The following is a 115,343-nucleotide window of genomic DNA, read 5'->3' as shown; positions in this document are numbered from 1 at the left end:
ATTAGAGAAAGACAGTGTGTTGTGTAGTGATGGCTATAAGCCCTACATAGCTCTTTCTGAGAAAAATGATTTAATACACAAGCGCTTAGATGTGGCAGGAGGAATTAAGGTGATAGATAAAGTCTTTCACATTCAAAATGTTAACGCCTATCACAGCCGTCTGAAAGCGTGGATAAAACGGTTTCACGGAGTAGCCACAAAATACTTGGAACACTACCTGGGTTGGTTCAGGTTTATGGATAATCCAGAAAACCTTAACGAAAACAGGCTCTTTTCGATTCAACAACAGTTAATCCGAACATAGCCATTCGTTTTTAAGCTCGGGATCAGAGCCCTCAATTACGCCAACAACATTGGGGCTGGTTGTTTCACTATGTACCGATTTCTTTTCCAGGCTGGCGGTCAGCCCCATTGGCCGTGGCGTCAGCGACTCATTATTTTCGATTTTCTCAAAAATCTCTTCCAGGTCGATGCCGGCCATCTCAAACAGGGTTTTGCCTGCTTCCAGGCTTAGGGTTGCGCCGCCTTTCAGCTCCGGATAACCGTTGTTTACTTCACCCTCTTTGGTTAACCAGCGAGTAGACGGTGTTTTTACATATAACTTGCGCTTCTCGAAGGGTGACACTTTCTCAGAGGTCGGCGTGCTTACCACTATGGTCCCGATAGCACCACTTTTTACCAGGCTGTCAGCAATTAAACGGCGAAAGTGAGAACCTTCCTCACTGGGGAAGTCATGGGGTCTGTCAGACAAAATCACCGCTATCTTGCCTTTTAAGTCGATATTTTCGTAATCGCTATAATTCAGGTACGGCGCATCAATACCAAACCCGGCAAAAACCAGCTCGCCGGAAACACTGGATGTTTCGTCGTTGATGTCGGCGCTCATGAGCATATTTTGCATAAATTCAAACTCAACGGAATCATCGCCGTCTGAGACCACCATTTTGGGCGATGACATATCCAGGGTCGCCTGTTTAAATGGCACTACCTGATAATAACTGCCTTCTTCACCGGCGGGTGCAACGCCCATCTTTTGCAACTCACTGGCAATATACAGCGACGCAAAGTCGTGCCCTATACTACCGGTATCGCGACCGGCCAGCAGATCGTCGGCCAGCAACATCATATGGCCTTTAAAGCGTTCTGGTGAAGCCGCGTTTACGGCACTGGCGCATAACAATGATGCGGTGACACCGACCAAACATGAGATAATTTTTTTCAACTGTCGTCTCCTTAACTTTTTTATTGTTTATAAGCTGTTACAGGCTTCATAGTAGGAGATAGGCAAAAAGGTGTACAGCATTTACCGCTATACGCCACGCAGTCCTATCACACTAACCATTCTGCCAGTTTGCTGCTGTTGTTGATGGGTCGCCTGACGGTGCGAAAAGAATCGCTCATCGGCATAGGTACAAAGCGCTGACGGCGTGATGTGCTGTAAGCCAAGCGAGGCTAACTGACTGTGCGCTACCATTGGCAGATCGAGCAGATATTTATCGGCATTATCAGAGCGAATGACAGCTCCCGGATACTGACTGAAATGACGGGCCACCTGCTCAGACACTTCATAACAAGCCTGTGAAATGGCCGGTCCTATCCAGGCTAGTAATGTGTTGGCCGGCGATTGCATCGCGGCAATCGTGTGCTCAATCACTTTCAGGTGCAACCCTTTCCAGCCCGCATGAATGGCAGCCACTTCTGAGCCATCCTGATTACAAAGAAGTACCGGCACACAATCGGCGGTCATCACAGCACAAAAATGTCCGGCGGAACGACTCACCGCTGCATCTGCTTCTGTTTGTGTGGTAGGTAATTGCACTACCCGATGGCCGTGCACCTGATTTAACCAGTGCAATTTTTCATGATGAGGGAGCAAACTGCGGTTGCGGCAGACTTGCTCAGTACAGTCGCCCACATGATTACCAACATTCAGGCTGGCGTAATTGCCATCACTACAGCCGCCATGGCGGGTGGTGGTGTAAGCCACCACATTTGCCGGCGCCTGCCAGGTTGGCAAAATCAGCGGAATATCAGAGCTCATCCAGTCCAAATTGCTTAGTATCTTCGCGGGTACTTTCGATCAGGCTGACCATATCCTCTGGTAGCGGTGCCTGCCAGGTCATCCACTCATCAGTTTCCGGATGGTACAGTGATAACTGAGCGGCGTGCAGCGCCTGACGCTTGAAATTTCTCAGCGTGTCGGCAAATTCTTCGCTGGCCCCTTTGGGTAAACGCCAGCGGCCACCGTACACCGGATCGCCGACCAGGGGATGTTTGATATAAGCCATATGAACGCGGATCTGGTGCGTCCGGCCAGTTTCCAGTTTCAAACGCAGATGAGTATGAGCGCGGAATTTTTCGATAACCCGATAGTGTGTTACCGCGGGTTTACCGAACTCGCGGACTGCCATATGCGTGCGCTTGGTGGCATGACGACCAATCGGCGCGTCCACGATACCTCCGGCAATCATGGTGCCAAAGGCCAGGGCTTCGTACTCACGGCTCATCACTCTTGACTGTAATTGTTCCACCAGGTGAGTTTGCGCAGGTAAGGTTTTAGCAACTACCATCAGGCCGGTAGTGTCTTTATCGAGACGATGAACAATCCCGGCTCTGGGTACTTTATCAATGCCCGGTACATGAGCCAGCAGTGCATTTAGCAGTGTGCCGTCCTGATTACCGGCACCAGGATGTACCACCAGATCGGCCGGTTTATTGATTACCAGGATGCTGTCATCCTCGTAAACGATGTCCAGCTCTATTTTTTGCGGCGCATTGGCAACCTGCTGGGTAATCTCGGCTTCAATCTCGATTGACTCATCACCGGTCATTTTTTGACGCGGGACTTTGCACACTTCGCCATTTACCGTTACATTACCTGCCAAAATCCATTCTTTTAACTTTGAACGGGAATAATCAGGGAACAAATCTGCAATTACCTGATCTAACCTCAATCCAAAGTGTTGGAATTCGGTTTGCGCTGCTAATGAAATCTGTGAACTTTGTTGTACCATAACCGCCTAAAGAGAGAACACAAAAGGCAGATTATAACAGGTTTGGCAGCTGTGGCTGTTTTCTTTTGGAGTTTATGTGGTGTTTGCGTTTAAGAGTACGTTAAAATGCCAGACAGAGAACTGTTTTACCCTTGCAGTAAAATTAATTGTGTACCAGGAACCAGTAGTACTATGAAAATAAACCGTTGCATTGCCCCCCTGCTAATTAGCGTTTTGTTAGCCGTGACAGGGTGTTCATCCTCAAGCAAAGAAGATCAGGTGATGAATGCAAACCTGGGTGCGCAGGCACTTTACGACAAAGCGCGTCAGAGCATGGCGAATGGCAACTTTGCCGCTGCAGCCGACTCTCTGAGTGCGCTGGACTCCCGCTTTCCATTCGGTCCGCTATCTCACCAGGTACAGCTGGATCTGGTTTACAGCTATTATAAATCCGGCAAAATTGACCAGACTCTGGCCACTATCGACCGTTTTATTCGCTTAAACCCTAACCATGCTGATGTGGATTATGCGTTTTATATGCGTGGCCTGACTAACATGGAAGCCGACAACAATTTGTTTCAGGAGTTAGTTGGTATCGATACCACTGACCGCGATCCGAGCAAATCCAAGCAGGCTTTTGAGGATTTCAGACGTTTAATTCAGCAATACCCAGACAGTAAATATGCTGCCGACGCCCGCCAGCGTATGGTGTTTATTAAGAACCGTCTGGCCAGCTACGAAATCTCTATCGCTCGCTTCTATATGCGCCGTGAAGCTTTCATTGCCGCTGCTAACCGTGGCCGTTATGTACTGGAGTATTACCCTGATTCAGACCAGGTGCAGCAGGCACTGGAAATTATGGTGTCTTGCTATGACCAGTTAGAACTGACTGAGTTACGTGATAACGCCATGAAAACGCTGAAACTGAACTTTCCGGACAGCGAATTTATCAGCTAATTATCGTTAGTTTTAGCAATCAAAAAAGCAGCTTTTAAGCTGCTTTTTTTGTGTGCATGAAACCAATTTTTACCAGTCTTGCCGGCAGGTCAGGTTTTAACGAACTCGACAAACTCAGTCAGCGGCAGCGGCTTACTGTACAGGTATCCCTGGGCTAACTCACAGTTCTCCTTCTCCAGAAAGGCGTGCTGCTCAGAGTTCTCAACGCCTTCGGCGACCACCTGGCAATTCATGTCCCGGGCGATAGAAATGATACTGCGAGTAAGGTTACTGCTCGAGCCATCCTCAGGAACATTCGCGATAAAACTACGGTCTATTTTTAAGGTATCGATCGGTAACCGATTTAAGTAGGATAACGAAGAATAACCGGTGCCAAAATCGTCCAGCGCCAGGGTAAACCCTGCCTCCTTCAAACTCACCAGGGTATTTATATCCACGTCAATCAGGGCTGTTTCGGTTAACTCAATTTCAAAGCGATCGGCAGCTAAGTCAAACTCAGTTAATACTCTGCGCAGGGATTTGAGCAGATTTTCATCGGCTAACTCGCCCGCTGAGATATTCACAGCCAAGCGGAACGATTCAGGCACAAACGGACTTATGCGGGTAAAGGCATCACAGGCTTTTACCAGAATGCAATGGGTTAAACGGCTCATAAGCCCGGCCTGTTCGGCCAGCGGAATAAAGACATCTGGTGCGATACGCTCATTGTCAGCGGTTGTCCAGCGCGCCAGTACTTCCGCCCCCTCGACCTCGCCACTCACCAGATTAACCTTGGGTTGCAAATGCACGTCAAGCTGTCGGTTATCAATCGCTTCTCTGAGCATGCTCTCCAGCGTCAGCGATGAGCGCCGTGTTTCAGTCATGGATTCCTGATAAGCCTTTACAGTGCCTTTACCGATCCCTTTAGCCCAGTACAAAGCAGTATCGGCTTGTTGATAAAGCTCGGTAAGGGTGCCAGCAAAGGTCGGAAACAGACTAATGCCAATACAGCAATCCACATAAATCGGTACAGAGGAGTCAATATCGCTCGGATAGCTTACCTGCAGCCGCATGGCATTGGCCAGTTGGAGGGCTTCCCCAACATTACTGATATCTTCACAGTAAACCGAGAATTCATCCCCGCCGATGCGAAACAGCCTGGCACCCGCTGGCAGTACCTGAGAAAGTCGGCGGCCAACCTGCATCAGCAACTTATCCCCCTTAAAGTGACCAAGACTGTCATTCACCTGCTTGAAGTTATCCAGATCAATTAGTAACAGCGCAGCCTGGCGGAAGTCTGAAGGCTCATTTTGGGTAGACTCTGCCAGCAGCCGCTGCAGCGCCCGTCGATTAGGCAAACCGGTCAGTACGTCATGGTGAGCCATGTGCCGCAATTCCTCACGAACATCAACAAGTTCGGAGATATCCGTTAGCGAAGCCGTGTAATTACTCGCTTGTTGATAACGGTCCACTACGGTTACCAGTGTAAGTAAACCAAAATGCTGCTTGTTACCAATATTCCAGGTCACCTCAGCCGACCAGGATTTACTTTCCAGAAGTTTTGTCCGGACCTCGGGAAGACTGACCGGCGTTGAGAACAAATCAAACAACGGTTTATGAATTAACCCGCCGGCACGCGTGGCAGCAAAAAGGTGTTCCAGTGCCGGATTTGTCGACACCACCTGAAATTCACTGTCGAGCACTGCCATCCCCTCGCGACTGTGCTCAACGACAGTCCTGGCCTGTAACAGTTGCTGTTCATTTTGCTCAAGCTTCCGCACGATATTGGCCGAGCTGGATAACAGCATCCGCCAGTCAAGCAAGGGATCGTTCAGGGCTTTTTCCATGCGGCTTTTGTTGGTTAACATAAACAAAAACAGATAGCTGCCGAAGGTAGCGGCAATGATGGCTTTACCGCTTAAATTACCAATAATCAGGCCAAACACCTCACTGGATACCCCCATTGCCAACACCGGAAACAGCACACCATCCATTAAAATGACACAGACAAAGCCCAGACTAAAAGCCAGGCTGAACAGGAAGTGATTGGTCAGAATTCTTTTTAAGCGGTCGAAAACAAAAACCAGAAAATACAGTTCAGCAATAATGAGCAACGCGCCAAGCACAATTAATGGTAGCGATACTTCAAATAACCCTGCGGGGACGTTGAGTGGATTGAGCACTTCAGGCGCGTTGAGGGTTTCGGCTACGCTGGCAAATAGCAACTCTTTAAAAATGGAGACCATTACCACCAGGCGCATGATGTTTTGCAAAATAAAGGGGTCATTCTCTATAAATGCCATCATGATGCAGGCCATCATAAAGCCGCCATAAGCAATGGTGCCACCGGATAAACTGATATCACCGGGTAGCAGCACGGAATAAACCGCGCCAAGGAATCCCCCCATGATAAGCACCAGACTGACATAAATATAAAGTGATACCCGCCGGGTCTGCGGATGTCTCTCAAATGTCAGGAGCAACGGGAACAGGCAATAAATACCAACCTGAACTAACAGCGGTGCAAGCATTCAGATGCCAAGTAATTTACTTATCATGACGAACAGAATACCAATGAACCACAACAAGCACCACTGAGGATTGCTAAAGCTTAAAGCTAGTTACCCGACGGGGTTGATTCAGAACAATAGAAGAAAGGGAAGTTTGCAGAGCGCAAACAAAAACAGGCCTTTCGGCCTGCCTGATTATCTGAAAAACAGATGACTAAACGGATTGAGTAGTCGGGCAATACCCGACGTAAAATGTAGCGGTTGATCCACAATACTGAACACCAGGCACCCTTCTGCGGCTTCTGATGCAGGAGCATGAGTGTGCTCGCCATTCAGATAAATAAAATCACCTGAATCATATTCGTTCATTCCGTCGGAAAACTCGCCATTGATAACCAGCGTCATCTCTGAGCCGCGATGAGTATGCTCAGGAACGGAGCCGCCTTTTTCCATGTAGATGAAATTGGCAACACCGTCGTAACCCATATCCACCGGCGCTTGCCAGAGTTTACCGACCAGCGATGACCAATTGCCTTTCTTCTGAATCAAACGATGCAGAGTTTTAGGTAATTCGAACGTCTTGCCATCCAACTCGATGGATGTGCTCTGCGCATCCATGCCCGATGATTTCCTTAGCGAAACATCAGGCGCCTCTGCTACAGGCTGTTGGGTAATATTGGCCAGCATTAAGTCAAACTGAGGATCGTAGCTTTCCACTACATTCTCAAGTTCTAAGTGGTCCATAGCAAACTCAGCCGTTTTTTCATCGACCAGTTCCTGGCAGTATTTACACATATCGCAGTGGGCAGACACCATCAAAGACTCTGCTGGTGCCAAGGTTCCCGTCACAAACTGCTCAATAAGATCAGGGGTTGGGTGGAACTTAATCATAATCGCTTATCATACCTTTGAGACGCTGTAACGCCAGCCGGGTTCTTGACTTAACCGTACCAAGAGGGATATCCAATTCGTCAGCAATTTCCTGCTGTGACTTCCCGTCTATATAGATCGCCTCTAATACAACTTTTTGTTTCTCAGGCAAATCTTCAAATAAGTGCCCGATTTGCTCTAGTGTTACCTGATCGTCAAGCGCTTTCTCGTTTGCATCAGGTGTTTGCTCGCAAAGGACCGGCCATAAATCATCGGCGCAGATATCTTCTTTACGGTTTTGTACTTTACGAAGCATATCAAAGCGAATATTTCTGGCAATGGTAAATATCCAGGTAGAAGGAGAGCCTTTCTCAGCATTAAACAGGTGCGCTTTTTGCCAGACATTGGACATGGTGTCCTGCACTAGCTCCATAGCCAACGCTTCGTTACCAAGCTGCTTAAGAGCGTATGAGCGAAGTCTGGGGGCGAAAAAACCGAAGACTCTGGCGAAAGACGCCTTACATCTGTCCTGGGCTACCTTCACAAGATAGTCAGACATCTCTACTGCACATTCTTTCGGTTCTACAGCGCTGTTTTCGTGTTCCAATGATATTCCAACAAGCATAGTTTTCGGTCCGATTTATTACGTATGTGCTAATGCATACGCAACAAAAGATGATCTGGATCAAAAATTTTTACCGCACCAAATCATTTATATAGTTTAGCACCTTATCGCAGTTTTGTTCGCTTAAAAACGCCTGCTTATTGGCTGCGTCTACCGGCAATAGTTCCAGCCAGCGGTAGATTACCCATAACGGTTCCGAGAACTTAAGCTCCGGATACAACCGGGCAATTTCGGGATATTTATCATAAATGAGTTGCAGCTTATCCCGCAGGGGCTCTATTACGCCATCGTCAATTTCCGCCGTCCAGTCAGTAATTCGCTCTACAGCTCCGGTGCGCAAGCCATCCTCTTCGGTAGCAATGGAGTTGACCCGTACGCAATACTGGCCTTCGACCTTGATACCCAACAGGCCATCTTCAAGCAAATCGAAATCGATGATTTTACACAGGGTACCGATAGGGAAAATATGTTCATTTTTACTCAGGTCGCCACGGGAATTGAGCATACACAACACAAAACATCCATCACCGGCACAGGCTTCCTTAACCATCCGAACATAGCGAGGCTCAAAAATCCGCAGCGCCATGTGGCCACCTGGCAACAAGTGAGCAGATAACGGAAACAAGGGCAAAACGACATCTTGCATAATTAGTATCTTTGTCAAAGTGGTTAACGGATTTACTGTCACATACGCCGGGGTTTCTGTTTTGGATCTTAAAAGCGCAAAGAGATTGTTGCAGCGGTGAAAATAAATAGGTAAATGATGATCTAAGGCTTCGCTATGTCGGTATTATCAAGCATAAACCCCAGTTATTACGGATTTTTTTGCAGTGACTTTTGAGGAACGCTTCAGGCAGCTCTATGCTGATCTCGCGAAAATCAATATCGACGACCTTAGCCAGGTTTACCACCAGGACATAGAGTTTGTCGATCCGGTAACAACTCATCGAGGTATTGAGGCGGTAAAGGGCTATTTCGCAAATCTGCTGGAATCGGTCGATTCATGTCAGTTCAAGATTCATTCGCTCCTTAACACGGGAGACTCCGGGCCAGGCGGGTACAGCCATGTCGTTGAATGGACCATGTTACTGCAGCTGAAAAACAAACCAGGCACTATTTCGGTGGATGGCGTTTCGATGCTTAAAGTCCGTGATGACAAAATTCACTACCACCGCGACTATTATGATCTGGGTGAAATGGTTTACGAACATGTGCCCGTTCTCAGGTCTGTCATCGGTTTTATCAAAAAGAAGCTCGACTCATGAAAACGATTCTAATTACCGGCGCAACCTCCGGCATTGGCGAGGCTTTAGCAAACCATGCAGCTTCGCGTGGCTATCAGGTGATTGCCTGTGGCCGCAATCAGGAAAAGCTCGACAAGCTTGCAAAGCACCAGAATATTCAGCCACTGCAATTCGATGTTACCGACGAGCAAGCCACCCAGTCGGCGCTGGCCGATGTACGCTTTGACATAGCCGTGCTCAACGCCGGCACCTGTGAATATGTGGATTTACCAGTCTTTGAGCCGGACATGTTCAGACGGGTACTGGAAGTGAATTTCTTTGGCATTATTAATTGCGTCAGTGCACTGTTGCCAAATTGTCAGGCGGGCAATCAATTGGTCATTATCGATTCCATGGCAAGATTGTTTCCTTTTACCCGTAGCCAGGCATATGGCGCCAGCAAGGCGGCGGTTCATTATTTTACCCAAAGTATGAAAATCGACCTAAAATCGAAGGGGGTTATCGTTCAGTCGGTATCGCCTGGTTTTGTCGAAACCCCGTTAACCGATAAAAATGATTTTGAAATGCCAATGAAGATTACTGCGCAGGAAGCAGCTGAATCCTTATTAAAAGGCATTATCAAACAACAGAGCAACATATACTTTCCAACCGTGTTCGGGCTTATACTCAGAACGTTGCACCGCTTACCTGGCAGGCTCCAGGTGTGGCTTTCATCAAAATTACAATAAGAGACCTGGCGGATTTTCAGATGAAAAAAAATATTGCCATCATTGGCTCAGGCATTTCAGGGTTAACCTGTGCACACCTGTTGCACCAACAGCACAACATTACTTTGTATGAAGCTAATGATTATATTGGTGGCCATACCGCTACCAAAGACGTAACGGTAAATGGGCAGTCCCGGGCTATCGATACTGGTTTTATTGTATTTAACGACTGGACCTACCCTAATTTTATTAAATTACTCACCAGTCTTGGCGTGGAATACCAGCCTACCGAAATGAGTTTTTCGGTTCACCATGAAGGGACTAACATTGAATACAACGGGCACAATCTGAACACCCTGTTTGCCCAGCGACGCAACCTGTTTCGGCCCCGGTTCTGGAAAATAGTAAAAGATATCGTACGCTTTAATAATCTATGTAAAGAGACCATTGAACAGGAGCAGGATACCAGTTCACAAACGCTGTCATCGTTTATCAGAGAACATGACTTCAGCGAAGATTTTAGTGAACATTATATCTATCCGATGTGCGCAGCTATCTGGTCTGCCAGTCTGGAGCAAACCAAAGCCTTTCCACTGACCTTCTTTTTACAGTTTTTCAATAACCACGGATTGCTCAATATTAATGATCGACCACAGTGGTACACCATCAAAGGCGGTTCAAGAGAATACGTAGCGCCTCTGATAAAACCATTTGCTGACCGTATTCGACTGAGCACCCCGGTAAAACGGGTGCAACATAGCAATGGTGGCGTTGCTGTAACTTCGATGGACGGCCAGACAAACCAGTATGATGAAGTAATTTTTGCCTGTCATAGCGATCAGGCATTGGCGATGCTTGTCGCACCCACCGACGACCAGCAACGCATACTAGGTGCCATCGGCTATGCCGAAAACGATGTCGTGCTGCACTTCGACACCAGACAACTACCGCAACGAAAAGCAGCGTGGGCGAGCTGGAATTATCGTTTAACCGGCGACCCGCAGGAGCAACAACGCCCTGCAGCGGTCACCTATGATATGAATATACTGCAACGGTTAGATGCCGAGGAAACCTTTTGTGTGAGCCTCAATACCCAGGGGATACAAGCCGACAAAGTACTGGGCACTTACCGCTATGCGCATCCGCAGTTCAGCCCGACAATGGTAAGCGCCCAACAGCAACGGGAGACTATTTGCGGGGTGGATGGGATGCACTTCTGTGGCGCTTACTGGTATAACGGTTTTCACGAAGACGGCGTGCGCTCTGCACTGGACGTTTGCGAACGGTTTGGAGCCAGTCTGTAATGGAAAGCGCAATCTGCACCGGTGTAGTGAATCACGAGCGGTTTAAGCCCACTCAGCACGCCTTTGAGTATGGCATTGCAATGATGTGGCTCAACCTTGATGAAGTCAATCACCTGGCGCATACCGTAAAGGGCTTTTCCAATACCGCAAGAGCCGCTTTCGAATTTCGCCGCAGCGACTACCTCGGTGACCCGACGCTGCCTCTCAAACAGGCGGTATTAGCCAGGATGAATGAGCTCAATAAATCCGAAGCGTCATTGATTGGCGATATTTTCCTGCTTGGTCAGGCAAGGCACTTCGGGCTGTACTTCAGTCCGGTTAACTTTTATTTTCTGCGCCACAAAGCTTGCGGCCAGTTTACCCATATGCTGGCGGAGGTCAGCAATACGCCCTGGAATGAAAGACATCATTATCTGGTTGATTTAAACAAACAGGAAAATACTCCTAAAGCTTTTCACGTATCGCCGTTTAACCCGGTTGATATGGTCTACAAGTGGCATATCCAGCAACCGTCTGAAGCCTTCTCCGTGGGCCTGAGTTGTTATAAGGAAAACAAACACTTCACCGCAATAATGCATTTAAAGCAAAAACCATTAAACTCAAATACCGTTAGAAACGTAATCAAGTCAATACCGAATATGACACTAAGAACTGTCATCGGAATTTACTGGCAGGCGGTTAAATTATGGATAAAACGTACGCCGGTATATTCACATCCGATAAATAGTCAGGAATAACTCATGGCAAATAGTGAAACTGCGCTCGCTGCGCCCCTTACGTTTTCTTATGTTGAGCGATACAGTCGCCAAATTTTTATTAGTCTGATGCAATCTCTGCCTGAGGGGCATCTGGTGATTAAGGAAAATGGCAAACTGGTTGCTCAGTGTGGTAATCCGGCAAGCGATCTGCACGCCGAAGTCGATATGCATTGTCCAACCGTGTACAAAAAGCTATTGCTCGGCGGTAGTGTAGCCTCTGGTGAAACGTACACCGAAGGATTATGGACCAGCCCGGAGCTGACCAATGTTATTCGTATTTTCGCCCGTAATCTGCCCACACTCGACCGCTGGGAGTCCCGGTTTAAATGGCTCAGTTTCCCGTTTGATAAACTGCAACACCTCATGCGCCGTAATACTCACGATCAGGCCAAGAAAAATATTGCGGCCCACTACGATTTAGGCAATACCCTTTACACCCACTTTCTTGATGAAAGCATGATGTATTCGTCGGCGATTTATCCGGACGTTAATGCGTCTCTTGCTGACGCCCAGTTTCACAAACTACACACCATCTGCAAAAAGTTACGTCTTACCGCCGATGACCACCTGATTGAAATTGGTACTGGCTGGGGAGGCCTCGCGGTCCATGCTGCTAAGCATTTCGGCTGTAAGGTAACCACGACTACCATTTCCGAGGAGCAATTTGCCTACGCCAATGAGTGGGTAAAACGAGAAGGCCTCGAAGACCAGATTACGCTGCTCAAAAAAGACTACCGGTTGCTGGAAGGCACATACACTAAACTGGTTTCTATCGAAATGATCGAAGCGGTAGGCAAGCCTTATCTCAACCAGTTTTTCAACAAGTGCGCAAGCCTGCTAATCCCAGATGGTCTAATGCTGTTGCAGTCGATTACTATCGATGATCGTCGCTACGACAGTTACCACAAAGGCGTTGACTTTATTCAGAAGCATATCTTCCCCGGTGGTTTCCTGCCCTCTCAGTTGGTATTAAATCAGCACATTAAGCAAGCCAGCGATCTATCTATTCGCGACATGCAGGACATTGGCCTTGACTATGCGCGTACGCTCAGAGATTGGTTTAATGCTTTTGTGGCAGCAAAAGAAAAGCTGGCTGTGCACGGCTATGACGAGCGCTTTGCCAGAATGTGGGAATACTACCTTAAATATTGCGAGGGTGGCTTCCTGGAGCGTTCCATCAGCACTGTACAATTAGTGCTGGGCAAGCCGCGTTATGTAGATAAGCTTACCCGCTAAGCGGGTAAGCTTATATTGACGTCCTGATTACTGGCCTTGCTCCAGCACTGAGATAGGTTTCGAGCGAATCGGCTCACCCTGATTAATGTTAATCTCTACCCGGCGGTTGCTGGCCAATTCTTCCGGCGTTTGCGGATCTTCAATCAGGGGCTCGTTAGACGCTTTGCCCACCACCGACATTCGCGCTTCATCAAAGCCCGGTGCAGAGCGCAGCGCCTCGGCAACGGCAACCGCACGTTGCGCAGATAAGTCCCAGTTAGAGCTGTACAGTTCATTGGAAATCTGTTGCTTATCGCTATGCCCAGACACTTCTATCTGACCCGGCATATCCGCCAGGATCTCACCAATCTGGCGGATAACCGGGCGAAATTGTGGTTGTAAAAATGCCGAACCGGCAGAGAACGAACCATTCTCACGGATGCGTATGGTGATCTGCTGGCCCAGGGATTCCATTTCAATCGAGCCATCAAGAATTTGTTTTTGTAGTTGCTGGGCAACTTTTTTCATCATCTCAGCCACCTGTTCCTGATTAGCTGCCTGCTGGGTAGAGGCCGACTGATCGGTTGAGGTTTGTTGAGATTGCCCGCCGCGCTGAGTACCACGCTGCTTCTGTCGGCCCCCGGCTGAGTCTTCGTCGCCGGCCTGAAACTCCAGCATCTGCTGGGTCATATCAATGGTTTGCTGCTGAATGGTGTCAATCGGTGTCGGGTCCGGACGGCCCGGGCGAAACTCCATGGCAATCACACTGGTGCCTTTTGGAATATCTTTCACTTCAATTTTGTTTTGCACACCAAAAGCAAATTTCATGGAGCCGGCTATTTGCTTAAATTTAAGCACGTCCATTTCGGAGAATGCCAGCAGCAGTACAAAGAAGCACATCAGCAGCGACATAAGGTCCGCAAAGGTCCCCATCCACGCGGGGAGACCTTCGGGGGGGCATTTGGGGCACTCTTCTTCCTGCGCCATAATCTTTACTCTTCTTCCGCCGCACCACGTTTACTGGCGGCGAGATAGTTTTTCAGGATCCCTTCAATGACCCGCGGGTTCTGACCATCGGCGATGCCGACAATCCCGTCGAGAATCAATGACTGGTTGAGTTTCTCTTCATTCAGGCGGTTGCTGAGCTTAGCGGCGATTGGCAGACAGATAACGTTAGCCAGAAAGGCTCCGTACAATGTGGTTAACAAGGCCACCGCCATAGCAGGGCCGATGGCTTTGGGGTCATCCATGTTTGACAGCATGGCTACCAGACCAATGAGCGTACCAATCATACCCATGGCCGGCGCGACATCACCAAGACCTTTAAAGATAGAAACACCAAACTCGTGGCGTTCGGTGGTCATGGAAATGTCTTTTGCCAGAGTTTCGCGCACCACGTCGATATCATGACCATCCACCAGCATATCCACCCCTTTTTGCATAAAAGGGTTAGCAATTTCAGCTTCTTCTAGCGCCAGAAAGCCCCCTTTCCGGGCGGCATCTGCCATCTCTACTACTTTCTCGATGAGATCTTCAGGCGTGTCGATTTTAAACATAAACGCCTTGCCGGCGATTTTACCTGCACCAAAAAACTGGCCCAGCGTGAACTGCGACATAACAACGAAAAGACTACCGCAAAATACGATCAGTACCGAGGGAACGTCGACAAACATGCTGAGATCCCCACCGAGGATCATGGCCATTACAATAAAGCCAATGCCGCCTAACATTCCAACCAGGGTTGCTAAATCCACTTGTTTCCCTCACTTCATCACTTATTCAGGGCGAAACTGAACACTTGGTGTTAAATATAGCTGCGAATTTTTCACAATGCAGTGCTGAGTCTGACAAAGTCATTACACCAGCGAAGTTGTTATAGCATTGAGCCGACTAGGTTTACTTTCCGTCACCCGACATCCTAGCACTCAATACACTGTAGTCATTCTATCGGCAGTTATTTTTTTTTCTACACTGATATCGTTATAGATTTTATAACCGGTTATCTTAATACCACTGCCTGGCACTGCCAGACAGCGCAAAACCTCGCATACAGCGGCTAAACTATTTGACCCTCGCGCGGGCCTCGGTTAATGTGCCATCACTACGCAAAATGAGACCAGAAGAGGGATCCGTGAGCGATAAAGCCACTGCAGCCAGTCCGTCATTTGAACAAACCATCAGCGAACTGGAAACTATCGTCAATGAAATGGAACAGGGCGATTTGCCACTCCATGAGGCACTGAAAAAATTTGAACGCGGTATCGAGTTATCCCGCCTGAGCCAGAAGGCCCTGGTAGAAGCTGAACAAAAAGTCAGAATACTCACCGAACAAAACGGCGAAGCCGCATTACAGGACTTCGCGGCAGACAACGAGGACTAACATGCAACTTGCTTCATTGCATCAGCACATCAAGCAACGCCTTGATGCCAGCTTGCAAGACCTCATCAACGATCTGCCCGATGCCGCACCGCGCCTAAAAGAATCTATGCTGTACGCCTTAACCAACGGTGGCAAACGGATGCGTCCGCTATTGGTTCACCTGGTAGGTAATATGCTCGACATTCCGGATAACGACCAGCGTGCTATCAGTATGGCCATCGAATGTATTCATGCCTATTCCCTGGTTCACGACGATCTGCCAGCAATGGATGATGATGAGCTGCGCCGGGGCAATCCAACCTGCCATATTGCGTTTGACGAAGCGACCGCTATTCTCGCCGGAGACGCTTTGCAGACCCAGGCTTTCAGTATTGTTGCCGAACATCCTATGAGCGCGTTTGCCGACCAACGCCGCGCCCAACTGGTTGCGGTACTGGCCCGCGCTGCCGGTTATTCTGGCATGTGTGGCGGCCAGGCCATTGATTTAGCCGCCACGGGGAAGCAAATTACACTGACCGAACTACAACATCTGCATCAGCTAAAAACCGGCGCGTTACTGACGGCCTGTGTGGAAATGGTATGCCTGGTAACCGAACAGCTCGATAGCAACCATCAACAATTGCTGTGCTGTTTCGCTAACCGTATCGGCCTCGCATTTCAGGTTCAGGATGACATTCTGGATGTCACGGCCAGTACCGAAACGCTCGGCAAGCCGAAAGGTTCAGATGAAGCCCGGGGCAAAAATACGTTTCCTTCTCTGCTGGGACTGGACGGTGCGCGTCAGGAGTTGGCAAAATTACATCAAGAGGCGCTTCAAGCCTTGGACGGTTTGCCCTACAATACCGATTACTTAGTTGCATTTACCGATTTAATGGTGAGTCGCAGTCATTAACGGCCGCGACGTACCCGCATAACGTATCAGAATAATAAATAATGACTCTAGATTTAGCGCACTACCCTACTCTTGCTCTGGCCCGTTCTCCCGAAGCATTACGTAAGCTTCCTCAGGACAAACTGCGGCCCCTGGCTGACGAACTTCGCCAGTACCTGCTTACCTGTGTCAGTCAGAGCAGTGGTCATTTTGCCTCCGGTCTTGGCACCGTTGAACTTACCGTGGCGCTGCATTATATCTACAACACGCCCTTCGACAGGTTGATCTGGGATGTGGGTCATCAGGCATACCCGCATAAAATTCTTACCGGCCGCGCCGAACAAATGTCGACCATCCGTAAAAAAGACGGATTACATCCTTTCCCATGGCCGCCGGAAAGTGAATTCGACACCTTTGCGGTGGGTCATTCATCGACCTCAATCAGTGCCGCACTAGGCATGGCTATAGCCGCCGACAAAGAACAGCAGGGCCGCAAGGTGGTAGCTGTTATTGGTGACGGTGCAATGACCGCCGGGATGGCCTTTGAGGCTATGAACCACGCCGGCGATATCAGCAAAGATTTAGTGGTAGTGCTGAATGATAATGAAATGTCGATTTCCGAGAACGTCGGCGCATTAAACAGCCACCTGGCCCGCCTGTTAACCGGCAATCTGTTTAACAGTATTCGCGACGGTGGCAAAAAGCTGCTGAGTAATGTCCCCCCCATCAAAGAATTTGCCAGCCGCGCTGAAGAGCATATTAAAGGCATGGTTGTGCCGGGCACCATTTTTGAAGAGCTGGGCTTTAATTACATTGGCCCCATTGATGGCCATGACATCAACGGTGTGGTCGACACTTTACGTAATATGCGTAAATTTAAGGGCCCACAACTGCTGCATGTGGTCACCCGCAAAGGTAAAGGCTACCCCGAAGCTGAAAAAGACCCGATTAAATTTCATGCCGTGCCGAAGTTCAATCCGGCCGACCAGACCTTGCCAAAAGCCAAGGCATCCAAGCCCACTTTTTCGGCTATCTTTGGCAACTGGTTGTGCGATATGGCTAAACAGGATCCCAAGTTAATGGCCATTACGCCCGCGATGCGTGAAGGCTCAGGCATGGTTGCCTTTTCGCAGCAATTCCCCGAACAGTATTTCGATGTGGCGATTGCCGAACAACATGCCGTCACTCTGGGTGCCGGTATGGCCAAAGATGGGCTGAACCCGGTAGTCGCCATTTACTCAACGTTTTTACAGCGAGCTTATGATCAGCTGATTCACGACGTCGCCTTACAGAATTTACCGGTATTATTTGCCATCGACCGTGCGGGTATTGTTGGCGCGGACGGCCCAACTCACCAGGGTGCCTTCGATATTGCTTTCCTGCGCTGTATTCCAAATATGATTGTTATGACGCCGTCGGATGAAAACGAGTGTCGGCAGATGCTTTATACCGGTCATATGGCCAACGCCCCGGCGGCTGTGAGATACCCGCGCGGAGCCGGCAAAGGCATTAGCCCGGAAGAATCCATGACGGCCCTGCCACTCGGTAAAAGCCGGACACTGCGAACGGGTAAAAAAATTGCGCTGTTAAACTTTGGTACGTTACTGCCGTTTGCCGAAGCAGCAGCCGAGGAGCTGGATGCCACGCTGATAGACATGCGGTTTGTGAAACCTTTGGATACCGACGTTCTCAACACCCTGAAAGCCGATCACGAATGCTTCGTGACACTGGAAGACGGTTGCATTATGGGTGGTGCAGGTAGCGCGGTAAGCGAGTACGTGATGCAAACCCGGTTAAAAACCGATGTGCTGACTCTTGGCTTGCCTGACAGCTTTATTCTGCAGGGCACCCAGGAGGAGATGTACGCCGAGCTTGGCCTTGATAGCACCGGTATTATTGCCCGGGTAAACGACTACCTATCTTGAGCACCTGACTGGCAGCGTGCAAACGTTGCCGCATTTACCGCGCCTAATAATGAATTAATCGCTTATAGCTCTTTGACTGACAGTACGCTGTAGCAAACTAAAGGCCGGTGAGCAGTAAAATCGCATGCAGGCTGGCACAAGCCATGATGCCCGCCACAACGTCATCCAGCATAATACCCAACCCACCGGCCAGGTACTTATCAATGGGTTTGATTGGCCAGGGTTTTAAAATATCGAAGAAGCGGAACAACACAAAGCCTAACAACACAGTAAGTGGCGATAGTGGCACCCATAAGAAGGTGAGTAAGATGCCGGCCACCTCGTCCCAGACAATGGAGCCGTGGTCGTGCACCTGCATGTCATCTGCGGTTTTACCGCACAAATAAATGCCGACAACACTGGCAAGCACCGCGGCAATCATCAGTGCGAAGGGGGAAAGCCAGATAAACGGGATGAGCAATGGCAATGCCGCCAGCGAGCCAAAAGTACCTGGCATCAGGGGGATTAAACCACTGCCAAACCCCAGGGCCAGAAAGTGCACCGGATTTTTCATTGAGACCCGCTTACGTAGCGCTTTATCCATTAAAACTCGTGCTCGTAGCCAGTGCTTTCATTGAGCACGTATTTTTCATCGTACAATTTCAGGTCCAGCTGACCAGCATAACCATTGACCTGGCCAATACAGGTTGCTTTCACATTAGCGTTAGTCAGTGAGGTTTCCAGATTACCACGCTGCTCTTCGTTCACAGTAAAGACCAGTTCGTAATCATCGCCAGCCGCCAGCGCGTATCGGTAGGCCTGCTGGGCCCCCACGGTTTCAAACAAAGCCGATGACACGGGCAATCGGTCAACATGTACAGTGGCACCACAGCCAGACATCTTGAGAATATGGCCTAAATCAGATACCAGACCGTCAGACACGTCGATACAGGCATTTGCTGTACGGCGCAGGGAGGTGCCTGCCATTACTCTGGGAGTGGGATAATAATGACGATTAATCAGGTAATCACGGTGCTCGCCAACGGCTTCGATTTCGCCTTTAAGGATATCCAGACCAGCGCCAGCATCGCCGAGATTGCCGGTAACATAAATCCAGTCGCCGGGCTTGGCATTGCTGCGACGTAACTCGGTGTCTGGTGGCACAAAGCCCTGGGCAGTAATGGTTAATGCCAGTGGTCCGGTAACCGTATCGCCACCAATCAGTTGCACCGAATAATACTCGGTTAGCTCGTACAGACCATTAACGAATTCATTTATCCAATTTTCATCATATGACGGCAACGACAGCGACAAACTAATCCACGCAGGCTCTGCTCCGGAGGACGCCAGGTCACTCAGATTAACCGCTACTGCCTTATAAGCGACGGAGCGCGCGGGTGCATCGGAGAGAAAATGAACGCCGCTGATCAGCGTGTCAGTGGTTATAGCGAGATGTTGGTTATCGGGTACTTTGGTCACAGCACAATCATCGCCAATCCCGAGGATCACGTCTTTTCTAACGTGACCACGTTGAGCAAAGTACTGTTTTATCAGATCAAACTCTTTCACAGTAATCCGGAAAGTTGAGAAATTTAAAAGAAGGGCATCCTGCCCTGATTTCAACGGTAGCTGGCTTAGCCGCGCTCATGAGGACGCAGGGTTTTCACCGCTTTGTCCAGCGCACCATTCACAAACTTGTGGCTGTCTTCGGCGCCAAAAGATTTGGCCAGTTCTATGGCCTCGTTGATAATTACTTTGTATGGGACATCGATTTGTTCGGTTAGTTCATAAGTGGCTAACCGTAAAATCGCTTTTTCGATAGGATCCAGTTCTTCGGGCAAACGGCCCAGATAAGGCTTAATAGTGCTGTCTAACTGAGACGCACTGCGCACTACCCCACGCAGCAAAGACTGAAAATAGTTCATATCCACTTTTTTCATGTCATTGCTGGTCGCCAGAGCGAGTTCAATCTGGTCGATCTGGTTTTGGGTCATTTGCCAGGAGTAAACGCCTTGCAGCGCTATTTCACGGGCCCGACGGCGAGGAGAAACTTTCACGTTAGTTTCCTTATGCCAGATCGTCTAGGGCAGACATCACATTCACCATTTCAAGCGCACCCAGGGCAGCTTCAGAGCCTTTGTTACCGGCTTTGGTACCTGAACGCTCAATGGCTTGTTCGATTGAGTCTGTGGTGATCACACCAAAAGACACGGGTAAACCGTATTCCAGTGACACCTGGGCCAGGCCCTTATTGCACTCACCCGCAACAAAATCAAAGTGCGGTGTACCGCCACGGATCACGGCGCCTAAGGCAATAATGGCGTCGAACTTTTTAGATTCAGCTAATTTTTTCGCTGCTACCGGCAGCTCGTAAGCGCCAGGTACACGAACCAGCGTGACATCTCCATCACTGACTTCACCATGACGCTCCAGCGTGTCCAGTGCGCCTTCTAACAAACTTTCTACTACAAAGCTGTTAAAACGTGAAACAACAATGGCAAATTTCTTACCTGTTGCGCGAATATTACCTTCGATAACCTGCATAGCCCAAATCCCGTATGAATCCCGTGTCAAAAACGGCGCGAAGTATACCACAACAGCGCCAAAACCCAATCGTTAGTCGTGAATATACTCAACAACTTCGAGGCCAAATCCGGAAAGCGCGTGATATTTAATGGGTTTACTTAATAAACGCATTTTTTGCACGCCCATGGCGGCCAGAATCTGACTTCCCACACCTACTGTACGCGATGACCCCTGCCAGTTTTTGCCTACCGGTTGCTCGCCGCGATCTTCTGCTGCAAAGCGTTGTAATTGAGACTCCAGGTCTTCCTCTTTACCCAGCAAAACCAGCACACCACCTTCCTCGGCAATTTGCTCCATGGCATCAGGTAAAGTCATCGAGCGGGAAATCCCACGGGTAGAGCCCAGCAGGTCGCTAAGGGTGTTATGCAAGTGAACCCTTACCAGCGTGGGCGCTTCAGCCTGAATATCACCTTTCTTGAGAGCAAAATGCAGTTGGTTGTCGATAACATCCTTAAAGGTATGTAGCTCAAACTCGCCGTATTGAGTAGGTAGCTGACAACTGGATACCTTCTTAATCGTGGTTTCGTTAAGATTACGGTATTCAATTAAATCGGCAATCGTACCGATTTTAATATCATGTTCGGCGGCGAACGCTTCAAGCTGGGGTCGGCGGGCCATGCTGCCGTCATCATTTAATACTTCAACAATCACCGCCGCGGGCTCGCAACCGGCTAGTCGTGCCAGATCCACACCGGCTTCGGTGTGACCTGCGCGGTTAAGGACACCGCCTTCTTTAGCAATGAGCGGAAAGATATGCCCCGGTTGGACAATGTCTTTGGCCTGAGCGTCCTTCGCTACAGCAGCCAGAATGGTTGTAGCCCGGTCGGCAGCAGAAATGCCGGTGGTAACCCCCTCTGCGGCTTCAATAGAAACCGTAAAGTTAGTCGAAAACTGGGCTTTATTCAGGTCGACCATCAACGGCAGATTTAAACGCTGACAGCGCTCTGCCGTCATGGGCAAACACACCAGACCACGGGCGTGTTTTACCATGAAGTTAATGGCTTCGGGAGTAACATGCTCAGCAGCCATGATGATATCGCCTTCGTTTTCGCGATCTTCGTCATCCATCAGGATAACCATCTTGCCTTGCTTGATGTCTTCGATTATTTCAGCGGTGCTATTTAGTGCCATAAATATTAAGTCTTGTAGGGTTATTTTTTTAGATAGCCGTGTTCGGCGAGAAATTCCAGACTGATATCATTTTTTTTGCTGGCGGCTTTGTCGCCTAGCATCAGTCGCTCCAGATAGCGGGCGATAACGTCCACTTCTAAATTCACTCTGGTACCGGTTTTATAAGTGCCCAGCACCGTTTCCTGCAGCGTATGGGGAATGATCCATAGCATAAACTCGCTGCCGTTCACTTTGTTTACGGTGAGACTAACGCCATCAACCGTGATGCTGCCCTTGTGGGCAATATATTTAGCCAGATCATCCGGCGCGTCGATCCAAATTTCTACGTAATCGCTGTGTTGAATAATGCGGGACACTTCGCCCACACCATCAACGTGGCCGGAGACAATATGCCCGCCGAAGCGCGAGCTTACCTGCATCGCTTTCTCCAGATTTACCTTGGTGCCCGGTTTATACTGGGCAAAACCGGTCAGGCGGATAGTCTCGGCAGAAACGTCCGCACTATAATGATGCGAGCTGAAATCGACAACGGTGAGACAAACGCCATTGGTAGCAATGCTGTCTCCCAGTGCCACGTCGGACATATCCAGCTTACCCACGCCAACTTTAAGACGAATGGACTCGCCCTGGTCGACCATGGATTCGATGGTTCCGAGCGCTTCAATAATTCCAGTGAACATAATGTCTTCTCGTGTTCTTTATGATGATTTGTCGACGGCTAATTGGTAGGTCAACCGGATGTCTTCTGCTATATGTCTGATGTCGGTTAATTTCAAGTCCGGCGTCTCACTTACCTGGGCATAGTCCGGCAGGGTAAGCATCGATACACCTTTGTCGCCAAGCAGTTTCGGCGCCTGGTAAACAATCAACTCATCCACCAGCCCATTGGCCATAAAGGCCCCGGCCAGGCCGGCACCAGACTCCACTAAAACTTCATTAATACCGCGCTCAGCCAGTTCAGCGAGCAGCAGATGTAAATCGATTTTTCCTGCTGCGGATAACGGTAACTGACACTGCTCAACGTCCTGACTAAACCCCGCTCGAAAATGCTGGTTCACCAGCAATACCGGGTGGCCATCGTTAAACATCAGCCAGTTTGGCGTGAGTCTTTCCTGCGAATCAATCACCACCCGCAACGGTTGACGTACTGTGGAAAGCGGATAATTGTCGAGTTCGGCCTGCTCAGGGCGCACCAGCATACTCGGGTTATCGGCAATCACCGTACCACTGCCGGTAATGATCGCGCAGCTTTGTGCCCGCAGTCGCTGTACATCACGGCGCGCCGCCGGCCCGGTGATCCACTTGCTCGCACCATTAGCCAGCGCTATTTTACCGTCCAGGCTGACACCTAATTTAACTCTTACCCAAGGCAAACTCTGTTGCATCCGCTTAATAAATCCCGGGTTGAGTGCCCTGGCCTGCTCGGAACAAATACCCTGGGTCACTGCAATGCCGGCTGCTTTGATTCGTTCAATGCCACTGCCACTTACCTGTGGGTTAGGATCGGTCATCCCCACTACCACCCTTGCGACCCCGGCTTTAATCAGCGCATCAGCGCACGGCGGCGTTCGGCCAGTATGGCTACAGGGTTCGAGAGTGACATAGGCAGTTGCGTCACGGGCATTTTCACCTGCGGTAACCAACGCATGCACCTCAGCATGCGGCGTGCCAGCCTGAATGTGATAACCCTGGCCAATGCAGATTTCATCTTTAATGATAACGCAGCCAACACGAGGATTGGGAGAGGTGGTATAGCGCCCTTTTGCCGCCAGTTGAATGGCTTTTGCCATCCAGTATTCGTCAAGGGCAGGGCTTGGATTGAGGCGTTGCATGGGATTTAATCCCCCAGTCTGGCTATCTCTTCACCAAACTCTTTAATATCTTCAAAAGAACGATACACCGAGGCAAAACGAACGTAAGCCACTTTATCCAGCTCCTTTAAGGCATCCATAATAAGATTGCCCAATAATTCGCTTTCGACTTCCCGCTCGCCGGTTGCCCGCAATGTTGATTTGAGTTGCAATACACACTGCTCGATTTTTTCAGTGCTTACCGGGCGCTTTTCCAGTGCCCGTTGTAAACCTGCACGCAGTTTGTCTTCGTTGAAAGGCTCCCGGGTACCGTCGCGTTTGATGACTCGCGGCATTACCAGCTCGGCGCTCTCAAAGGTGGTAAAGCGTTCATGGCATTCAGCGCATTCCCGGCGCCGGCGCACCTGATGTCCTTCAGCGACTAACCTGGAATCAATAACCTTGGTTTCTTCGGCAGAACAAAAGGGACAATGCATAAACGCTCCTGCTTAGTAACCGGCTCAGCCAGTAACTACTGAGCCGTTATTCCCTGGATTAGGCGTATACCGGGAAGCGTGAGCACAGCTCAACCACTTCTTGCTGAACGCGTTCAACCACGCTCTCGTCGCCCATATTATCCAGCACGTCACAAATCCAGCTGGCTACCTGTTTGGCTTCGATTTCACCAAAACCACGGCGGGTAATCGCTGGTGTACCGATACGCAGACCACTGGTCACAAACGGTGAACGTGGGTCATTCGGTACAGAGTTCTTGTTGACGGTAATGTTAGCACGACCAAGGGCTGCATCGGCATCTTTACCAGTAATATCTTTATCAATCAGATCTAACAGGAACAGGTGGTTGTCGGTACCGTTAGAAACGATTTTATAACCGCGCTCCTGCATCACGCTTACCATGGCTTTGGCATTGGTAACGACTTGCTGTTGATAAGCTTTAAAGTCTGGCTGAAGAGCTTCTTTGAAAGCAACGGCTTTCGCAGCAATAACGTGGCACAGAGGGCCGCCCTGGTTACCCGGGAAGACTGAGCTGTTAAGCTTTTTATAAATGGTTTCATCACCACAGGCAGACAGGATCAGACCACCGCGTGGACCTGCTAAGGTTTTATGCGTTGTGGTAGTCACTACGTGAGCATGTGGCAGCGGGTTAGGATATACCCCTGCTGCAACCAAACCAGCTACGTGAGCCATATCGACCAATAGGAAGGCACCTACTTTATCGGCAATGGCACGGAAACGTTGCCAGTCAACAATGCCAGAGTAAGCAGAAAAGCCACCAATGATCATTTTTGGCTTGTGCTCTTCAGCCAGCGCCTCAACCTGTTCATAGTCAATTTCGCCGGTTTCTTCGTTTAAACCGTACTGCACTGCATTGTAGGTTTTACCAGAGAAGTTTACGCTGGCGCCGTGGGTTAAGTGGCCGCCTTCAGACAGGCTCATACCCAGTACGGTATCACCAGCGTTAAGCAACGCCATAAAGACGGCAGAGTTTGCCTGCGAACCAGAGTGCGGCTGAACGTTGGCGTATTCAGCACCAAACAGTTGCTTGGCACGCTCAATGGCTAGGTCTTCAACAATGTCTACGTGCTCACAACCACCGTAGTAACGCTTACCAGGATAACCCTCAGCGTATTTATTGGTTAACTGCGACCCCTGGGCCTCCATTACTCGAGGGCTGCAATAGTTTTCAGAGGCAATTAGCTCGATGTGGTGTTCCTGGCGTTGATTCTCTTTATCAATCGCTGCGGCTAATTCCGGATCAAAATCGGCAATGTTCATTTGGCGCGGTAACATGAAGGCTCCTTACTGCGTTTTGGGGTCGCGTAAAATCAGAGACGCATATTCTAGTCATTTTACGTGCTATGTATACTGCTTTGTGGCTGATTTATGACAAATCCGAACAGTAATAGCACAAAGTGGCTGTCAACGGCGGGTTACACTAAGCGGGTGCGGCCTGCTCAGACGCGCTGGCCCGTCATGCAAAGAAAGTATGACAGGCCATTGGATAGCAAACGTCAGCCGTTCTTTTCCAGCTGTTTTACACGGTCAAAAAGTTGCTCTAACTGGCGGTTACGCACCGCATTTTTGCGCCATTCGCGATTGGTCATCGCTGGTTGACCGGATGAATAAACGCCAGGCTCTTTAATGTCGCTGATGACCATGGTGTAACCGGTGATTTGCACCTTATCGCAGATAGTCAAGTGACCACCTATGCCGCAACCACCGGCAATAATGACATATTTGCCAATGGTCGCGCTGCCGGCGATGCCGGTCGCACCACAAATACAGCTGTGATCGCCAATAATACAGTTATGGCCGATTTGTACCTGATTATCAATAATCACGTTCTTGCCGATAATGGTATCGTCAAGGGCACCGCGGTCGATGGTACTTGAGGCGCCAATCTGGCTGTCATCGCCAATCACGACCGAGCCGGTTTGCGGAATCGGTAACCAGGTCCCTGCATCGTTGGCATAGCCAAAGCCGTCTGCACCAATCACTGTCTGACTGTGAATACGTACCCGCTGACCGATACGAGCGCCATGGTACACCGTAACATTAGGATGAATTACCGAACCGTTGCCAATATGCGAGCCACGGCTGATCACCGTGTGTGCGCCAATCACCACATTGTCGCCCAACACTACTTCATCTTCGATAACGCAATAAGGTCCGAGGGCTACGTTGTCGCCCAGCCTGGCTGAGTCGGCCACTACGGCTGTTTTGTGCTGGCCTACCGCCACACCCGGTGTAGTATCAAATATTTGTGCTATGCGGGCGAAGGCGGCATGAGGGTTGTTATGCAATAAGCCGGGCAGCGGACAGTTTTCCGCTTCGTTGGGATGCAAAATAACGGCCCCTGCTTCAGTCGACTGCAGTTGAGAACGATACTTACCGTTGGTTAAAAATGAAATTTGGGAAGATGTTGCACTGCTCAGGGTGCTGACGCCACAAAGCATGACTGAGCCGTCGCCGTGGACATCGCCACCAACCTGCTCAGCAAGTTGAGCCAAAGACAGCGATTGAGGTTGTGCTGGCATGAAAAATCCTTCATTAATTCTAGGCATACCCGACAGCGGATGAATAGCGGCAATCAAGCCTGCCGGACATTAAACCTGTTTCCGATTGAGGTAGTTTACAAAAAAAAACACCGGTTGGCTCACACGTGATTTAAAAAATACCACTTTGTACTAACCTATAAGCCGCAGACGCCTACCAAGTGGCTGCGTCTTTGATTACAATAGCGACTTTCTAAAAAGCCAGGACCAAGCATGTCACAATACGTATATACCATGCACCGGGTGGGCAAGATTGTGCCACCCAATCGTCAGATTCTAAAAGACATTTCACTGAGTTTTTTCCCCGGCGCAAAAATTGGCGTACTGGGCTTAAACGGCGCCGGTAAATCCACACTGCTGCGCATTATGGCCGGTGTTGACACCGAGATTGAAGGTGAAGCCCGTGCCCAGCCCGGCATTAATATTGGCTACCTGCCCCAGGAACCCCAACTGGACGAAACTAAAGATGTGCGCGGCAATATTGAAGAAGCCGTGGCAGATGTTGCCCATGCTCTGAAACGCCTCGACGAAGTGTATGCCGCTTACGCCGATCCGGATGCCGACTTTGATGCCCTCGCGAAAGAACAGGGCGAGCTGGAAGCCATTATCCAGACCAAAGACGGTCACAACCTTGAGAACGCGCTGGAACGCGCCGCCGATGCACTGCGTTTGCCGCCATGGGATGCCGACGTCAGCAAGCTGTCTGGTGGAGAACGCCGCCGTGTAGCACTGTGCCGCCTGCTGCTGGAAAAGCCCGACATGCTGCTGCTCGACGAACCGACTAACCACCTGGATGCCGAATCTGTGGCCTGGTTAGAACGCTTCCTCCACGACTATGAAGGCACCGTAGTGGCGATTACCCACGACCGGTATTTCCTCGATAACGTAGCAGGCTGGATTTTGGAACTCGACCGTGGCCACGGTATTCCGTGGGAAGGTAACTACTCCACCTGGCTGGAGCAAAAAGAGGCCCGCCTTGAGCAGGAAGAGCGCACTGAGAACGCCCGTCAGAAGTCTATTAAACAGGAACTTGAGTGGGTACGTACTAACCCCAAAGGTCGTCAGGCTAAAAGCAAGGCACGTATGTCACGGTTTGAAGAACTTTCAAGCGGTGATTACCAGAAACGTAACGAAACCAATGAGCTGTTCATCCCGCCGGGTGAGCGTTTGGGTGATAAGGTTATCGAAGTCGAGCACCTGAAAAAATCATACGGTGATCGCGTCCTTATCGACGACATGACGTTTACCGTACCTAAGGGGGCTATCGTTGGCATTATCGGCCCTAACGGTGCTGGTAAATCAACCCTGTTCAGAATGCTTACCGATAAAGAACAACCCGACTCGGGTTCAATCACCATTGGTGATACGGTAAAAATCGCCAGTGTTGAGCAGTTCCGTGACCACATGGATGGCAACAACACTGTGTGGCAGGAGTTGTCTGACGGCCAGGACATCGTGCGCATTGGCAATTTTGAGCTGAACAGCCGCGCCTATTGCAGCCGCTTTAACTTCAAAGGCACCGACCAGCAAAAATTCATCAAGGATTTGTCTGGTGGTGAACGCAACCGGGTGCATCTGGCCAAGCTCTTAAAAGCGGGCGGCAACGTATTGCTGCTCGATGAGCCCACCAACGATTTAGATGTAGAAACCCTTCGCGCACTGGAAAACGCTCTGCTTGAGTTCCCGGGCTGCGCCATGGTTATCTCGCACGACCGTTGGTTCCTCGACCGTGTTGCTACCCACATACTTGATTACCGGGACGAAGGCAAAATTAACTTCTATGAAGGTAACTACAACGACTATGAAAGCTGGTTAAAAGCCAACTTTGGTCAGGACGTGGTTGAACCACACCGACTGAAATACAAGCGAATCAGTAAGTAAATCAGTCAAACCTCCGGCTATGCACTACACTAAAACAAGGGTGTATAGCCAGTGTGTCAGTAGAGGAATCAGTTCTCCCATGCAACAAGAAAAACGCCATTTTCAACGGGTTGGCATTCATTTGTCAGGGCAGCTTGTTACCGCACAAGGTGATGCTTTTGAGGTAGAAGTGGTGGATGTATCGTTGCTGGGGCTGCGGATAGCCCGACTGCCAGCAGGAGTGAATCTGCCTGCCAGTGATAAGGTCGGGCTAAACTTTAAAGCGAATGAAGACAGTCCGCCCATATCCCTTAGCGGCGAAATAATCCGCCTGGAGCATGCGCCGGACAACAGAGAGTCAAGCGAAGCGGGACTCCGCATTATGCATATTTCAGTAGACGATCTAGGACTATTGCGGCGTTTGTTGCTGTTGAACAGCGGTCAGGACGATGTTGACGCCACTGAGCTTGAAACACTGGTCGACAAGATCACCGCGTCAATGCCTTCTGACTAAGCGTCGAGGGCCTCCAGCGCATCACTCAGTTTGGTTACCGGGATAACAGTTAAGCCCGCTATTTTATTTTTCGGCGCGTTAGCCTTTGGCACAATAGCTCGCTTAAAGCCATGTTTAACCGCCTCACTCAAGCGTTCACTGCCATTCGGTACCGGGCGAATTTCGCCAGCCAGCCCTACTTCTCCAAAGACTATCAGTTCCCGGGGTAGAGCGCGGTTACGGAAACTGGATATCATGGCTACTAGTAAGGCCAGGTCGGCGGCCGTTTCACTCACTTTCACGCCGCCCACCACGTTAACAAACACATCCTGATCATTCATCTGCACATTGCCGTGGCGATGCATCACCGCTAACAACATGGCTAACCGGTTTTGCTCAAGCCCCACAGTCACGCGGCGTGGGTTATTGAGCTGCGAGTAATCAACCAGAGCCTGGATCTCAACCAGTAACGGCCGGGTGCCTTCCCATATGACCATCACCACAGAGCCCGGGGCCTGACTGTCGCTGCGACTAAGGAATATCGCTGAGGGGTTACCGACTTCTTTCACCCCTTTGTCTGTCATACCAAATACGCCCAGTTCATTAACCGCACCAAAACGGTTTTTATGACTGCGCAGCGTTCTGAATCTCCCGTCACTCTCACCTTCGAGCATCATCGAGCAATCAATACAGTGCTCAAGGACCTTTGGCCCGGCCAGACTGCCGTCTTTGGTAACATGGCCAACAATAAACATGGCAATATGATGCTGCTTGGCAAAACGAGTCAGATAGGCGGCACTTTCCCTCACCTGCGATACACTGCCCGGGGCCGACTGGACATCAGAGACATGCATAACCTGAATAGAATCGATAACCATAATCTGTGGTTTTTGCTTTAACGCCAGGTCGCAAATCATTTCAACGTTGGTTTCAGCCAGCATCATCAGCTTGTCATCGGGCAGGCCGAGGCGTCTGGCGCGCATCGCTACCTGTTGCAGCGATTCTTCACCAGTCACGTAAAGCGCCGACTTAGTGGCAGCTTGCTGACACATAACCTGTAACAACAGCGTACTTTTACCGGCTCCCGGTGAGCCACCGATTAAAATGGCCGACCCCGGCACAATACCGCCGCCCAACACCCGGTCGAGTTCTTTAAGGCCGGAGCTAAAACGGGGTAAGTCCTCTACGTTAATCTCATTCAGTGTCTGGATTTGACTGTGAGTCTGGCCAGCATAACCAGCAAAGTTACCCTTAGCCGTGGATTTGGCCGGACTGACAACAAATTCAGAGATAGTATTCCAGGCTTTGCACTCACTGCACTGGCCCTGCCAGCGCGGGAATTCGGCACCGCAATCAGAGCATACAAAAGCTGTTTTTCGTTTCGCCATAAATCAATTGGTTTCTGCAAATATAAGTATTATGATTTCGTTAACAAGGATGTGCTTCTGTTTACAGAACTCATCACTTAAGAAACAGCAGAATCACCTGCACGTTAATGTAGTCAGTTATTTTGCCGATAAGTCGTTAATATACTAAAAAGCCGTCACGGACACAGCAAAACCTCGCATGAATCAGGATTTATCGCAGTACGCGCAGATAATAGAACAGCTCAAACCCATGGTGAAAGAACCCGAGTTCAATCAGGTACTTCAGCAGGTTGCTTCCCATGTTCCTAAAGAAAAGCGTTTTTTGATAAAAATGGAAGTAAAACGCTTGGCGCGCCCCTGCATGCGAGCTATCGATTTGCGCGGTCAGGTAGACGGTGAGTGTCGGCTATACCAATACGACGGTATCAGGCATTACCTGGATGACGTAGCCATTGAGGTGTTCGAACAACAGGTGCGGATGTTCGGCTTATACTGTTTTGGTGTTTATGAAGCGGTGCTGGCCACGGAAAACAATTTTCGTGTCATTCGCGAAAAAGCTGAAGCCCGCAATGAACAAGACGTCGAAATACCGGAAAAAACCAACAACAGCATCTCGCAATTTGATGTGCCTAATATCAACCTGTTGAGCTATGCAAAGCGCAACGAAGAGCGAATGAACTTCGCCGTGGCGTTGGAAGTGTTTACCGAAACCAACAACAGCCTGCGGGCAACCAGCGTCGACATATCCACCAAGGGCATGAAAATAAAGCTCTCCAAAGAGCAACTCTTTAAGCCCGGTGAAAAAATCGGTGTGTATTTCCGGGGCCTTGAAACAGAGTACTCGCTGGATAAAAAAATGGCTATCAAATATCAGGTAGTCAGTATTTCCCGCAAAAAAGAATTCCAGTTTCTGCAGATGAAACGTCTGCAGGACGCCCCTAACAGCCATTTCGACCAGTTTATCGATAAGTTTATTCATGGCAATAAACGGCGTTACAAGGTGAATATGGATAACACCATAGACGCCATTATCAACAAGTCCTGCGAGCAGTACTTCTCGCCCAGTTGTCCTACACTGCCGGTGTTTATCGAAGTAAAGGAAGGCCGGGCGCGAGCACTGTTTGCCATGGCCAACGATTTAAACCGCCATATTCTGAGCTACTGGAACGACGAGGAAGATGAGTTACGACTTGGTTATCTGCTCACCGCAGACCGACTAAAACAGTTGATTCAGAGTAAACATGCAGCCCCGGCGCTGTATGTTTACAGCTTTAACCATATTCAGAACGGCAAAATCTATTTTTATTCCGCTTCCAGTGACGAACTGGCCCGCCACCCGGCTCTGAGTGAGTTATTTATTGGCTTTGGTGCCAGAAAAGTAAGCTGGCGGGTATTTAAGGTCGGTATCGTAAAAATTTCACCCAAAGATGCTTACGCGCCGCTGTCACTGCCCGATGATGTAGGCACCAAGGTAAAACGCCAGAATGCCAGGCCGGCTCCTCGCCTGATGGCTCGGTTACAAAATCTGGCCTACGCAGTACAGATAACCGATATTACCTCTGATCGCGAGCAGTTACAGTTCAGTCAGATTAAAATTGACCGCGCTCAGTTGAAGGCGTTGAAATTATTTGGTCATGCCCGCAATCGCCCGCCCGGAGAAATTAAGGCTTTCCGCTATAAGTTCCAGGAACAGCGCATGGAAACCCGGTATCTGTTACGTACAGCAGTGCAGGTACTGGCCAGAGGGCAAACCATCAATGGCATCAGTGAAGATATTTCAATTAACGGCCTGCGCATAGAAATCGACGGCGAATATCACGGCGACCTGAATATGCGGGTGCTGGTCAGCCTGCCCAAATTACAGGAGCTGACCAGTAAGTTTGATGTCAGCGACTTACATTATCGGGTGGTTCATATCAGTGGTGATAAGAATGTGCTGCATTTACGTTCGGTTGCCGGCGAGGATGGTCTGCCTGCACGCCGCTTCTTTGCAGAACTGATAAAGAGCAATAAATCGTCACTGAAAACCTATCCTGATGAAGAAGAAATCCCGGGCATTGGCCATGCTTTACGCTGTATAAATGCCAAGACCCCTTCGACCCTGGCTTTTGTGTTATCTAAGGTGGGCGGGCGCTATTTACCTCAGGTAGGGGTTTTAGGCGATGCCGCCAATCCTCGCCTGAAAACCTTGTTTAGTCATTTTGCCGAACAACGTAAAATGAACCTTGAGGTATTCTTCCGCGACCGCGCGTTGAATGCCCCTTTCATACAGCAATCCATAAAACAGGTAAAAACCGAACATTCCCCCGTCACCCGTGAGCTGTTCGTCGCCTTCCGGCCAGCAGAGAAAGAGCCGGCCGATGCCATCGACGCCCGCTACGAGTATCGTTTCAGCTCCGATGAGTCGCGCCAACAGTTTATAGAAAATGCCCTGACCACAGGCCAGTTTATTGCTATGACAATTACGGTAACGGTAACAGGTAAGCCCGATCTGGAAATGCTTCAGTCGGAAATCAATTACATTGGGGTTTACGCGATTCACCGGGCCAAAGAGCTCGAAGAACGCTTGTGGAGTATCAGTGCCTGCGTCCACGCAGTGGATATTACAGACCAGGTACTATTGCGGTTTGGTTTCGATGAGCACCGCATTGCCGAAAATCACAAAACGCCCAGTCAGCACGCCATTGAGCCAGGCGGCATCAAGGCGTTACTGAAAAGCTAGGCCGTTTAGCCCTATTGCAAATAGGTTAACAACGCGTCCAGACCGGAGTAACGAATTGCCACGTCGGCCTGGGCATTGACTACCGGCTTGGCTTCAAAAGCCACACCTAATGCCGCCACACCCATCATTTTAAGATCGTTAGCACCATCCCCCATGGCAACCGTCTGGGTCATCGGGATATCCCAGCGGCGGGCCAGCTCCTCGACCGTCTCAGCCTTAACCTGGGCATCTACTATACCGCCTACTACCCGGCCAGTGAGTTTGCCGTCTTCAGCTTCGAGCACATTAGCTCTTGATGCATCAAGCCCTAAGCGATTCTCCAGATACCCGGCGAAGTAGGTAAAGCCTCCGGAGGCAATGGCAATTTTCCAACCATTCTGCTGCAGCACATGAAGTAAGTGTTGCAGTCCGGGCATTAACGGAATGCTGTCGCGGATCTGCTTAAGCTGACTCACTTCCACGCCATCCAGACAACCTACCCGGGAACGCAGGCTTTCAGCAAAATCAAGCTCACCACGCATGGCTTTTTCGGTTACCGCCGCAACCTGTTCGCCGAGGCCAGCGAGCTTGGCTATTTCATCAATACACTCAATTTGGATAACAGTAGAATCCATATCCATCACCAACAGGCCCGGCTGAGTTAACAGCGGCGTGTTACCACGCAATGCCACTTCACAGTGACACGCCTTAGCGGCGCCATCGAGCAGATCATGCAGCGTCTGTGTTGTAACATCGACCGATTCAACATCAAAGCTAATTGCAGTGCCGCCGATCAGGGCACTGTGAGGGTGCAGCCTGAAACTTCCAAGCTTCACCGCGGGTGCCAGATGTTGAACTATCATAGCCAGCTGTTCCAGCGTTAATGACTGGCCGCTAACGATAAGTTGCTGAGCAGATTGGGCATGGGCCTCTACGGTAAGTCCGGTGCACGATTGATCCCAGCGAAGATTCTGATATTCTGCCAACGTAGCTGAAAGAAAGGCTGCGCTGGTCAATTGTTCTGTACTAAGCGTTGTTAATTCCAAAGGGCGAGTTCTCATCACTTGAGTTAACTAATAGTCCGATCCTAACGGATACGCCGCGTTTGGGAAATGCATAGTTAGACTAAGTTGCACATTTTTAATCTTAAAAAAGGCTTTGCATTGCGCCGTATTACGTTCTCTACCGCCCACCGGCTTATTCTGCTGACCTTACTGATAACCGGTTTGTTTATCGCAGTGATGGTTGCCGTAACCAGCCAGATGGATCAGTCGTTGCCAGCGGAGGAGCCTCTGGGGCGTCACTACGAGAGACTTATTCGCCCGGCAGTGGCAGCGTTAAATCAGGCGGAAATTAACCGGGTTCTGGCCAGTATGGCCGAGGATGACAACATTCTTCGTGCCGCGGTATTCTCAGCCTCCGGCGAACGTATCGCACAACAGGGGGTTACTACATTATTGCCACAACTGATACGGGAAGAGCCACTTCGTACCAGCTTCTTTGTACCGGTAAAAGAGGATGATCAGGTACTTGGTTATTTACATTGGGTGCGGGAGCCAAATAAGGCAAAGTAATTGGCCGTTGTCTGTTCTATAACCGCCTCCGGTGTTATGCCATGCAAATCAGCCAGGGCAGCAACCACTTCACCAATAAACTGCGGCTCATTGCGCGCCCCCTGTCGGCCGGACATGGGCATATCCGGCGCATCCGTCTCCAGCAACAAATGCTGCAATGGAATATTTGCCACGGTTTGCCGGGTTTTCTGAGCCCGCGAATAGGTAATGGTGCCACCGATGCCTAACTTAAATCCTACATCAATATATTGCCTGGCAACCTGTTCACTACCGGAAAACGCGTGGATGACACCGCCCTGCGTAAAGCGGCTGCGTTTAATAGATTCTAGTAATAAGTGATGAGAGCGGTGATGATGCAAAATAACCGGCAGAGACTGTTCGCTGGCCATTTCGAGCTGAGCTTCAAATAAAGACTGCTGGGCCTTTAGCGACGTGTCTATGGCGCCGTCGATGCCAATTTCACCAATGGCTACAGGCTTTATCGTGGTGGTTTGTAGTTGTTCGCGTAGAGCCGCCAACGCGTTTTCAGGCTCATCTGGGAAAAAATAAGGATGCAGGCCAAACGCCACATCCAGTTGGGCGTTGTCGGCCGCCATGTTTTGCTGGCGCTGCCAGCCTGATACCGTTGTGCCGGGAATTAAAATTCGCTCAACGCCTTTGCTAACGGCACTATTGAGTACGTCCTGCCAGTCTGGTTCAAACTCAGGGAGATCCAGATGGCAGTGCGAATCAATCATGGGTAACGGTCAAACTAAGGCATTAAGCGCTGGGTTGTCCAGCTGTTATCAGCCTGCTTAGTATACTCGAAGCGGTCGTGCAGACGGTCTTCACCGCCCTGCCAGAATTCGATTTGATGGGGCATCACTTTAAAGCCGCCCCAGAAATCCGGCAGCGGGATTTCCTTCTTCGCAAACTTTTCTTTCATCTGATGAAACTGTGTCATCAGCAGCTCGCGGCTGGAGATTGGCTGGCTCTGCTGGGACGCCCAGGCTGCCAGCTGTGAATCTTTCGGCCGGGATAAAAAGTATCTGGCATTTTGCGCCGTGGTAAGCTTTTGTGCGGTGCCACAGATGCGCACCTGACGCTCCATAAAAAACCAGGGGAAGTGCAACGAAATACGTGGATTATCACTGAGATCTTTAGCTTTACGACTGCCCAGGTTGGTATAAAACACAAACCCTTCGTGGTCGTAGTCTTTGAGTAACACAATGCGCTGGGAGGGCTGACCTTCAGCATCGACGGTAGCTACCGTCATCGCAGTAGGGTCCGGGATCCCCGCATCTATTGCCGCGCCCAGCCACTGTTTAAACAGGTCTACCGGATGGTCAGTTAAATCATTATCAGTTAAATGCCCCTGACTGTACTGACGACGCATATCAGCGATACTCATACTCACCACCTGCTTAGTTAATCTTCACCATAGCCTAACGAACGCAGTGCGCGTTCATCGTCGGCCCAACCGGATTTCACTTTCACCCACAGCTCAAGGAAAACCTTATTGTCGAACAACCGCTCCATATCCAGTCGCGCCTGTTCACCTATAGTTTTTAAGTGTTTACCGCCTTTTCCGATCACCATGCGTTTTTGGGTTTCACGCTCAACCAGGATCAGACCGTTAATTCGGTACACGCCGTTTTCGCCCAGCTTAAACTGCTCAATCTCAACCGTGGTTGAATAGGGCAACTCGTCACCGGTGTAACGCATCAGCTTCTCGCGAATGATTTCGGCAGCCATAAAGCGGCTTGAGCGATCGGTAATATAGTCTTCCGGGAAATAAAACTCGCTGGCCGGCTGGCGCTGACGAACTAACTCACGCAGCACTTCAACCTGTTTGCCCTGTTTGGCACTAAGCGGGATGATTTCCTCAAACTGATGCTTTTGCGCCAACACCTGTAAATGCGCAATCAGCGCCTCAGGATCGGCCACTTTGTCCTGCTTGTTGACTACCAGAATAGCCGGCAGTCCGGATTGCTGCACCCGGCTCAGCACCAGCTCATCATCGCTGGTCCAGCGGGTACCTTCCACCACAAACAGAATAAGACTCACCTCGCCCAGGGAACTGGTCGCCGCGCGATTCATTAATCGGTTGATAGCGCGCTTTTCTTCGCTGTGTAAGCCCGGCGTGTCTACATATACGGTCTGACAATCCGCTTCGGTATCGATACCTAAAATCCGGTGACGCGTGGTTTGTGGCTTTCGGGAAGTAATGCTTACTTTTTGCCCGAGTAACCGGTTTAACAGCGTGGATTTGCCCACGTTAGGCCGGCCAACAATGGCCACCAGGCCACAGCGGGTAGTGGGTTCAGGGATATCTGGCAACTGCTGGTCAGTCATTGTCTAATTTCTCCAGCGCGTTCCGTGCGGCTTGTTGTTCGGCTTTCCGCCGACTGGTGCCCGTACCTTTCATAGGCTTGCCCAGCGATTCTATCTGGCAGTGCACTACGAAGGTCTGGTCATGATCTTTGCCGCTGATATCTACCACTTCATAAACCGGTAACGGCAGCTTACGGGACTGTAAAAACTCCTGCAGACGGGTTTTAGCGTCTTTAGGATGTTCGTTAGGATCAAGCTTATCAATGCGGCTTTGCCACAAGCGTAAAATGACTTCTGCTGTAGTGTCCAGGCCTGCTTCAAGATAGATGGCTCCGAGGATGGCCTCCATGGCATCGGCAATAATCGAACTGCGTCGATGACCGCCACTTTTAAGTTCGCCCGGCCCCAGCTTTAATAATTCGCCAACGTCGGCCTCACGGCCAAGTTCAGCCAGCGTATCGCCTTTCACCAGCGTTGAACGCATACGGGTTAATTTACCCTCAGGCACGGTTGGAAAGCGCTTAAACAGCGCCTGCGCCACTACCATACCCAGTACGGCATCGCCCAGAAACTCCAGGCGTTCATTGTGCTGCTTGGCGGCGCTGCGGTGAGTCAGCGCTTGCTGGAGTAACTCAACATTACTAAACTGGTAGCCCAGACGCTGTGATAATCTGGCATAGCGATCGATTCCGATCATTATTGAATGCCACCTACCCGGCTAAAGCGAACGCCTGATGGTACCCATGAAGGTAACCAACTGTCAGGCGCACGATCAAATTCAAAGCTGATCCAGATAGCGACGGCTTTACCGACCAGGTTTTCATCCGGCACAAAGCCCCAGTAACGGCTGTCGCGGCTGTTATCGCGGTTGTCGCCTAGCACGAAGTACTGATTCTCCGGCACGATCCACTCATTCATTTTGGTACCCGGCTGGGTATAGAAATTGGAAGGATGCGCTTCTGAAACAGGATGTTGCAGAATTTCGTGTTCCACGTCACCGAGCGTTTCCCTGATACGTTTCAGCGGGGCGAGGTTTTGAACAAAGTCGCCACTGCTGACAAATTCCTGAGGCATTGCCTTAAATTCGGCACAATTCTGGCCGCTTTCGCAGGCAGGCTTAATGAATATCTGCTTATCGCGATAAATCACTGTATCGCCGGGCATGCCCACTACCCGCTTGATGTAATCGACTGAAGGCTCTTCCGGATACTTAAATACCACTACATCGCCCCGCTCAGGCGCGCCGGTTTCAATAAACTTGTGACGGAATACCGGGTCTTTTAAGCCATAGGCGTATTTTTCCACCAGAATGAAATCGCCTACCAACAGGGTTGGCATCATGGAACCTGATGGGATCTGAAACGGTTCATAAAGAAATGACCGCAACACCAGTACAAAGGCGATGACCGGGAAAATCTGCTGCGCCGTATCCACGATATAAGGCAATTTTTCCTCAGGCGGCAACGCTGACTCGCCGTTCCCGGAGAGCGCCACACCGCGGGCCTTTCGTTTCGGCGCAAACGCAAGAGCGTCTATCAACCAAATTAATCCCGACCCCAGGGTCAGCACTACCAACAAGAGAGAAAAATAATTCGCCATTACTTAGATACCTTAAGTACTGCAAGGAATGCGTCCTGTGGAAGTTCCACATTACCCACCTGCTTCATCCGTTTCTTACCTTCCTTTTGCTTCTGCAGCAGTTTCTTCTTACGGCTTACGTCACCGCCATAACATTTGGCAATAACGTTTTTACGTAACTGTTTCACTGTGCTTCGGGCAATAATATGGTTACCGATGGCGGCCTGGATAGCAATATCAAACATCTGACGCGGGATCAACTCACGCAGTTTTTCCACCAGGTCACGACCCCGGTACTGCGCATTGTCACGGTGGGTAATTACTGCCAGCGCATCGACCCGTTCACCGTTAATCAGAATATCCAGACGAACCATGTCTGAGCAGACAAACTTCTTAAAGTTGTAATCCAGCGAGGCAAACCCGCGGCTGGTCGACTTTAAGCGGTCAAAGAAGTCCAGCACGACCTCTGCCATTGGCAATTCGTAGGTTACCGCAACCTGTTTGCCGTGATAACTCATGTTGACCTGATTACCGCGCTTTTCAACGCACAGTGTGATTACACTGCCGAGGTATTCCTGTGGTACCAGGATATTAGCTTCTACGATGGGTTCACGAATCTCTTCGATATCGTTAACCGCCGGTAACTTGGACGGGTTATCCACCTGCATAACAGTGCCATCTGTTTGCAGCACTTCGTAGTTTACGGTTGGCGCCGTGGTGATGAGGTCGAGGTCGTATTCACGCTCAAGACGTTCCTGGATAATTTCCATATGCAGCATGCCAAGGAAACCAACGCGGAAACCGAAACCCAGGGCCGCAGAACTTTCTGGTTCGTAAAACAGTGAGGCATCGTTAAGGCTCAATTTAGCCAGCGCATCACGAAAGTCTTCGTAGTCGTCTGAGCTCACCGGGAACAAACCGGCGTAAACCTGCGGTTTAACCTTTTTAAAGCCCGGTAACATCTTCTCGGCAGGCGCCTTGGCGGTGGTAATGGTATCGCCCACCGGCGCACCATGAATTTCTTTAATTCCGGCAATAATAAATCCTACCTCACCGGCTCGCAGCACTTTACGCTCTAGCGGCTTAGGGGTAAATACACCAATTTTGTCTGCCTGATGCACCTGGCCGTTTGACATGATCTGGATCTTGTCTTTAACGTGCAGCTCACCTTCAACAATGCGCACCAGTGACACAACCCCCTGGTAATTATCAAACCAGGAGTCAACGATCAGCGCTTTCAGCGGTGCATCAATAGCACCTTCCGGCGGCGGGATCTGCTTAACGATAACTTCCAGTACATCCTCAATGCCGATACCGGTTTTTGCCGAGCAACACACGGCATCCACGGCGTCGATACCAATGATGTCTTCAATTTCTTCGGCTACCCGCTCAGGCTCAGCCTGTGGTAAGTCGATTTTGTTCAGAATAGGTACCACTTCCATGTCCATATCGATAGCGGTGTAGCAGTTGGCTACGGTCTGGGCTTCAACCCCCTGCCCGGCATCTACCACCAGCAACGCCCCTTCACAGGCGGCCAAGGAGCGGGAAACTTCGTAACTGAAATCTACATGTCCAGGCGTGTCGATAAAGTTAAGCTGGTATGTTTCACCATCACGCGCTTTATAATCGAGGGTTACGCTCTGCGCTTTAATGGTAATTCCCCGCTCTCTTTCCAGATCCATGGAGTCCAGAACCTGTGCTGCCATTTCACGTTCGGTTAATCCACCACAATGTTGGATCAAACGGTCTGATAATGTCGACTTACCATGATCAATGTGCGCAATAATAGAGAAGTTGCGAATGTGCTTATGCTGCATAATGCTTGGAAATTACCTGCAAATTGTTACGATTAAACGTCTGGCGGGTGATAAACGATTACAATGACGTGTTCAGCCAGACACCTTCAAGGGTGCGGATTTTACCTACTTATTGCGCTAAAAGCGAATATCACAGCAACAAATCGTTGCCGCTGACGGCAAACAACAAGCCGCCCCGGCTATACCGCTTGTGCTTTGTCGTTGACCCGACTGACAATAACCGGCTCGAAGCGAGCATTTCTGGCCCGGGCCAGATACCGTGCGACCAATTTTACACTGCCGGCTGATAACACTGTAGCGACAGCGAATACTGCCAGCTCGTGCCAGTTTGTTAGTTGGTTCAGGCTAATCACGCCACCAATCAGGGTAACCAGTGGCACGATATAAACCAGCCAGGAAGCCAGCAGGACTTTTTGTTCGGGGATGCCTATCACCACCAGGTCGCCCGGCTTAACCGGCAGTGGACTGCGCATAGTCAGCGTTTGCTGGCGTGGTGTAAACGCTTTGGCCACGGCGCTGGTGCCACAGTCGTCACTCACCTGACACTGACTGCAGCCGGTCTTCACCGACGCGCTGACGGTAATCAAATCATCTTCAACACCAATTACTGTCGCCGTCTCGGTAATCACGCTATTCTCCGGCTGCACCAATGGAGTGGGCAATTTCGTAGGCGGTTTGAGGCGGGACTTTGCCAATGATAGTGATTTGCACCTGACCATTGGTTAACGACAAAAACGTATTGGTTGAATGGCGCAGCACCACGTCAGAATCCAGAGAATCCTGAGCGGGTTGCACATATACCGACACGTCTACCATGCCATCACTGAACAATTTGTATTCTACCACCTGACCGGTCATGGCCAGTCGCCGGGTTTCGCGCTTGATTTCTTCCATTCCCACGGGCAAAAATTTCACTTCCCACTGATGCTGACGGGGTTTTGGGGTCATGGCTACCGCACCGGGTAACGCTTGTGGATTTATTCTTGAAAAATACGGTGACGGTTGCTCACTCACATTCACCGCGGTGACCTGAATTTGCTCCAGCAATGAGCCCTGTAAATCCACCATATCCAGCTTTAACAACATGCCGGTTTCTTCGTCGAGCCACACCTGATAGTTATAGCGCTTGTTGTCGCGACTAACGATACGTAACTGCTGGGCTGCCCGGCCGGAAACCCGGGTACGGCCAATGGTAATAAACTGGTAAGCGTCGGTCAGCGCCGTAGGGTTGTACAATAAATCGCTGGGCAGTGGCCCGCTGATGGCACTGGCGTAAATGCTGTATGGCTGCACATCTGGTTCGAACACGCTGACCACATTGCCAAGACGGATCATTTCCTGACCCGGCCCGTTTTGCAGATTGAGTTGCTCAGCTTCCAGACCATCTTCTAATACCGCATGCCGCCACAGGTAGGGAGTCATTTCCTGACCGGCTCTGGTCAGTACAAACGATACTTCAAAATTGGAGGTGCGATTGATTTGGGCTAAGCGTTCCAGCCACTCCATACCGCTCAGGTTTTGCCGGGGAACATCGGCGAGAGCCAGATCTGGCTCTGTTATCTGTTCAGGCTCGCTTTGCGAGTCTTCCTGCGCATAAACTACCGCAGGCACAGCAGAAATTAAGGTAGTTAGAAACAACAAACGCACTGCCCGGGCAGTGCGTTGTTTTACATCGAAGAATGCTTGCATAGTAATTTAAGGCTGATTAGGTTCAGATTCCGCGGCCCGTTGAGATTGCTCTTCTGCCTGCTTCAGTTTCAGTTGCTGCTCATGGTCGGCAAGCAAAGCATTAATTTGTCGACGCTTCTGTAACAGTGCATCCGAATCGCCAGCGCGATTATTTGGTACTATATTACTTTGCTCAAGGCTTACCGGTGCCATGCCGGTTTGCGGCATGCCTGGGATCACGGGTGTCTGGAAAGTCGTAAAAGGCTCTTCCGCCGCAGGTTGTTGATTAACCTGTTGTACGCCCAGAATTACCGCGGCAGCCACTGATGCTGCAACAGCCAGTTGGCCGGACTGACGAAGGAATGGTACTACCTTGTTCACCACTGGTAGCGACTTCCATTTGGACTTCGGCGCCAACACTGTTGGTTCCTGGTCAAGCGCGGCTGCAACCTGGGCAGTAATGTCAAATTCCGGCATCACTGAAGCTTCTTTACGTAAACCGCTACGGATGACATGGTAGCTACGCCATTTTGCCAGTGATTCACTATCGTTTTTAATGCTGTCAACAAACCCGCTGTCATCGAGTTCGCCGTCCATAAAAGCCGATAATTTTTCGTGTTGCTGCGTCATAAAGTACTTTTCCTGGTTACGCCTTGATTACTTTTCATCGTTATAAGGCAACCTTGTCAAAATCTACTGTACCTGATCTCGGCCCTAAAGCTCAATATCAGGTTTCCAGTAATGGTTGAATAACCTTATCAATAGCTTCCCGTGCTCTGAATATCCTGGAACGCACCGTTCCTACAGGACAGGCCATTACATTTGCAATTTCTTCGTAACTCAGCCCCTCAATTTCACGCAGAGTAATTGCCATTCGTAAATCGTCAGGCAATTTTTCCATAGCGCGAAACAAAGTCGCCTCAAGTTCATCCGACAGCACACTGCGCTCAGGAGATGAATGCTCCTTCAGTGCATCACTGCCATCATAATAGTCCGCTTCTTCAGCATCGACATCACTGGCGGGCGGCTTACGCCCGATAGCCACCAAATAATTTTTGGCGCTGTTCACTGCTATACGATACAACCAGGTGTAAAATGCGCTGTCGCCCCTGAAATTAGGTAACGCACGATACGCTTTAATAAACGCATCCTGCGTGACGTCTGCCACATCACCGGTGTTTTTCACATAGCGCGAAACCAAGTGCATCACTTTATGCTGATAGCGCGTTACCAGCAGATTAAACGCGTTTTTATCGCCTTGCTGAACACGTTCAACCAACTGTTGATCAGTTATTTGCTCGCTCATTCGAGCCATTTCTCCTACCGACTAATTCCCAAATAGCTCATGCAAGCAATTGAGTAGACTTCGCGTATTTTAAAAAGTTCGCAAAGAATGTGATCTTTTTTTCATTTCTCAAGCTAAACACCCTAAATATCGGTAAAATAGTTGCCGTAAAGGCGTTTAGTCTTTTACGTTTGCGCCGAGTTTTATTAGACTTGCCGAAAATCACGCATTGTGACCCTTACATTACATGAATTCAAATGCTTCTTCATCTGTAACACCGGAGCAACCTGCTGACGCTAACGTTGAGCACAGTTGTGATGTTTTAATTATCGGTTCTGGCGCGGCGGGCATGAGCCTGGCCTTATCACTGGCCAATTATTGTCGCATTATCCTGCTCAGTAAAAGTGACTGTAACGAAGGCTCCACCCGTTACGCTCAGGGCGGTATTGCGGCAGTATTTGACGAACGCGACTCCATTGAGTCCCATGTACAGGATACTCTGGAAGCCGGCGCCTATCTTTGCGATGAAGACGTTGTGCGGTTTACTGCGCAAAATGCCAAGAGTGCCATGGAATGGTTAATCGAACATGGCGTCCCCTTTGATCAGGAGCAGGCCGATAACGGCGAAAACCGCTATCACCTCACCCGCGAGGGCGGGCATAGCTTCCGCCGCATCCTGCATGCCGCCGATGCCACCGGCGAAGCGCTGCAAATCACGCTTAACGAAGCGGTATCCCAGCATCCCAATATTCATATTTTTGAGCGTTACAATGCCATCGATATGATAAAAAGCCAGGACAATCCTAACCGCTGCAAAGGCGTATATGTATGGAACCGCAAACGGGAACAGGTCGAGGTGATCCGCAGCCGCTTTATCACCCTGGCCACCGGTGGTGCCAGTAAGGTTTACCAGTACACCTCGAATCCGGATATTGCCAGCGGTGATGGTATTGCCATGGCGTGGCGGGCGGGTTGCCGGGTCGCTAATATGGAATTTAACCAGTTCCACCCTACCTGCTTATTCCACCCGCAGGCGCGTAACTTCCTGATTACCGAAGCACTGCGTGGCGAAGGTGCCCGTCTGGTTCACGCCGATGGCACGCCGTTTATGGAAAAATTCGACGAGCGCAAAGACCTCGCTCCGCGGGATATTGTTGCCCGTGCTATCGACTATGAAATGAAACGACTGGGCGCTGACTGTATGTATCTGGACATTAGTCATAAACCTGCCGACTTCATTGTAAAGCACTTCCCGAATATTTATCGCAAATGCCGCTCGCTGGGCATAGATATCACCCGCGAAGCTATTCCGGTCGTTCCGGCGGCGCATTATAGTTGCGGCGGCGTGATGACCGATTTAAATGCGCGTACCGATCTGGATAATGTCTATGCGGTTGGCGAAGTCGCTTACACAGGCTTACACGGTGCCAACCGGATGGCGTCTAATTCGCTGCTGGAGTGTATTGTTTTTGCCCGCTCAGCAGCTGAGCATATTCTTTCCCGCCTGGATGAAGCTCCCGCAGAAGAGCCCATCCTGCCATGGGATGAAAGTAAGGTCAGCGACTCTGACGAAGAGGTTATTATCCAGCATAACTGGCATGAGCTACGCCTGTTTATGTGGGATTACGTTGGCATCGTGCGCACTACCAAACGGCTGGAGCGAGCAATTCGCCGGATTAAATTGCTGGAACAGGAAATCAGTGATTACTACTCGAATTTCCGGGTCAGCAATAACTTGCTGGAGCTACGTAATCTGGTAACGGTGGCTGAGCTGATAGTGCGCTGTGCCATGCAACGTCAAGAAAGTCGCGGGCTGCATTACAACCAGGATTATCCTGAACGGGCAGAGAATGCAACGCCATCCATTTTAACGCCCATGCCGTCTAATACCTCACCGCAACCGGGTGATTTAACCAGTTTCGAGCACTAAACGCAGTCGGTGGCGTTATCAACCGATCTGGCCGGTGAAGTAGGTTTCCGCCTGCTCCCGGTTGGCTGAGACCAGCGAGAAGTGGGTAGACCCTTCACCTTGTTCGCTGTACAGCACGGCTTTGGCTGGCACAAACATCGGTCGTTTAAACGCTAACCGCACTGCTTTGCTATTTAGCTCCGCTTGTTTATCCAGCACAGAAACCGCCTTTGCACCGCTGTACATACCATGCACTATCGCCCGTTTAAAACCAAATAATCTGGCTGTCAGCGTACTTAAATGAATGGGGTTAACATCGCCAGACACTTTTGCGTAGCGGCGCACCATTGAAGCACTGAATGCTAACTCTGCAGTCTCGGGGGAGGTTTCACCCGGTGCGACAATATCACTCTCGTAGGCAGGTAACGGGCCGGGCTTAAGTGAGGTTTGCATCAGGTACGTGCCGGTTGCGCTGTATACCCGCTGACCGCGCTGGTTGCCGGTAACGGTGACTTCTACGGCCAATCCTCGGCGATGCTGAAAAACAGTACCAAAGCGGGCCACCAGCTCACAGGGAATATCGGTGCGGCATTCGGCATACTCTTCTACCCGGTTCTGCAAATGCACCAGTCCCAGTAACTTGAACGGGCTTTTACTGTGAGCCAGCAAGCGTAGTTGCAATGAAAGTCCCCGCACCTGCCAGTAAAACGGGTGCATCCGAGTGGGGTTTTCCCAGTCAACTAACTTACAGTATTTCTTATAGTGACGAGCGCTGGGTAAGAAGGTCTGCCATAACACCGGGGCGCGTTGCAGGCCTTCCAGTGAAGACGGCGTAATATCAGCAGCTTTTTTAAACCCAGCCTGCAAATAAAGTCCTAACATTCAGAGTTGTCCTTGCCTAAACACAATCCTGGCGAGTCGGCGGTAATCTTTATCCTGAACCTGCCAGGGAAAAAGCCAGCAGGTTTCAAACCGCCGCGACTGCTGAAAATAGCGCACCAGATACAATGCACCGGGAAGCAGCTTTGAGCGCGGGCTGATTTGCCAGTTACCGGCGTAATCCTGACGGCCGGTAATAACCGTATACCCTTCGCCAGCCTCATCAATTATCCAGGTCTGTGGATGCGATGTAAAATTCAGTGGCCAGAACATTACCAGGCACAAACTGATACACCCGGTTAGAACTGCCCACCAAAACGCAGGCGTTAACACCAGGATAATCGCGACTGCCACACTGGCCAGCATCATTCGATAAACAGGCTGGCACACGGGCGGTCGCAGAAAAACGCTATACTTTGACCCGGCTGACAATCGTATCGACCATCCTGGCCAGTTCAGGATCCTGACAGGTCTGATGGCCCATAATCCAGGCAAACAGATCCGGATCGTCACAGGTCAGTAACCTTTCAAAAGTTTCCTTATCCTGTTCAGACAGATCGTTAAACGCTTCTTCAACAAATGGCAGTAACAGTACATCCAGTTCCAGCATGCCGCGGCGGCAAGCCCATTTCAATCGTGCATAACGTTTCGCAGTAAACATAACCGGTTGATTGTGTGAAATAGTCATGGCGGCAAATATATCACGGTTAGAGACAGGTTGATACTGGCCAGAAGTTGTCTATTGCCCATCCAAAGGTTGCTCTTCCATTTACTCGAGGGGCAGCTCTGGCGTGCATTCCAGTGTTTATTACCCGGCCATTAACAAGTGGTCAGCCACGCTCACAACAACAATCATCATCCCCCTTGATCTTCTGGCTGATCCCCCTCATATACTCCAGCAGGTTAGTTAAAACATCAGGCGTTAATATTACTATGCAAGCGAACTCCCCACTCCCTCCCAAAATGGATGCTTTTCCCGATAATTTAGTCGTGGCTTTGCCGTCGATGGCCTGTGTGAGTGTCAGTGGCGATGATGCCAAAACCTTTTTGCACAGTCAGTTAACCATTGATATCAATAAGATGGCTGACGCAACCGTGCGCCGCAGCGCACACTGTGACTTTAAAGGCAAAAGCTGGAGTGTGAGTCTGGTGGCCAATGGCGCCTCCGCCCTTTATCTGCTTGCAGGCAATACACCAGTGGGCGCTTCGGTGGAGCAACTAAAAAAATACGGCGTATTTTCAAAGATTGAAATCACCTCCGAAACGGAAAACTTTGATTTTTACCTGTTAAAGGGTAAGCAAACCACCGCGTTACTGGAAGGCAATTTCGCTGCGTTACCTGATAGCCCGATGGCCATGGTCGAGTCTGATTCAGGCTTCTGTATCGCTTTAGATTATCCCGCAGATACTGTACTGCTTGCCCTGAAAAAAGACGCTGCGCCAGCATTCGTCCAGGCGGTAAGCGATGCTGATTTACCTCTCTTTGAGGAAACGGCAGCCACAGCACTGGATATTGCCAGCGGTATCCCCGCACTGACCAGCGAAGAACAGATTAACCAGTACGTTCCACAAATGATGAACCTGCAGGCTCTGGATGCTATCGACTTTAACAAGGGCTGCTATATGGGCCAGGAAGTGGTTGCCCGTACCCGTTACCTGGGCAGGAACAAGCGCGCTGCGATGATTTTCAAGTTGCCCGAGGCTTGTGAAGATATCGCCACAGCCAAACTTGAAAAACAGGCCGGTGAGCACTGGCGCTCAGGCGGCACCATCCTGCGCGCGGCGGTTCTGGGTGAGGAAACCTGGCTGCTTGCCGTAGTGAATAATGACACCACCCCCGAGGATAGCTTCAGACTGTCAACTAATCCGGCATTGGAGTTGATTCATTGTGACTTGCCGTATACGCTCTAAATAAGGCGCACGGCGTATATTTTTATTTTTTACAACCTCCGAAAAGGCAGAGATTATGCAGATTTCGCAAAACAGTGTAGTAACCCTGCACTACACCGTAAGCACCGAAGATGGTACCGAGCTTGATTCATCCACCGGTGGAGAGCCATTATCCGCACTGCTTGGCAGTCGCTTTTTAATCAGTGGTCTTGAAGAGGCCCTGCAGGGTAAAGCCGCCGGTGAAAAGTTTGATGTTACCGTTGCTCCGGAAAAAGCTTATGGTGAACGTCTTGATCATCTGGTGCAGGCCGTGCCGGCTTCCATGTTTGAAGGCATGGAAGTTGAGCCTGGCATGCAATTTCGCGCGACCACTGATGCCGGCGAGCAGTCAGTTATTGTGATTGAGAAAACCGATGACGAAGTGATTATCGACGGCAACCACCCTCTGGCAGGTATCGCGTTATCTTTTGAAGTGGAAGTGCTCGATGTTCGTGAGCCCACTGAAGATGAACTGGCCCACGGCCATGTTCACGGCAAAGGCGGCTGCAATCACTAAGCATCGCCATTAGCCTGAAAGGGATAAAGCAAAAAGGAGTGCCACAGCACTCCTTTTTTTGTTGGTCATTATCGGCGCGGGATTAAATCGCTTCGTCGCCCTGTTCAGAAGTACGAATACGAATCGCCTCTTCAACAGAATAAATAAAGATTTTACCATCACCAATTTTGCCGGTTTTAGCCGATTTCAGAATGGTTTCTACGGCCAGCTCTACCCGCTCATCATCAAGCACGATTTCAATTTTCACTTTTGGTAAAAAGTCGACCTGGTATTCCGCTCCCCGGTACAGCTCGGTATGGCCTTTCTGACGCCCAAAGCCTTTTACTTCGGTTACCGTCATGCCGGCAATACCCACATCGGCAAGCGCTTCTCTAACGTCATCGAGTTTAAACGGCTTAACGATTGCTTCAATTTTTTTCATCGTCGTTTACTCATCGTAAATAGTAGGAATGGGTACACGTTTATGTTGTGTACGTTTATAAATATACAGTAACTTTTCAGAGACTTCCGCTGCAACCGGTTTATTTTCGAGAAAATCATCAATCTGGTCGTAAGTCAGCCCTAATGCCTGTTCGTCAGCTTTCTGTGGCGACAAGGTTTCCAGATCGGCGGTTGGTGCCTTATGAATAATTTTTGCCGGTGCGCCCAGGTGCTCAGCGACCTGACGTACCTGCCGTTTACTTAAGCCGAACAGCGGGGCTAAATCACAGGCTCCATCACCGTATTTGGTGTAAAAGCCGGTAATATTTTCAGCAGAATGGTCGGTGCCCAGCACCAGACCGTCAACCATACCGGCAATTTCATACTGAATAACCATCCGGGTACGGGCTTTAACGTTACCTTTTACAAAGTCCTGCTTGCTCTCATCGGCTGGTAGCAAACCCGCCGCGGTTAATGCCGAACAGGTTTCCTGGTGGATGGCATCAGCTCCCGGCTGCACGTTCACTGCAATAGACTGAGTCGGCTTAATAAAATCGATCGACGCCTGGGCGTCTTCTTCGTCAGCCTGAACATTGTAGGGCAAACGTACCGCTACAAACTGGTACTTTTCATGATGCTCCTGATTGAGCTCATCGATAGCCAGCTGAGCCAGTCGCCCCAGAGTGCAGGAGTCGATACCGCCGCTGATGCCAAGCACCAGGGCATTCAAGCCCGACTGTTTGAGTTGTTGCTTAATAAACCCAACCCGACGGGTAACTTCGTACGCCACGTCAATCGATGGCAGTACTTTCATTTCCTCAATAACCGCTTGTTTATCCATTAGATAATCCAGAGTTTTCTATAACTTGTATACAGTCTACGTTAAAAGACGCCATGTTGTCAGCAGGCATTATATCAACTGCTGATGTTGAAGCACTGCGATGCAGAATCAGCCGTACAGCGATACTTAGGTGTTTATTTTCATAAACAATAGAACTGGTTGTACGATAAACTACCATTAGAATCAACTCTATGAAGATGCTCTCTATGCGCCACTCAGGCTATACGCTGATCGAACTCATGATAACCGTTGCAGTGCTAAGTATCATTGCCGGCGTAGTAGTGCCTGGCGCCCGCGGATTCATTAATCATTCTATACTGACCAAAGAAATCAATGAACTGAGCACATTGGCCCGCCTTGCCCGTTTTAAAGCCATGGAAGAGCAAACCGAGGTGGTTATGTGCCCTTCTTTGGATTATACGAATTGTATCAGTAACTGGACTTACCCGAGCATGGCTTTTTATGATGTCGACGGCAACGGTAAACGTGGCACAAATGAAACCTTACTGAGTTCCACTGAAAAGCTGCATAGCAGTGTTAAAATTAAAGCGCCCTCTCAAGCCCTTGTTTTTGATGCAAGAGGCGGCGCTAATATCACCACTACATTGACGATTTGCGACGACACAAGTAAAGCCGATAAAGCCGTTGGCCTGATTATTAATGGGTACGGTAAAATCGCCATCGCCCAGGACTCCGATGACGATGGTGTTAATGAGAACCATGCTGGTTCTGCATTAACCTGTAGTTAAAATCTTTAGCAAGACCAGCAGTATTCGCTGCTGCCAATACTGCCGTCACTATTCTGATCCCAGGCTTTGCGCCCATCACTGAATATATATAACGTACCATCACCCGCCTGAGGACTGCCGCTTACCGGCACCGCGCGTAGTTCATAGCTATTACCATCAGCACTCACGGCATGAATAGTAAGCGTGTACTTTTTCTTGGCTGCGGGTTCAGTAGATGGTGAGTAGGCCGTAAAAACCACTGGCGACCCGGTGTTACCGCTACCTGTGGCCGCACCGTTATAACTGAAAGTTGTTGCATAATGGCGTTCCATTGCCGAGGCAAAACCCATCAGGTCAGCCTGAGCCGTACTGCGGTTAGCACTAATCATCATTGACTGGTACGACGGGTATCCCACTGCGGCGATAATACCTACAATGACCACCGCGATCATAACTTCGATTAAAGTAAACCCTGATGGTTTGGTCATAACTATTATTGCTCCACTTCGGTTGACCAGCTACCACGCATTACCCGCTGATAGCGGCCAAATATATTCTGACTCAGGCATTCAAAGTCTGAAGCACAGGCCTCCGGATTACCATCTTCATCCACGGGTACTACCGCCGATACACATTCGGTACCCAGGCAGATTGTAGGATTGGTAGCATCCTCTATGAGGATCTTAGTATCAGGGGCAATACCGGTTTGCGTCAACGTTGCAAAGCGATCATCTTCACCCAATTCGTCATCACCATTCAGATCGCCCACCGCATTACCATCAACAAGGTTTACCAGATATGCCCGGCTGTTCCCCGCCGGAGGTGCACAGGCGCTGGTGCTGCTCGACGCAGGCACGTAACTGGTAAAGAAGACCTTGTAATTAACAATAACCGGCGAAGAGAGAATTTTTTCGCCGGAAGTTTGCATTTTTAAGAACCATCCCTGTTTACTCTTATACTCCGTGATAGCTAGTTCTCTGGTTGAATCATTACTGTGGGTCAGACTATGACTGGTGGCATCGAACAAGTCGTTTTCGGTGATCGTAGTCGGAAAAGTAAAGTCGCCATTGGTATCAGGCGTGAATACACCGGTATCCTTAATCATGTAAAATCGATCATTGACCACATTATCCAGCGGATTGGCCCGCCAGCCACTGCCAACCACTACGGCGTAAAAGTTACTGCTACCAAGCGCCACTTCAGCAACATCCACTCCATAGTAGAAATGGCGGTTATCAGAATTCCCCGTGCCAGCTAAATCTGCAATGCGCTGGCCTTTAATGAAGTCGCTGCCAGATTCGCCGTTATAAACATCAAATCGGAATATCTGGCCTCCCATATCCGTAGCGTATAAGTGGTCTGCATAGCCATCACTGTCGCGATCAATAGCTGCGACATGACCAGGGATAGAGTATTGCATTTCACTCAGGTTCAGGTCAGCACCACTATCAGATGCTTGCCATAGTAAGGCCCCGGTATCAGCATTAAAAATCATCACGGCGTTGCCTACCGCATCAGCGGTTTTAACCTGATTTGTGTCCTGGGTTTCATCATAGCCACCACCGACTATCATTACGTTATAGGATGTTCCACCCATATTCATTTTGGTAATGATTGGGCGTGACCAGGTTTGCCCCAGTTTATCCGGCCCGGTGCTGCCGCCCTCAATTTTAAAAACTAAAGAGGGGGATGTTTTACTGGTGATATCAAATACGTAATAATCCCGACCACCGCGACGCATACCAACATACAGATACTTCTTATTGTTGAATTCACGTAACACCATGTGACCATCCAGTCCATAAATGTGGCGGTAGCTGGAGTTATCCTGATAGAAGTCCTTGATATTCGCCAACAGCGATTTAGGGGTTATGGAGTAATACTCAGTGCCGGTGTCTGCATCAAAGGCATGCAGGAAGCCGTGGTTGGTGGCAATAAAAATCACTGAATCATTATTACCATAATTAACAATTACAGGTTGGGAATGGATAGGGTCACCCATTTGCAGACGGGATTCGGTGATATTGCCATCACCATCATAGTCTTTGATATCCACACCTCGCGTCCACTTGAGCAGTATCTCACGCAGCCCCTGCGGATCGGCTTCGCCGTCAGTGTCCATGGTAGCAGTAGTAATCCCACTGTTATTTTCATGCACCTGATTGGCAGCCGATACAATGCTACCCGGGCCATCAAAAAAGTACACATTTCGGGATAATGGCAACAGCGAAGCAGCGCCCCCTTCGCGGACATCCGCGCCATCCTGAAACAGCGACCAGTAACTGTGTGAGCTATCGGCAAAGAAACCGGTATTAGTATCAATGGCAGCAAGGCCATTTTGGTCGTATACCGAATCCCCGGAAATTCGATATTTTTTCAAATTTCCCGGCCATAAGGTACCCTCAGCCGGTTTAAACAGCGCGTAGTAGAGTTCATCCTGGTGAGTCAGGCGGTTGAGCTGATTTACTGCTACCCCCGGAGACACGAATGTCGCATTAACATCCTTAACGGCCCTCAGAATGGTCTCAAAGGCATTTAGCAGATCGGTGGAATTATTTGCCGTATAGAACCCACCACCACTTTGCAGTGCCAGTCGGTAGAGAAAGTTATTGGCATTGTTATTCGCTGCAAAGCCAATGGTATGGGTGGTGACTTTCGGGCCAATGACGGAGGTTGCCGATTTACTGATATTCGAGACCAAATCCAAACCGCAATACTCACCGGAAGACGCGTTCTGGCAATTGCTGTTAAGTAAAGCCTGGATCTTTGCTGAACTGTGGTTGTTATTCGCTTCACCATCAGACAACAGCACAATATGGTTATTGGTCTGACACTGTAAATCTGTCACCGGGCTGATGTACTCTGCACCACTGGGTATATATTCATCGATACAATCGTAATCACTGAGGTTTTCCGGATCGCAGCCATAGGGAAGTACTGAGTCAGCGCCTGTATAAGCATCGCGATGGCTCACACGGGTACTGCGGCGCACACTCGAGGAGACCGATGAGTTACCCCGGGTTAAACCATAATCCACTTGTCGGCCGCCATAATACAAGGCCGCTTCGTAAAGGGTATCAACAATGGGGGTTAAACCGTTGGCCGACAGGTCATCGACCTGACTGATAAGCAAGTCCCGAACCGAAAGACTGCTGCCGGCAGAGGCATTACCGTTAAATTCAATATAAAGCCTGGGCGCCCGGGAAGGTTTGCCGCTATATGAGTAGGCACCCCGTAATTCGTCAAAATCACTCAGCACGAATCCCAGTGCATTGCCCGCCTGCCAGCCACTGCGGCCAACAATACCATTGATTATGCTACTCAGATCTCCGGTCTGATACGTCCTGTTTCGTCTGAAGTCAGGAATACTCCAGGTGACACCGCCGGTTTTAGCAATATTCCGCAGATCATTACGGCTGTGGTATCTGAAATTACTAATGTTGTCCTGATCTATTCCTCTGATAAGCATGGTTGCACCATTTCTGGTATCCGTATCATAAGCGGTAAATTCCAGGTACGCATTGGTCACAGTCGCGCCCTGAGGGATATTGACATCAGTGAAACGCAAACCAATATAGCTATTCGAGCTATCCCGAAAAGTCAGCTCACGACCGGTAGATTCCCAACCATTAGTGGCTTCTTCCACATTGTCATAGGAGTCTGCAATCTGATACTGAGCTTCCCCTGCTACACAGCCGGTAGCCGACGTTTGATCGTAAGAGATAACCAACTGCGGAGCGGTACCGGTCCCATCATCATAGGCCATGACCCGGCGGTTGCTTGAGGTACTGTTACCCTCACCGTTGATCAAAACAGTCAGCGCGTTGTTGCCACACCAGCTACTCTGGTCAATGATTTCCTGAATGACCGGTGCAATATCCGGCGAACTAACATCATCTCCCCCGGAAGGAAAATCATTATCTGTACTCCAGTCAATCACTGCAGCAGTTTGCGTTTTACTGCTTATGGAACCGCTGGCACTGGAAAGCGCTGAACTGTCACCGGTTAACTCACCAGCAATAGTGATATTGGTACTGGCAATATTGTACTGGGCTGAGGTAAATTTAAGGTACGCCGAAGTAATGCTGGCACCGCGCGGAATATTGAGATCTTCAAAGCGAAAGGCTGAGGTTACCGGCGATGTGGAAAAGCTCAGGATGATTTCATCTGTATTGGTATATACTGATGATGATATTTCATAGCCATCATTGGCAGACGCATTGGTTGAGCTACTTAACTGGGCATCAATGGATTGATCAATATTCGTGGTAGGGTAAAGAATCGGCCCGCCGTGATCGGAAAACCGCATCAAACCAGCATTGATATTGGTCGCCGAAGCTAGGGCATCCTTCAATGCATTTTGTACCCGTAACATTCGCGACTCGGAACCACCATCCTTGCTTCCCATACTGCCTGACGTATCCATAATAAACAGCACATTAGGGTTGTAAGTTTGCGCGGCATTAGATGTGCCAAGGAAGATATCAAGGTCATCGCCGGTAGCATGTTGTGCTACGGCACATAAAAAAAGGCTGGCTAACCAGGCTGGTGATACTCGTTTCATTATTGTGCCTCCGATGAAGGACCAAATACGGCAACTGTCAGTGAGTTCGCGGTGATGGTTCGTTTGCCATCAATCTGTCCACATCCGCGCACGACAAAAACGTGGCAGCGTAATCCGCCGCTGCCAATAACATTACTGGAGCCCCGACAAGGCTTTTCCTGCACAAACGCGGTGCGTGACCAACTGGTAACATCAGGCTGAGTATGGAAGTTGCCGGTGGCGGTATTTTGCTGACCTTTTGTTAATCCGCTGCTGGTCAGTTGGCGATTGATCCAATCCGTATCATTGACACACTCCAGGGTATCAGTTTGCGGATCAAACGTGAGGCCCTGACGCGCCGCAGTGAGGGGGTCATCCAGATTGACGTTAGACAATACAATCTGATCCTCAGATTCAAATACCACGCCTGCAATTGCCGCTTCAGCGGCATCAAAGGTAAGCCCCTGAGCCTGCACAGAGTTGGCCATTTTGGTTTGAGATAAGCTGGTGCTGACCGCCGCCACCCCAAGCAGGGTTACGCAAAGCAGCATGATCAGCGCAAAGACCAGTACCATGCCCTGTTGTTGCTGTTTCATAACACGGCACTCCCAACATAATTAAGACTATTTCGTAGCGCGACTGAAACTGTAAACACCTGGTAATAATGCTGCTGGTCCAAAGTCACCGGGGCCTCAGAAAGTAACCTGACCTTTTCGTTGGCGATATTTTGCAGATTGATAGGTGCGCTTTTGAGTAATAAAGCCAGGCGAATTGCTACCACTTGTTGATTTGCCAGACGAGCATTGCCGAGTTCGCTGGCATCCACATAGGTCACTACCCGACCATCATTACCCGTAACATCTGCTGATAACCCATATTCAACTTGCATGTTATCTACCCCATCGAGCAATACAACTTCTGCACTGGGTGTGGGGTTGCCGCTGAATCCACGCAAATAGCGCCCGTTGTAGCCAATACATTTTAACTGCCCGTTTTCCACAAAATAATGGTTTACAATGTGCAGATGCTCTGGGGCAGTGGCATTAAACCGGTTGCCGGTACAATCCTGTTCAGCTAATAAATTGACCACCAGCCCGTCGCTGGCACTCCCCGCCCCCTCTGTACTTCCCAGAGTCGCCATGGACGGGTAATCATTGGCAATAGCCACAGGTTGACGCAGCACAAAACTGGACTCCAGGACCAGATCTGTTGAATCTTCGATATTGGTTGTATTAATGTCGTAACGCCCAACCTCCCGCAGTTCGTCCTGAATCCGCAAGGTAATGTAACGCCCATACTCCTGAATCTCAGCTATTGCCTGATTCAATGAATTTGTTGCCCGGGTACTAACAAAAACCTGTATTACGCCTGATAAAATGATCAGGCCCAAAACCAGGCTGATCATTAATTCAATAAGAGAAAAGCCAGACTGCTGCTTCACAGGGTAACCTCTTTAATCACACAGGCACGATTTGAGTCGGAGTCAAAAGTACACCGACTGTCGTTGGCCACCGTTGATTGCTGGTCACTCTTGACCGGCCAGCTAACCGCTATATTTACTAATGAACCACTGGAACAGGCTTTCGCGTCGCCATTGTCACGGTCATTACAACTGACACTGATACGCATATTCGGATTACTGCCCACCGCCTGACAACTGGCTTCCCAGCCACTGTATTCGGCGATTTCAGCGCTCGTGCAATTACCCGTTCTACAATTTGGAACAGAGGCAGGCAGCGCCAGGCAGTAACACTGGTAAAGGTTACTGCCCGTGCAGGAAAGGGTTTCAAAATTGAAAAAATCGGTATTGAAGAAGGCATCATCAACTTCCCAGCCATCGTCGGCCTGAGCAGGTTGTGCAGCACTGACCATTTGTTCTGAGACATAGCGGGCAACCAGTTCTGCCTGACTTCTGCTAGCAGCCTGTACGTTGTTAAAAGTACCGGTAAATTGCAGGGATGCGACGCCCAACAAGCCAATCGTCAGCACAAACAGGCTGACCAGAATTTCGATCATACCTACGCCGGCGACTTTTTGCAGACTATTTAATGTTGGGGGTTGCATGCGCATCATTGACTCCTACCATATGACTCTATACTAACTAACTGCCGGTAAATTTTCCGTAATTTTGGTTACGTGAGTTGGGTAATAGGTATTGTCTGCAATAACAAATTTTAACCATTCCCGGATGTAACTCTATTTACCCTTCTTCAGATCAGGTCACCTGTCAAAGTGTGCAAGATACACTGTAACCTCACGTCAATTAATTGAAAGGAATGAAAAATGACTGCTCGCGAGCACGGATTTTCACTGGTTCAATTACTCATAATCGTAGCAATCGTGGCAATCATTGCCAGCCAGAGCGTGCAAAGCTTCAGTACCATGCTAAAAGCCATTGAATTAAAAGGAGCGGTTCAGTTGGTATATTTTCAGATACAGGCTGCACGACATCAGGCAATCGCCAAGCAACAAGATATTCAGCTAGATATTGTCGATGGTCAGTACTGGTGTATAGGTATTACTGACCAGGCAACCTGCAATTGTCAGAGCTCGCAATCTTGTACCATTGATGGTGTCGAAAAAGTGACCTCATATGACGAATTTCGTTTTGTTCAATTGGCGGCCTCTACTTTTGCCCATAACAACCAGTCACGGTTTTCACCTCCGCGGGGGCTTGCGCAAGGATATGCAGGGTCGGTCACGCTGACTAATGCCGAGCAGGATTTCAAAGTTATCGTGAGCAATACTGGCAGGGTAAGGATTTGTGCGCTTAATCAGGCTATTTCGCACTACCCTAAATGCTGAGTTATGGCGCACTTACGCTGCTATCTATCTGGACCTGGATGTAGTCTGAATAAAACTGATAATATTCATCAGGTGATAAAGGCAGAGTGCTGGCGATCCCGGCATTGCCACCGTAGCTACCTACGTTGATATTCGTAACACCATCCTGGATACCTGTCACTCGACCACGGCTGTAAGTATTGTAGTAGTGATTCACTGGATCGATAACGGTGTCCATAGTCTCGCTAGTGACCGTTGCAATAACCGGGTTATCTGCGTGCCAGCTGGCCAACAGAGTAAGATTGATGTCATAAAATGGCACTATCTGCTGCCATAGCGGATCATTTGCTGCCAGCTTCGCTTGCACCGCGGCAAGGTGAGAGCTTGTCATCCTATCCAAATAAATCCCTCTGGCAATCAGTTGATAATCACCAGGCGGTACCAGTAAGGAACGACTAGCCAGGCTGGATGAAAAAGGTGAATTACTGATTTTGCTAGCCATTAACTCAGTCGTATAAGACCGGTAATCGTCCAGTGCTGTTTGGGTGTCTAAAAAGGATGCTTCAAATGCGACGATATCGACAAGTTGCCAGTCGGGGTAGAGCTCATAGAAGCCGTTAATGCGTTTAAATCGACAATTCTCGATATAGGTGTCGCCGACCTGCGTGGCTTTAGTGAAGTTTCCTCCTCCAACTGAGTCATAGTGACTGTGAGGTAAGCCCCCTTCCAGGCGATAGTAAGCTTCACTGGCAACCATATTCATGTTGTCATGATGGTCCCGACAGCATACATTGCAGTGGGCAGGTTGCTGATTATCGGCCACCACACCGGTATCTTTAATCTCCAGATAACCTGGCGAGTCTACCAACTCGTCTCCTTCAAGTAGCGTCATTGCCGGGGTATAACCATTGCCGCTACCAGCCAGTTTGCATTTGCAGTTAATGGTCAAAAAATCCTCCTGTTTGAGCAATTTGCTGACCTGACCGCTGGAGGCATAGCGAAAAGAAGTCAATTCAACAATTTGGTTACTCCCTTGGTTAATCCTGTCAGGTAACGGTTTGCTGGCTTCCACCCTTTGATTATTGCCAAGACTATAGGATATTACGTCTGGCGCGGTACCTGGTGTGAAAGGCACTTCCGGCTTCGTTTTAACGTTATTTGACTCATTAATTGCATGATAACTGTGCCCTAAGGATACTGGTGCTATATTCCCATCCACTGCAATGGCCATGGTGTTACCTTTGGTATCAACCCATTTAACCGTCACCGTCACTTGTTTTTGCGCCGGGGATGGCGGTAATGGCAAGCCATTGCCAAGCAGGGTGGATCTGTCCATCCAGGTGTCGGCAACACCATCACCGGTGGTATCGCTAAAATACTTATCCTCAACCTCCCAGTTACGGGTGAATGAATGCAATTCACCATCGGTGCCGAGCGTGACATCTACCTGTCCAGGATTAATCGTACCACCGACATTATCAGCTATATCATCATAGGCAATCATCCCTGCCGCACTTTCAATAGCTTCAAATTGTCGCAGATCATTAAATTTATTCTGAGCTAATCGCAAGGCTGCATGTCGATAAGCGGTCTGCGCATCACTTCGCATGTATGCAGACTGCAATGACACAACGCCGCTAACGCCAAGCATTATAATCAGTGAAGCAATTAAAACTTCAACCAGTGAGAAGCCGCGAACCTGCATATAACCTCCTAATAATCCCGCCAACTACCGGGCACTCTGGCCAGCCGTTGAAACGCATTGTGCTGTTGTAGCAGGGTCAGGACATCCTGATGATAGGTTGAGTGGTAATAGCCATTCGCGTGACCTAAATCGTGATTCGCAATCATTCCACCAACTACTCTTGCTCCCCCGGCCATATAAATTTCATAATCCATAGCGGTAGTCGGTTTTCTGAATGACACCACCAGCCCGGTAATTATGGAGCCACTGTTCATCGTTAAATCGCCATTGGCAACAACGAGTAGTACCGGGTTAGTATCGTTGCCTAGCGAAGTATTTGCCGTGACGTAACAATGTCCCTCGACCCAGATAAATCCCGATGTTGCCGCTCCCAACGACGTACAAGTCGATAACACTTCGTCAGCTTCATTACGCAGTAATGCCCACTGATTTGCCGGTATATTAAAAATATACTCAAGCAAATCGTCCGGAAAATTAACATCGTTATCCAGAATATCCGGCCCCTGATGAGCGGTTTGAGAATATGGGGCGCTGCTACAGTTGCCTTCCGCAAAGGACTCCTGGTTACAGGTGGTGCCGCTGCCGTTGAGCAAATCCACATCCAAATCGCTCCAGATGGACAAGGGTACTCCTACACCACCACCATCAGGATTGGCAACCACCTCAAAGTTGCCTCCCGCAGCTATGCCGCCGGCCACTACAAGTGGAGCATCCGGTAGATTCGCCACCAGAGGGTAAACCAAAGCTTGTTCTGTGACCGTCACTGCGGACAATCGGTCAGGTGACTGTCCGACTGACTCTAATGTTATTAAGCGCTGTGTTGTAGATTCACGATGTATTTCTTCCCAACTCCCCGCAGTGGTGAAACTGCCCTGCCCTGGCAGGCTCTCGGTAAACTGAGCACCATCCCAGTAAGGCTCTATCGTCAAAATTCCTAAGGCTTTCATTAGTCCGGCCTCTGCACTGTTAAATGCCAAAAGGCGATTTTGTACATTTAAAGTAATCAGGTTTTCAAAGGACTTAACCTGACCGGTATATAAAGTCACCAGAGCTGCCATGGTGAGTAATAAAACAACCGAAGTCAGGACAATTGCCCCTCTCTCAGCCGATAATGTAGTAGTTTTAGCTTTCATAGTTTCTGACCACCACAACGGTTTCATAGGTTCTTGATAATTTATCGTTTGCCGATAGTTCCCCACTAAGAAAAACCGTTACGGATGTGCTGGCAATCCCTTGTTGAATTGTTTGGTTAATGGCAAACCTCAGTGACGTAACGTTAACGACACTACCGTCAGTTAAGTCTTCCCAACCATTGCTGGTGCAATCGAGAGCGTTACGGCGGATTTCTACCGTGCCATCAAGGAGTCGGTAGCCGAAGTGCTCATTGGGTGAGGCCTGGTCGAGTGTGCCATTGTCGTTACTGTCGTAGCTAAACAATACGCAGCTTTGTGCAGTTTCACCGGGATACTCGCTGATTGAGATAGATTGATTAAATGGCGAGGGGTTAGCATCCGGCTGAGAAACCATAGCCATGGTATTTCCAGAATAACCCGTTCGTCGTAAGTCTGCGATGATAAGCGCATAAACGTTGCCTAATTCTTCATTAAGCCTGGCACTGCTAAGTAAATTGCCGTTAACTCCCACTCCATATCCCACCAGCGACGACACAGCTGCCAAAGAACCAACTGCCAGCGTCATGGCAATCATAATTTCAATTAAGGTGTACCCGCCCTGGTATCTAACATTCATTTCGCAATAAATCTCTCTGTTGTACTCATCGCATACCGAACTCCTCACAAAAGCAGCTCTCTGTATCTCGTGTGATGACTCATTCTGCATACTGTTTTAGCTTGTTTCTGCTGGTCTTAAGAATGGTTGTTAGATAGTCGCCAACCAAACGTTGGCTTTAGAATAAGAGCCGTACGTGCGTTCAGTTGACTGATAGGACGTAAATTTGGAGTATCAAGTAACGATGAATCAACTGGCTTTACAGGGAACAGTTATCTGATGAAAACAACAGGATTTACTCTACTTGAACTGATGATTGCCGTTGTGATAATGGGTATTCTGGCTGCGATTGCTCTGCCGGCATATCAGGGGCAGGTAAGAGAATCCAGACGGGGGGATGCCCAGACCGCACTGATGCAAATGCATATGAGCCAGGAAAATTACAGGCTGCAAAACATTACCTACGGCGCCGCAGCGGATATCGGCATTCCGGCATCGGATTTTTACACTTTCAGTGTAAGTAACGTTAGTGCCACCACGTTTACGCTGACCGCAACAGCAAAAGGAAGTCAGACTAATGATACGGGTTGCACAACCCTGACACTCGACGAGTCAATGAATCGCACCCCAGCCAACTGCTGGTAACACGATTCAGGGAAGTGCTCGCAAGCAAGACGCTGCTGCGAGCATAAGACGGGAATTGTTTTAGCTTACCTGTTTAACCCGCAGTTCTTTGGGCACGGCAAACTCAATACTTTCCTCACGACCGCTACGTTCGCTGGCTTTTACTGCTCCCCAGTCGAGTAAACGCTGAATAACCCGTTTAACCAGTACCTCAGGCGCTGATGCGCCAGCGGTAACACCGATATGCTCAACGCCATCGAGCCACTCGCGCTGGATACAGTTCTCATCGGCGATCAGATGTGCCTGTGCACCCATTTTGCCCGCCAGCTCGCGTAAACGATTTGAGTTAGAGCTGTTTTGCGCGCCCACCACCAGCAACACCTGGCAATCCTGAGCCAGCTCGCGCACGGCATCCTGGCGATTTTGAGTGGCATAACAAATATCATCTTTACGCGGCCCTTCAATGGCCGGAAAACGTTCACGCAAGGCGTCGATCACGTCGGCGGTATCATCAACCGATAACGTAGTCTGACTGCAATAATAAAGTGCATTGGGGTTTTTTACTTCCAGCGTTTGTACATCGTCACTGGACTCCACCAGGTAGATACCGCCTTCAGGGTTATCGTACTGCCCCATGGTGCCTTCCACTTCCGGATGCCCGGCGTGGCCAATCAAAATACATTCGGTGCCCCGGCGGCTGGCGCGGGTGACTTCAAGGTGAACCTTGGTAACCAGTGGACAGGTAGCGTCGAATACTTTCAGGCCACGACGTTCGGCTTCTTTGCGCACGGCCTGCGAGACGCCGTGGGCAGAAAAAATGACGATGTTATCGTCTGGTACTTCATCCAGCTCATCCACAAAAATAGCGCCGCGCTCTTTCAGTCCATCTACCACAAACTTGTTATGCACCACTTCGTGGCGCACATAGATAGGTGGCTGAAAAATTTCCAGTGCCCGTTCAACAATGGTAATGGCGCGGTCTACACCGGCACAAAAGCCACGGGGATTAGCTAAATGAATTTGCATGGTACGCCCTTACTCAAGTCTAAGTGTTGATAACATCGATGATTTCAACATCAAAGATCACGGTTTGTCCAGCCAGCGGATGATTAAAATCCACCGTTACGGAGGTACCGGCGATGCTGCGAATGATCCCCGGCACTTCACTGCCATCGGGTTGGGCAAAGGCCATAATCATGCCTTCTTCCAGGGTCATGTCAGCGGCAAAACGGCTTTTATCCATATGGTGCACGTTATCCGGGTTAGGCTGGCCAAAGGCGTCTTCCGGTGCCAGCTCAAAGGATTTTTTGTCGCCAGCTGACAGTCCCAATAAACAGGCTTCAAAATTAGGCGTTAAGCTGCCATCGCCCATCACCAGCTTGGCTGGCTTTTTGTTTACCCGGGTACTGTCGGCGGCAGAACCGTCGGCCAGTTTAAGGTCAAAGTGCATAATAACCTGGCTTTTATCGCCAATCACTTTTGATGTTTCGCTCACGGTCACTCTCTCTACGTTCAGGTTAATTAGCGCTACTGGTTGATGTGTTGTCTTCTTTACTGGTTAGCATGTCCCAGATAAGCAGGGCAGCGCCAATAAAAATAGCACTGTCGGCCAGGTTAAATGCCGGCCAGTGCCAGTCATTTACGTAGAAATCGAGAAAATCGATGACATAACCATGCACAATCCGGTCGTACACGTTACCCAGTGCGCCGCCCAGAATAAAACTAAAGGCTACCGGCAGCAGTTTGTGTTGCTTAGGCGTTTGCTTGAGCCACCACAGGATCACGCTACAAACGGCTACCGCAATAGCAGTAAAAAACCACCGCTGCCAGCCGCCTGAGTCGTGCAGAAAACTGAATGCGGCACCGTAATTATGCACATAAGTGAAATTGAAAAACGGCGCCAGCTGCACAGACTCATACAATGCCATGCTGTCCATCACGGCGTATTTACTCCAGAGGTCCAGCACTACCGTGATCACGCTTATCCATAAAAAGCGCAGGCCGCTTTCGCTAATAAACTTAGGCATAGTGGCGCGTTTCCCCGTCACCATCCACGTTAGTTACGCAGCGGCCGCACAGTTCAGGGTGCTCACTGTGAGAGCCCACATCGTCGCGTACGTGCCAGCAGCGCACGCACTTTTCACCACTGCTTTTCGCTACGCTCACAAACAGCCCTTCCAGTTCGGTTGCACTAGCATCCGCCGGCTTATCGACCAGTGCCGCCACCTCCACACCAGAGGTAAGCAATACGAAGCGCAGTTCATCGGCCAGTTGCTCCAATTGGCCCTTAAGCGTTTCGTCGGCATACAGGGTTACAGAGGCTTCCAGTGAACCGCCCAGCAGCTGTGCTTTACGCGCCTGTTCCAACGCCTGGTTAACTGCGTCTTTAACCACCATTACCTGTTTCCAGTAAGCGTCGTTAAAGGTGTCATCCTGACCAAAGTCATTAAAGCCCTGGTACCAGGTTTCGGTAAACACAAATTTCGCTCTGTTGCCTGGCAGTTCCTGCCAGATTTCCTGCGCAGTAAAGCTGGTGATTGGCGCCATCCAGCGTACCAATGCCTCAACAATGTGATACAGCGCAGTCTGGCATGAACGACGTGCAACGCTGTCGGCTTTGGCGGTGTATTGACGATCCTTGATGATATCCAGATAGAAACTGCCCAGCTCTATAGAGCAGAAGTGAGATAGTTTCTGTGATACCAGCAGCATGTCGTATTTTTCATAATCGGCGATGATTTCGGCCTGCAACTGCTTAGCCCGTGACACTACCCAGCGGTCCAGTGCAACCATCTCGGCTTCCGGTACCGCATCAGTTTCAGGGTTAAAGCCATTGAGGTTAGCCAGTAAGAAACGGGCAGTATTACGCAGACGACGATAGTTGTCGGCCGCACGCTTAAGGATTTCATCAGATACCGCAATTTCTCCGCGGTAATCTGTTGAAGCAACCCACAGGCGCAGAATGTCAGCGCCCAGCTTGTTAGTAACTTCCTGTGGCGCTACCACGTTGCCCAGTGACTTGGACATCTTCTTGCCCTGAGCGTCAACCGTAAAGCCGTGGGTGAGTACCTGACGGTAAGGCGCATGACCGTGCATAGCGGTGGAGGTCATCAGTGACGACATAAACCAGCCGCGGTGCTGATCGGACCCTTCCAGGTAAAGATCAGCTTTAGCCGGGATATCGTCACGGCAGTCCACCACGAAGAAATGGGTAACACCGGAGTCAAACCAGACGTCCAGCGTATCGGTGACTTTGTCGTACTGGTCGGCATCGCTGCCTAACAGTGCCGCATCATCGATATCCCACCAGGCCTGAATGCCGGTTTTCTCAATCTCTGTCGCTACCTTCTCAATCAGGCTGGCCGTTTCAGGATGCAACTCGCCGCTAACTTTATGGATATACAGCGGGATCGGCACACCCCAGGTGCGCTGACGTGAAATACACCAGTCGGGACGGCCTTCTACCATCTTGGTAATGCGGTTTTCCCCCCACTCCGGGATCCACTCCGTTTTGCGGATTTGTTCCAGTGACTGCTCGCGCAGACCCAGTTTGTCCATGCTGATAAACCACTGCGGCGTGGCGCGGAAGATAATCGGCGTTTTGTGGCGCCAGCAATGGGGGTAGCTGTGCTCAAAGTTCACATTCAGCACCAGATTGCCACTTTCAGCCAGGGTATCAATGATGGGCTGATTGGCTTTAAATACGTGCATACCGGCAAACAACGGCGTGTTTTCAAGATAAACACCGTTGTTACCTACCGGGTTATAAACCTCAATATCATAGTGCTTACAGACGTTAAAATCGTCCACACCGTGAGCCGGCGCAGTATGTACGCAGCCCGTACCCGCGTCGGTAGTCACATGATCACCCAATACGATTAACGATGTTTTATCGAGGAACGGATGCTGCAATTTAGCTTTATCCAGCGCCTGACCTAAACAGGTTGCCACGGTTTTATATTCTTCAACGCCATAACGCTGCATGCAGCTTTCTACCAAATCAGTCGCCAGCATCAGCCACTGGGCATCATCACCAAATTCAACCAGTGAATACTCAAGTTCAGGATGTAAGCTTACCGCCAGGTTGGCTGGTAGTGTCCATGGGGTGGTTGTCCAGATCACAACGCCGGCTTTATGCGCGGCCAGCTCTTCGCTGCTAAGATCAAAAGCTGAGGCAAAAGTGTCAACATCTACCAGCGGGAATTTTACGTCGATGGCCGGTGACATTTTGTCTTTGTATTCCACTTCAGCTTCGGCTAATGCAGATCCACAATCGGTACACCAGTGAACCGGCTTAAAGCCTTTTTCCAGGTGGCCGGCGTCAATGATTTTGCCCAGCGCGCGAACAATATTCGCCTCTGAATCAAAATCCATGGTTTTGTAGGGCTTCGCCCACTCACCAAGAATGCCTAAGCGTTTAAAGTCGGTCATCTGACCGTCGATTTGCTTTTGCGCATAGTCACGGCATTTCTGACGAAACTGCGCAGCGGTGACCTTTTTACCCGGCTTGCCGACTTTCTTTTCTACCATCAGTTCGATAGGCAGACCATGGCAATCCCAGCCAGGCACATAAGGCGCATCAAAATCAGCTAAGGTTTTGGACTTAACAATAATATCTTTGAGGATTTTGTTAACGGCATGGCCAATGTGAATATTTCCGTTGGCGTAAGGAGGGCCGTCATGCAGCACAAATGGCGTTTTACCGGCTTTGGCTTGGCGAATCTGCTGATACAAGCCGTCTTGTTCCCAGCTTTTCAACATTTGCGGTTCGCGTTGCGCCAGGTTCCCTCGCATAGGGAAGGCGGTTTCCGGCAAATTCAATGTGGCTTTGTAATCACTCATAGCTATTGTTCTATCCGTCCACGTTATCGGGAGTTATCCCGGGTTCAGACCTGCACCAGGTCGTCGTTATTCATTAAAATTTGTTTGGCTTTAGTAACATCGAGGGCGATTTGCTCACGAAGTGTCTCAAGACTGCTGAAGCGCTGTTCATCTCTGATTCTGGCCACCGGAACTACCGTAATATGCTGACCATAAATGGAACCGGCAAAGTCAAAAATATGCACTTCCAGTTGCTTGCGCTGGCCGTTTACCGTGGGTCTTGAGCCGATATTGGCTACACCGGTGTAGAGCGTACCGTCGATATTCAGCTTCACTGCAAACACGCCGGTAATGGGTGTCTGGCAACGGTTAAGCAACACATTGGCAGTAGGAAAGCCTATTGTGCGCCCTTTTTTCTCGCCGTGAATCACCCGACCGGAGATAAAAAACGAACGGCCAAGCATGGTATGAGCCAGGCTAAAATTCCCCTCAGCCAGCGCCTCGCGCACAGCCGTAGAGCTTATCCGGCAGTCTTCCATGCGGTAACTTTGGGTGCTGACCACCTCAAAGCCGAAGTGCCGTCCGGCCTGTTCGAGGCGGGAAAAATCGCCCTGACGACCTTTACCAAAGCGAAAATCATCGCCAACCACCAGAAATTTCACACCCAGCTTGTCGACCAGCAGATGCTCTATAAACTCATCCGGCGACTGGGCAGCAAATTGTGCATTGAAACGTACACACAACAGGCGGTCTACCCCTTGCGCTTTAAGTAGCTGATATTTTTCGGCCAGCGGGCTGATTCGGGCAGGCGCCGTGTCCGGCGTAAAGACTTCTTCCGGATGCGGTTCAAACACCATCACAGTGGCAGGCAAAGACAGCCTGCGGGCTTGTTCAATAACATTAGCCAGCACCGCCTGATGGCCAAGATGAACTCCATCAAACTTTCCGATGGTCAGGACACAGCCGTGATGATGATCTTTTAAATTGTTAAGGCCCCGGATTAGCTCCACGTTTTACAGCAACCTTTTGTTGAGATGAATATGCTACAAAGCCGGCGATTATAAACTACCCGGCCAGCAATACCAATCGCTAAAAGGCCTTGGATTTGAAATGACGGACGCGAATGCCAAAACTAAACAGGCAGCCGCCGAACACGGCAACGGACAGCAAAATGGTTAACGTAAGGGACACGATTTTGTCGCGCAAGGCCAGGCCGGTAAAGTCAACGCCCTGCTGCATCCACAAAATAGCAGCCACCATGGCGCAGGTTGAAAACATCACCCGAGCCACAAACCCCAGGGTAAGACGGCTCACAACATACACTTTTTGCCGGCTTAAACCGATATACAGCAACGCAGCATTCAGCGTGGCAGACAAACTGGTGGCTATTGCCAGACCCACATAGCCATAAGGGATGGCAAAGATAAGATTAAACAGCATGTTGGCTGCCATACACCAGATACCAATTTTAACCGGTGTTTTAGTATCCTGACGCGAGTAATAGCCTGGAGCCAGCACCTTAACCAGCATAAAGCTGAGCAGGCCAAACGCATAGGCCATTAAACTGTATGAGGCCATGCGCGCGGTTTCGGCCGTAAAGGCACCGCGCTGAAATATTACCGAGAGTATCGGTTCTGCCAGAAACCCCAGGCCCGCCGCCGCAGGGACCCCCAGTAAGCTCACCATGCGGACCGCCCAGTCCATGTTACCGGAAAATCCCAGCTCGTCTTTCCCCACATGATTGCGAGAAAGCGTAGGTAAAATGACGGTGGCGATGGCTATGCCAAATAACCCCAGCGGAAACTCTAACAAGCGGTCTGAATAATACAGCCAGCTTATCGACCCGGTGACCAGAAAGCTGGCAATAAACGTATCGAGCAGCAGATTTATCTGCCCTACCGATACACCGAACAACGCCGGGATCATCAGCGTCCTGACTTTTACCACCCCCGGATCGCGCCACCCCCATTTGGGTTTAACCAATAAACCGGCGCGAAACAAAAACGGTAGCTGAAAACCCAGTTGCACAATGCCACCAATAAACACCCCCCACGCCAGCGCATAAGCCGGCTCACTCATAGCTGGAGCCAATAAATAAGCGCAGGCGATAATACAAATATTCAGCAATACCGGCGTGAAGGCCGCCACGGCAAACTTGTTAAGGGTATTTAAAATTGCGCCGGATAGGCCGGTCAGTGATATAAACGCAATATACGGGAAGGTGATTTTAAGCATGGCGCTGGCCAGTTCGAATTTTGCGCCGTCAGGTTTATCATTCAGATAATCAATAAACCAGCCGGCCCCAAACATGGCCGTAATCACCGGTGAAATGACCACCCCAATCAGCGCAGTCACAAATACTATTGCACCAAGGGTGCCCGACACATGGGCCACAAACTGTTTGAGTTTTTGTTCGTCTTGTTCGGCGTGGACTTCGGTAAGTACCGGGATAAAGGCCTGGGCAAACGCCCCTTCGGCGAAGAGGCGACGCAGGAAATTAGGGATCTTGTTGGCAAAAAAGAATACATCAGCGGCGGCTTCTGCCCCCATCAGGCGGGCAATAACTACATCCCGGACTAAACCCAGCACCCGGGAAAGGAGTGTCATCGTACTGACAATCAGGCCTGACTTAATTAATTTCTTCGACACACACTTCCCTTTCGGTGCCCTGCTGACACCCTAATCGACTTATGTGCCGTTATTGTACCTTATGTAACCACAATGAAATCAATGAATAATTGGGATATCAGGGATATTTAGCTTTCTAATCGCTCCAGTTTGTCAATCAGCATCATCGACAGGTTAACGAAATCCGTTGAGGTAACGATACCAATAACATGGTTGTCGTCATCCACCACGGGTAAACAGCCGTGTTTATTGCGTAAAAAGAAAGGCGCGACTTCCTGAATCGTTTCCTCGGCTTTAACGGTATCAAAATCACATACCGCCACTTCCATGATATTGGTCTGCTTCTCATGCTGCTCCAGTGCCTCGTTACCGTACAGCACCATCAGACTCATCACTTTGGCAATCAGGCTTTTTTGCGTGACCACACCTATTATTTTTTGCGTATCTTTATTTACCACGGGTAAATGACGAATGCCGCGATGACGGGTGATATAGTGGGCATCGTGTAAGGTATTCCCTTCATGCAATTGCATTACCGGGCAGGTCATAATATCGGCAACGGTTAACATTCACCTACTCCTGTTATTTATTAGCTATCATTTCAGAGATTTACCGCTCTACTATCGGTTTACTCCGATTACTGTAGACCATTATCGCCGGTTGTGCAGACAAGCTATTGACCTGCGTCAACGACCAATGTCAGCGAATATTTACTGGAGCCCGAGGGCCATACTCAGGTATACTACGCGCCATGCGGAAGAAAGTTACGTTTAGCTGCGATAAATTGTTTGACAATTAGCCGATAGCTAGGCACAATCCGCACCCTCGTTTTTGACATGAATTTTTTTGGGAGTTACACCTTGGCTAACATTAAGTCTGCTAAGAAACGTGCAATTCAAGCCGAAAAGCGTCGCCAGCATAATGCCAGCCGTCGCTCCATGACTCGTACAAGTATTAAAAAAGTAGTAGCGGCTATCGCCTCTGGTGATAAAGAAGGTGCCCAGGCTGCACTGTCTGCTGCAACTCCAATTCTTGACAGAATGGCTTCTAAAGGTTTGATTCACAAGAACAAAGCTGCACGTCATAAGAGCCGTCTGGCTGCGCAAATTAAAGCGCTGGGTTAATCACCCACTGACGTTTAGTTTAAAAAAGCGCCTTCGGCGCTTTTTTTATGCCTGTCATTTAATCTTCAACAACTCGTCATCGAACAGTCAAAGGTCCGTCACCTAACTGTCAAGCCCTATTAGTAAAGTGCAAGTCACTTCACCAGTTGCGATTGGCCGGGAAAATGTGATGGCAAAACTCCACTATAAAGCTGTATGGTTATCCGATATTCACCTTGGTAATAAAGACTGTAAAGCAGAATTCCTGCTTGAGTTTTTACATAGCATTTCGGTGGATACCTTATATCTGGTGGGCGACATCGTCGATATGTGGCAAATGGAAAAGCAGTTTCGCTGGCCGGATACCCACAACCAGGTCATGCACAAATTCATGCAAATGAGCAATAGTGGCACCCGCGTGGTGTATTTACCAGGCAACCACGATGCGCCCATTCAAAAATACTCAGGTATGGCCTTTGGTGATATCGCTATTGAGCGTGAACTGGTGCACACCACAACCAATGGTAAACGCTACCTGGTATTGCACGGCGATCAGTTCGATGCCGATGTAACCCTCGGCAAATTCCACGCCTGGATAGGGGATAAAGCCTACGACTTACTGTTATTTCTTAATCGCTGGTATAACCGTTTCAGAACCTGGCGTAACAATCACTACTGGTCGCTGGCCGGGTACATTAAAAAGCACATCAAGGGCGCCAATAAAGCTATCGAACGCTACCGTGCAGCAGGTTGCCGCCACGCCGCAGAAAGAGGGCTCGACGGGATTATCTGTGGCCATATACACCACCCTGAGTCGTTAATGGTGAATGGTATCCACTACATTAACGATGGCGACTGGATAGAAAACTGCTCGGCACTGGTTGAAGATAATAGTGGTGAGCTCTCACTAATTCACTTTAATGAGTATCTCAAGCACTCCGGTAATGTGTCAGTCCTGGCAGACTTTGTAAAAACCGGCAAAGCCGCCTGATACTGCCAGGCGTATCTGTAAAGGAACTGCAATACAACTGTGAGCATATCGTCATAAACGGTTGCTATCGTGTGGCGAAATAACCTGAAGTGTACTGAATATGTTTACTGTTGATGAATTGCTCAATGAGTACTATCCGCAGGTCGCCAAGCACAGCCTGCTAAGCAAACCCCTGCGCTTTGCACTGCGTCATTTACTGCACGAAAGGGAAATCGCAGACTTCGGACGGACCTACCCTCACTACCACGATATCGATTTTGTCGAGCAGGTACTGGAATACTTTAATGTCAGCACCTCGGTGCGGGACACCGAACGGGAACGCATCCCAAGTGAGGGCCGCGTGGTGATCATTGCTAATCACCCGATTGGCTCCATTGATGGTTTGGCGCTAATCAAACTGATCTCCGAAATCCGCCATGATTTAAAGGTGGTAGCCAACCAGATGCTGATGGCTATTGAACCACTTCGGGATATGCTGCTGCCGGTTAACAATATGCAGGGCGGCACCCGCAAAGAACATTTGGCTGCCATTCACGAGCACCTGGCTGGCGACGGCGCGGTATTAATATTTCCTGCCGGCGAGGTCTCCAGACTCAGACCACAGGGTGTACGCGATACCCACTGGCATAATGGCTTTTTGCGCATCGCCAGGCAGGCCAAAGCCCCCATCCTGCCGATATTTATTGATGCTAAAAATTCGCCGTTATTCTATGGTGTGTCTATGGTTTATAAGCCACTGGCGACAGCGCTGCTGGTGAAAGAAATGTTCAAACAACGGCGTAAGTCACTGCCGATGCGCATTGGCGAGCTGATCCCCTTCTCCAGCTACCAGTCACTGAGCATCTCGCTACCTGATCAGGTAAAACTGTTTAAACGTCATCTGTACCGTGTGGGTACTAATCGTAAGGGAATTTTTGCGACTCAGGCGGCCATTGCCATGCCTGAAGACCGCAAGGAGCTCTCTCGAGCTATACGCCAGTGTGAGCACTTAGGCGAAACTTCTGATGGCAAACATATCTATTTATACCTGCATCAGGGCAGTTCGGTGATCATGCGTGAAATTGGCCGTCTACGTGAAATTGCGTTTCGCGCTGTTGGTGAAGGTACTTTGCACCGTCGTGATATCGATAAGTACGATAATCACTATTATCACCTTATCCTGTGGGATGAAAACGATTTGGAAATTGTTGGTGCCTACCGTTTTGGTGATGCGCGAATTCTGAGTAACCCCGACCATCCAACGGGCTTATACTCAGCCACCTTGTTTGATTACGCACAACATAATCCGCAGCTGTTTGAACAGGGCCTGGAACTTGGCCGCAGCTTTGTACAGCCCCGTTACTGGGGTAAGCGCAGCCTCGATTACCTGTGGTTCGGTATTGGCGCGTTTTTAACCCGCTACCCACATTATCGCTATCTGTTCGGACCAGTGAGTCTGAGCGATAATTATCCACAGCCAGCCAAGCAGCTTATTGTGCAGTTTTATGCGACCCACTTCCCGGCCAGATTTGGTGAGGCCGAGGCAAAGATCCCCTTTTCCCTCCCCACCGATACACTGACCGAGTTTAAAGGCGAGGACTACAAGAAAGAGTTCACTCAGCTTAAACATCTGCTGGCCAATATGGGAGTGAACGTGCCCACCCTGTATAAGCAATATACCGAAGTCTGCGAGCACGACGGCGTGGCCTTTCTGGACTTCAACATCGACCCGGACTTCTGCGACTGTGTGGATGGTCTGGTGGTCGTTGACGCCGACAAGTTATTGCCGAAGAAACGCAAACGTTATATCCAGTGCCATCAGTTCGAGAAAACGGCTTAACTTGTGTTGCTCAGGGCCAACGGTTATAGAAATCCGTTGGCCCTTCTCCTCTGATATCTGACATTACGCAAAAACCTACGGCACTGCTATAGTAACCATTCCAGCCAACTTCGAAGGGTTAATGATATGGCAAGCATGGAGCAGGCTCAGGCAACCCAGATCCAGAACATTGAAAAAGCCACCGGTAAATCACTCAGTGAATTATGTTCGTTGGTGAATAGTAGCGGCCTGACCAAACACACCGATGTGGTGAAAATGCTCAAGGCCGATTTAGGATTAGGCCATGGCAATGCCAACCTTATTGCGCACATGGCTAAACAGGCGGCAAATCCTGGCGATACTGATACGCCGCCAATGGACCTCATCTATGCTGGTAACAAAGCGCACTTGCGCCCCATCCATGAAGCGTTACTGGAAGCGCTGAATACGTTTGGTGCTTTTGAAACCGCGCCCAAGAAAACTTACATCAGCTATCGCAGAAGTAAACAATTTGCCATGATTGGCCCGGCAACCAAAACCGCGGTAGAATTAGGCATAAACAGTCGCTCATTAAGTGAAGGCAACAGGCTGGAGAAGCTGCCGCCAGGTAAAATGACGCCCTTCAGAGTGCGTGTTACGGCACCAGAGCAGATTGACGATGAGCTCATAAGCTGGTTAAACACAGCCTATCAGGAAGCAGAATAAATAAATATTTACAATTACTTACATACATCCAACCAATAAACAGCCGAAATTTAGATAGCATAGGGATTGCAACCCTTTGACCTATTTATGCAGGAACCGGTATTCATGGAAGTAACCCCCCAACGTTATGCAGAGCTCGACTGGCTGCGCGTGATACTGATTGTCGCGGTGTTTATGCACCATGTATTCATGCCGTTCAACGGTGATAACTGGCACATTATGAATAGTGAGTCGAGCAAATTACTCGATGATATTATGGTCTATTTTGAGCAGCTTCGGTTACCGGTCTTGTTTCTGATTGCCGGGGCTGGCAGCATTATTCTGCTCAACCGGGTCAGCAGTACGGCATTTTTACTCAGCAAGTCAAAGCGGCTGTTACTGCCCCTGTTGCTGGCAATGATGTTTATTACGCCTCCTCAGGCTTATTTTGAAGCCCCTGAGCAGTATGCTTCACTGCTCGACGCCTACCAGCAGCGATTGCTGATCTTCGATAACAAACACCTGTGGTTTATTGAGTTTCTGATCATTTTTATGCTCCTGGCTACCCCGTTAAAAAAGGCGCTGGATACATCTCCCGGGCAAACGCTACTTGGAGCCTTTGAGAAGCTGTCGCATCGCCCGTTTGGTCTTATGCTGTCTGGCGTGGTTCTTATTTCTGTAAGGTGCATTTTAAAGCTCAATTATCCCGAGCAGGACGGGGCTATCGAGAACCTGTCGGTGTCGGTGTTCTATCTGGTGTTTTTTATCACAGGAATGCTGTTTATGTCCCGCCAGGCAATCTGGCAATCAATTGCCCGCCATCGTCGATTCAATCTGTATGGGTTTATAGTCAGCAGCCTGGTGTTCTATATCTACTACCTGGGTGACTTCAGCTCTATTGGCTCACTTGCCGTCAGGTGGCAAATCTGGTGGGCATTAACAGCGTTACTCTCCTGGGCAGGCATGCTGGTTTTGCTGGGTTATGCCGGACACTACCTGAATAACTCCCCGGCCTGGTTGCGCCAGGCTAACGAGTTAATCTACCCGTTTTATATTTTGCATCAGACGGTCATAGTGGTGCTTGCTTACTATATCGTTCAGTGGGATGCCGGTATTACGCTAAAATCATTGAGTGTACTGGTGTTGGCTTTTACCCTCACCGCCGGCCTGTGTTATTTTTTGATTCGGCCGACTACCTGGTTACGGCTTGCATTTGGTTTGAAGCAACGCGCCTGAATAGGTTAATCCTCGATTAGTGCTTGATATTATTGGTCCATCACGAAACACTTAACGTATCGATTTTAGGTTTGTTTAGCGGATAACATTATTATGCTAAAAATTATTGTCTTAATCCCTCTTATCCTGAGCGTATTATGGTTTGGGTATTTAAAGGCTAACAATTACAGTGTGGCTGACGGCAAACAGGGGTTTAAGTATATTCTGGTGATCTCTTCGGTCATCGCCGTCTTTTTCACCTTTATGTACTTTGTCACTCACTAACACCGGGTTTTCAGTTAAACAAAAAAAAAGCAGGTCTGAGACCTGCTTTTTGTTTATCTGAACAAAGCGTAAGGTTTAGAGATTAACCGTTACATCAGCTGCTGAGCGTAATGAATCCACAAAACTCTGGTAGTTAGCCTGGCTGTAATTGGTCATCAGCTGCTGATTAAGGCTGTCTAATTCTTCTTCACCCAGCGCTTCAGGCATGTTCACTGCCGTCAGGCGTACTACACCAACATCACCTGAACCCAGCTTAGCCACTTCGAGGTTGTTACCCTCTTCAGTACTCAGGGTAAACACGGTGTCTACCAGATTACGTGGTAGCTCGGTGCTGTTACGCGCAATGGCTTCTTTACTTTGCCATTCCAGGGTGACATCACCAATAGTCAGTTCAGGTGACTCGCCAGCCTGTACCTGCTCTACTACGTTGTCAGCCCACTCTGCTGCTGCTTCCTGCGCTTTACGGGCGCGCAGTTGCGCGAGAATTTGTGTTCTGACCTCATCCAGTGCCTGAGTACGCTGTGGCTCATGACCTACTACACGGATGACTACTACTTCGTCATTGCTTAGCTCAATAACGTCACTGTTCAGCCCTTCGGCAATAAAGTCCGGATCGAACATTTTGCTGGTTACGGCTGGGACATTAAGCGCCGCGGGTACCGCTGAAGCGGTGACTAAACCGGTTTCCTTAATTTTACCATTCACTGCACCAGCAACGTCTTCAAGGGTATCCGGCACTTCAAACGCCAGGTTAGCCATTTCTGATTGCAGGGCAAAGAATTCATCGGTCGCTTTGTCGGTAAGCAGTTGCGCTTCAATCTCGTCGCGTACTTCTGCCAGCGGAGTAGTTTCTACCGGCTTCATATCGGTGAGCTTGATAATGTGGTAACCAAATTCAGTTTCGATAACCTCAGAGGTTTCACCAACGTTACTGATAGCAAAAGCGGCTTCGTCGAACGACGGATCCATCATTCCGGCAGTGATAAAATCAAGGTCACCGCCATTCTCAGCAGAAAACGTATCGGCAGAATTAGCTTCGGCCAGGTCGGCAAAATCGGCACCTTGCTCAACTTCGGCTAACAGTGACTCGGCTTTTTCTTTAGCCGCGTCCTTGTCATCACCAAACTCGATCAGGATGTGCGATACACGACGCTCTTCTGTCGTTTTATACAACGCGATGTTGTCCTGGTATTCCTGCTCGATTTCCTCTTCGCTTACCGATACGTCAGCTTTCAGGTCTTCTACCGCCAGCGTAACATAGGCCAGGTTCACTTTTTCCTGGGTATCAAAGCGCGAGATATTTTCGTCATAAAACGCCTGAACCTCTTCATCGCTCAGTTCGACGGATGCGGCAAATGGCGCAGAGTCTACAATCAGATAATCGGCATTACGCGTCTGATCCTGTAAGCGGTGCGCTAAGCTCACTTCTTCAGGCAAGCTGAAATCACTGGCCTGCACCGCACGAGATAATTGCTCGCGGGTCATTTGCTGGCGCATATAATCGCGGAAGTCACTGGGCTGGAAACCATTTTGACGCAACAGCATTAAATAGCGTTCGTTGTCAAAACTACCTTCGGTCTGAAACTCGGGCATTGCAGTAATAGCATCACGGATTTGCTTATCTGACACCCGCATGCCCAGCTCTTTAGCTTTCTGTTCAATTAATGTGTCGGCAATCAGGCGATCCAGCACGTTCATGCGGAAATCACGCAGATAGTTTTCATCGCTGAATAAGGCGCTGATCCCTTCACCAAACTGCGCTTCCAAACGGGCACGTTGTGCCTGATAGGCGCGTTCAACATCCTGCTGGCTGATTGGCTCACCGTTAACTTCAGCGGCGGCAGAGCTGCCTGATGAAGACACATAGCTGCTAACCCCAGCAAATACAAAACTCAATACGATCAGGGCAATAATCGCCATCGCCCATGGGCCTTGAGAACCTTCTCTGATCCTTTCTAGCATGACTCGATTTTAACTCCGTTGCATTACAACTTTTCCGGCCGGTAGCTACCCGTAATACAATCGGGGGCCGGCGGAACAAATAAGCGGGGATTATAGCTTAATACTTACCCCGATAGAATGCTGAAGAGGCATTCCTTTGCTTACAGCAATAAAAAAGGCGATGGTAAACCATCGCCTTTTCAAAAAATATCTAATGCTTAGTTACAAGCGTCTTTCAGTGCTTTACCTGCTTTGAAAGAAGGTACTTTAGCTGCAGCAATTTCGATAGTCTCACCAGTTTGAGGATTACGACCACTGCGTGCAGAGCGCTCTCTTACAGAGAAAGTGCCGAAACCAACCAGAGCTACCTGGTCGCCTTCTTTCAGCGCGTCTGTTACCGCGTCAGTGAAAGCATCCAGTGCACGGCCAGCGGCAGCTTTAGAAATATCTGCACCAGCAGCGATTTTGTCGATGAGTTGAGACTTGTTCACAATTAGATCCCCTTCGTTTGTTATTATGCTCTCGTCCGCAAAACAATAATCAGTTCATTGCTCAGACGTTATAGCAAGCTTGAAGATTAACATCAAGCTTCACTTTACAATTTTTTAACTTATTGTTGAATCGCTGCCATCCCTTTAGTGACAAGGCTTCAAGCGAATACAGCAGTTAAGGTAACACAACTTTTGGGACTTTGAAGCCCCTAAAGTTAAAAAAAACGGCTTTTGTCACACCATATGGATAAAAATTAACCAAAAGGTCCAATGAAACCGCTGCTACGCAGCATTGGCGCGCGCTTCAGCGGTGTTTACTGATGATTTATTCGCCGTCCAGTGCAACCGGTTTAAAACTTTCGACCGGTTCTTGCAACGCAATATCCAGAACTTCGTCAATCCATTGTACCGGATGAATGTCCAGATCTTGTTTTACGTTATCCGGAATTTCTTCCAAATCTCGTTCGTTTTCCTTTGGAATCACAACGGTTTTGATACCGCCACGGTGAGCCGCCAGAAGCTTTTCTTTTAAGCCGCCAATGGCCAGTACTTCACCACGCAGAGTAATTTCACCGGTCATTGCCACTTCACATTTCACCGGGTTACCGGTTAATGAAGATACCAGCGCAGTACACATAGCAATACCAGCGCTCGGACCATCTTTAGGAGTAGCCCCTTCCGGCACGTGAACATGGATATCCCGTTTCTCGTAGAAATCACTGTTAATACGCAATTTCTCTGCACGGGAACGCACCACGGTCATGGCGGCGTGAATAGACTCCTGCATCACATCGCCCAATGATCCGGTAGAAGTCATTTTACCTTTACCCGGAACCGAAGTGGTTTCGATGGTTAACAGATCGCCACCAACCTGAGTCCAGGCAAGGCCTGTAACCTGGCCAATCTGGTTGTTCTTGTCGGCTTTCCCGTAATCGAAGCGCTGCACACCGAGGTAATCTTTAAGATTCTCCTGGGTGACCACAACTTTCTTGGTGGCTTTGTTCAGCAGAATATCTTTTACAGCTTTACGACAAACCTTGGAGATCTCGCGTTCCAGTGAACGTACCCCTGCTTCGCGGGTGTAGTAACGAATAATGCCAATAATCGCTGAGTCGTCGATTTCAAGTTCGTTTTTCTTAAGGCCATTTCGCTCGATTTGCTTACCAATTAAATGGCGGGTAGCAATGTTGAGCTTTTCATCTTCGGTGTAACCAGACAGACGAATGACTTCCATCCGGTCTAGTAACGGCCCTGGAATATTCATACTGTTTGAAGTCGCAACAAACATTACGTCTGACAGGTCGTAATCGACTTCAAGGTAGTGATCACTGAAGCTGCTGTTTTGTTCCGGATCGAGCACTTCCAGCAGTGCAGATGCCGGGTCGCCGCGCATGTCTGACGACATCTTGTCGATTTCATCAAGCAGGAACAGCGGATTCTTTACTTCTACCTTGGCCATTTTCTGGATCAGCTTGCCCGGCAATGAGCCAATGTAGGTCCGGCGGTGACCGCGAATTTCGGCTTCATCACGTACTCCACCCAGCGCCATGCGCACGTACTTACGTCCGGTGGCCTTGGCAACGGACTGGCCGAGCGAGGTTTTACCAACCCCTGGCGGGCCTACCAGACAAAGAATGGGGCCTTTCAGTTTGCGCACTCGCTGCTGAACGGCAAGGTATTCAATAATACGTTCTTTGACTTTTTCCAGGCCGTAATGATCGGCATTGAGGATTTCTTCAGCCTTCGCCAGGTTCTTTTTCACGGCTGAGCGCTTGTGCCATGGCACGCTGGTGAGCCAGTCGATATAGCTACGTACCACGGTTGCTTCAGCAGACATCGGCGACATCATCTTCAGCTTTTGCAGTTCGGCTTTGGCTTTTTCTTCAGCCTCGGCAGGCATTTTGGCCTCTTCAATTTTCTTGCTCAGCGCTTCAAACTCATCCGGAGCATCGTCCAGCTCACCCAGTTCTTTCTGAATGGCTTTCATTTGCTCGTTGAGATAATACTCCCGCTGGGACTTCTCCATTTGCTTTTTAACCCGGGTACGGATTTTCTTTTCAACCTGGAGTAAATCAATCTCGCCTTCCATCAGTGCCATGAGGTACTCAAGACGCTCGTTCACGCCTTTCATCTCCAGCACTTTCTGTTTTTCGACGAGCTTAAGCGGCATGTGCGCTGCCATGGTGTCGGCCAGACGAGCAGCATCGTCGATCCCATTTAATGAAGTGAGTACTTCAGGTGGGATCTTCTTGTTGAGTTTTACATAGCCTTCGAATTGCGAAACCGCCGAACGTATCAGCACTTCCTGTTCACTTTCAGGCAGGTCTTTGTCAGCCGTGCGGTTAATGCCCGCGATAAAATAAGGCTCGGTTTGGTTGTATTCTGCGATTTCGCCGCGCACATTACCTTCTACCAATACTTTGACCGTACCGTCAGGTAACTTGAGTAACTGCAAAATGGTGGCGATGGTGCCTACAGAATAAATATCATCGGTATCGGGTTCATCGACCCCTGCATCTTTTTGCGCAACCAGAAAGATCTGTTTGTCGCTGTCCATGGCCGCTTCCAGGCAACGAATGGATTTTTCTCGTCCAACAAATAAAGGTATGACCATATGGGGGTACACAACCACGTCCCGTAAGGCCAATACAGGAATTTCAATGCGATTTTCTCGCTCTGACGTCATACTTCTTCTCTAACTTTTTCTATTAATGAGTGTTTATATGGGGATAGGCAGACAAAGTTCAATCAGTCTGTCATTGTTTTACTTAATCTTGTTCCAAGATAGCGCAAAACATTGAATAATTGATACAAAAAAGGCCCTTTAATTAGGGCCTTTTGCATTTTTTCTTATTCACTTGCCGCTTTCTTATCAGCGTTATCGTAAATGAGGATGGGTTTCGATTCACCGCGGATGACTGTTTCATCGATAACCACTTTAGACACGTTGTCCATTGAAGGCAACTCATACATGGTTTCTAGCAGCACTGCTTCTACGATGGAGCGCAGACCACGGGCACCGGTTTTACGCTGCATCGCTTTTTTCGCTATCGCGAATAACGCGTCTTCGCGGAACTCAAGCTCAGTATCTTCGATTGCGAACAAAGCACCATACTGTTTGGTAATGGCGTTCTTCGGTTCCTTCAGAATCTGAATCAGTGCTTCTTCGTTGAGCTCTTCCAGGCTGGTCACAACCGGTAAACGACCGATAAACTCTGGGATCAGACCGTACTTCACCAGATCTTCCGGCTCTACCTGCTTGAACAGTTGCGACACTGCCTGTTTGTTTTCTTTGGATTTCACTTGTGCACCAAAGCCCATACCGCTGCCTTGTGCAGAACGTTGTTCAATGACCTTATCCAGACCAGCAAACGCACCGCCACAGATAAACAGGATCTTAGAGGTATCTACCTGCAAAAACTCTTGTTGTGGATGCTTACGTCCGCCCTGAGGAGGCACCGATGCAACGGTTCCTTCAATCAGTTTCAACAGCGCCTGCTGCACACCTTCACCGGAGACGTCACGGGTGATAGACGGATTATCAGACTTTCGGCTGATCTTGTCGATTTCATCGATGTACACAATACCACGCTGGGCTTTCTCTACATCATAATCGCATTTCTGTAATAGCTTCTGAATGATGTTTTCAACATCCTCACCCACGTAACCGGCTTCGGTCAGAGTGGTGGCATCTGCCATAGTGAAAGGAACATCCAGCAGTCGCGCCAGGGTCTCTGCCAGTAACGTTTTACCGCTACCAGTAGGGCCAATCAGGAGTATGTTACTCTTGCCCAGCTCTACACCATCATGTACGTCGCCGTTACGCAGACGTTTATAGTGGTTGTATACCGCGACCGATAACACCTTTTTGGCGTGGTCCTGACCGATCACATAGTCATTCAGATGCTCGTGAATTTCCTGTGGTTTCGGTAACGCGTTTTGATTTGCCTTATTCGGAGAAATATCTTTAATTTCTTCACGAATAATGTCATTACAAAGCTCAACACACTCGTCACAAATGAATACAGACGGACCTGCAATCAGTTTTCTGACTTCATGCTGACTTTTGCCACAAAACGAGCAATACAGAAGTTTGTTATCGCTATCGCTGCCTTGTTTATCGCTCATAAATTCTTGCCTCTAGACTGCCCGGCAAACACAAAAACCAGTGCCGGGCTTATATAACTATACTACTTAGTGGCGGATGCGTCAGTTCGGTTTGTTAAAACCTGGTCGATTAAACCATACGCTTTGGCTTCACTTGCACTTAAGAAGTTGTCGCGATCGGTATCGCGAGCCACGGTTTCGTAGTCTTGTCCGGTATGCTCAGCCATCAGTCGGTTGAGTTTTTCTTTGATGCTGAGGATTTCACGGGCATGGATTTCAAAATCAGATGCCTGGCCCTGGAAACCGCCTAAAGGCTGGTGAATCATCACCCGCGCATTCGGTAAACAGTAACGTTTACCTTTAGCACCACCTGACAACAGGAACGCTCCCATGCTGGCAGCCTGGCCAACACACACGGTGCTAACATCAGGTTTGATAAATTTCATGGTGTCGTAAATTGCCATACCCGCAGTAACAGAACCACCAGGAGAATTGATATAAAGGAAAATGTCTTTTTCCGGATTTTCCGCTTCCAGGAATAACATTTGTGCCACGATAAGGTTGGCCATGTGGTCCTCAACCTGACCCACCAGAAAAATGACGTTTTCTTTGAGCAGACGAGAATAGATATCGTAAGAACGCTCCCCTTTCGCGGTTTGTTCAACAACCATGGGGACCAGTGCATTCATTGGATCTAACGGGCTTTGCATTATGCGGTTACCTTAAGTACTTACAGAAATAAAAATGCTCGGACTAGACCGAGCATTTAAACAGTTGCGTGTAGGTTAAGTCAATCTGGGAGTGCAAAATTACCCCTGTTTGTTCATAACCTCGTCAAACGACTTGTTCACTTCGGTGACTTTAGCCTGACCAACAACCCACTCGATCGCTTGTTCTTCGAGTGCAACATTTTGCATTTGTTGCATCAGTTCCTGATTATTTTTGTAGTAATCAACAACTTCTTGTGGATCTTCATACGCAGAAGCCATAGTTTCGATCAGGCTGTCTACTTTTTCCTGGTCAGCTTTCAGATCGTTTTGCTTGATGATTTCACCCAGCAGCAGACCGATGCTTACGCGACGCTGTGCATTGTCTTTAAATAGATCAGCTGGCAGGTCTGGCAGGTTTTGACCACCGCCCTGTTGGCTGAAACGCTGTTTAGCCTGTTCACGAAGTGCGTTCACTTCCTGATCAACCAGTGCTGCTGGCAGGTCGAGTTCGTTTTTCTCAAGCAGCTTGGCAATCACTTCTTCTTTAAGCTGTGTCTTAAGCGTCTGGCCTAATTCACGCTCCATGTTCTTGCGTACTTCTGCTTTAAGTGCTTCAACGTCACCGTCTTCGATACCGAACAGTTTAGCAAACTCTTCATCTACCTTAGGCAGTGTCAGGCCTTCAACTTTCTTCACGTTAACGGTGAATTGAGCTTCTTTACCTTTCAGCGCTTCAGCGTGGTAATCTTCAGGGAAAGTTACGTCAACGATAACTTCTTCACCTTTCTTCGCACCAACCAGTGGCTTTTCAAAGCCTGGGATCATGCGATCTTTACCCAGTTCCAGCGTAAAGTCTTCTGCTTTACCGCCGTCAAACTCTTCACCGTCGATGGTACCTACGAAGTCAATAACCATGCGGTCATCTTTACGCGCTTTACGCTTAACTTCTTTCCACTCGCCGTGTTGCTTTTGCAGAGTTTCTAACATGTTGTCCAGATCTTCATCGGCGATCTCAACAACTGTTTTTTCGATTTCGATGTCGTCTACACCTTTTACTTCTACTTCTGGGTAGACTTCAAACTTGGCAACAAATTCCAGGTCTTCACCGTCCTGATCTTTGGTCAGTTCAAATGAAGGCATGCCAGCAGGATTGATTTTTTCCTGCACGATAGCCTGATAGAAGTTTTGTTGCATAACGTCGCCAGCCACTTCCTGACGAACCGCTTGTCCGTAACGTTTCTTGATTACGCTTACTGGTACTTTACCTGGACGGAAACCGTTAATACGCTGAGTTTTCGCTAATTGCTGTAAACGCGATTTAACGGCGTTATCTACTGACTCAGCAGGAACAGTAATAGTAAGACGGCGTTCTAAACCCTGAGTCGTCTCGACTGAAACTTGCATTGTATTACCTCAACTTTGCGCCTAATACGCTTTATTTTCCAGCCTCTCGCCCGCCACTGAGAACAGTGGTTAAAACTCAGGTAAGAGGTCGTTTCATCGCGCTATAATCTACGCGCTGCCTTAAAAAGACGCAGTAGTATACAGTTTGATAACATCAGAGTCGAGCACAAATCGGCGCTTTCTGTTTTCGCCCTGAACAGGCAGATATAATTGGTGATTTTCGGGCACTTAAAGGAGGCAAAGCGTGATAACCAAGCAGAGAGAAAACAGGTCAACAGACCGTTACATGTATTTACAACAATAAGTATGAAGATGTGGGTAATACTGGTCTGGGAAGTCCAGCCCTTAGGGCCAGCGCTAAAGCGCTGTTGCACATTGTTCCGGACAATGTACTGAACTGCTCCCCCTTTTACTCTTTTTAAAGCAAGGGGTCTGCGGCTTTCTTTGAAAAGCATTGTTGTAGACTATTAGAGAGATGGTCGGTGAGACAGGATTTGAACCTGCGACCCCTTGTACCCAAAACAAGTGCGCTACCAAGCTGCGCCACTCACCGACTTTAATCTGTGTTGCTAAGAACTGGTGTAAATGGTGCGGAAGGAGAGACTTGAACTCTCACGCCGTGAAGCACTGGAACCTAAATCCAGCGTGTCTACCAATTCCACCACTTCCGCGAGAAAATGGGGTGGACGATGGGACTTGAACCCACGACAACCGGAATCACAATCCGGGGCTCTACCAACTGAGCTACGCCCACCATTGAGGTGTTGCATTATACAAATAATAGTTGTGGTATGGTAACTATTATTTTCTTTTTCGCTATTTTAGCTGCCGAATTCGCGATGGCGCGTCCGGCAGGATTCGAACCTGCGACCCACGGCTTAGAAGGCCGTTGCTCTATCCAGCTGAGCTACGGACGCTTGGCGAATCTTCGCTAGCAAAAAAGTGGTCGGTGAGACAGGATTTGAACCTGCGACCCCTTGTACCCAAAACAAGTGCGCTACCAAGCTGCGCCACTCACCGAACCTGCGTATCGGCGTGAACTTCATCACCGCTACGGGGTGCGCATACTACCGGCTTGCCCCTACCTCGTCAAACACTTTTTTACCCTAAAATTATCGTATGCTCACAAAGTCGACAACTCGATATAAAATTAGTCAAATTTACGCTCCGGACCAACAATTCACCTTTGTTGTTTTGCCTTAGCCGCTATACTTGTGGGAAAATATACGTCCAATCGTTTTTAATTAATTACTTCATTAAGCAGCCAGTAACTATGACCGCCCATTTGATTGACGGCAAACTTATTGCCAAACAAGTGCGACGAGACGTCGCTTTATATGTTGATTCACTAAAGCAAGCAGGCAAAAGGGAGCCCGGTTTGGCAGTGGTGCTGGTTGGCAGCGATCCAGCTTCACAGGTTTATGTTTCTAATAAACGTAAAGCCTGTGACGAAGTGGGTTTTAATTCCCGCTCTTATGATTTACCGGCAGATACTTCACAACAACAGTTGCTCGACCTGGTCGATGAACTAAATGAAGACCCGGCTATTGATGGTATTCTGGTTCAATTGCCACTGCCTGCCGGACTCGATGCCGAACATATTCTTGAGCGCATCCACCCCCACAAAGACGTTGATGGTTTCCACCCGTATAATATCGGCCGGCTGGCGCAGCGCATCCCGGCTTTACGCCCCTGCACCCCAAAAGGCATCATGACCATGATTGAAGCCACTAAACGTCCGGTAAAAGGGTTGGATGCCGTGATTGTTGGCGCCTCTAACATTGTGGGTCGCCCCATGTCGCTGGAGCTGCTGCTGGCTGGTTGTACAGTGACTACCTGCCATAAATTCACCCAGGATTTAAAATGCCACGTTAGCCGCGCCGATTTGTTGGTAGTGGCCGTAGGTAAGCCCGCTTTTATACCAGGCGACTGGATCAAACCCGGCGCAATCGTGATTGATGTGGGTATTAACCGCACCGCTGCCGGTTCACTGGTCGGTGACGTGGAATTTGATAAAGCGGTAGAACGCGCAGGCTGGATTACGCCGGTACCCGGCGGTGTTGGCCCCATGACTGTTGCCAGCCTGATTGAAAACACGCTGGAAGCCTACGTTAAATTCCATTCTTAATTCAAAGTCATGACTTACAGCCCCGAGACGCCAGCCTGCCTGCATGTGCAGCGCTGGCTTGATGATATGGTTATTGGCCATAATTTCTGCCCCTTTGCCCGCTTTGTGCGAGACCAGCAGCGCATCCGTTTTGTGGACATCGCCTCATCAGACATGGCCCGGGTGCTGGAGGCATTGCACGATGAATTTCTGCATCTGGATACCACCAGCCATACCTCCACCACCCTGATGGTGTTGTCTGACGGCTGGCAGCAGTTTGATGACTATTTGATGTTAGTGGATGTCGCTCAGCAATCTCTGAATCACTGGGGCTATGAAGGGGAATACCAGCTGGCCAGCTTTCATCCCTACTACCTGTTTGCCGGGGAAGCGGAAAATGCGCCCAGTCATTTTACCAATCGTGCTCCTCACCCGGTGATCCACATTATTCGTGAAGCCGAAATGGAGCAGGCATTGGCGCACCACCCCGATCCCGAGTCCATCCCGCAAACCAACATCGATACCACCGAAACGCTTGGCGAAGCGGCCCTGCGGGCTCAGCTTAGAGCGTGTAAAGCTCCGCGCTGACAACCGCAAGCGACAGGTGTTAAGGACTATCCGGCTGTTGCAGTAACTCCGCTTTAGGCGTTAACAGCCCCCGCGCCTGAAAGTCAGTCAGCCGGAACATCCACTCAGTAAGAGGAGCCGCTACCAGATCGCCGGCCAGCAACAATGAGTAACCACCTTCGTCGTCATCCATCTGATACAGTGTCATGGTTAACAATTTACCGTCTTCGGCAGTGATATCGATGGTACGACGAAGTTGCGCTGCAGCAGGCGCATTTATTAGCGGTGCAACACTGTCGTATTCGAAGTTAACAATGTCGTTCAGGGTATGAGCCAGCACGCCAGGATAAGCCAGCGGTAACTTATTCTCACTGAGCTGCCAGTTGCCCTCGGTGCCTTTATAAAGGGTAAAAGCCGGGTCTTTATCGATAACGATGGACTTAAGTGTAGTAAGTCCGGCGTCAATCACGTCAGGCAACAACCACTCATAAGGCGTAAGCGGTAACGGCAAGGTTTCGTCTATCAGATAACTCTGCTGCTGCGACGGCTCCCGCGCGTATCGGCCAAGACCACTGGACGCCAGATTACCAAGTACCACGCGCCATTGCTGAGTATCCGTGGCAATAGTTAGCAGGGTACTTTGTGCGCCCGGCTGAGTAACAGGCTCTACGCCAAGCAATGCATAGCGCGACGCCTTAGCGGTTTTCGGCTCAATAATATGCGCCTGGGACAGGGCACTAACGAAACCAGCCAGTGTTTCCACATCAACCGGAAAGGTCATTACCGAATCCAGATGGGTAGCAAACCACTGCTCGCCTTCCCGACGCGCTTTAAATAGTGGCCCTTCTGTATTTTCGATGGTTATTTGCGTCAGCGAATGACTTTGTGACGCCAGTCCGCCCAACAGTAAATGAGACTGAGAGGTCTGCTCGGGATGACGTTTAACTACCAAATAATAGCCGGCTCCCAAAGTCACTACGACGAGTAAAAATAATATAACAACACGGGTCATGATCCGATGGCCTCCAGTGTTTTCTTCCCTGCTCTGCGGCGGAGCAAACGCGCTAGCCCCCACAGCACAGTGACCAGTAATAAAGGGCTGATGGCTATGTTTAACAGCTTGAGATAGTTACCCAACTGATCAATATCCCTTTCCAACTGATAACGAACGTCCCGTAGTTCCCGGCGAATTTCGTTGCGCTGTGCAATAAATGTATCCAGAGCAGCCTGTTGCTCCGGGGTCAGCGTTAGCGCGCCAGACTCAGTCTGCACATTTTGCAGCTGGGCTAACTGTTCTTCTGTTTGCTGGAGCTGATTTTGCAAGCGCTCTTCCTGTTCGCGGAAACGGGCTTCTGCCGCTACCTGCAATGCCTGCACCTGTTCAAACGGCCGTGCGTAGGTGCCCCGACCGCGAATACTGATCAGTGCATCACTGCCTGCCAGGTTTTCACTGGCGTTAATAATAGCATCGCCGTTGTTGGCAAACGGCGTGTAAATCGTTTCACCAAAGAAATTCGCCTGCTGCACCCAAAAGCGGTCGGCCAGCAGGTCGGCATCGCTAAACACAATCAGGTTTAATTTAGTGGTTCGGCTCACGTGGGCCATATTAAGCTCACTGGCGGATTCTGTTGCCGGTGCCTGGGTAAATGCCGATGTCGCCGGACCACTAAACCGTGCTGCCAGGGTAATACGCTGGGTTTCCGAACTATCAAGCATCCGCTGCAATGCTTGTGGGTCCTGAGTTAGAGCGTACTCAGCGCCATCCACTATCACCGCATCTGCAGACGAATAGGCCAGTGGCGTAAGGGTTAAATTACTGCCCTCAGCCAGCTTAAGAGGCGCGAAGGACGAACCGTTAACCAGCTCCAGGTTGGACGTGACCACATCTTCGCGATTTAGTTGCTCACCGGTCAGGCCGATAATACCAGGGTGGCGGGTTACCGCACCTTCAGGCGTGCGAATATCCAGTCCCAGACGACCATCGAGTATCACCGAATCAAGCCCGGCATCAATCCCCCAGCTTTCCAGCAAGCCAAAGTCAGACTTATTCGCTTGCAAAGAGCCCATCATGGCCATAGCATCCGACTCATAGTGAGGATCCACAAATAACAGGATCCGCCCCTGCCGCATGGCGAACTGATCAATAGAATATTGCAATGACTCGCTCAGATTTTGTGGGTGAATAACCACCAGCACGTCGGTATTTTCCGGAATTTGTGCGGCATCACTGCCAATGGTTGTGATCTCGTATAACTGACCTAGCTGACTGTAAAACGTCATGGCAGGCGTCACCTGACCGCTCATTGGGTTTTGCCCGCCCATCAGGTTAATGTCGGTAAGCAGCGTCAACTGAACCGGCTCAGGCTCACTGAGCTGATAAATTAGTTTGCTGATATCATACTCAAGGAATCGTTCTTTCTGCGGATCGAAAAAGTTTATCGTAAACTGACTGTCTACCGCATTCGTACCAGCCAGACCAAAGTAAATGGCATCACCTACCGGGCCAAGAGTTGCGCCGGTCAGGCCAAATTGGTTGGCCCGATCTTCTGCTTCTGAAAAAGGCTCAGGGTCGATAACATTTAAGGTAATTTTGCCGTTTGCCCGGGATTCATACTCTTCCAGTAAACTTTGCACCCGGTTGGCGTAGTTACGCAACGACGTCATGCCCTTAGAGGCGGTATCAGAGAAATAAAAATTAAGTACGATGGGTTCATCGATATCATTCAACACCCGCTGGCTTCCCTCAGACAGGGAATACACCTTATCCTCGGTGAGGTCGATACGGTAATCACCCAGCATTTCATTATTAATAACCACCAGCCCCAGACACAACACGGCCAGTAATAAAAGGGTTAAAAAAGCGATTAATTTCTGCATGGTTAATCCGCCTTTTTCTGTTCAATAACAATCAGGCTGGCATACAGCCAAACCACCATAATGATAAAGAAATAGCCCACATCATTCAGTGCCAGTACACCTTTGGCCATGGCCTCAAAATGGCTCAGAAAACTGAAACTGGCGACGGTATCGAGGATAAGGTTTCCGGCCCAGGGCTGAAAAGCATCCAATACGATGCTGCTACCCGAGACTACAAACAGGAAGCACACTACCACTGCCAGAATAAACGCCACCACCTGATTACGGGTAAACGCCGACATACAGGTACTGATAGCCAGAAAAGCGCCGGCCATAAGCCAGCTACCAATATAGGCGGCCACAATAATGCCGTGGTCTGGTTCACCAAGGAAATCAACACTGAGCCAGAGCGGAAAGGTAAGCGCCAATGCAAGGCCGAGTACCAGCCAGGCCGCAATAAATTTACCCAGTACGGCTTCAGCCACACTGATTGGCAGGGTCATAAGTAACTCAATGGAGCCGGACTTCCGTTCCTCCGCCCAACTGCGCATGGCTATAGCTGGCACCAGAAATAGATACAGCCAGGGGTGAAAGTTAAAAAACGGGATCAAATCGGCCTGGCCCCGTTCATACAGATTGCCGATAAAGAAAGTAAAAATGCCTGATAGCATTAAAAAGATAGCAATAAAAACGTAAGCGACCGGGGTGGCGAAAAAGCTCGCAAATTCCCGTTTGGTGACAATCCAGATATTACCCATTGGCCACCTCCGCCGTGGTGATATCACGAAACACTTCATCGAGACGGCCGGTCTCAAGAGTCAGCGTATCCACCGGTAAACGCCGTTGGGTGACATATTCATTAATGGCATGGAAGATATGTTTGCCAGGTTCCGGAAACAAGGTTACCACACCGGTCTTGCGATCGATTTCCATTTCATCTACCCCTTCCAGTTCGGCCAGGCCGGAAATGTCAGCGGCATAGCTAAGACGCAGGCTCACCGCATTACAGTACCGCGATCGGTGCCTGAGTACTTCCGGTGTATCGTCGAAGCGTAATTGCCCGTCGGCGATAATCATCACCCGGTTACACACCGCCGCGACTTCCTCCAGAATATGAGTAGAAATAATCACAATTTTTTCCCGTGACAGATCTTCAATCAGCTGCCGGACATGGTGTTTCTGGTTGGGGTCGAGTCCGTCCGTTGGTTCATCCAGAATAAGAATATCCGGATCGTGCAAAATTGCCTGAGCCAGCCCTACCCGGCGTTTAAAGCCTTTGGAAAGATTGTCGATGGGCCGGTTCAGCACATCACCGAGCTCAACGCGATGAATCACATCGTACAGGCGCTCTTTACGGTGGGACCCTTTTAACCTTCTGACATCGGCAATGAAGTGCAAAAATTGCCACACCGTCATGTCCCCATACGCCGGAGCGCCTTCTGGCAGGTAACCAATATCCCGCTGAATTGCTTTCGCATCGCTGTCGATTGACCGTTCCTTTATAAAAATTTCTCCCTCACTGGGTGGCAGAAATCCGGTCAGCATTTTCATGGTGGTAGACTTACCTGCGCCATTCGGCCCCAGAAAGCCCACGATATTGCCGGGCGAAATGTCGAAAGAAAGGTTATCGACTGCTTTAAAATGGTCGTAAAATTTAGATAAATTTTTTACCGAGATCATAGCCATCCTATTTACGATCTACTGTTTAACAGTGCCTTTGTGCATTGCTGTGACTTACTGCAAAAGACCAAGGTATGTGGTTAGTGCTATATATTGGCATACGCGGGATTTTCAATCATGTAAAAAATCAGCAATTTGATGACTTATGTGCGCAGCGGGCAAAAAAAGCCCGCGCAGAGGCGGGCTAAAGTGTTCCAGGGACTACCAGTAATTAGATAGCGGCGCTACTATAGCGAATAAATGTTTGAAATTTGTTTCAGTCTAACTACAGAAGTGTTGCAATTTATGTCCGAACCTTCTGCCTTTGGGTTAACCCCCATCGGCCATATCGCCTCACCATTTAAACAAAAATTTGCCATTCCCCGCCAACCAGCTTTAGCCAATGCCCGGGGCAGTGTGCGACTGACGCCTCCCTTCAACGACGCAAACTGTCTGCGTGGTATAGAAACCTATTCCCATCTGTGGTTGTTATTTTTATTTCACGAAAATCTCGAGAAGGGCTGGACTCCTACAGTCCGCGCGCCACGTCTTGGCGGTAACAATCGCATTGGGGTATTTGCTTCTCGCAGTACGTTTCGGCCTAATGGTATAGGTATGTCAGTGGTGAAAAACCTGGGCGCTGAGCAACTCAATGGTCAGTGGCAGCTCAATGTAGGCGGCATTGACTTACTGAATGGCACGCCAGTTATCGATATCAAGCCTTACCTTCCCTACTCCGATAACGTGACCGATGCCGAGGCGCATTTGCTCGATGAGCACCCGCTCCCCGCCAGGGAGGTGCATTTCACTAAGCAGGCAACAGCGCAGTTAAGCGCCCAGCCTCACAGTGATTTACAAGCCCTGATAATCCAGTGTTTAAGCCAGGATCCTCGCCCGGCTTACCGACAATCACAAGACAACGATCCTAAGACTTATCAGGTGATTTTTTACGATCGTGACATACAATGGGTTGTGCAAAACGGCAAAGTCCTGGTGACATCACTGGAACAGGTCTGTTAGGGCTATTTTAGCGCTCTTAACACTGCTAGAATACGCGGGTTTTGTAATCATCCAACGGGTATATGCCATCAATGCGCACTAGTCAGTATTTATTAGCCACACAAAAAGAAACCCCTGCTGACGCTGAGGTAATTAGTCATCAGCTTATGCTTCGGGCTGGTCTCATTCGTAAACTAGCCTCCGGACTGTACACCTGGCTGCCAACCGGTTTGCGGGTGCTGAACAAGGTCGCCAATATTGTTCGCGAAGAAATGAACAAAGCCGGGGCGATTGAAGTGTTAATGCCGGTAGTGCAACCTGCGGATCTGTGGCAGGAGACAGGACGCTGGGAAGAATACGGTCCGGAATTACTGCGCATTAAAGACCGTCACCAGCGCGATTTCGTGTTAGGCCCGACCCACGAAGAAGTAATCACCGCCCTGGTTCGTAACGAAATCAGCAGCTACAAGCAACTGCCGCTTAACCTGTACCAGATTCAAACCAAGTTCCGTGATGAAGTACGTCCTCGCTTTGGTATTATGCGCGGCCGTGAATTCACCATGAAAGATGCCTACTCTTTCCATATTACCCAGGAATCATTGCAGGATACCTACGACGCCATGTACGGCGCGTACTGCAAAATTTTTGAACGCATGCAGCTCGATTACCGCCCGGTAATGGCCGATACCGGCTCAATTGGCGGCAGCGTGTCCCATGAATTCCATGTACTGGCAGAGTCTGGCGAAGATAACATCGCTTTCTCCAACGGCTCAGACTATGCAGCCAACGTAGAACTGGCACAAACGCAACAAGTTGAAAGTGCCAGCGTAGACGGCCTGCAATATGTGCTGGTACAGGCTGCCGACGAAAACGGCGAAGCTGATGCCAACAACTGGGTACTGCTGGTTCTGGCAGCCGGTCACACACTCAACGATATTAAAGCCGAAAAGCTTAGCGGTGTTGCCGCTCCTTTGATTACCGCCAATGATGAAACCGTATCAGCTGTGCTGGGCGCCACGAGCAATGACATCGATCTGGCTAGCGTGAAAGTGCCGGTATTTGCCGATTACGTTGTGGCGGCGGCGTTAAAACACCAAGCTTACGCGGAGAAAATTACCGCTGCAGACCTGCGCAACATCGAAGCCGGTGACCCATCACCTTGTGGTAATGGCACCATCGAAATTAAGCGCGGTATCGAAGTCGGTCATATCTTCCAGCTCGGTGATAAATACTCTGAAGCTATGGGCTGTGGCGTGCTGAACGAAAACGGTAAACATGAAATCCTGAGTATGGGTTGCTACGGTATTGGTGTATCACGCGTGGTTGCTGCGGCAATTGAGCAAAATCACGACGAGCACGGCATTATCTGGCCCGATCCAATCGCACCATTTAAGGTAGCGCTGATCCCCATGAACATGCATAAATCACAGCGTATTATGGAAGCAGCCGAAGCACTCTACGCAGAGCTGACCGCCGCAGGCGTGGAAGTCTTGTTTGACGATCGTAAAGAACGTCCGGGCGTAATGTTTAAAGATATGGAGCTGGTAGGAATACCTCACAGTATCGTAATTGGCGAGCGCAACCTTGATGAACAACTGGTTGAGTATAAAAATCGCCGCACCGGTGAGAAATCTTTATTACAATTAACGGAAGTCACCGCGTTTATCGGCGGATTGTAGTATAACGGGATAAGCCATCCGGCGGATCCCGTTAGGTAAGGAGTCAGCATGCAGTTAACCTTCTATGGTGTAAGAGGTTCCATTCCAACACCGGGCGCAGAGTATGTGCGTTATGGGGGAAACACTGCGTGCGTGCATATCGAGCTGAGTGACGGCACCGATATTTCCCTCGATGCCGGTACCGGCATCCGGCTCCTTGGCGATAAGCTGGTTAAAAAGCAGACCCCAATTCATATTCTGCTGACCCACAATCACTGGGATCATATTCAGGGGTTCCCATTTTTCACTCCCATTTATCAACCGGACCGTGAAATATTTATCACCCCGGGGCAAACATCACTGCCCGAAAACGATGCCATCATTAAACAAATGCAGGGCTCGGTTTTCCCGGTTCCCTTTTCGGCATTGCGCTCGAAAATTACTATCACGCCACAGCCAGAAAACATCGATACGTGGAAGCTCAACGGCGCAACCATTGCACGTTTGCCTATGAATCATCCGGGTAAAGGCAGTGCCTATTCGGTTTCGGAAAATGGCTTTAAGGTGGCTTATATTACTGATAATGAGCTCTACCCTCCCTATAAAAAAGAAACCGATTTCCTGACCTTTGTGGAATTTGCCAGAAACGCAGATTTAATTATTCATGATGCTCAGTACATGTTATCTGACATGCCCACCAAAAGTGGCTGGGGGCATTCGGTAGCCGAAGAAGCAGTAAAACTGGCCATGGCATGTAACGCCAAACGCCTGGCTCTGTATAGTCATGATCCGAGCCGCACCGACAAGGACATCGATGACATCATCGACCACTGCAACCAGTACATCACCATTGCAGAATCGCCATTGCAGTTGATTGCAGCCCATGAGGGACTCACCATTGATTTTACCGCTCAGTCTTAAACGCTTAGCTCTTGGCCTGGTGCTGCTGACAACCTCTGTATTCGGCTATTGCGACGATAACGAGCAACAAAGCGAAGTAGCAACCCAGGAACAGCAAAGCGGCCTGATTGCCCGGCCAAGCCTGTTTAAAAAGCGCTTCGAGGCCGATAAACACCTGTTAAATAACGCCTTTGCGATTACCCAGTACAAACGCAACTATTTTCTGCCGTTTACTTATGTGGATAACCCCAATGCGTTGGGCAATGCCGGACTCACTGAAAATAACGTGGATAATAAAGAGGCAAAATTTCAGATTAGCGTAAAACTGCCTCTTTACACCCAACCCGACTCCGTAGAGGGCGTTTATTTTGGCTTTACGCTCACTTCATTCTGGCAACTTTATAACAGTGAAGTGTCCAAGCCTTTCCGGGAAACCAACTACGAGCCGGAAATTTTTTATCAGTGGAATACCGATATAAAGCTCCTTGGTATCGATTTTAATGCCCTGCAGCTGGGCTTTAACCACATGTCTAACGGTCAGAGTGAACTTCGCTCGCGCAGCTGGAACCGCATTATGCTGACCAGTTTGTTCAGCGATGCTGACGGTATCTATTATTTGCGCACCTGGTATCGCATTCCGGAAGATGAAAAAACCTCCCCGGAAGATCCCAGCGGCGATGATAATCCCAGAATTAATCACTATTATGGCCGAATTGAACTTGGCTATGGCACACGCATCAAAGGTTTTGGTTTATTTGCCCGCCTGCGCAATAACCTGGAGTTTGATAACAACCGAGGTAGCCTGGAGCTGTCCGTGAGTTACCCGGTATCTCCCCGTTATGAAGTAGTATTGCAGTATTTTAATGGCTATGGTGATAGCCTGATTGACTATGATCGCCGCCAGAACCGCATCGGTCTGGGATTCCAGCTGGCGGCATTTTAGCGCTGCGGAATAACCCCTGCCGCCCGGTACATCTGCAGGTGCACGTCTACCAACGCATTGATATCCCGCTGATAGCCGCCGCCAATAACACAAGCCACCGGCAGGTTATGTCGACGACACCAATCAAACACCATACAGTCGCGCTGATAAACACCAGCGGTAGTGATATTTAACAGCCCTAAATCGTCGTTTTCATGCACATCCACACCTGCGTCATAGATTATGGCGTCCGGTGCATACAGTCTCTCAGCTACACTCAGCGCCTCATCCAACGTAGCCAGGTAAGGTTCATCCGTCATCCCCTTGGGTAAAGGGAAATCCATATCAGACTGTTGCTTACGGTGAGGAAAGTTTTTCTCGCCATGCAACGACAAGGTGATCACTGCTGTATCATCCTGAGCGAGTAGCGCGGTCCCATCCCCCTGATGCACATCCAAATCAATAATGAGCACCGAATCGATGCCGGGATTGGTGAGCATTTGCCTGGCGGCAAGATACAAATCATTAAATAAACAAAAACCAGAGCCCCAATCTGCACCAGCGTGATGATAACCACCGGTAAGGTTAAGCGCCAATCCATGCGCCAATGCCAGCTCGGCGGTTTTGAGGGTACCACCTACTGCGGTGAGACTGCGTTTAATCAGTTGTTCAGACCAGGGAAAACCAATGCGACGCATTGCCTTGGTATCCAGGGTGCCACCAATTAATGCATCAACATAACTGGCATCATACCAATTGGTCAGTGTATCCCTGCCAACCGGTGTTGGCGTTGTAAACGCTGACTCCGATACGCCACCAGCGCACAGGGCATCATGGATCCCCTGGTATTTTTCGATGGGAAAACGATGCCGGACCGGCAACTCGAGCTGACTGTAAATAGGGTGGAAAACCAGATGCTGCAAAATACCAACGTTGTCCATTTCTGTTACACAAGTTTGGTATTGTACTGCATTGAGCGGTTATCGGCTCAATGCAGAGACTACCGACATCACATTTTTTGACATCATGTTGATGGCTTCTGAAATATTATTGCTCTGTGATAATGACTTGTAATCTTCTGCAGAACTCATTACCCGGGCGATTACGCCATCCAGCTGTCGCTGGATGCTGCTTTGATCGTTCGCCGCTTCTTCCAGCGCACCGACCACACTTTGGGTTTCATCGATGTAACGCACCAGCTCGTTGAGCAACGCCAGGGCCTGTTGTGCACTTTGAGCATTCACGTCAGCATGTTGCTGCCCACTTGCCATGGCCGATACGGCTTTTGATGCATCAGCTTCAAAGGCACTTAATATAGCGTTAATTTCCTGGGTGGATTGCTGCGTTTTAGCTGCCAGCGCGCGCACTTCGTCGGCCACCACGGCGAAACCGCGACCATGTTCACCGGCCCGGGCCGCCTCAATAGCCGCATTAAGGGCTAGCAGATTGGTTTGGTCGGCAATTTCATTAATCACATTCACCACGGTAAGAATACTGGCACTGCGGGCCTGTAGCTCATTCACAATCTGACTGGCGGATGCCACGGTTCTGGCCAGCTCAGCAAACCCCTTATTGGCGCTATCAAAGGTGGTATAGCATTCCTGAACCTGCTGCTGGGAATGGCTGGAAGCGACAGACACCTGACTGGTAATGGTGACCAGTCCTTTAACAATTTCATCGAGTTTATCATTCGCCTGGGCCAGCGAGTCTGACGAGGTGTGCTGATCACTTGCCCCTTTTGCAATGGCGCTGCTGACATCTTCCAGAATGTCATGGGACTGACGAATCTGATCCTGCGCATCAGACAAAATGGTGACCGTATCCTGCAGCTTATTCTGCAAGTGACGCGTCGCACTGGCCACTAAGCCGAGTTCGTGCTCGCTGCGATACTCAAGGCGATAATCGTAATCTTTTTGCTCCATTTTTTGCAGGCAGGTAGCAATTTCGCGGGTTGGTTTAACAATGTTGCGACGCAGATTCGTAATCAGATAAACAATACACAGGCCGCTCAATACTATCGACAAGCCCATAATTAGCCATAAGCGCTGGCTGGTTTGCGCTGTTACCTGCTCTTTGGCCTGACGGGTTGCCTGAGCTATCTGGTCAGTTGCCTGTTGCAACAGATCGGCCGGTTCACGGTCAATACCTCTTACAAAGGTATCACCGGTATAAGGACTGTAACCAGCGGAAACGAATGCCTCATACCCTTCGCGGTACTTGACGCCCATCGTCTTGTGAGCCGTTAAGAAACGGTCGATTAAACTGGCCGAGTCAGTGTTTAGCTCCTCTCCTGCCATCAGCTTACGCAGAATCTCCTGAACATCTGCTTCCCGGGCCTGAAACCGTGACCAGTACTTTTCTCTGTCTTTATCCGAAGCGCCACGCAATAACACATTTTTCCATTCCTGGACCTGAGTTTTAAACTCAGTCAGCGCGTCTGAAACCAAGCGCTCGTGCACGACATTGGTTTGCTCAACCTGCTCAATATCGCTCATTAAGGAAAAAGCGATAGTCAAAGAGCCTGCATTGAGCAGGACGAGAATGGCAATGATTGCCAGAACGGGAGTCATTATCAGACGATTGATACTGGTAAATCGTATCATTTAAATCTCCGGAAAGCGCTTGTTATAACCATAGATCCACCCTCCGTGTGAAGGAGTCTAATTACAGCGCGGCAATATGACAGTTGTGTGAAAGGCCGCTTACTAATCATACAAATCAGTTTTATTATAGAACTAAAGTAGCAAAAACTCGCAATTTCAAACTGCCTCCTTGAATACTAAACAACAAAAAGCCCCGCGTTATTCAGCGAGGCTTGATGTTAAACCTATGGGTAAACTACTCCCATTCGATGGTAGCCGGAGGCTTACCTGAAATGTCGTAAACCACGCGAGAGATGCCGTCGATTTCGTTGATGATGCGGTTAGACACTTTCCCCAGGAAATCATAGGGCAGGTGCGCCCAGTGCGCAGTCATAAAGTCGATGGTTTCTACTGCACGCAGCGATACAACCCAATCATACTTACGAGCATCGCCCATTACGCCCACCGATTTTACCGGCAGGAATACCGTAAAGGCCTGACTGACCTTGTGGTAAAGCTCTGCGTTATGCAGCTCTTCAATAAAGATAGCATCGGCACGGCGCAGCAGGTCACAGTACTCTTTCTTGATCTCACCCAGCACACGTACGCCTAAGCCTGGTCCTGGGAACGGATGGCGATACAGCATGTCGTATGGCAAACCCAGCTCTAAACCAATTTTGCGTACTTCATCTTTAAATAACTCACGCAGTGGCTCTACCAGGCCCATTTTCATGTCTTCTGGTAAACCGCCAACATTGTGGTGAGATTTGATCACATGCGCTTTACCGGTAGCAGAACCAGCTGACTCGATAACATCCGGGTAAATAGTGCCCTGCGCTAACCATTTGGCGTTAACCAGCTTGCCAGCTTCTTCATCGAATACGGCCACAAATTCGTTACCGATGGCTTTACGCTTCAACTCTGGATCGTCAATACCCTCCAAACGAGCCAGGAAACGCTCTTCGGCGTCAACCTTGATAATATTCAGGCCGAAGTGGTCACCAAACATATCCATCACCTGCTCACCTTCGTTTAATCGCAGCAAACCATTATCAACGAATACACAGGTAAGCTTGTCACCGATTGCACGGTGGATTAGCATCGCGACTACTGATGAATCCACCCCACCAGACAGGCCCAGAATAACCTCATCATCACCCACTTTTTCTTTAATGCGGGCAATGGCATCTTCGATAATCGCATCCGGGGTCCACAGCTTTTCACAACCGCAGATGTCCATCACAAAATGCTGCAGCAAACGCATGCCCTGACGGGTATGCGTCACTTCCGGGTGGAACTGTACACCGTAGAATTGCTTGTCAGTATTTACCATGGCGGCATGGGGGCACGACGGCGTTAATGCGACGGTTTCAAATCCGTCAGGAATGGCGATAACCTTGTCACCGTGGCTCATCCATACATCCAGCAACGCATTGCCCTCAGCACTGATGGCGTCTTCGATATTGGCCAGTAAATCGTTCGACTTAACCACTTCTACCTGGGCATAACCAAATTCACGCTTATCTGAACCCTGCACTTTCCCGCCAAGCTGCTCGGCCATGGTTTGCATGCCATAACAAACCCCCAATAGAGGGACACCTGCATTAAAGACATATTCAGGTGCACGTGGCGAGTTGTCTTCGGTGACCGATTCCGGACCGCCCGACAGGATAATACCCTGCGGGTTAAACGATTTGATCTGTTCTTCTGTGACATCCCATGCCCAGAGTTCGCAGTAAACGCCAAGCTCACGCACACGGCGGGCAATAAGCTGGGTATATTGTGAGCCAAAATCCAGAATAAGTATGCGATGATCATGGATGTTTTGTGTCATGGTGTTTGCCTTTAAATAGAAAACAAGCAGGCTGGTATTAACCAGCCTGATAAATCAATCGATTGGTGTTGGTAAAGTTTAACCTAAACGGTAATTAGGTGCTTCTTTGGTAATGCTTACATCGTGCACGTGTGACTCACCCATTCCCGCTGAAGTCACCCGCACAAATTGCGGCTTGGTATTCAGTTCATTAATGGTAGCACAACCGGTTAAGCCCATGGCTGAACGCAGGCCGCCCATTTGTTGATGGATAATGGTAGCGATCGGGCCTTTATAGGCCACACGACCTTCAATACCTTCCGGTACCAGTTTTTCGGCGTTGTCACTTTCCTGGAAGTAACGATCGGATGAACCATTACGCTGATTCATAGCCCCTAACGAGCCCATACCACGGTAAGACTTGTAGTAACGGCCCTGATAAAGTTCTACTTCACCCGGCGCTTCCTCAGTACCGGCCAGCATAGAGCCAACCATTACACAACTTGCACCAGCTACCAGAGCCTTGGCAATATCACCGGAGAAACGAATACCACCATCGGCAATAACCGGAATGTCACGGTCTTTTAACGCTTCAACCGCATCAGAGATAGCGGTAATTTGCGGTACACCACAACCGGTTACGATACGGGTAGTACAGATTGAACCAGGGCCAATCCCTACCTTAATACCGTCAGCACCGGCATCAGCCAGCGCCAGAGCACCTTCGGCAGTCGCCACGTTACCGGCAATGATTTGTAGTTCTGGGTAGGTTTCGCGAACAGTCTTAACACGGTCGATAACGCCTTGCGAGTGGCCGTGAGAGGTATCGATAAGTAATACGTCAACACCTGCTTCAACCAATAGCGCAATGCGCTCATCGGTGCCCGGACCAACACCTACCGCAGCGCCAACGCGTAAGCGACCCAGTGAATCTTTACAGGCATTCGGCTTGCTTTCGGCTTTCTGGAAGTCCTTAACCGTAATCAGACCGGTAAGCTTAAAGCTGTCGTCGACCACCAGGATCTTTTCGATACGGTGCTCGTGCATCAGCTCGAGTACTTCTTCAGAGCTGGCACCTTCTTTAACCGTTACCAGACGCTCTTTAGGGGTCATCACTTTATCCACCGACAAATCAAGACGGTTTTCAAAGCGCATGTCGCGGCCGGTGATAATACCGATCAGATTATTTTCTGAGTCGGTGACCGGGAAGCCGGAATACCCGAGCTTCTTACTTAATGCCTGTACATTACCTAAAGTTTCACTGGCACCTACGGTTACCGGGTCCGAAACCACACCGCTTTCATATTTTTTAACTTCGCGTACATGCTTGGCTTGCTCTTCTGCGGTCATGTTCTTATGAACAAAACCAATACCGCCTTCCTGGGCTAATGCAATTGCCAAACGCGCTTCCGTTACAGTATCCATAGAAGCTGATACCATAGGGATATTCAGATTTACCTTGCGAGTCACACGGGTTTGTAGACTGGCTGTGTGCGGGAGCACTGTGGAATGCGCCGGAACCAATAAAACATCGTCAAAGGTTAGCGCTTCTTGAGCGATTCGTAGCATGCAAAAACACCTGTATATTGAGGTTTAATTGCGGCGCAATTGTAGTGTTTTTTCACTTTCAGGTAAACTGTATTTGCATTAAAGCTGAGGTTTTTTCATTCAATGACAGTTTTCTCTGCCCCGGACGGGCAAAAAGTTCACAGCGTAACAACATTAAATCGCCTGGCGCGTAACATTTTAACCAGTGAGATAGGTTTGGTGTGGCTCAGCGCTGAAATTTCCAACTTCACCCGTGCATCATCCGGCCACTGGTATTTTACCCTCAAGGACAATAAAGCCCAGGTACGGGCTGCCATGTTTCGCTCCGCTAACCGGGTGGTTCGTAATCCGCCGCGTGAGGGCGACAAAGTACTGGTCAGAGCCAGTGTTGGCATTTATGAACCCCGCGGCGATTATCAACTGGTGGTTGAAAGCATGGAGCCGGAGGGTGAAGGTCAGTTAAAACTCGCTTTTGAGCAGCTAAAATACAAACTGCAGGCTGAAGGGCTATTCGACCCTGCTAATAAACGGCCACTACCGACCCACGTAAAACGAATTGGTGTGATTACCTCTGCTCATGGCGCCGCGTTACACGACGTATTAAGTGTACTACAGCGCCGCAGCCCGGCCACAGAAGTCATCGTATATCCCTCTATGGTGCAGGGCGAGCAAGCCGCTGCCCAGTTAGCCCGTAATATCTGGCTGGCTAATCAGCGCCAGGAGGTCGACGTGCTCCTGCTCACCCGGGGCGGCGGTTCGTTGGAAGACCTGTGGTGTTTTAACAACGAGTCACTGGCCCGGGAAATAGCCCAATCGACGCTGCCGCTGGTTAGTGCTGTAGGCCACGAGGTGGATGTAACCATCGCCGATTTTGTGGCAGACCTGCGGGCGCCAACGCCTTCGGCAGCAGCAGAGCTGCTCTCCATGGACCAGCGCGAAATCCAGACGCAGGTCCGCCAGTTACAACAACAGCTCACACGTTCCTTTAATACCACGTTGCAGCGTCGTGCCCATCAGTTAGCCGTACTAGGCCAGCGCCTGAAGTCACGCCATCCGGAAGTGATGTTGCAACAGCAGGGCCAGCGGGTTGATCAACTGACACAAAAAATAACCAGTCTGATAAACCAACAGCTCGTGCGTGGACAAACCGCTTCACAGCGTCTGGAAAACCGCCTTGCCCGACAGCATCCGGCCATTGAGTTGGATAAGATTAAAACGCAGCAGGTGTATTTAGATCAAAGAATGATGAAGGCGATGCAACAACGGCTAGAGACCCACAAGCAGAAGCTTGCTACACTGGCGCACCTGCTTCAGTCTGTAAGCCCTCTGGCAACTATGGCCCGCGGTTATTCCGCCACCTTAAAAGCCGGTCAGGCGATTACCAGTATTACGGCGGTTAAAGAGCAGGACGAAATTATCAGCCGGGTCAGTGACGGTGAGATTGTCAGTGTGGTAACAGCAGTAAATGCCAAACCCAATTTATAAAATCTCTCAGTTTTAGCGTGATCAGGCCTGAACAAGGACTGGTGAAGCACTTATTATGGGTATTGTTGTTTGATTAAAATTTTCCGCCACTCTTTTTATTGGTTGGCGCTGTTGCTGACCACCGGATGCGCAACCAGTTCAGTAAAGCCGCCTGAACAGCCTAAGCTAAGCGCCCCAGAACAAGCTCCCTTCAATCTGGCAGTTAATGTCTACTCTTCCTATATCAGTGACGAGGTTGAACAGCAATGTAATGAGGCCGCGTTAACCAGTAATCCCTGCAAAAACGATGGCATTGCTGCTAATGACTTTCTGAAGAGCCTCGAAAAGCTCGATTTGTTTGCCGAGCTTAGTCCTTCAGTGAGCCGTCATGATTATGAATTATTGATCGCTAATCAGGTGGCTGATATGCCTGCCGGGCAAGAACCTGAATCGGCAGATGTGCCGCTGCAAAGTTATACGGAATTTGCGGTGGAATGGCGCGGCGTTCATCTCGATAGCTTTTTAGTGCACTATTGGCATTACGGCGTTATCCACCCCCAGGATGTTGAACAAATCATCCTGCGTTGGAGTGAGCACGCCAACCGTAACCACATTTTTTCAACACCGTTTCTTTATCAGGCCATGGGCGCAAGTGATTACTCGGGTGCTCTGACCCTCCCCGAAGTTCTGGGTGAGTTTCAGTTGGCCCGTCAGTTTTTATATCCGGATCCGTTTAAAGGCGTACTGGCCAGGTACCTTCACCCCTCTTTCAGCGAGGCAATTATGGATATTGCCATTTATCCGGTGTTAGCGCCGTTAACCGGTGATACCGAGCAGCTTATCAGCCATGAACTGGAAGACGCAGTAGAACAGGCCAGGCAAATTACGGTTGAGCGCGCCATGGCGATGGAAATAAAGAAACATCAACAAGCCTTCAGCCAGGGCGAGTCTTCATTGCAGGGCGTGATGTCAGAGATAGCCGCTGAGGGTGAGAGTGGCGAGGCACTTTACGCCACTATTTATATCTTCCGGTTAGAAGATAAGTTCGTAAAATTCAGCACCACTTTCCCATCGCGTATTGGCGATCCGTTGGTGTCCGAAGCCTTAACTCAATTGGCGGTACCTGGCGAATCGGCACTGATGAAAGAATTACGCAAAGCACTGTAGTTAAACAGTGCATGAAAAAGCCCTGCTATGCAGTAATGCCAGTCAGTTAAGAACTGACTGGCATTTTTTTTGTGACTTATTTCTTGTTCTTGTGAAAATCCATCATGCGACGGCGTTTTCGTTGCTGGGCAAGCGTCAGCTGATTCTTCTTGCCTTCGAACGGGTTAGCCCCTTCACGGAATTCAATTTTAATTGGCGTGCCCATTACATCCAGCGCCTTTCTGAAGTAATTCATCAGATACCGCTTATACGAGCTGGGCAGATCCTGCACCTGGTTGCCGTGAACGACGATGACAGGCGGATTGTAGCCGCCCGCGTGGGCGTACTTCATTTTTATCCGGCGTCCTCGCACCAATGGCGGCTGATGGTCTTGCTGAGCCAACTCCATGATCTGGGTCAGCATTGAAGTGTTGATTCGTTTTGTGGCACTCCGGTAAGCTTCCTGCACCGACTCAAACAAATTGCCCACACCCGACCCATGGAGTGCAGAAATAAAATGTAACCGGGCAAAGTCGATAAAGCCCAGGCGACGGTCCAGTTCGCGTTTGATTTCATCTTTAATATCGGTATCCAGGCCGTCCCACTTGTTCACGGCTATCACCAGCGAGCGACCGGAATTAAGAATAAAGCCTAACAGACTTAAGTCCTGATCAGAGATCCCCTCGCGGGCATCAATCACCAACAGTACAACGTTAGCTTCCTCAATGGCTTTAAGCGTTTTTACAATGGAAAACTTTTCGACCGCTTCTGAGACCTTCTTGCGTTTACGCACTCCGGCTGTATCAATTAATACATAGTCGCGCTCGTCACGTTGCAGCGGAATGTATACGCTGTCGCGGGTAGTGCCTGGCATGTCATAGACCACCACACGATCTTCACCCAATATACGGTTAGTAAGTGTTGACTTACCCACGTTTGGTTTACCTACAATAGCCAGTTTGATGGGTAAACTCTGCAGGTGTTTCAGCTGGTCTTCTGCGTCGAGCTCTTCCTCTTCGGCTGATTTGGTCACCAGCATTTCAGGGAATTGCTCATCCAGTGGCACCAAGGCCTCCTGAATCAATTGCGACACACCGCGGCCGTGGGCTGCGGCGATCTGATGTACATGGCCCAGGCCCAGAGAGAAAAACTCCGCGCTTTCGCTATCACCGTTTATGCCATCCACTTTATTGGCCAGCAAAAATACGGTTTTATCGCTTTTACGCAGGTGATCGGCGATGAGCTGATCGGCAGGTAACAGACCCGCCCGGGCATCCACTAAAAAGAACACCACATCAGCTTCTTCAATGGCCTGTAGTGACTGCTGTGCCATTAAGGTATCAATACCTTCCTCATCACCGGTGATACCTCCGGTATCGACTACGATGAAGTGACGTTGCTCATAGCTGGCCTGACCGTATTGCCGGTCACGGGTCAGTCCCGGGAAATCAGCAACCAGTGCATCACGGGTATGAGTTAAACGATTAAACAGCGTTGATTTACCCACATTGGGCCGGCCAACTAACGCCACAACAGGCAACATATCGGTGTTCCTTTAAGTAATAAACAAGCAAACGGCCGCGCATAAAGCGCGGCCGTTAAATTATATCGGAATATCCCGCGAATTGCAGGATAAGCGTGGTTACTGAGCTGACAACGCAGCAATTTCTCCATCGCGGGTAATGGTAACCACCAGGTCATTCACTTTAACTGGTGTTGCATAGATAGCTTCATCTTCATCGTCGCCACCTAAATCATAGCGGGCAATGAGTTTACCATCTTCTGCATTTAACCAGTGCATCAGCCCCCAGCGGTCGCCAAGCACCAGTTGTTCTCCCATAATTAATGGCGTAGTCAGGTTACGCTCTTTGAGACCGCTCTGAGACCAGATTTCAACGCCATTACGACGATCCAGCGCATAAACAATTGAGCGTGTATCAACTACGTAGATGCGATTACCGCTCACCGCCAAATCACGGTACGAGCCGTATTCACGCTTCCACATAATGCGCCCACTGCGCAGTTCTACTGCAGCCAGAGTGCCATCATAGGAAACAATGTAGACAGTATTACCGAATACTACCGGCGCAGAATCCACATCAATAATACGCTCAAGTTCGGTTGCTCCGGCAGGCGCAGTAATAGCGGTTTCCCAGGCGGGAATGCCGCTGGTCAGAATATTCACCTGTAACTTCCCGGTAGGCGTGCCAACCAGTGCACCACCATTGGTGGCAACCGGTGCTGAAATACCCCGTAAACTCAGCGGCGGCACGTCGGTTTCACTGCGCCACAGTTGCTCACCGGTTTTTGCATCCAGTCCAAACAACACTCCAGCGCCGGTATTCAATACCAGGATCCCTTCGTCCATCGCTGGCGTAGCCAGGATTTCACCTGGTACCGTGCTTTCCCATAAGGTTTCGCCAGACTCACTGTTTAAGGCTCGGATAATGCCATCTTCAGTGGCGACAAAAACCATGTCATAGCCTGCTGCAATCGCACTGATTTTGGCTGACGCACCGCTGCGCCACAGGCGAGCAATGTCATCCCAGAAGGATTCGTCCGGGAAAATAGCAAAATTGCGTTCCCATACCACATCACCGGTATCCGGGGTTAGTGCCACCACTTCGCCATGACGCTCTGCAGCGTACACAGTATCGTTAGCGAAAACCGGTTTTAAGCGCGAAAAGTATTCATCAACGCCGTCACCAATGGTGTAGCTCCAGACTTCTTTTGGGGTTATCTGGTTTTCAATAGGCGCAATACGGCGGATTTTGATTTCGTCTTCATCAGCGAACCAGTCTGTCATGGTGGCGCAACCAGACAAACCGATGACGGCTGCGGTCAAAATGACCCGTTTAAACATACGGCCACACAGAGTTGATTGCTGTGAGATGTTTCGAGTATTTAAATTCATTCACTATCCTGCGCTAACTGCAAGGTTGTCTAGCTTCATTTGCAGTAATCGATTGTTAATATTTTTCTCCAAGGCAGAGGAGTAGGCTATGCGAGCCTTGTCAAAGTTCCCTTGCGCGGCAAAAATATCACCTTTCACTTCTTCAACCTGTGCAGTAAACGCTTCATCGGTTACCGATTCGATGGTTGTCAGGGCATTGTCATACTGCTGAAGAGCTAGCTGAACACGTGCAAGACGCACATTTGCAACCTGCTTTAAACTTTCGTCCGCGGCACTGCTAGCAACGCCTTTGAGATAAGTTGCAGCGCTTTCGAGGTTGCCGTCGTCAACCGCTTGCTTAGCAGCCAGTAAACCTGCCACGTTGGCATAGCCTGTAGCATCGGCATTGATTACCGCTTCAATCGGCTGACTATTTTCTTCGTTTACCAGCGACTCAAGTGCGGCCTGGTATGACTGAGAGGCGCTTTCCTTGGCGGCGATTTGTGAATCGCTGTAGTACTGCCAGCCAAATAAACCGGCTAAACCCAGTACTGCACCGACAATCAGAGACGTTCCGTGCTCTGACCAAAACCGTTTAATCGCCTCTACCTGTTGTTCTTCTGTAGCGAATTGTTCCATCTTAAAACCTCTTTATTTTGCTAACGGTTATACGGATAACACGTTATGTAAAGCTGCTGGCAGCTCGCTGAGCGCCACATTAACCTGTTCGCCATTGCCACGTAGTGGTTTCAGGGTCACCTGGTGGGCAGCCATTTCTTCTGAGCCAATCAGCAATGCTACACTGGCGCCTACTTTGTCTGCCCGTTTTAATTGTTTCTTCAGATTGCCACCACCACAGTGCAGCATCACCCGAAACTGACTGTCAGAATCACGTAATGATTCTGCGACCTGGCTGGCGTAGCCGCGGGTATCATCACCTAACGCGGTAACATAAATGTCGGCGGCTGGCTGGTTTTGCTCGATTTTCTCCAGCGTATCAAGTAACAGCACAAGACGTTCCATACCCAATGCAAAGCCCACACCTGGTGCAGGCTTGCCGCCCAGTTGTTCAACCAGACCATCGTAACGACCACCGGCACAAACCGTCCCCTGAGCGCCAAGGCTTTCAGTTACCCATTCAAAAACGGTGCGGTTGTAATAATCCAGACCACGAACCAGACGAGGATTGATTTCGTAGGCCACGCCTGCATTATCGAGCAGTTCACATAACAAGGCAAAATGCGCTTTAGAATCGTCATCAAGATATTCCAGCAAAGAGGGCGCATCGGATACCAGCGCCTGGACTTGCGGATTTTTGCTATCCAGCACGCGCAGAGGATTAGACTCCAGCCGACGCAGAGAATCTTCGTCCAGTTGCGATTCGTGCTGTTTAAGGTACGCAACTAACGCGTCCTTGTAATTCTGACGAGCTTCGTTGGAGCCAAGCGAGTTGATCTGTAAGGTAACATGGTCTGATATGCCGAACAGCTTCCACAGGCGGGCCGATAACAGGATCACTTCAGCATCAATGTCGGCGCTTGCCAATCCGTAGGTTTCTACTCCAAACTGGTGAAACTGGCGGTAACGACCTTTTTGCGGCCGTTCGTGGCGGAACATCGGTCCCATATACCACAAGCGTTGTTGCTGGTTGTAGATCAAACCGTGCTCATTACCGGCGCGCACTGCACTGGCGGTGCCTTCCGGACGCAGGGTCAGACTATCGCCGTTACGGTCGGCAAAGGTATACATTTCTTTTTCAACGATATCGGTGACTTCACCAATAGAGCGCTTAAACAGGTCGGTACTTTCGACGATTGGCGTTCTGATTTCCTGATAGCCATAACTGGCCACAACCTGCCGAATACCTGCCTCGACCTGTTGCCATTTACCCGACTCCGTCGGCAGGCAGTCATTCATACCTCGAATAGCCTGGATTGTTTTTGCCACCTGTTCTCTCTCAGCCTAATTAAAAGCCCCGCATTATAGGGGCTTTAGTGTTTAACCACAAACATTCTTAACTGCCAGCGACCGGCACCGGGATTATGGTTTTTCAACCACCGGGATGGCGTTGGCAGAATCCAGCATAGCCGCTTTGGCGCGGATGCGTTTTTCCAGTTGTTCAACCAGGTCATCGTTCGCCAGCCGCTCTTTCTGACGCTTGCCGTCAAGATAATAGCCACTCATATTCCGCGCGCCGGTTAAGCCCAGATCTGATACTTCAGCTTCGCCGGGACCGTTCACCACGCAGCCGATGATTGACACATCCATTGGTGTTAATACATCTTCTAAGCGTTGTTCAAGAGCATTCACGGTACCAATCACATCGAATTCCTGCCGCGAACAACTCGGGCAAGCGATAAAGTTAATACCGCGAGAGCGAATACGCAGTGATTTTAAAATATCAAAACCGACTTTGATTTCTTCCACGGGATCGGCGGCCAGCGATACTCGCAGGGTATCGCCTATTCCTTCCGCCAACAGCATGCCCAGGCCTACGGCACTCTTTACCGCGCCGGCTCTTTGTCCACCAGCTTCGGTGATACCCAGATGCAATGGCTGCTCTATTTGTTTGGCCAGCAACCGGTACGCGCCGACGGCCAGAAATACGTCTGAGGCTTTTACCGATACCTTGAACTGATCAAAATTCAGTTTATCGAGGATATCCACATGGCGCATGGCTGACTCAAGCAGCGCTTCTGGTGTTGGCTCGCCATATTTTTCCTGCAGGTCACGCTCCAGCGACCCGCCGTTAACGCCAATTCGAATCGGAATATTTTTGTCTTTGGCGCAATCCACTACCGACTTAACCCGCTCCATATTACCGATATTTCCCGGATTGATCCGTAGGCAATCTACGCCATAGTCGGCGACTTTAAGCGCTATCCGGTAATCGAAATGGATATCAGCAATCAGCGGTACACTAACCTGTTGACGTATTTGCTTAAAAGCTTCAGCAGCGTCCATGGTGGGTACCGATACCCGCACTATCTCACCACCTACCGCGACGATCCGGTTGATCTGCGCTACGGTGGCCGCCACATCGGTTGTTGGCGTATTGGTCATTGATTGCACGGCAATGGGGGCGCCATCACCAATGGGCACATTACCTACGTTAATCCGAATTGATTTTCTGCGTTGGATAGGACTATCAGCAAACATCATTGTTCCTGCATGGGTAACGAAAACTTCGCGGTGCGGGTAGGATCAAATCCAGCCATATCTACCGCTTCACCGTCATAACTAATTTGCACGACATCAGGCGCGCCGAGCGTCACTTCAAATGGCGGCAGGCCGCTAACCTGCATTTCATAGCCGGCCGCTTTAATTCCGTAGGCGATGGCTTCGCCACTGGCATCGGTAATATTCACCCAGCAGTCGGCACTAAAATTGAACACCAGCGCTACGGGCTCACCAGCTTCAGGCATTGCTTGCGATGACGCTTCTTCGTTTGCCAGAGGTGCTGTATCGACCGACTCATTGCTCAAGGTGTCGACTGGCGAACTGGTATCTTCTGTCACATTTTGCTGCGAAGGCTGAACGGGCACCTCAGTATCCGCTTCTTCGGTGATAACTTCACTGACCGAACCTTCATCCGACTGCGTTACTACAGACTCTGGTTGAGGCCCACTTCTTGCCGGCGTTGATGCTGACTGATTCTGAGTACTTTGCGTCACAGCGGGTAACTCGTTGCTGTCATTTGCTGGTTGTTGGTACCACCACACTACAACCCCGGCAATCAGTACAACAGCAATACCGTAGGTCACCATCATCCAGCGGTCATCATGCGCCTGCTTAGCAACTCTTCGGGAAAAGCTTTGTAGCTTGGCCGGTGGCTTTGGGGTGGTGTGATACTGATTAAAAAGCGTTAAGACTTCTTCTGGATTCAGCCCCAGATTCTTTGCATAAAGACGGACATATCCTTTAAAGAAGGTGACAGACGTTGAATCATCGATCCGATTTTGTTCCAGATCGTCAATGATACCAACTTTTAAATACAACTTATCAGCGATCGCCTGTTGAGTCAGGCCCTGCTCTTCCCGTGCTTCCCGCAATACCTGGCCGGGACTGGGTGCGTCAGGCACATGCTGCTCATCAGCTTCAATGTGCTGCTCTTTGTCCATTAGTTACCTGCGTTAGTTGGTTTGTTGTGCTGGCGGCACCAGCCATAACTTCATGCCGACATTAATAGACCCGTTTTTATCCAGGTTGTTCCACTCTTTGAGTGTATTGAGCTTAATGTTGTACTTCAGTGACAACCGGTAAAGGTTTTCTTTTGGCTGAACAATATGAAAAAGGGAGTCTGCCTCATCGGCCTGGATAACCTGTTCAGCTTCAGCTACCGGTTCGTCCGTTTCTGGTTCTTCAGCCACAACGATAGGTTCTGATGCTTCAGATTGGGTGGATTCAGCCTGGTTAGATTCGGCAACTGCAGCTTCGGTGGCGTGAGCCTCCGGCTCTTGCTCAGCGGCTATTTCTGGCGTAGACACCGATACTACCTGAGACTGCGGCTTGGATTTCACTTTAACCACCGGCTGCGGTACGGTTTTCTGCCGCTCAATGTATAACCGGGCTAGAGGGCTGTTTGGATACATCCGAAGGAGCATGTCGCCATAACCGTTGGCAGCGCGTAAATCTCCCTGCCCTTTGGCAATCTCGATGGCCATCCACAGTGAATCTGCAGAGACCCGCGCAACCTTTTCATAACGACGCAAGGTTTCAGCGGCTAACCCGTATTGTTCTGTTGCAACGTACATTTCGGTCAGAATAAACAGCGTTTTGGCGCGACCGGGTTGGTGTTTAAGTGCGCTATTGAGGTATTCGATGGCGTCTTCGCCTTCGCCCTGACTCTGCGCGCATAACGCCATATTCTCGTAGGTTTCGGCGGAGTTAGCGTATTGCTTTGCATTAACAGCTTGCATGAAGAAGCGCTTAGCTTCGTCATAGCGGCCATCCTGACATAAAAATGCGCCATAACTGTTGGCTATGTTGGCATCGCGCGGTGCCAGACTCATGGCGGTTTGATAAGACTCGTCAGCGCGTTCGGACTCACCGACTACCTGATAGTAATACGCCAGGCCATAATGAGTTTCAGCCAGGCGTGGCGCAAAGGCCAGCGCTTTATCCAGATTTTGTTTGGCTTGTGAATAATTACCGTTTTTAAGGTAAGTCAGCCCCAGTGATACACGGGTTTTCGCCGCTTCCTGTTGATCAAAGTCAGAACTAAACGCCCCGGGCTGGGTTTCACTGACACAGCCTGTCAGGGCAATCATCAGACTCAAAACTATCAGTATTCTCATCGGCAGCGCTTACCTTATGTTTTTTCGATATTTTGTTATTGGGACATTTTTACCGAAATTGGCTCGCCCTTCATCTGTTTTTTCAACATTCTTTTGGTTCTGTCTACCACGTCACCCACTAACTGACCGCAAGCGGCATCAATATCGTCGCCCCGGGTTTTACGCACAATCACTGTATAGCCCTTTTCCATCAGGACTTTGGCAAAGCGATCGATACGCGAATTGCTTGAGCAGGTATAAGGCGAGCCCGGGTAAGGGTTAAACGGGATCAGGTTAATCTTACAGGGCGTTTCTTTCATCACTTTAGCCAGTTGATGAGCGTGATCAGTTGAATCGTTAATTTGATTCAGCATCACGTATTCAACCGTTACCTTGCCCTGATTGGCTTTGGACTTGGCTAAATAGCGACGCACGCCAGCTAAGAAGGCTTCAATATTGTACTTTTTATTAATCGGTACAATTTCATCACGCAGCTCATCATTCGGTGCGTGCAACGAGATGGCCAGCGCCACATCAATCTGATCGCCCAGCATATCCAGGGCTGGCACCACACCAGACGTACTCAGCGTCACCCGGCGCTTGGATAAACCAAAACCGTAATCATCCAGCATGATATCCATGGCGGGTACCACGTTTTTAAGATTCAGTAGCGGCTCACCCATGCCCATCATCACCACGTTGGTAACCGGTCTTGCCGAGGTATCGTTAGACAAGCCTAACGTGGTGGCTACCCGCCACACCTGACCGATAATTTCGCTGACGGTCAGGTTACGGTTAAAGCCCTGTTGTGCGGTGGAGCAAAACGTACATTCAAGGGCACAACCTACCTGTGAGGAAACGCATAACGTTGCACGATCGGCTTCCGGGATCCACACGGTTTCTACTTCCTGCCCGCCATCGAGTTTAAGGGCAAACTTAATGGTGCCGTCTGTAGCCTGCTGGTGATAAGCAATTTCCGGTGCTCTTACTTCACACTGCTCGATTAACTTCGCGCGCAGCTGCTTATTGATGTTGGTCATCTGCTCGAAATCACTGACACCATGCTGATAAATCCACTTCATGACCTGATCTGCACGGAATGGCTTTTCGCCGATTTCAGCGAAATAGTCGCGCAATCCCTGCCGATTAAAATTAAGTAGGTTAGTTTTGGACATAAAGCGTTATCAACTCTTCAAATTAGTGACGTCGAACCGGTATAGAGTACCACGAAAAGGATATTCGATCACAATCGAGTAGGAGGGAGTTTTACAACTCCCGTCCTCTTATATGGACTCCCTGAAGTAATCAACATCTTTTGAAAAATTAGTAGTAGATGCGCTCTTATATACGGGCTTTAAATGGAGAGCTACTCCTGCCCTTCGATGTATACGCACCAACAGTTCAATTCTCACACACAGTGTTTAGTCACTTGAGAGGACTGGCTGAATTCTGCTGGTTGGTCTTACCATTTATTTTCGCAATTTGTTGATTTACTAACTCTTAGGCTGCTAACAGTATCGGATTGTAATCGTCATTATTCTTTATTAGAGCAACAGCGGTTCTCACCGTTTTATTTGCTAACGCGATGGCAGCAACCTTCTTTCCCCTTCGGTCAACTAACGCCTTCAGCCACTGCTCTTTCACAGTCTTAGGCTCTCTGGATACTGCTTTATTCACTACCGACATTGCTCCCTGATAGAGCAAACTTCGCAATCTTTTATCTGCACAGTTTTTAGAAATATGTCCCAATCGCTCTTTACCGCCGGTCGAATGCTGCTTCGGTGTCAAACCTATGCATGCTGATGCATCCCGGCCTGTATTGAACTCTGTCGCATTTCCCAATCGAACGGTTAACCCCAAAGCAATCAAAGGGCCTACGCCTTCGAGTTTACTTAATTTCTGGCAAACAGGATTATGCCGCGTGTGTTCTGCTATGAGCCTGTCATAACTTTCTATTTGAGTCGTATAGAGTTGTAACATTTGTGACTGCGCAGCCAAAGCCTGACGATAATTCATCGGCAAGCCGTTTTCTGCATCTTCTAAAATGTCAGGCAGCGCAGTGACTAAATGATTTAACCCCTTTGCTATCACAATCCCGAATTCCGTCAACAGTCCTCGTATCTGGTTTGCCAACGCCGTCCTTTGCTCCAACTGCAGCATTCGCACCCGCTCCAGGGCCTGAAGACCCTGTTCATCTTCCTCCATGATGCCACAAGAGTTTATATGAGGTAATTGAGCCGCAATACCGATAGCGTAGGCGTCATTTTTATCTGTTTTTTGCTTTAATTGCAGCCCTTTTACTGCGCGAGGCTGAATGATTTTTACTTGATGACCATGCCGCCTCGCTAAACGCGCCCAGTAATTCGAGCCACCACAGGCTTCCATTGCCACTAACGCTGACACATGGTTTCCCAGAAGTGCTATCAATGCTTTACGACTCATTGCTTTGTTATAATCAATTTTTCCGTCACTGTTGAACTTGCAAACCTGAAAGGAATGCTTTGCAAGGTCAATTGCAATAATTGTATTCTTAATCATGTATGGACCCCTTTGGCTAATTTGACAATTAAGACCGTACCCCTTTCAGGGAAGGGAGTCCATACATCTCACA

General features: G+C 49.4%; 108 protein-coding genes and 5 tRNA genes (1 of these 113 running past the window's edge). 34 read left to right on the top strand and 79 right to left on the bottom strand.

What is annotated here, in order from left to right; translation table 11 throughout:
* The coding region annotated (locus tag C6Y40_RS17355) for an IS1595 family transposase (protein WP_146129497.1) crosses the window boundary (this coding region is incomplete at its 5' end): on the top strand, window positions 1-304 show 304 of its 306 nt. The annotated region extends 2 nt beyond the left edge of the window.
* On the opposite strand, the gene C6Y40_RS17350 is transcribed toward C6Y40_RS17355, so the two are convergent.
* From C6Y40_RS17350 to rluD, 3 genes are all read right to left on the bottom strand, one after another.
* The gene (locus C6Y40_RS17350) at window positions 290-1,222 is read right to left on the bottom strand and encodes a protease-associated domain-containing protein (protein ID WP_105935662.1); all 933 of its coding nucleotides are present in this window, start codon (window positions 1,220-1,222) and stop codon (window positions 290-292) included. The two genes, C6Y40_RS17355 and C6Y40_RS17350, sit on opposite strands and share 15 nt — an antisense overlap.
* Before the next feature lie 87 nt (window positions 1,223-1,309).
* The gene (gene pgeF, locus C6Y40_RS17345; RefSeq protein ID WP_105935661.1) at window positions 1,310-2,041 is read right to left on the bottom strand and encodes a peptidoglycan editing factor PgeF; all 732 of its coding nucleotides are present in this window, start codon (window positions 2,039-2,041) and stop codon (window positions 1,310-1,312) included.
* Window positions 2,031-3,014, bottom strand: a complete 984-nt coding sequence (gene rluD, locus C6Y40_RS17340) for a 23S rRNA pseudouridine(1911/1915/1917) synthase RluD (protein ID WP_105935660.1) — start codon at window positions 3,012-3,014, stop codon at window positions 2,031-2,033. The genes pgeF and rluD overlap by 11 nt, the downstream gene beginning before the upstream one ends.
* Window positions 3,015-3,185: 171 nt before the next feature.
* Here rluD and C6Y40_RS17335 point away from each other — a divergent pair, with 171 nt between their 5' ends.
* Window positions 3,186-3,950 carry an outer membrane protein assembly factor BamD gene (locus tag C6Y40_RS17335; RefSeq protein ID WP_105935659.1) on the top strand — a complete coding sequence of 255 codons (765 nt, stop codon included), beginning with the start codon at window positions 3,186-3,188 and terminating at the stop codon, window positions 3,948-3,950.
* Between the two features lie 89 nt (window positions 3,951-4,039).
* Here the strand turns inward: C6Y40_RS17335 and C6Y40_RS17330 are convergent, their stop codons facing one another.
* The 4 genes from C6Y40_RS17330 to C6Y40_RS17315 all read right to left on the bottom strand — a co-directional run bounded on the left by C6Y40_RS17330 (window position 4,040) and on the right by C6Y40_RS17315 (window position 8,580).
* Window positions 4,040-6,460: a putative bifunctional diguanylate cyclase/phosphodiesterase gene (locus tag C6Y40_RS17330; RefSeq protein WP_105935658.1), complete on the bottom strand. Its 2,421-nt coding sequence runs from the start codon at window positions 6,458-6,460 to the stop codon at window positions 4,040-4,042.
* 174 nt (window positions 6,461-6,634) lie between these two features.
* Window positions 6,635-7,330: a ChrR family anti-sigma-E factor gene (locus C6Y40_RS17325; RefSeq protein WP_105935657.1), complete on the bottom strand. Its 696-nt coding sequence runs from the start codon at window positions 7,328-7,330 to the stop codon at window positions 6,635-6,637.
* Complete coding sequence (locus C6Y40_RS17320; protein ID WP_105935656.1) at window positions 7,323-7,934, bottom strand: sigma-70 family RNA polymerase sigma factor; 612 nt, start codon at window positions 7,932-7,934, stop codon at window positions 7,323-7,325. Before C6Y40_RS17320 ends, C6Y40_RS17325 begins: the two co-directional genes overlap by 8 nt.
* A gap of 70 nt (window positions 7,935-8,004) precedes the next feature.
* On the bottom strand, window positions 8,005-8,580 hold the full coding sequence (locus tag C6Y40_RS17315; protein ID WP_105935655.1) for an LON peptidase substrate-binding domain-containing protein: 576 nt from the start codon (window positions 8,578-8,580) through the stop codon (window positions 8,005-8,007).
* 184 nt (window positions 8,581-8,764) lie between these two features.
* Here C6Y40_RS17315 and C6Y40_RS17310 point away from each other — a divergent pair, with 184 nt between their 5' ends.
* Genes C6Y40_RS17310 through C6Y40_RS17290 form a run of 5 tightly spaced genes read left to right on the top strand, consistent with a single transcriptional unit; the run spans window position 8,765 to window position 13,183 of the window.
* A complete protein-coding gene (locus C6Y40_RS17310; protein WP_105935654.1) occupies window positions 8,765-9,199 on the top strand; it encodes a nuclear transport factor 2 family protein in 435 nt (144 codons plus the stop codon).
* The gene (locus C6Y40_RS17305; protein ID WP_105935653.1) at window positions 9,196-9,906 is read left to right on the top strand and encodes an SDR family NAD(P)-dependent oxidoreductase; all 711 of its coding nucleotides are present in this window, start codon (window positions 9,196-9,198) and stop codon (window positions 9,904-9,906) included. Before C6Y40_RS17310 ends, C6Y40_RS17305 begins: the two co-directional genes overlap by 4 nt.
* A gap of 20 nt (window positions 9,907-9,926) precedes the next feature.
* Window positions 9,927-11,189, top strand: coding sequence for an NAD(P)/FAD-dependent oxidoreductase (locus tag C6Y40_RS17300; RefSeq protein WP_105935670.1), 1,263 nt, complete (start codon window positions 9,927-9,929; stop codon window positions 11,187-11,189).
* Window positions 11,189-11,926, top strand: a complete 738-nt coding sequence (locus C6Y40_RS17295; RefSeq protein ID WP_105935652.1) for a DUF1365 domain-containing protein — start codon at window positions 11,189-11,191, stop codon at window positions 11,924-11,926. The genes C6Y40_RS17300 and C6Y40_RS17295 overlap by 1 nt, the downstream gene beginning before the upstream one ends.
* 3 nt (window positions 11,927-11,929) lie before the next feature.
* Window positions 11,930-13,183 (top strand): SAM-dependent methyltransferase, encoded by a 1,254-nt coding sequence (locus tag C6Y40_RS17290; protein ID WP_105935651.1) that lies wholly within the window; start codon window positions 11,930-11,932, stop codon window positions 13,181-13,183.
* Window positions 13,184-13,210: 27 nt separating this feature from the next.
* Here C6Y40_RS17290 and C6Y40_RS17285 read toward each other — a convergent pair whose 3' ends face one another.
* The gene (locus tag C6Y40_RS17285; RefSeq protein ID WP_105935650.1) at window positions 13,211-14,149 is read right to left on the bottom strand and encodes a flagellar motor protein MotB; all 939 of its coding nucleotides are present in this window, start codon (window positions 14,147-14,149) and stop codon (window positions 13,211-13,213) included.
* Between the two features lie 5 nt (window positions 14,150-14,154).
* Window positions 14,155-14,916 (bottom strand): flagellar motor protein PomA, encoded by a 762-nt coding sequence (gene pomA, locus C6Y40_RS17280; protein ID WP_105935649.1) that lies wholly within the window; start codon window positions 14,914-14,916, stop codon window positions 14,155-14,157.
* Window positions 14,917-15,293: 377 nt separating this feature from the next.
* On the opposite strand from pomA, the gene xseB reads away from it, so the two are divergent.
* The 3 genes from xseB to dxs are packed head-to-tail and all read left to right on the top strand — an operon-like array spanning window position 15,294 to window position 18,338.
* A complete protein-coding gene (xseB, locus tag C6Y40_RS17275; protein ID WP_164464622.1) occupies window positions 15,294-15,542 on the top strand; it encodes an exodeoxyribonuclease VII small subunit in 249 nt (82 codons plus the stop codon).
* Window position 15,543: 1 nt separating this feature from the next.
* Entirely contained in the window at window positions 15,544-16,434 is an 891-nt protein-coding gene (locus C6Y40_RS17270) for a farnesyl diphosphate synthase (protein ID WP_105935647.1), read from the top strand.
* 41 nt (window positions 16,435-16,475) lie between these two features.
* On the top strand, window positions 16,476-18,338 hold the full coding sequence (gene dxs, locus C6Y40_RS17265) for a 1-deoxy-D-xylulose-5-phosphate synthase (protein ID WP_105935646.1): 1,863 nt from the start codon (window positions 16,476-16,478) through the stop codon (window positions 18,336-18,338).
* 97 nt (window positions 18,339-18,435) lie between these two features.
* Here dxs and C6Y40_RS17260 read toward each other — a convergent pair whose 3' ends face one another.
* From C6Y40_RS17260 to lpxD, 10 genes are all read right to left on the bottom strand, one after another.
* Window positions 18,436-18,921 carry a phosphatidylglycerophosphatase A family protein gene (locus tag C6Y40_RS17260; protein WP_105935645.1) on the bottom strand — a complete coding sequence of 162 codons (486 nt, stop codon included), beginning with the start codon at window positions 18,919-18,921 and terminating at the stop codon, window positions 18,436-18,438.
* Window positions 18,921-19,886, bottom strand: a complete 966-nt coding sequence (gene thiL, locus C6Y40_RS17255; RefSeq protein WP_105935644.1) for a thiamine-phosphate kinase — start codon at window positions 19,884-19,886, stop codon at window positions 18,921-18,923. Before thiL ends, C6Y40_RS17260 begins: the two co-directional genes overlap by 1 nt.
* A gap of 65 nt (window positions 19,887-19,951) precedes the next feature.
* Window positions 19,952-20,374, bottom strand: coding sequence for a transcription antitermination factor NusB (gene nusB, locus C6Y40_RS17250; RefSeq protein ID WP_105935643.1), 423 nt, complete (start codon window positions 20,372-20,374; stop codon window positions 19,952-19,954).
* Between the two features lie 10 nt (window positions 20,375-20,384).
* Complete coding sequence (ribH, locus tag C6Y40_RS17245) at window positions 20,385-20,861, bottom strand: 6,7-dimethyl-8-ribityllumazine synthase (RefSeq protein ID WP_105935642.1); 477 nt, start codon at window positions 20,859-20,861, stop codon at window positions 20,385-20,387.
* Window positions 20,862-20,933: 72 nt separating this feature from the next.
* Window positions 20,934-22,034 (bottom strand): bifunctional 3,4-dihydroxy-2-butanone-4-phosphate synthase/GTP cyclohydrolase II, encoded by a 1,101-nt coding sequence (gene ribBA, locus C6Y40_RS17240; protein WP_105935641.1) that lies wholly within the window; start codon window positions 22,032-22,034, stop codon window positions 20,934-20,936.
* 20 nt (window positions 22,035-22,054) lie between these two features.
* The gene (locus tag C6Y40_RS17235; RefSeq protein ID WP_105935640.1) at window positions 22,055-22,714 is read right to left on the bottom strand and encodes a riboflavin synthase; all 660 of its coding nucleotides are present in this window, start codon (window positions 22,712-22,714) and stop codon (window positions 22,055-22,057) included.
* A gap of 18 nt (window positions 22,715-22,732) precedes the next feature.
* Window positions 22,733-23,866: a bifunctional diaminohydroxyphosphoribosylaminopyrimidine deaminase/5-amino-6-(5-phosphoribosylamino)uracil reductase RibD gene (gene ribD / locus C6Y40_RS17230; RefSeq protein ID WP_105935639.1), complete on the bottom strand. Its 1,134-nt coding sequence runs from the start codon at window positions 23,864-23,866 to the stop codon at window positions 22,733-22,735.
* A gap of 5 nt (window positions 23,867-23,871) precedes the next feature.
* Window positions 23,872-24,321, bottom strand: a complete 450-nt coding sequence (gene nrdR, locus C6Y40_RS17225) for a transcriptional regulator NrdR (protein ID WP_105935638.1) — start codon at window positions 24,319-24,321, stop codon at window positions 23,872-23,874.
* Between the two features lie 58 nt (window positions 24,322-24,379).
* The gene (gene glyA / locus C6Y40_RS17220) at window positions 24,380-25,636 is read right to left on the bottom strand and encodes a serine hydroxymethyltransferase (protein ID WP_105935637.1); all 1,257 of its coding nucleotides are present in this window, start codon (window positions 25,634-25,636) and stop codon (window positions 24,380-24,382) included.
* 221 nt (window positions 25,637-25,857) lie between these two features.
* Window positions 25,858-26,883, bottom strand: a complete 1,026-nt coding sequence (gene lpxD, locus C6Y40_RS17215; protein WP_105935636.1) for a UDP-3-O-(3-hydroxymyristoyl)glucosamine N-acyltransferase — start codon at window positions 26,881-26,883, stop codon at window positions 25,858-25,860.
* 231 nt (window positions 26,884-27,114) lie between these two features.
* On the opposite strand from lpxD, the gene ettA reads away from it, so the two are divergent.
* Complete coding sequence (gene ettA / locus C6Y40_RS17210; protein WP_105935635.1) at window positions 27,115-28,782, top strand: energy-dependent translational throttle protein EttA; 1,668 nt, start codon at window positions 27,115-27,117, stop codon at window positions 28,780-28,782.
* A 79-nt stretch (window positions 28,783-28,861) separates the two neighbouring features.
* Complete coding sequence (locus C6Y40_RS17205) at window positions 28,862-29,275, top strand: PilZ domain-containing protein (RefSeq protein WP_170308523.1); 414 nt, start codon at window positions 28,862-28,864, stop codon at window positions 29,273-29,275.
* Here C6Y40_RS17205 and radA read toward each other — a convergent pair.
* A complete protein-coding gene (gene radA, locus C6Y40_RS17200) occupies window positions 29,272-30,642 on the bottom strand; it encodes a DNA repair protein RadA (protein WP_105935633.1) in 1,371 nt (456 codons plus the stop codon). The genes C6Y40_RS17205 and radA overlap by 4 nt on opposite strands.
* A 178-nt stretch (window positions 30,643-30,820) precedes the next feature.
* Here radA and C6Y40_RS17195 point away from each other — a divergent pair, with 178 nt between their 5' ends.
* Window positions 30,821-33,343 (top strand): PilZ domain-containing protein, encoded by a 2,523-nt coding sequence (locus tag C6Y40_RS17195; RefSeq protein WP_105935632.1) that lies wholly within the window; start codon window positions 30,821-30,823, stop codon window positions 33,341-33,343.
* Window positions 33,344-33,354: 11 nt separating this feature from the next.
* Here the strand turns inward: C6Y40_RS17195 and serB are convergent, their stop codons facing one another.
* Window positions 33,355-34,368: a phosphoserine phosphatase SerB gene (gene serB / locus C6Y40_RS17190; protein WP_240621998.1), complete on the bottom strand. Its 1,014-nt coding sequence runs from the start codon at window positions 34,366-34,368 to the stop codon at window positions 33,355-33,357.
* A gap of 117 nt (window positions 34,369-34,485) precedes the next feature.
* Here serB and C6Y40_RS17185 point away from each other — a divergent pair, with 117 nt between their 5' ends.
* Window positions 34,486-34,896: a hypothetical protein gene (locus C6Y40_RS17185; protein WP_146129600.1), complete on the top strand. Its 411-nt coding sequence runs from the start codon at window positions 34,486-34,488 to the stop codon at window positions 34,894-34,896.
* Here C6Y40_RS17185 and C6Y40_RS17180 read toward each other — a convergent pair.
* The 10 genes from C6Y40_RS17180 to rpoE all read right to left on the bottom strand — a co-directional run bounded on the left by C6Y40_RS17180 (window position 34,857) and on the right by rpoE (window position 43,578).
* Window positions 34,857-35,633, bottom strand: coding sequence for a TatD family hydrolase (locus C6Y40_RS17180; protein ID WP_105935629.1), 777 nt, complete (start codon window positions 35,631-35,633; stop codon window positions 34,857-34,859). The two genes, C6Y40_RS17185 and C6Y40_RS17180, sit on opposite strands and share 40 nt — an antisense overlap.
* A 14-nt stretch (window positions 35,634-35,647) precedes the next feature.
* Window positions 35,648-36,286 carry a pyridoxamine 5'-phosphate oxidase gene (pdxH, locus tag C6Y40_RS17175; protein WP_105935628.1) on the bottom strand — a complete coding sequence of 213 codons (639 nt, stop codon included), beginning with the start codon at window positions 36,284-36,286 and terminating at the stop codon, window positions 35,648-35,650.
* Between the two features lie 17 nt (window positions 36,287-36,303).
* A complete protein-coding gene (era, locus tag C6Y40_RS17170) occupies window positions 36,304-37,230 on the bottom strand; it encodes a GTPase Era (RefSeq protein ID WP_105935627.1) in 927 nt (308 codons plus the stop codon).
* The gene (rnc, locus tag C6Y40_RS17165; RefSeq protein WP_105935626.1) at window positions 37,223-37,906 is read right to left on the bottom strand and encodes a ribonuclease III; all 684 of its coding nucleotides are present in this window, start codon (window positions 37,904-37,906) and stop codon (window positions 37,223-37,225) included. The genes era and rnc overlap by 8 nt, the downstream gene beginning before the upstream one ends.
* Complete coding sequence (lepB, locus tag C6Y40_RS17160; RefSeq protein WP_105935625.1) at window positions 37,906-38,808, bottom strand: signal peptidase I; 903 nt, start codon at window positions 38,806-38,808, stop codon at window positions 37,906-37,908. Before lepB ends, rnc begins: the two co-directional genes overlap by 1 nt.
* The gene (gene lepA / locus C6Y40_RS17155) at window positions 38,808-40,604 is read right to left on the bottom strand and encodes a translation elongation factor 4 (protein ID WP_105935624.1); all 1,797 of its coding nucleotides are present in this window, start codon (window positions 40,602-40,604) and stop codon (window positions 38,808-38,810) included. The genes lepB and lepA overlap by 1 nt, the downstream gene beginning before the upstream one ends.
* 179 nt (window positions 40,605-40,783) lie before the next feature.
* Window positions 40,784-41,233, bottom strand: coding sequence for a SoxR reducing system RseC family protein (locus C6Y40_RS17150; RefSeq protein ID WP_170308522.1), 450 nt, complete (start codon window positions 41,231-41,233; stop codon window positions 40,784-40,786).
* Window position 41,234: 1 nt separating this feature from the next.
* Window positions 41,235-42,293 carry a MucB/RseB C-terminal domain-containing protein gene (locus C6Y40_RS17145; RefSeq protein WP_105935622.1) on the bottom strand — a complete coding sequence of 353 codons (1,059 nt, stop codon included), beginning with the start codon at window positions 42,291-42,293 and terminating at the stop codon, window positions 41,235-41,237.
* A gap of 6 nt (window positions 42,294-42,299) precedes the next feature.
* A complete protein-coding gene (locus tag C6Y40_RS17140; protein ID WP_105935621.1) occupies window positions 42,300-42,902 on the bottom strand; it encodes a sigma-E factor negative regulatory protein in 603 nt (200 codons plus the stop codon).
* A 97-nt stretch (window positions 42,903-42,999) separates the two neighbouring features.
* Entirely contained in the window at window positions 43,000-43,578 is a 579-nt protein-coding gene (gene rpoE, locus C6Y40_RS17135) for an RNA polymerase sigma factor RpoE (protein WP_105935620.1), read from the bottom strand.
* Window positions 43,579-43,804: 226 nt separating this feature from the next.
* Between rpoE and nadB the strand changes: the two genes are divergently transcribed.
* On the top strand, window positions 43,805-45,487 hold the full coding sequence (gene nadB / locus C6Y40_RS17130) for an L-aspartate oxidase (protein WP_105935619.1): 1,683 nt from the start codon (window positions 43,805-43,807) through the stop codon (window positions 45,485-45,487).
* Between the two features lie 18 nt (window positions 45,488-45,505).
* Here the strand turns inward: nadB and C6Y40_RS17125 are convergent, their stop codons facing one another.
* From C6Y40_RS17125 to C6Y40_RS17115, 3 genes are read right to left on the bottom strand one after another with little or no spacing between them, the layout of a single operon-like run.
* Window positions 45,506-46,348 carry a MaoC family dehydratase gene (locus C6Y40_RS17125; protein ID WP_105935618.1) on the bottom strand — a complete coding sequence of 281 codons (843 nt, stop codon included), beginning with the start codon at window positions 46,346-46,348 and terminating at the stop codon, window positions 45,506-45,508.
* Window positions 46,349-46,714, bottom strand: coding sequence for a protein YgfX (locus tag C6Y40_RS17120; protein ID WP_105935617.1), 366 nt, complete (start codon window positions 46,712-46,714; stop codon window positions 46,349-46,351).
* A 40-nt stretch (window positions 46,715-46,754) separates the two neighbouring features.
* Complete coding sequence (locus C6Y40_RS17115) at window positions 46,755-47,006, bottom strand: FAD assembly factor SdhE (protein WP_105935669.1); 252 nt, start codon at window positions 47,004-47,006, stop codon at window positions 46,755-46,757.
* A 272-nt stretch (window positions 47,007-47,278) separates the two neighbouring features.
* Here C6Y40_RS17115 and ygfZ point away from each other — a divergent pair, with 272 nt between their 5' ends.
* Both ygfZ and C6Y40_RS17105 read left to right on the top strand, forming a co-directional pair.
* On the top strand, window positions 47,279-48,256 hold the full coding sequence (ygfZ, locus tag C6Y40_RS17110) for a CAF17-like 4Fe-4S cluster assembly/insertion protein YgfZ (protein WP_105935616.1): 978 nt from the start codon (window positions 47,279-47,281) through the stop codon (window positions 48,254-48,256).
* Window positions 48,257-48,311: 55 nt separating this feature from the next.
* A complete protein-coding gene (locus C6Y40_RS17105; RefSeq protein WP_105935615.1) occupies window positions 48,312-48,791 on the top strand; it encodes an FKBP-type peptidyl-prolyl cis-trans isomerase in 480 nt (159 codons plus the stop codon).
* Window positions 48,792-48,873: 82 nt separating this feature from the next.
* Here C6Y40_RS17105 and C6Y40_RS17100 read toward each other — a convergent pair whose 3' ends face one another.
* Both C6Y40_RS17100 and nadE read right to left on the bottom strand, forming a co-directional pair.
* On the bottom strand, window positions 48,874-49,212 hold the full coding sequence (locus tag C6Y40_RS17100) for a P-II family nitrogen regulator (protein ID WP_105935614.1): 339 nt from the start codon (window positions 49,210-49,212) through the stop codon (window positions 48,874-48,876).
* Window positions 49,213-49,218: 6 nt separating this feature from the next.
* Window positions 49,219-50,052 carry an ammonia-dependent NAD(+) synthetase gene (gene nadE / locus C6Y40_RS17095; RefSeq protein WP_105935613.1) on the bottom strand — a complete coding sequence of 278 codons (834 nt, stop codon included), beginning with the start codon at window positions 50,050-50,052 and terminating at the stop codon, window positions 49,219-49,221.
* Window positions 50,053-50,243: 191 nt separating this feature from the next.
* Between nadE and C6Y40_RS17090 the strand changes: the two genes are divergently transcribed.
* Complete coding sequence (locus C6Y40_RS17090) at window positions 50,244-50,801, top strand: GspH/FimT family pseudopilin (RefSeq protein ID WP_105935612.1); 558 nt, start codon at window positions 50,244-50,246, stop codon at window positions 50,799-50,801.
* A 5-nt stretch (window positions 50,802-50,806) separates the two neighbouring features.
* Here the strand turns inward: C6Y40_RS17090 and C6Y40_RS17085 are convergent, their stop codons facing one another.
* Genes C6Y40_RS17085 through C6Y40_RS17065 form a run of 5 tightly spaced genes read right to left on the bottom strand, consistent with a single transcriptional unit; the run spans window position 50,807 to window position 57,387 of the window.
* Window positions 50,807-51,268: a type IV pilin protein gene (locus C6Y40_RS17085; protein ID WP_105935611.1), complete on the bottom strand. Its 462-nt coding sequence runs from the start codon at window positions 51,266-51,268 to the stop codon at window positions 50,807-50,809.
* A gap of 5 nt (window positions 51,269-51,273) precedes the next feature.
* Window positions 51,274-55,344 carry a PilC/PilY family type IV pilus protein gene (locus C6Y40_RS17080; RefSeq protein ID WP_105935610.1) on the bottom strand — a complete coding sequence of 1,357 codons (4,071 nt, stop codon included), beginning with the start codon at window positions 55,342-55,344 and terminating at the stop codon, window positions 51,274-51,276.
* Complete coding sequence (locus C6Y40_RS17075) at window positions 55,344-55,919, bottom strand: pilus assembly PilX family protein (RefSeq protein WP_105935609.1); 576 nt, start codon at window positions 55,917-55,919, stop codon at window positions 55,344-55,346. Before C6Y40_RS17075 ends, C6Y40_RS17080 begins: the two co-directional genes overlap by 1 nt.
* Window positions 55,916-56,764 (bottom strand): PilW family protein, encoded by an 849-nt coding sequence (locus C6Y40_RS17070; protein WP_105935608.1) that lies wholly within the window; start codon window positions 56,762-56,764, stop codon window positions 55,916-55,918. Before C6Y40_RS17070 ends, C6Y40_RS17075 begins: the two co-directional genes overlap by 4 nt.
* Window positions 56,761-57,387 carry a PilV family protein gene (locus C6Y40_RS17065; protein WP_146129598.1) on the bottom strand — a complete coding sequence of 209 codons (627 nt, stop codon included), beginning with the start codon at window positions 57,385-57,387 and terminating at the stop codon, window positions 56,761-56,763. Before C6Y40_RS17065 ends, C6Y40_RS17070 begins: the two co-directional genes overlap by 4 nt.
* 219 nt (window positions 57,388-57,606) lie before the next feature.
* Between C6Y40_RS17065 and C6Y40_RS17060 the strand changes: the two genes are divergently transcribed.
* Entirely contained in the window at window positions 57,607-58,128 is a 522-nt protein-coding gene (locus C6Y40_RS17060; protein ID WP_105935606.1) for a GspH/FimT family pseudopilin, read from the top strand.
* Window position 58,129: 1 nt separating this feature from the next.
* Here the strand turns inward: C6Y40_RS17060 and C6Y40_RS17055 are convergent, their stop codons facing one another.
* Genes C6Y40_RS17055 through C6Y40_RS17045 form a run of 3 tightly spaced genes read right to left on the bottom strand, consistent with a single transcriptional unit; the run spans window position 58,130 to window position 61,561 of the window.
* Window positions 58,130-59,812 (bottom strand): PilV family protein, encoded by a 1,683-nt coding sequence (locus C6Y40_RS17055; protein ID WP_105935605.1) that lies wholly within the window; start codon window positions 59,810-59,812, stop codon window positions 58,130-58,132.
* An 8-nt stretch (window positions 59,813-59,820) separates the two neighbouring features.
* Window positions 59,821-60,945: a pilus assembly PilX N-terminal domain-containing protein gene (locus C6Y40_RS17050; RefSeq protein ID WP_105935604.1), complete on the bottom strand. Its 1,125-nt coding sequence runs from the start codon at window positions 60,943-60,945 to the stop codon at window positions 59,821-59,823.
* A complete protein-coding gene (locus C6Y40_RS17045) occupies window positions 60,935-61,561 on the bottom strand; it encodes a prepilin-type N-terminal cleavage/methylation domain-containing protein (protein WP_105935603.1) in 627 nt (208 codons plus the stop codon). Before C6Y40_RS17045 ends, C6Y40_RS17050 begins: the two co-directional genes overlap by 11 nt.
* A gap of 258 nt (window positions 61,562-61,819) precedes the next feature.
* On the opposite strand from C6Y40_RS17045, the gene C6Y40_RS25435 reads away from it, so the two are divergent.
* Window positions 61,820-62,185 carry a type IV pilin protein gene (locus C6Y40_RS25435; protein WP_105935602.1) on the top strand — a complete coding sequence of 122 codons (366 nt, stop codon included), beginning with the start codon at window positions 61,820-61,822 and terminating at the stop codon, window positions 62,183-62,185.
* A gap of 60 nt (window positions 62,186-62,245) precedes the next feature.
* Here the strand turns inward: C6Y40_RS25435 and ispH are convergent, their stop codons facing one another.
* The 7 genes from ispH to C6Y40_RS17005 all read right to left on the bottom strand — a co-directional run bounded on the left by ispH (window position 62,246) and on the right by C6Y40_RS17005 (window position 70,182).
* The gene (gene ispH / locus C6Y40_RS17035; RefSeq protein WP_105935601.1) at window positions 62,246-63,190 is read right to left on the bottom strand and encodes a 4-hydroxy-3-methylbut-2-enyl diphosphate reductase; all 945 of its coding nucleotides are present in this window, start codon (window positions 63,188-63,190) and stop codon (window positions 62,246-62,248) included.
* A gap of 19 nt (window positions 63,191-63,209) precedes the next feature.
* Entirely contained in the window at window positions 63,210-63,659 is a 450-nt protein-coding gene (gene fkpB, locus C6Y40_RS17030; RefSeq protein WP_105935668.1) for an FKBP-type peptidyl-prolyl cis-trans isomerase, read from the bottom strand.
* 22 nt (window positions 63,660-63,681) lie between these two features.
* Window positions 63,682-64,191: a signal peptidase II gene (lspA, locus tag C6Y40_RS17025; RefSeq protein ID WP_105935600.1), complete on the bottom strand. Its 510-nt coding sequence runs from the start codon at window positions 64,189-64,191 to the stop codon at window positions 63,682-63,684.
* A complete protein-coding gene (ileS, locus tag C6Y40_RS17020) occupies window positions 64,184-67,006 on the bottom strand; it encodes an isoleucine--tRNA ligase (protein ID WP_105935599.1) in 2,823 nt (940 codons plus the stop codon). The genes lspA and ileS overlap by 8 nt, the downstream gene beginning before the upstream one ends.
* Before the next feature lie 44 nt (window positions 67,007-67,050).
* Window positions 67,051-67,995 carry a bifunctional riboflavin kinase/FAD synthetase gene (gene ribF, locus C6Y40_RS17015; protein ID WP_105935598.1) on the bottom strand — a complete coding sequence of 315 codons (945 nt, stop codon included), beginning with the start codon at window positions 67,993-67,995 and terminating at the stop codon, window positions 67,051-67,053.
* A gap of 79 nt (window positions 67,996-68,074) precedes the next feature.
* Window positions 68,075-69,634: a murein biosynthesis integral membrane protein MurJ gene (gene murJ / locus C6Y40_RS17010; protein ID WP_105935597.1), complete on the bottom strand. Its 1,560-nt coding sequence runs from the start codon at window positions 69,632-69,634 to the stop codon at window positions 68,075-68,077.
* 107 nt (window positions 69,635-69,741) lie between these two features.
* A complete protein-coding gene (locus C6Y40_RS17005; RefSeq protein WP_105935596.1) occupies window positions 69,742-70,182 on the bottom strand; it encodes a CBS domain-containing protein in 441 nt (146 codons plus the stop codon).
* A 291-nt stretch (window positions 70,183-70,473) separates the two neighbouring features.
* On the opposite strand from C6Y40_RS17005, the gene rpsT reads away from it, so the two are divergent.
* From rpsT to C6Y40_RS24825, 6 genes are all read left to right on the top strand, one after another.
* Window positions 70,474-70,737 (top strand): 30S ribosomal protein S20, encoded by a 264-nt coding sequence (gene rpsT, locus C6Y40_RS17000; RefSeq protein WP_105935667.1) that lies wholly within the window; start codon window positions 70,474-70,476, stop codon window positions 70,735-70,737.
* A gap of 169 nt (window positions 70,738-70,906) precedes the next feature.
* A complete protein-coding gene (locus C6Y40_RS16995) occupies window positions 70,907-71,707 on the top strand; it encodes a UDP-2,3-diacylglucosamine diphosphatase (protein ID WP_105935595.1) in 801 nt (266 codons plus the stop codon).
* A 100-nt stretch (window positions 71,708-71,807) separates the two neighbouring features.
* A complete protein-coding gene (gene olsF / locus C6Y40_RS16990) occupies window positions 71,808-73,526 on the top strand; it encodes a bifunctional ornithine lipid synthase OlsF (protein ID WP_105935594.1) in 1,719 nt (572 codons plus the stop codon).
* Between the two features lie 126 nt (window positions 73,527-73,652).
* Window positions 73,653-74,210, top strand: a complete 558-nt coding sequence (locus C6Y40_RS16985) for a DUF5655 domain-containing protein (RefSeq protein ID WP_105935593.1) — start codon at window positions 73,653-73,655, stop codon at window positions 74,208-74,210.
* Window positions 74,211-74,315: 105 nt separating this feature from the next.
* Complete coding sequence (locus tag C6Y40_RS16980) at window positions 74,316-75,425, top strand: acyltransferase family protein (RefSeq protein ID WP_105935592.1); 1,110 nt, start codon at window positions 74,316-74,318, stop codon at window positions 75,423-75,425.
* 93 nt (window positions 75,426-75,518) lie between these two features.
* Window positions 75,519-75,689, top strand: a complete 171-nt coding sequence (locus C6Y40_RS24825; protein ID WP_164464615.1) for a hypothetical protein — start codon at window positions 75,519-75,521, stop codon at window positions 75,687-75,689.
* A gap of 75 nt (window positions 75,690-75,764) precedes the next feature.
* Here C6Y40_RS24825 and C6Y40_RS16975 read toward each other — a convergent pair whose 3' ends face one another.
* The 11 genes from C6Y40_RS16975 to C6Y40_RS16925 all read right to left on the bottom strand — a co-directional run bounded on the left by C6Y40_RS16975 (window position 75,765) and on the right by C6Y40_RS16925 (window position 85,362).
* On the bottom strand, window positions 75,765-77,651 hold the full coding sequence (locus tag C6Y40_RS16975) for a SurA N-terminal domain-containing protein (RefSeq protein ID WP_105935591.1): 1,887 nt from the start codon (window positions 77,649-77,651) through the stop codon (window positions 75,765-75,767).
* Window positions 77,652-77,848: 197 nt separating this feature from the next.
* Window positions 77,849-78,121, bottom strand: a complete 273-nt coding sequence (gene hupB / locus C6Y40_RS16970) for a nucleoid-associated protein HU-beta (RefSeq protein WP_073323035.1) — start codon at window positions 78,119-78,121, stop codon at window positions 77,849-77,851.
* A 325-nt stretch (window positions 78,122-78,446) separates the two neighbouring features.
* On the bottom strand, window positions 78,447-80,807 hold the full coding sequence (gene lon, locus C6Y40_RS16965) for an endopeptidase La (protein WP_105935590.1): 2,361 nt from the start codon (window positions 80,805-80,807) through the stop codon (window positions 78,447-78,449).
* Between the two features lie 164 nt (window positions 80,808-80,971).
* On the bottom strand, window positions 80,972-82,249 hold the full coding sequence (gene clpX, locus C6Y40_RS16960; RefSeq protein ID WP_105935589.1) for an ATP-dependent protease ATP-binding subunit ClpX: 1,278 nt from the start codon (window positions 82,247-82,249) through the stop codon (window positions 80,972-80,974).
* Between the two features lie 62 nt (window positions 82,250-82,311).
* Window positions 82,312-82,941, bottom strand: coding sequence for an ATP-dependent Clp endopeptidase proteolytic subunit ClpP (gene clpP, locus C6Y40_RS16955; protein ID WP_105935588.1), 630 nt, complete (start codon window positions 82,939-82,941; stop codon window positions 82,312-82,314).
* 96 nt (window positions 82,942-83,037) lie between these two features.
* On the bottom strand, window positions 83,038-84,342 hold the full coding sequence (gene tig, locus C6Y40_RS16950; protein ID WP_105935587.1) for a trigger factor: 1,305 nt from the start codon (window positions 84,340-84,342) through the stop codon (window positions 83,038-83,040).
* A 476-nt stretch (window positions 84,343-84,818) separates the two neighbouring features.
* Window positions 84,819-84,895, bottom strand: a tRNA-Pro gene (locus C6Y40_RS16945).
* A gap of 33 nt (window positions 84,896-84,928) precedes the next feature.
* A tRNA-Leu gene (locus tag C6Y40_RS16940) sits at window positions 84,929-85,013 on the bottom strand.
* A 7-nt stretch (window positions 85,014-85,020) separates the two neighbouring features.
* Window positions 85,021-85,096: transfer RNA gene (locus C6Y40_RS16935), tRNA-His, on the bottom strand.
* A gap of 86 nt (window positions 85,097-85,182) precedes the next feature.
* A tRNA-Arg gene (locus C6Y40_RS16930) sits at window positions 85,183-85,259 on the bottom strand.
* A 26-nt stretch (window positions 85,260-85,285) separates the two neighbouring features.
* Window positions 85,286-85,362 (bottom strand) — tRNA-Pro (locus C6Y40_RS16925).
* A gap of 253 nt (window positions 85,363-85,615) precedes the next feature.
* On the opposite strand from C6Y40_RS16925, the gene folD reads away from it, so the two are divergent.
* Window positions 85,616-86,470 carry a bifunctional methylenetetrahydrofolate dehydrogenase/methenyltetrahydrofolate cyclohydrolase FolD gene (folD, locus tag C6Y40_RS16920; RefSeq protein WP_105935586.1) on the top strand — a complete coding sequence of 285 codons (855 nt, stop codon included), beginning with the start codon at window positions 85,616-85,618 and terminating at the stop codon, window positions 86,468-86,470.
* A 9-nt stretch (window positions 86,471-86,479) separates the two neighbouring features.
* Window positions 86,480-87,037: a DUF1415 domain-containing protein gene (locus C6Y40_RS16915; RefSeq protein ID WP_105935585.1), complete on the top strand. Its 558-nt coding sequence runs from the start codon at window positions 86,480-86,482 to the stop codon at window positions 87,035-87,037.
* Between the two features lie 19 nt (window positions 87,038-87,056).
* Here the strand turns inward: C6Y40_RS16915 and C6Y40_RS16910 are convergent, their stop codons facing one another.
* Genes C6Y40_RS16910 through C6Y40_RS16895 form a run of 4 tightly spaced genes read right to left on the bottom strand, consistent with a single transcriptional unit; the run spans window position 87,057 to window position 91,552 of the window.
* On the bottom strand, window positions 87,057-88,028 hold the full coding sequence (locus tag C6Y40_RS16910) for a DUF4340 domain-containing protein (RefSeq protein ID WP_105935584.1): 972 nt from the start codon (window positions 88,026-88,028) through the stop codon (window positions 87,057-87,059).
* Window positions 88,025-89,893 (bottom strand): Gldg family protein, encoded by a 1,869-nt coding sequence (locus C6Y40_RS16905; protein ID WP_105935583.1) that lies wholly within the window; start codon window positions 89,891-89,893, stop codon window positions 88,025-88,027. The genes C6Y40_RS16910 and C6Y40_RS16905 overlap by 4 nt, the downstream gene beginning before the upstream one ends.
* A gap of 2 nt (window positions 89,894-89,895) precedes the next feature.
* A complete protein-coding gene (locus C6Y40_RS16900) occupies window positions 89,896-90,630 on the bottom strand; it encodes an ABC transporter permease subunit (RefSeq protein ID WP_105935582.1) in 735 nt (244 codons plus the stop codon).
* Window positions 90,623-91,552 (bottom strand): ABC transporter ATP-binding protein, encoded by a 930-nt coding sequence (locus C6Y40_RS16895; protein WP_105935666.1) that lies wholly within the window; start codon window positions 91,550-91,552, stop codon window positions 90,623-90,625. Before C6Y40_RS16895 ends, C6Y40_RS16900 begins: the two co-directional genes overlap by 8 nt.
* A gap of 285 nt (window positions 91,553-91,837) precedes the next feature.
* Here C6Y40_RS16895 and tsaA point away from each other — a divergent pair, with 285 nt between their 5' ends.
* From tsaA to C6Y40_RS16875, 4 genes are all read left to right on the top strand, one after another.
* Window positions 91,838-92,551, top strand: coding sequence for a tRNA (N6-threonylcarbamoyladenosine(37)-N6)-methyltransferase TrmO (tsaA, locus tag C6Y40_RS16890; RefSeq protein ID WP_105935665.1), 714 nt, complete (start codon window positions 91,838-91,840; stop codon window positions 92,549-92,551).
* 62 nt (window positions 92,552-92,613) lie between these two features.
* A complete protein-coding gene (locus tag C6Y40_RS16885; protein WP_420836941.1) occupies window positions 92,614-94,209 on the top strand; it encodes a proline--tRNA ligase in 1,596 nt (531 codons plus the stop codon).
* A gap of 48 nt (window positions 94,210-94,257) precedes the next feature.
* Complete coding sequence (locus C6Y40_RS16880; protein WP_105935580.1) at window positions 94,258-95,109, top strand: MBL fold metallo-hydrolase; 852 nt, start codon at window positions 94,258-94,260, stop codon at window positions 95,107-95,109.
* A complete protein-coding gene (locus C6Y40_RS16875) occupies window positions 95,087-96,031 on the top strand; it encodes a phospholipase A (RefSeq protein ID WP_240621997.1) in 945 nt (314 codons plus the stop codon). The genes C6Y40_RS16880 and C6Y40_RS16875 overlap by 23 nt, the downstream gene beginning before the upstream one ends.
* On the opposite strand, the gene C6Y40_RS16870 is transcribed toward C6Y40_RS16875, so the two are convergent.
* From C6Y40_RS16870 to guaB, 4 genes are all read right to left on the bottom strand, one after another.
* Window positions 96,028-96,951 carry a histone deacetylase family protein gene (locus tag C6Y40_RS16870; protein WP_170308521.1) on the bottom strand — a complete coding sequence of 308 codons (924 nt, stop codon included), beginning with the start codon at window positions 96,949-96,951 and terminating at the stop codon, window positions 96,028-96,030. The two genes, C6Y40_RS16875 and C6Y40_RS16870, sit on opposite strands and share 4 nt — an antisense overlap.
* A gap of 39 nt (window positions 96,952-96,990) precedes the next feature.
* On the bottom strand, window positions 96,991-98,613 hold the full coding sequence (locus C6Y40_RS16865; protein WP_105935578.1) for a methyl-accepting chemotaxis protein: 1,623 nt from the start codon (window positions 98,611-98,613) through the stop codon (window positions 96,991-96,993).
* A 235-nt stretch (window positions 98,614-98,848) separates the two neighbouring features.
* Window positions 98,849-100,426: a glutamine-hydrolyzing GMP synthase gene (gene guaA / locus C6Y40_RS16860; RefSeq protein WP_105935577.1), complete on the bottom strand. Its 1,578-nt coding sequence runs from the start codon at window positions 100,424-100,426 to the stop codon at window positions 98,849-98,851.
* A 78-nt stretch (window positions 100,427-100,504) separates the two neighbouring features.
* Complete coding sequence (guaB, locus tag C6Y40_RS16855; protein WP_105935576.1) at window positions 100,505-101,974, bottom strand: IMP dehydrogenase; 1,470 nt, start codon at window positions 101,972-101,974, stop codon at window positions 100,505-100,507.
* Window positions 101,975-102,076: 102 nt separating this feature from the next.
* Here guaB and xseA point away from each other — a divergent pair, with 102 nt between their 5' ends.
* The gene (xseA, locus tag C6Y40_RS16850) at window positions 102,077-103,438 is read left to right on the top strand and encodes an exodeoxyribonuclease VII large subunit (RefSeq protein ID WP_105935575.1); all 1,362 of its coding nucleotides are present in this window, start codon (window positions 102,077-102,079) and stop codon (window positions 103,436-103,438) included.
* 69 nt (window positions 103,439-103,507) lie between these two features.
* On the top strand, window positions 103,508-104,584 hold the full coding sequence (locus tag C6Y40_RS16845) for a hypothetical protein (protein WP_105935574.1): 1,077 nt from the start codon (window positions 103,508-103,510) through the stop codon (window positions 104,582-104,584).
* 76 nt (window positions 104,585-104,660) lie between these two features.
* On the opposite strand, the gene der is transcribed toward C6Y40_RS16845, so the two are convergent.
* The 9 genes from der to C6Y40_RS16800 form a co-directional block, all read right to left on the bottom strand.
* Complete coding sequence (gene der / locus C6Y40_RS16840; protein ID WP_105935573.1) at window positions 104,661-106,106, bottom strand: ribosome biogenesis GTPase Der; 1,446 nt, start codon at window positions 106,104-106,106, stop codon at window positions 104,661-104,663.
* A 99-nt stretch (window positions 106,107-106,205) separates the two neighbouring features.
* Window positions 106,206-107,426 (bottom strand): outer membrane protein assembly factor BamB, encoded by a 1,221-nt coding sequence (gene bamB, locus C6Y40_RS16835; protein ID WP_105935663.1) that lies wholly within the window; start codon window positions 107,424-107,426, stop codon window positions 106,206-106,208.
* 54 nt (window positions 107,427-107,480) lie between these two features.
* Window positions 107,481-108,095 (bottom strand): YfgM family protein, encoded by a 615-nt coding sequence (locus tag C6Y40_RS16830; protein WP_105935572.1) that lies wholly within the window; start codon window positions 108,093-108,095, stop codon window positions 107,481-107,483.
* A 27-nt stretch (window positions 108,096-108,122) separates the two neighbouring features.
* Window positions 108,123-109,403, bottom strand: coding sequence for a histidine--tRNA ligase (gene hisS, locus C6Y40_RS16825; protein ID WP_105935571.1), 1,281 nt, complete (start codon window positions 109,401-109,403; stop codon window positions 108,123-108,125).
* A 93-nt stretch (window positions 109,404-109,496) separates the two neighbouring features.
* Complete coding sequence (ispG, locus tag C6Y40_RS16820) at window positions 109,497-110,615, bottom strand: flavodoxin-dependent (E)-4-hydroxy-3-methylbut-2-enyl-diphosphate synthase (protein WP_105935570.1); 1,119 nt, start codon at window positions 110,613-110,615, stop codon at window positions 109,497-109,499.
* Window positions 110,615-111,577 carry a RodZ domain-containing protein gene (locus C6Y40_RS16815; RefSeq protein ID WP_105935569.1) on the bottom strand — a complete coding sequence of 321 codons (963 nt, stop codon included), beginning with the start codon at window positions 111,575-111,577 and terminating at the stop codon, window positions 110,615-110,617. Before C6Y40_RS16815 ends, ispG begins: the two co-directional genes overlap by 1 nt.
* 12 nt (window positions 111,578-111,589) lie before the next feature.
* Window positions 111,590-112,753, bottom strand: a complete 1,164-nt coding sequence (pilW, locus tag C6Y40_RS16810) for a type IV pilus biogenesis/stability protein PilW (protein ID WP_105935568.1) — start codon at window positions 112,751-112,753, stop codon at window positions 111,590-111,592.
* Between the two features lie 35 nt (window positions 112,754-112,788).
* Complete coding sequence (gene rlmN, locus C6Y40_RS16805) at window positions 112,789-113,907, bottom strand: dual-specificity RNA methyltransferase RlmN (RefSeq protein WP_105935567.1); 1,119 nt, start codon at window positions 113,905-113,907, stop codon at window positions 112,789-112,791.
* A gap of 325 nt (window positions 113,908-114,232) precedes the next feature.
* Window positions 114,233-115,270 carry an IS110 family RNA-guided transposase gene (locus tag C6Y40_RS16800; RefSeq protein WP_105933382.1) on the bottom strand — a complete coding sequence of 346 codons (1,038 nt, stop codon included), beginning with the start codon at window positions 115,268-115,270 and terminating at the stop codon, window positions 114,233-114,235.
* Window positions 115,271-115,343 lie beyond the last annotated feature (73 nt).

The sequence above is a fragment of the Marisediminitalea alba genome, assembly GCF_002993365.1.
Lineage (GTDB): Bacteria > Pseudomonadota > Gammaproteobacteria > Enterobacterales > Alteromonadaceae > Alteromonas > Alteromonas alba.
The sequence above is the reverse complement of the archived record's forward strand: the minus strand, read 5'-3'. Positions and strand labels throughout refer to the sequence as shown.

Bases quoted from the DNA above. Each gene is read 5' to 3' on its own strand.
- der (WP_105935573.1), bottom strand. From the start codon at position 106,106: ATGTTGCCTGTTGTGGCGTTAGTTGGCCGGCCCAATGTGGGTAAATCA.
- C6Y40_RS25435 (WP_105935602.1), top strand. From the start codon at position 61,820: ATGAAAACAACAGGATTTACTCTACTTGAACTGATGATTGCCGTTGTG.
- ileS (WP_105935599.1), bottom strand. From the start codon at position 67,006: ATGAGTGATTACAAAGCCACATTGAATTTGCCGGAAACCGCCTTCCCT.
- tsaA (WP_105935665.1), top strand. From the start codon at position 91,838: ATGTCCGAACCTTCTGCCTTTGGGTTAACCCCCATCGGCCATATCGCC.
- C6Y40_RS17125 (WP_105935618.1), bottom strand. From the start codon at position 46,348: ATGTTAGGACTTTATTTGCAGGCTGGGTTTAAAAAAGCTGCTGATATT.
- lspA (WP_105935600.1), bottom strand. From the start codon at position 64,191: ATGCCTAAGTTTATTAGCGAAAGCGGCCTGCGCTTTTTATGGATAAGC.
- C6Y40_RS24825 (WP_164464615.1), top strand. From the start codon at position 75,519: ATGCTAAAAATTATTGTCTTAATCCCTCTTATCCTGAGCGTATTATGG.
- C6Y40_RS16800 (WP_105933382.1), bottom strand. From the start codon at position 115,270: ATGATTAAGAATACAATTATTGCAATTGACCTTGCAAAGCATTCCTTT.
- C6Y40_RS17115 (WP_105935669.1), bottom strand. From the start codon at position 47,006: ATGTTTACTGCGAAACGTTATGCACGATTGAAATGGGCTTGCCGCCGC.
- clpX (WP_105935589.1), bottom strand. From the start codon at position 82,249: ATGAGCGATAAACAAGGCAGCGATAGCGATAACAAACTTCTGTATTGC.
- C6Y40_RS17055 (WP_105935605.1), bottom strand. From the start codon at position 59,812: ATGCAGGTTCGCGGCTTCTCACTGGTTGAAGTTTTAATTGCTTCACTG.
- rluD (WP_105935660.1), bottom strand. From the start codon at position 3,014: ATGGTACAACAAAGTTCACAGATTTCATTAGCAGCGCAAACCGAATTC.
- guaA (WP_105935577.1), bottom strand. From the start codon at position 100,426: ATGACACAAAACATCCATGATCATCGCATACTTATTCTGGATTTTGGC.
- C6Y40_RS16905 (WP_105935583.1), bottom strand. From the start codon at position 89,893: ATGCAGAAATTAATCGCTTTTTTAACCCTTTTATTACTGGCCGTGTTG.
- ygfZ (WP_105935616.1), top strand. From the start codon at position 47,279: ATGCAAGCGAACTCCCCACTCCCTCCCAAAATGGATGCTTTTCCCGAT.
- glyA (WP_105935637.1), bottom strand. From the start codon at position 25,636: ATGTTACCGCGCCAAATGAACATTGCCGATTTTGATCCGGAATTAGCC.
- pgeF (WP_105935661.1), bottom strand. From the start codon at position 2,041: ATGAGCTCTGATATTCCGCTGATTTTGCCAACCTGGCAGGCGCCGGCA.
- C6Y40_RS16985 (WP_105935593.1), top strand. From the start codon at position 73,653: ATGGCAAGCATGGAGCAGGCTCAGGCAACCCAGATCCAGAACATTGAA.
- C6Y40_RS17145 (WP_105935622.1), bottom strand. From the start codon at position 42,293: ATGCAAGCATTCTTCGATGTAAAACAACGCACTGCCCGGGCAGTGCGT.
- C6Y40_RS17315 (WP_105935655.1), bottom strand. From the start codon at position 8,580: ATGCAAGATGTCGTTTTGCCCTTGTTTCCGTTATCTGCTCACTTGTTG.
- C6Y40_RS17235 (WP_105935640.1), bottom strand. From the start codon at position 22,714: ATGTTCACTGGAATTATTGAAGCGCTCGGAACCATCGAATCCATGGTC.
- C6Y40_RS16975 (WP_105935591.1), bottom strand. From the start codon at position 77,651: ATGCTAGAAAGGATCAGAGAAGGTTCTCAAGGCCCATGGGCGATGGCG.
- C6Y40_RS16885 (WP_420836941.1), top strand. From the start codon at position 92,614: ATGCCATCAATGCGCACTAGTCAGTATTTATTAGCCACACAAAAAGAA.
- C6Y40_RS17060 (WP_105935606.1), top strand. From the start codon at position 57,607: ATGACTGCTCGCGAGCACGGATTTTCACTGGTTCAATTACTCATAATC.
- C6Y40_RS17080 (WP_105935610.1), bottom strand. From the start codon at position 55,344: ATGAAACGAGTATCACCAGCCTGGTTAGCCAGCCTTTTTTTATGTGCC.
- nadB (WP_105935619.1), top strand. From the start codon at position 43,805: ATGAATTCAAATGCTTCTTCATCTGTAACACCGGAGCAACCTGCTGAC.
- C6Y40_RS17090 (WP_105935612.1), top strand. From the start codon at position 50,244: ATGAAGATGCTCTCTATGCGCCACTCAGGCTATACGCTGATCGAACTC.
- ispH (WP_105935601.1), bottom strand. From the start codon at position 63,190: ATGCAAATTCATTTAGCTAATCCCCGTGGCTTTTGTGCCGGTGTAGAC.
- C6Y40_RS16895 (WP_105935666.1), bottom strand. From the start codon at position 91,552: ATGATCTCGGTAAAAAATTTATCTAAATTTTACGACCATTTTAAAGCA.
- lon (WP_105935590.1), bottom strand. From the start codon at position 80,807: ATGACGTCAGAGCGAGAAAATCGCATTGAAATTCCTGTATTGGCCTTA.
- C6Y40_RS16915 (WP_105935585.1), top strand. From the start codon at position 86,480: ATGACTTACAGCCCCGAGACGCCAGCCTGCCTGCATGTGCAGCGCTGG.
- folD (WP_105935586.1), top strand. From the start codon at position 85,616: ATGACCGCCCATTTGATTGACGGCAAACTTATTGCCAAACAAGTGCGA.
- C6Y40_RS17180 (WP_105935629.1), bottom strand. From the start codon at position 35,633: ATGATTGATTCGCACTGCCATCTGGATCTCCCTGAGTTTGAACCAGAC.
- C6Y40_RS17260 (WP_105935645.1), bottom strand. From the start codon at position 18,921: ATGGATAAAGCGCTACGTAAGCGGGTCTCAATGAAAAATCCGGTGCAC.
- C6Y40_RS17305 (WP_105935653.1), top strand. From the start codon at position 9,196: ATGAAAACGATTCTAATTACCGGCGCAACCTCCGGCATTGGCGAGGCT.
- C6Y40_RS17005 (WP_105935596.1), bottom strand. From the start codon at position 70,182: ATGTTAACCGTTGCCGATATTATGACCTGCCCGGTAATGCAATTGCAT.
- ispG (WP_105935570.1), bottom strand. From the start codon at position 110,615: ATGTTTGCTGATAGTCCTATCCAACGCAGAAAATCAATTCGGATTAAC.
- C6Y40_RS17105 (WP_105935615.1), top strand. From the start codon at position 48,312: ATGCAGATTTCGCAAAACAGTGTAGTAACCCTGCACTACACCGTAAGC.
- tig (WP_105935587.1), bottom strand. From the start codon at position 84,342: ATGCAAGTTTCAGTCGAGACGACTCAGGGTTTAGAACGCCGTCTTACT.
- C6Y40_RS16900 (WP_105935582.1), bottom strand. From the start codon at position 90,630: ATGGGTAATATCTGGATTGTCACCAAACGGGAATTTGCGAGCTTTTTC.
- C6Y40_RS17205 (WP_170308523.1), top strand. From the start codon at position 28,862: ATGCAACAAGAAAAACGCCATTTTCAACGGGTTGGCATTCATTTGTCA.
- C6Y40_RS16815 (WP_105935569.1), bottom strand. From the start codon at position 111,577: ATGGACAAAGAGCAGCACATTGAAGCTGATGAGCAGCATGTGCCTGAC.
- rnc (WP_105935626.1), bottom strand. From the start codon at position 37,906: ATGATCGGAATCGATCGCTATGCCAGATTATCACAGCGTCTGGGCTAC.
- bamB (WP_105935663.1), bottom strand. From the start codon at position 107,426: ATGTTTAAACGGGTCATTTTGACCGCAGCCGTCATCGGTTTGTCTGGT.
- C6Y40_RS17100 (WP_105935614.1), bottom strand. From the start codon at position 49,212: ATGAAAAAAATTGAAGCAATCGTTAAGCCGTTTAAACTCGATGACGTT.
- C6Y40_RS17120 (WP_105935617.1), bottom strand. From the start codon at position 46,714: ATGATGCTGGCCAGTGTGGCAGTCGCGATTATCCTGGTGTTAACGCCT.
- radA (WP_105935633.1), bottom strand. From the start codon at position 30,642: ATGGCGAAACGAAAAACAGCTTTTGTATGCTCTGATTGCGGTGCCGAA.
- C6Y40_RS16830 (WP_105935572.1), bottom strand. From the start codon at position 108,095: ATGGAACAATTCGCTACAGAAGAACAACAGGTAGAGGCGATTAAACGG.
- nadE (WP_105935613.1), bottom strand. From the start codon at position 50,052: ATGGATAAACAAGCGGTTATTGAGGAAATGAAAGTACTGCCATCGATT.
- olsF (WP_105935594.1), top strand. From the start codon at position 71,808: ATGTTTACTGTTGATGAATTGCTCAATGAGTACTATCCGCAGGTCGCC.
- C6Y40_RS16910 (WP_105935584.1), bottom strand. From the start codon at position 88,028: ATGACCCGTGTTGTTATATTATTTTTACTCGTCGTAGTGACTTTGGGA.
- lepB (WP_105935625.1), bottom strand. From the start codon at position 38,808: ATGGCGAATTATTTTTCTCTCTTGTTGGTAGTGCTGACCCTGGGGTCG.
- C6Y40_RS17045 (WP_105935603.1), bottom strand. From the start codon at position 61,561: ATGAATGTTAGATACCAGGGCGGGTACACCTTAATTGAAATTATGATT.
- C6Y40_RS16865 (WP_105935578.1), bottom strand. From the start codon at position 98,613: ATGATACGATTTACCAGTATCAATCGTCTGATAATGACTCCCGTTCTG.
- C6Y40_RS17065 (WP_146129598.1), bottom strand. From the start codon at position 57,387: ATGCAACCCCCAACATTAAATAGTCTGCAAAAAGTCGCCGGCGTAGGT.
- nrdR (WP_105935638.1), bottom strand. From the start codon at position 24,321: ATGCATTGTCCCTTTTGTTCTGCCGAAGAAACCAAGGTTATTGATTCC.
- C6Y40_RS17270 (WP_105935647.1), top strand. From the start codon at position 15,544: ATGCAACTTGCTTCATTGCATCAGCACATCAAGCAACGCCTTGATGCC.
- lepA (WP_105935624.1), bottom strand. From the start codon at position 40,604: ATGCAGCATAAGCACATTCGCAACTTCTCTATTATTGCGCACATTGAT.
- ribBA (WP_105935641.1), bottom strand. From the start codon at position 22,034: ATGGCACTAAATAGCACCGCTGAAATAATCGAAGACATCAAGCAAGGC.
- C6Y40_RS17290 (WP_105935651.1), top strand. From the start codon at position 11,930: ATGGCAAATAGTGAAACTGCGCTCGCTGCGCCCCTTACGTTTTCTTAT.
- C6Y40_RS17050 (WP_105935604.1), bottom strand. From the start codon at position 60,945: ATGAAAGCTAAAACTACTACATTATCGGCTGAGAGAGGGGCAATTGTC.
- C6Y40_RS17320 (WP_105935656.1), bottom strand. From the start codon at position 7,934: ATGCTTGTTGGAATATCATTGGAACACGAAAACAGCGCTGTAGAACCG.
- C6Y40_RS16870 (WP_170308521.1), bottom strand. From the start codon at position 96,951: ATGGACAACGTTGGTATTTTGCAGCATCTGGTTTTCCACCCTATTTAC.
- C6Y40_RS17295 (WP_105935652.1), top strand. From the start codon at position 11,189: ATGGAAAGCGCAATCTGCACCGGTGTAGTGAATCACGAGCGGTTTAAG.
- lpxD (WP_105935636.1), bottom strand. From the start codon at position 26,883: ATGCCAGCACAACCTCAATCGCTGTCTTTGGCTCAACTTGCTGAGCAG.
- C6Y40_RS16995 (WP_105935595.1), top strand. From the start codon at position 70,907: ATGGCAAAACTCCACTATAAAGCTGTATGGTTATCCGATATTCACCTT.
- guaB (WP_105935576.1), bottom strand. From the start codon at position 101,974: ATGCTACGAATCGCTCAAGAAGCGCTAACCTTTGACGATGTTTTATTG.
- ribH (WP_105935642.1), bottom strand. From the start codon at position 20,861: ATGCAGGTTATCGAAGGTAATATTCGCGCAACAGGTAAGAAATTTGCC.
- C6Y40_RS17085 (WP_105935611.1), bottom strand. From the start codon at position 51,268: ATGACCAAACCATCAGGGTTTACTTTAATCGAAGTTATGATCGCGGTG.
- C6Y40_RS17330 (WP_105935658.1), bottom strand. From the start codon at position 6,460: ATGCTTGCACCGCTGTTAGTTCAGGTTGGTATTTATTGCCTGTTCCCG.
- C6Y40_RS17325 (WP_105935657.1), bottom strand. From the start codon at position 7,330: ATGATTAAGTTCCACCCAACCCCTGATCTTATTGAGCAGTTTGTGACG.
- pilW (WP_105935568.1), bottom strand. From the start codon at position 112,753: ATGAGAATACTGATAGTTTTGAGTCTGATGATTGCCCTGACAGGCTGT.
- C6Y40_RS17335 (WP_105935659.1), top strand. From the start codon at position 3,186: ATGAAAATAAACCGTTGCATTGCCCCCCTGCTAATTAGCGTTTTGTTA.
- C6Y40_RS17195 (WP_105935632.1), top strand. From the start codon at position 30,821: ATGAATCAGGATTTATCGCAGTACGCGCAGATAATAGAACAGCTCAAA.
- ettA (WP_105935635.1), top strand. From the start codon at position 27,115: ATGTCACAATACGTATATACCATGCACCGGGTGGGCAAGATTGTGCCA.
- C6Y40_RS17285 (WP_105935650.1), bottom strand. From the start codon at position 14,149: ATGGCGCAGGAAGAAGAGTGCCCCAAATGCCCCCCCGAAGGTCTCCCC.
- xseA (WP_105935575.1), top strand. From the start codon at position 102,077: ATGACAGTTTTCTCTGCCCCGGACGGGCAAAAAGTTCACAGCGTAACA.
- rpoE (WP_105935620.1), bottom strand. From the start codon at position 43,578: ATGAGCGAGCAAATAACTGATCAACAGTTGGTTGAACGTGTTCAGCAA.
- era (WP_105935627.1), bottom strand. From the start codon at position 37,230: ATGACTGACCAGCAGTTGCCAGATATCCCTGAACCCACTACCCGCTGT.
- dxs (WP_105935646.1), top strand. From the start codon at position 16,476: ATGACTCTAGATTTAGCGCACTACCCTACTCTTGCTCTGGCCCGTTCT.
- C6Y40_RS17300 (WP_105935670.1), top strand. From the start codon at position 9,927: ATGAAAAAAAATATTGCCATCATTGGCTCAGGCATTTCAGGGTTAACC.
- C6Y40_RS17075 (WP_105935609.1), bottom strand. From the start codon at position 55,919: ATGAAACAGCAACAACAGGGCATGGTACTGGTCTTTGCGCTGATCATG.
- C6Y40_RS16880 (WP_105935580.1), top strand. From the start codon at position 94,258: ATGCAGTTAACCTTCTATGGTGTAAGAGGTTCCATTCCAACACCGGGC.
- C6Y40_RS16980 (WP_105935592.1), top strand. From the start codon at position 74,316: ATGGAAGTAACCCCCCAACGTTATGCAGAGCTCGACTGGCTGCGCGTG.
- C6Y40_RS17140 (WP_105935621.1), bottom strand. From the start codon at position 42,902: ATGACGCAGCAACACGAAAAATTATCGGCTTTTATGGACGGCGAACTC.
- pdxH (WP_105935628.1), bottom strand. From the start codon at position 36,286: ATGAGTATCGCTGATATGCGTCGTCAGTACAGTCAGGGGCATTTAACT.
- ribD (WP_105935639.1), bottom strand. From the start codon at position 23,866: ATGCAACGCCTCAATCCAAGCCCTGCCCTTGACGAATACTGGATGGCA.
- rlmN (WP_105935567.1), bottom strand. From the start codon at position 113,907: ATGTCCAAAACTAACCTACTTAATTTTAATCGGCAGGGATTGCGCGAC.